The organism is Amycolatopsis lurida (assembly GCF_900105055.1).
GTDB lineage: Bacteria > Actinomycetota > Actinomycetes > Mycobacteriales > Pseudonocardiaceae > Amycolatopsis > Amycolatopsis lurida.
Window position 1 is genome coordinate 6,546,581 of record NZ_FNTA01000004.1, and the last position, 112,471, is coordinate 6,659,051.

Consider the following 112,471-nt stretch of genomic DNA (forward strand, 5'->3'; position numbering starts at 1 on the left):
GCCAGGACGCCGAATCCGGCGACCGCCGCGATGACGAGGCCGACGGTCAGCAGGGTCCGTTCCGGGAAGCGGCCGACGATCCGCCCGTTCAGCTGGCCGACGGCCACGATGCCGATGCCGTTGAGCCCGAACACCAGGCTGTACGCCTGCGGGCTGAGCCCGTAGACGCCTTGCAGCGCGAAGGACGAGCCGGAGATGTAGGCGAACAGGCTCCCGAACATCAGCCCGGAGGCCAGCGCGTAGCCGAGGAAGCCACGGTCGCGGAGCAGGCTCGCGTACTTCCGCAGCACCGAGCCGAACCGCGCGGGGGTGCGGCGTTCCTCGGGCAGGGGTTCCGGCAGCAGGAAGAAGACGACGGCGAGCAGGATCGCGCCGAACACCGTCAGGCAGACGAACACGCCGCGCCACGAGGTCCAGTTCAGGATCTGGCCGCCGATGATCGGCGCCAGGATCGGGGCGAGCCCGTTGACCAGCATGAGCAGCGAGAAGAACTTCGTCATCGCGGTGCCGGAGTAGAGGTCGCGCACGGTCGCCCTGGCGATCACGATGCCGGCCGCGGCGCCGAAGGCTTGGACGCCTCGTGCGGCGATGAGCAGCTCGGCGGTCGGGGCGACGGCGCACAGGATCGAGCCGACCATGTAGAGCACGAGGCCCGCCACGAGCGGCTTGCGGCGGCCGATCGCGTCGGACAGCGGTCCGAGGATCAGCTGACCGAGGGCGAGCCCGATGATGAACGCGCTCAGCGTGAGCTGGACGGTCGCGTCCGCCGCGTGCAGTTCGCCCGCCATCTGCGGCAGCGCGGGCAGGTACATGTCGATGGACAGGGGCCCGAAGGCGGACAGGCCGCCGAGGATCAGGACGAATCGGGCGCGTCCGCTCGTGCGGGGCCGCGCGATGGGTTCTTCCACTCGCTCGGGCGCGATGGTCATGCTCTTCCCTTCCCCAGTCATGGTTCCGCGACGAATAACTTGCTTAGAGTAGGTAACTATTCCCCATGTGACCCATCGCACTACAAGATCCCCCGACTGATCCGATCAATATTCCGCTCAAATCCGAACAGCCCCTAGATCTTGGCGACGGTCGTCGGGTATACATCGGATGTCTGTTCGTTGCTGGTGGAGCCGTTGATTGTTGGCGGTTCGGCTTGAAGGGAAAATCCGTGCAGCTGTTGCGACTCGGGGAGCCGGGAAGTGAGCGTCCGTTCGTACGTGCCGGGGACGGCACGCTGCGCGACCTCTCGGCGATGACCGCCGACATCGATGGCGGCTTCTTCGCGAGTGACGGAGTGGCCAGGGTCGCGGCCGCGCTCGCCGCCGGTGAGCTGCCCGAAGCCGGTCCCGAAGCCGCGCGAGCCAGGGTGGGCGCGCCGATCGCGCGGCCCGGCAAGGTCGTCTGCATCGGCCTCAACTACCGGCAGCACGCCGAGGAGTCCGGCGCCGAGGTCCCGGCCGAGCCGGTCGTCTTCATGAAGGCCCCCGACGTCGTCGTGGGCCCGCAGGACGACGTGCTCGTGCCGCGCGGTTCGACCAAGACCGACTGGGAGGTCGAGCTCGGCGTCGTGATCGGCAAGACCGCGCGCTACCTCGAAAGCGCCGAAGAAGCCCTGGAGTACGTCGCCGGCTACACCGTCTCGAACGACGTGTCCGAGCGCGAGTTCCAGCTCGAACGCGGTGGTACCTGGGACAAGGGCAAGTCGTGCGAGAACTTCAACCCGCTCGGCCCGTGGCTGGTCACCGCCGACGAGGTGCCCGACCCGCAGGACCTCGGCCTGCGGTTGTGGGTCAACGGCGAGAAGAAGCAGGACTCTTCGACCAAGGACATGATCTTTTCGGTCGCGGAGATCGTGCACTACGTGAGCCAGTACATGGTGCTGCGCCCCGGCGACCTCATCAACACCGGCACGCCGCAGGGCGTCGCCCTCGGGCAGCCGGACCCCAAGCCGTACCTGCGCGAAGGTGACGTCATCGAGCTCGAAATCGACGGCCTCGGCCGTCAGCGCCAGAACGTCAGGCAGGCGTGATGGCGAAGATCGTGGGCATGGAGGTGCTCGACGTCCGGTTCCCCACCTCGCGGGAACTCGACGGTTCGGACGCCATGAACCCGGACCCGGACTACTCGGCCGCGTACGTCGTGCTGCACACCGACGGCGGTCCGGACGGCTACGGGCTCGCCTTCACCATCGGCCGCGGCAACGACGTCCAAGCCGCGGCGATCCGCGCACTGGAGCCGCATGTCGTCGGCATGGACGTGCCGACCGACGCCGCCGCGCTCGGCGCCTTGTCGCGGACGCTGGTCGGCGATTCGCAGCTGCGCTGGCTCGGCCCGGAAAAGGGTGTCGCGCATATGGCGATCGGCGCGGTGGTCAACGCCGCCTGGGATCTCGCCGCACGCATCGCCGGGCTCCCGGTCTGGCGCTTCGCCGCCGAAATGTCGCCGGAGGACCTGGTCTCCCTCGTCGACTTCCGCTACCTGACCGACGCGCTCACCGAGCAGGAGGCGCTCGACATCCTCCGCGCCGCCGAACCGGGCCGTGCCGAACGCATCGCCCGGATCGAGCGTGACGGCTACCGCGCGTACAGCACTTCTCCCGGCTGGCTCGGCTACTCGGACGCGAAGCTGGTCCGGCTCGCCGAGCAGGCGGTGGCGGACGGCTTCGAGATGATCAAGCTGAAGGTCGGCGGGAACCTGGAGGACGACGTCCGCCGGATGAAACTCGCCCGCGAGACCGTCGGCCCGGACATCCGGGTCGCCGTCGACGCGAACCAGCGCTGGGACGTCTCGACCGCGATCACCTGGATGACCGCGCTGGCCCCGTACGACCCGTACTGGATCGAGGAACCCACCTCGCCGGACGACGTGCTCGGGCACGCCGCGATCGCCAAGGCGCTCGCCCCGATCCGGGTGGCCACCGGCGAGCACGTCCAGAACCGCGTGGTGTTCAAGCAGTTGCTGCAGGCGGGCGCGATCTCGGTGCTGCAGCTGGACGCCGCCAGGGTCGGCGGGTTCAACGAGAACCTGGCGATCCTGTTGCTGGCGGCCAAGTTCGGCATCCCGGTCTGCCCGCACGCCGGCGGCGTCGGACTGTGCGAACTCGTCCGGCATCTGTCGATGTTCGATTTCGTGGCGGTGTCCGGCTCCGACACCGACCGGTCCATCGAATGGGTCGACCATCTCCACGAGCACTTCACCGATCCGGCCGCCGTCGTCGACGGCCGCTACGTCGCCCCGTCCGCGCCGGGTTTCTCGGCCCGGATGCACGACGCGACGCTGCGCCGGTTCACCTTCCCCGACGGTCCGGAATGGACGGAGACAAGCAAGTGAGTGAGTTCGAAGGCCTCGTCGCGGCGGTCACCGGAGGCGCGTCGGGAATCGGCAGGGCCACCGCGGACCTGCTCGCCTCGCGCGGGGCGAAGGTCGCGATCCTCGACCTGAATCCCGGCGACCTTCCCGAAGGTCTCACCGGATTCCGCTGCGACGTCGGTTCGGACGAGGAGGTCCGGTCGGCGATCGACGCGGTCGCGGACCGGTTCGGCAGGCTCGACGTCCTGGTCAACAACGCGGGGATCGGCGCGCAGGGTGACGTCACCGCCAACGACGACGACGAGTGGCACCGGGTGCTCGACATCAACGTCGTCGGCATGGTGCGGCTGGCGCGGGCGGCGTTGCCGCACCTCAAGAACTCGCCGTCGGCCGCGATCGTCAACACCTGTTCGATCGCCGCGTGGGCGGGCCTGCCCAACCGCGCGCTGTACTCGGCCAGCAAGGGCGCGGTGCTCTCGCTGACCCTGGCGATGGCGACCGACCACCTCGCCGACCGGATCCGGGTCAACTGCGTCTGCCCGGGTACCGCGGACACCCCGTGGGTCGGCAGGCTGCTCGACGCGGCGGGCGATCCGGAGGCCGAACGCGCCGCGCTCGCCGCCCGTCAGCCGATGGGCAGGCTGGTCACCGCGGACGAGGTCGCGAACGCGGTCGTGTACCTCGCCAGCCCGCTGTCGGCTTCGACCACCGGCACGGCGCTCGCTGTCGACGGAGGGATGTACGGGCTGCGTCCGCGTGGCCCGGTCCACCAGCAGTAGTTTCGCTGTCATCAAGGAGGATGCGGTGCGTACGAGGGTGATCAAGGTGGCCGCCGCGGCCACCGCGCTCGGGCTGACCCTGTCGGCGTGTGGGTCCACAAAGGACAACGCTCCCCAACCGGGTGCGGGCGGGGGCGGCAAGGTCGGCGCGACGATCCCGTTGCTGACCTCGCCGTTCTGGCAGGCCTACAACAACTACGTACCGCTGAAGGCGAAGGAACAGGGCGTCGAGGCGCTGCCGACGGTCAACGCGGACAGCGACTCGGCGAAGCAGATCACCGACATCAACACCTTGCTCAACCAGGGCGTCAAGGGCCTGGTCGTGACGCCGCTGGACTCCGCCGCCGTCGTGGCGGGCCTCAAGGCGGCGGAGAACAAGGGTGTCCCGGTGGTCGCCGTCGATGTCGCGCCGGAGAGCGGCAAGGTCGCGATGGTGGTGCGCGCGGACAACAAGGCGTACGGCACCAAGGCCTGCGAGGCGATCGGCGCGAAGGTCACCTCGGGCAAGGTCGTGCAGGTCATGGGCGATCTGGCCTCGGTCAACGGCCGCGACCGCTCCGAGGCGTTCCGGCAGTGCATGAAGACGAAGTACCCGGACGTGCGGGTACTGGAGATCGCCGCCGAGTGGAAGGCGGACAAGGCTTCGTCCGGTTTGGACAGTCTGCTGACCGCGAACCCGGACATCAAGGCCGTGTACATGCAGGCGGGCGGCGTGTACCTGGCGCCGACGCAGCAGGCGCTCAAGCGCAAGAACCTCTACTTCCCGGTCGGCGACCCGAAGCATGTCGTGCTGGTCAGCAACGACGGCATCCCGCAGGAACTCGCCGCGATCCGCGCCGGCGAACTCGACGCGACCGTCTCCCAGCCCGCCGACGACTACGCCAAGTACGGCATGTACTGGATCAAGAAGGCCATGGCGGGGGAGACCTTCAAGGCCGGGCCGACCGACCACGGCAGCACCGTCGTCGAGGTCCGCCCCGGCATCCTGGAAGACCAGCTCCCCGCGCCCGTCGTAACCAAGGACAACGTGGACGACAAGGCCCTGTGGGGGAACAACCTGTGAGCGCGCTGCCCGCCGGATCCGCCGCCGTGCCGGTGGTCAGCGCACTGGGCGTCGGCAAACGCTACGGCCCGACCGTGGCACTGTCCGACGTCAGCCTCACCGTGCACCCCGGCGAGTCGCACGCGCTCGTCGGCCGTAACGGTGCCGGGAAGTCGACCCTCGTCTCCATCCTCACCGGACTGTCCAAAACGGACACCGGGCACGTCGAGTTCGGCGGCGTCCCCGCACCGCCCCTGTCCAGGCAGGACGATTGGAAACGCGCGGTCGCCTGCGTCTACCAGCACGCGATGGACGTCCCGCAGCTGACCGTCGCGGAGAACCTGTTCCTGAACCGCCAGTCCGGCAAGGGTTTCGCGATCGGCTGGCAGCGGTTGCGCCGTCAGGCACGGGAACTGCTCGACTCGTGGGACGTCCACGTCGACGTCGACACCCCGGCCGGGGAGCTTTCCGTCGAGGACCGGCAGTTCGTCGAGATCGCGCGGGCGTTGTCCTACGGCGCCCGGTTCATCGTCCTCGACGAGCCGACGGCGCAGCTGGACAGCCAGGCGATCGAGCGGCTCTTCGCGCGGATGCGCCAGATGCAGGACAGCGGGGTGACGTTCCTGTTCATCTCGCATCACCTCCACGAGGTCTACGAGGTCTGCCAAGCGGTCACCGTGCTGCGCGACGCCAAGCACATCCTGACCGCGCCCGTTTCGGAGGTCGGCCGTGCCGAGCTGATCGACGCGATGACCGGCGAGCAGGGTGGCCTTTCCGTCCGTGACGCCGCCACGCGCGAGGCGTTGGACGAGGACGCCGACGAGGTGCTGACCGTCGATGGGCTTTCCGGTGACGGCTTCGAGGATGTGACGTTCCGGATCCACCGCGGCGAGGTGATCGGGCTCGCGGGCAGCAACGCCAGCGGCAAGCACCAGGTCGCCGAAACCGTGTACGGCCTGCGTTCGCCGTCCGGTGGCACGGTACGGGTGGACGGGAAGCCGTTGAAACCGGGCGAAATCCCGGCCGCGATCCGCGCCGGGATCGGCTGTGTGCCGAGGGACCGGCATCACGAGGGACTGGTGCTGGAGCATTCCATCGCGGACAACGCCACACTGTCCATTTTGGATCGCATGGGGAAGGCCGGTCTGGCGTCACCGGGCGCGCGCTATGGCCGTGCCGCCCAGGCGTTGAAGGACTACGACATCGTCGCGGCCGACGCGGACCAGCCGGTGTCCGACCTTTCCGGTGGCAACCAGCAGAAAGTGGTCCTCGCCCGGGCGCTGGCCGGGGATCCGCGCCTGGTGGTGCTGATCAACCCGACCGCGGGCGTGGACGTGAAATCGAAGGAAGCGCTGCTCGCGGTCGTCGACCGGGTGCGCGCGGAAGGCAAGGCGGTGCTGATCGTCAGCGACGAGCTGGACGATCTTCGTCTGAGCGACCGGGTGCTGGTGCTGCGCGCCGGTGCCGTGGTCGCCGAACACCGGGCGGGCTGGTCCGACGGCGACCTGGTGGCCGACATCGAAGGAGTCGAACGGTGACCGATCCGAAGACTTCGACGTTCGCGGCCCCGCCGAAGCGCCGGAAATTCCGCTGGCTGCGCGAACTCGCCCTTGTCCCCGCGCTCATCGTGGTGCTGATCATCGGAGGACTGATCAGCGACACGTTCCTGACCTTCGGCAGCATCGTCGGGATCCTGTCCGCCTCGGCCGCGCTGTCGATGGTGGTGCTGGGCGAGTCGCTCGTGCTGCTGACCGGGAAGTTCGACCTGTCGCTGGAATCCACCATGGGCATGGCGCCCGCGCTGGGCGCGATGCTGGTCATCCCGGTGGCGTCCTCGGGCTTCGGCACCGAGATCCCCGGCTTCGCGGGCATCCTCGCCGTGCTGGTGGCCGGTGCCGCGGTCGGCTTCGTGAACGGCTTCCTGATCGTCAAGCTGAAGCTGAACGCCTTCATCGTCACGCTGGCGATGCTGACGGTGCTGCGCGGCACGCAGATCGGGTCCACCCAGGGAAAGACGCTCTTCGATCAGCTGGACGTGTTCACCGCGCTGGCCACGACGACCTTCATCGGGCTGCCGATGTCGGTGTGGCTGGCCGCGGCGCTGTTCACCGTGTTCGGGCTGGGGCTGCGGTACCACCGGATCGGCCGGTCGCTGTACGCCATCGGCGGCAACCGGGAAGCGGCGCGGGCCGCCGGTATCCGCGTCGACCGGATCTCGTGGGGTGTCTTCGTGGTGGCCGGGGTGCTGGCCGCGCTCGGCGGGCTCGCGTACACCGGCTACGTCGGCGCGCTCGGCGCGGATCAGGGTGACGGATTGATCCTTCAGGTGTTCGCCGCTGCGGTGATCGGCGGTGTCTCACTGGACGGTGGGAAGGGCACTCTGGTCGGGGCGCTCACCGGCGTGCTGCTCCTGCAGACGGTCACGAACCTGCTGCAGGTGGCGCAGGTGCCGCCGGAATGGCTGAAGGCGATCTACGGCGTGATCATCCTGGTCGCGTTGATCATCTCCCGCTATGCCGGCGGGAAGGCCCAGACCTAGCAGTCGAGCGCGTGAAGGCCCCCTTCCCTCGGCTGATCCGAGGGAAGGGGGCCTTCACGGGACGAACGGAGGAGAGAGCGGTGTCAGGAAGCTTCGGCGGCCGTGGTGGGGTCGTCGGCGGTGCCGAGCGCGTTGCGGAGCCACTGCTCCACGCCAGCCACGTGCACGGTCGCCCACGAACGCGCGAGTTCGGGCTCACGGGCGGCGATGGCTTCGTAGATCGCCGTGTGCTGCTCGCGGGTTTTGGCGACGGCGCCCTCTTGGGTGAGCCCGCGCCAGATGCGGGCCCGCGCGGTGGGGCCCGACAGGCTGTCCAGCAGCGAGCACAGCACCGGATTGCCGGAGCCGTCGGCGATCTTGCGGTGGAACTGAAGGTCGTTCGCGACCAGTGCCTCCACCGTCGGCGAGTCGGCCAGTTCGTCGAGCAGGCGGCCTAGTTCCTCGATGTCCTCGTCGCTCATGTGCATCGCGGCCAGCGCCGTCGCCGCCGGTTCGAGGATCCGGCGCACGGCGAGGAAGTCCAGCACGGTGTCGTCGCGGTGGAAGTCCACCACGAACGTCATCGCGTCGAGGAGGAGATTCGGTTCGAGGCTGGTGACGTACGTCCCGTCGCCCTGGCGGACGTCGAGCACGCGGATCAGGCACAACGCCTTCACCGCTTCGCGCAGCGAACTGCGGGACAGACCGAGCCGCTGGGCCAGTTCGGCCTCTTTCGGCAGCCTGTCGCCCGGAGCAAGCTCGCCGGAGATGATCATGTCTTTGATCTTGTCGATCGCGACATCGGTGACCGGCATGTTCCACCGCCCTCCCCGAAGACCTCGGATGTTTGAGTGTCAGTTGACAGAGTGCCATGTTTCGAGTTGAGGAGGCGCGGTGACCCACGGTGTCGCACTACAAAGAGTGGCACTCCACACCCGGCTGAAGCCGGGCAAGGAGGCCGAATACGAGTCGGTCCACGCCGTCATCCCGCCTGAACTGGACGAAGCCCTGCGCGGTGCGGGCGTGCGTTCGTGGCGGATCTGGCGGGACGGGCTCGATCTGTTCCACGTCGTGGAGGTCGAGGACTACGCGAAGATGCGCGCGATCCTGCGCGATCATCCGGCCAACATTCCCTGGCAGGCCCGGATGTCGGAGCTGCTAGACGTCGAAGACGACTACTCGGGCGGCGATTCGGGGCTCGGCCTCGTTTGGGAGCTTCCGTGAAGATCCCCCTGTCCCCGCTGGGGCTCGGCTGCGCGCAGCTGGGCAACCTGTACCACGCCATCACCGACGAGACGGCCGAAGCGACCGTCCGGCAGGCGTGGGACGAAGGCATCCGCTACTTCGACACCGCCCCGCACTACGGTCTCGGGCTGTCGGAACGACGGCTGGGCGCGGCCCTTTCGGCGTATCCCCGCGCGGATTTCGTGGTCTCGACGAAGGTCGGCCGCGTGCTGGAACCCGATCCCGGTGGCGCTTCGCGCACCGACTCGCAGGGCTTCGTCGTTCCCGCCGCGTACGAACGAAGGTGGGACTTCAGCCGCGACGGGATCCTCCGGTCGCTTGAGGACAGTCTGGAGCGGCTGGGACTCGACCGCGTCGACGTCGTCTACGTGCACGACCCGGACGAACACTTCGAGGACACCGTCGACGGCGCGTTCCCCGCGCTGCTCGAACTGCGGGAGCAAGGTGTCGTCGACGCCATCGGGGCCGGGATGAACCAGGCGCCGATGCTCGCCGAGTTCGTCCGCCGGTTCGATCTCGACGTGATCCTGCTGGCGGGCCGGTACACCCTGCTCGACCAGCCCGCGCTCGACGACCTTCTCCCGCTGTGCGGGGAACGCGGCGTGGACGTGGTGGCGGGCGGGGTGTTCAACGCCGGGATCCTCGCCACCGCCTCGCCGGGCACGATGTACGACTACGCCGAGGCCCCGGCCGAACTGGTGGAGCGCGCCCAGCGGATCGCCGGCGTCTGCGCGCGGCACGGTGTCGAACTCCCGCAAGCCGCGCTGGCGTTGCCCGCCGCGCATCCGTCGGTGGTGTCCGTCGTCGTCGGCGCGCACGACCGCGGCCAGGTCCGGCTCAACGCCGAACGGTTCCGGCGGCCGGTGCCGCGCGAGTTGTGGACGGACCTGATCCGTGCGGGACTGTTGCGTGAGGACACCGTGCTGCGACAGGAGGAACGGGCGTGATCGACGCGCACCATCATCTTTGGGATCCCTCGCGGCGGGACTACCCGTGGATGGCCGGTACGGCACTGGAGCCGATCCGCCGTCCGTACACAGTGGACGACCTCCGCGCGGTGACGAAGGCGGCCGGGGTGAAGGGGACCGTGCTGGTGCAGACGGTCTCGTCGGAAGAGGAGACGCGAGAGTTCCTCGCGGCGGCTCAGGCCGAACCGCTCATCGTGGGCGTCGTCGGCTGGACCGACCTCACCGCGCCCGATGTCGCCGAGCGCGTCGCCTCGTTTTCGGGGCCGTTGGCGGGGATCCGGCATCAGGCCGAGGACGAGCCGGACCCGTCGTGGCTGACGCGGCCCGAGGTCCTGCGTGGTCTCGCCGCTCTCGGCAAGGCAGGGCTGGCGTACGACCTGCTGGTGAAGCCACCGCAGCTCCCCGCCGCGCTCGCCGCCGCGAAAGCGTTGCCGGACCAGGTTTTCGTGCTCGACCACGCCGCGAAGCCGCCGATCGCCTCGGGCGAATGGCAGCCGTGGGCGGACGGGGTCGCGGCCTTGGGGGAGCTGGACAACGTGTACTGCAAGCTTTCCGGGCTGGTGACCGAGGCGGACTGGGCGCGGTGGAAGGCCGGGCAGCTGGCGCGCTGGGCCGAGCACGTGCTGGAGTCCTTCGGGGCTTCGCGACTGATGTTCGGCTCGGACTGGCCGGTCTGCGAGCTCGCGGCCGCGTATGAAGTCGTCGTGGACACCGCCTTTTCGCTGACGGGCTCGCTGAGCGACGCCGAGCGGCTGGAGTTCTTCGACGGGACGGCGCGGCGGGCCTACCACCTCTCGTGAGTGGTCAGGACGGTTAGAACCGTCCTTGCCACTCACGAGGCCGGTGGGCGGCGCGGGGACCGGGCGCCTGAGAACCGCCGATCAACGACCTGCGGCAGGGGGAGAGAAGATCAGAATTCGTCCTGCTTGACCATCGTCCGCAGGCGGGCCAGTGCGCGGTGCTGCGTCACGCGCACGTTGCCGGCGGAGATCCCGAGCGCCTCGGCCGTTTCGGCGGCGGAAAGGCCGACGGCGATGCGGAGGGCGAGGATCTCCTGCTGCACCCGCGGGAGGGTGGAGAGCAGGCGGTTGAGGCGGGCACCGAGATCCAGGTGCAGGGCGTGGGTTTCGGGTTCGTTGTCGCCGATGGGCCGTTCCGGCAGTTCCGGGACCGGTTCCGACCGGTCGCGGGAGACCGCGCGGTAGGCGTCCGCGACCTTGTTGGCGGCGATGGCGTGCACGAGGTAGAGGAACGAACCGCCGCGATCCTGATAGCCGGGCAGCGCCTTCAGCACCGCCATGCACACTTCCTGCGCGACGTCGTCCGCCGACAGGTAGGACAGGTCACGGCCGCCCATTCTGGCGCGGCAGTAGCGGACCACGACGGGTCCGATCATCCGCAGGAGGGACTGGATGGCGGCGGGATTCCCGTCGCCCGCGTCCTTGACGAGGGGATCGAGGTCTTCCTTCGTCAGCCGTCCGCCCGGTCGAGGCAGGTTCTCCGGAGTCGTGTATCCGGGGACCGCATCGGGGGTGACGGTTCTGGACGCACTGGAAGTTGCTTGCATGGTCGTCCTCCCCGGCCGACCCTGCGACCGTCGCTGTCGAGGGGTCAACACTCCGTAACGATTGAGGGCGGCAGATGCTCCGTAAGATCAGATCCATCTGCCGCCGTTGCGACGCAGCGTAATCGTAGGCGCCGGTCGGGCGGCAGTAAAGATTTCAACTAGAGATAGCCCATTCGCCGGAGTCGGCTTAATACAACCGAGACTCTGGGCCGGGAAAACGGGTTTCGCCGTCGCAGGATGTGCTCGGCGCTTAGCGTACCGCGATCAGGGCGACCGCCGTCGCCACGACGAGTGCCGATGCTGTGACGGCAAGGGATGGGTTAAGAGGTTTCGGGGTTTCGGGGCGGCGCAGTGCTCGTTCACGGATCGCGCCGGTGGCGACCAGGATGATCACCATGGCGCCCGCGAACGTGACCGGGACGACCGCCGTCCCCCAGCCTCGCCGGGCCGCGCTGTGCAAGAGCAGGAGTGTGCAGGCGGTAGCCGCGAGCGCGGTTCGGCGCCACGCCAGCCCGGTCCGTTCCGCTTGCGCTCCGTGATCGCGTTGGCTCACGAAAAGACCACCAGCGCCGCCGCCGTCAGGGTGATCGCGAGGATCCCGGTGGTCAGCAGGACCAGCATCCCGCTCTTGGGCAGCGGTCGTCCCGCGCGCATCGCACTCTGCACCTGCCGCCAGCGGGGATACGCGCTCGCCGCGACGACGGCGGCCAGCAGGACGCACAGTCCCGCCAGGGCGGTGCTCAGCGCGCTCGGGTCGGGAACCAGCTGATGGACGGCGACGCCGCCGGCCAACAGCCCTAGCGCCGTCCGGAGCCAGGCGAGGAAGGTCCGTTCGTTGGCGAGCGTGAATCGGTAATCGGGTTCGGAGCCGCCGTCGTGCGGGCCGTTGATCTCTGCCACTTGAAGGAGACTAGGCGTTCCGGCGTGCGAAGACCCACCAGCGAAGGACCGCGAAGCGCGCGATGCCACCCACGACGCTGGCGGCGAGCAGAGCGCCTGTCTGTTCCAGCGCGGTCGGCTCGGTGATCACCGCGTCGAGCGACGCGAGCACGATCGAGCCGTACGCGGCGTAGAAGGCGAACGTCACCAGATCCTGGAAATGCCGCTTGCCCGCATTGCTCTTCCGGGTGGCGAAGGTGACCCTGCGGTGGAATTCGGTGTTCCCTACGGTCGTGACCGCGAGCGCGACCAGATTGGCGAGCTGGGGGCCGAGGATCGGCTGCAGGACAAGGAACAGCACCGCCTGCAGGCCGGTGGCGGCGACGCCGGCGACGACGTACCAAGCGGCATGGTTGCCGAGTTCGTGATGCCGCTCCGGCGCGCGCCGGATGATCCGGTGCCCTGGCGCCCACCTGGTGGTGGTCATACCAACGACGCTACTCCTTGTTTCACAAACTTGTGAAGGTAATGAACCACCTGAGAAACTGTGATCCCCGCGACAGCGCCGCCGTTTGGCCTGCGGAGACGCCGGGTAAGCCACGGGGACCGGGTCGAGTACAGCACGCCCCGGCGAACGTCCGACCAGGAGGGAGCGGCCGATGAGCGACCGTGAGACCGCGGAGCCGGAAACGTTGGATCCCAGCGAGGCGCTCGACGAGGACGAGCTTCGCGTCGATCCGCTCGAGGAAGGTGTCGAACCTCCCGAGCACTGGAGCGGAGCAGACCGCTTCGGGACCACGCCCGCGGAGATCCGCGAAGGGGAGTCGCACGCCATGCGGCTCGCCGAAGAGGAGCCGGACGTCGGCGAGAGGTGATCTTCACTCAGACGGCGGGCCATGCCGACAGCCCCTAGCGTGGTCGGTCAAGTGCAAGACCGCGACGAAGGAAGGGCAGAGATGCTGACAGTCACCGAAGCCGCCGCCGAGGCGATCACCGCACTGACCGGCCAGGAGGACGGCCAAGACGGAGGCGGCCTGCGGTTCGCGATGCATTCCCAGCAGGGGGACAGTCCCCAGCTCGCGGTTTCCGTCGCCCCCGAACCGGAAAGCGGCGACAAGGTCCTCGGCGCCGACGGCGGCCCGAAGGTGTTCTTGGAGCCGGAGGCGGCCGCGTTGCTCGACGACAAGGTCCTCGACGTCCAGCAGGACGAAACCGGCGAAGTCGCCTTCGCCGTCCTCCCGCAGGCTCAGCCCCAGCCTGGCAGCTGAGCCCGGCGGGTCAGGCTTTAAGACCGGGCCCAGGCACGGACCAGTTCGCCGGCCCGCTCGCGCAGGAGTTCCGCCGCGTGCGCGCGTGCGTGGTCGAGCGAAGGCGCGTGGTCGATCAGTGCGGCGCTGCCCACGACACCGAGGCCGGCGAGCTGGCTCTGGTCCAGCTGGATCCGTCCGGCCAGCACCATCAGCGGCACCGCGTGCTCCTGTGCGCGGGCCGCGATACCCGCCGGTGCCTTGCCGTCGAGGCTCTGCTCGTCCAGTGAGCCCTCGCCGGTGATGACGAGGTCGGCGTGTTCGATGGCGTCGGCGACCCCGGTGAGCCCGGCGATGAGCTGGAAACCGGATTCGACGCTCGCGCCGAGTCCCGCGATCGCCCCTGCGGCGACCCCGCCGCCCGCGCCCGCTCCGGGAAGATCGGAGACATCGGGAGTTCCGGCGTTCCGCAAGGCCCGCGCCCAGCGGGACAGGGACGCGTCCAGCTGTTCGACTTCGCGAGGGCCCGCGCCTTTCTGCGGGCCGAAGATCGCAGCCGCGCCACGGGGCCCGAGCAACGGGTTCGTCACGTCGGTGGCGACGGCGACCTCGACGGAGCCGAGCCGTTCGCGTGCCGGGCCGAGTTCGGCCACCGCGACGCGGCCCAGTGTGCCGCCGCCGAGCCCCACCGGCGCGCCGAACGCGTCGAAGACCCCGGCGCCCAATGCCGCCAGCATCCCGGCGCCGCCGTCGGTGCTCGCCGTTCCGCCGACGGTCAGCACCAGGCGCCGAGCGCCGTTGTCGAGCGCGTGCGCGAGGAGTTCGCCGACGCCCCAGGTGTGCGCGGCCAGCGCCACCTCCGGGCTCGGCTTCACGAATTCGATGCCGCACGCGCGGGCCGACTCGATGTAGGCCGTTCCGTCGAGCATCACATAGCGCGCGTCGACGGTGTCGTCGAGCGGGCCGCGGACCGGGAGTTCCACGAGACGGCCACCCGCCGCGACGAGGACGTCGAGCGTTCCTTCGCCGCCGTCGGCGACAGGGCAGGAGGAGACCTCGGCTTCGGGCAGTGCGTCGCGGACGCCGTGGGCGATCGCCTCCGCGGCCTCGACCGCGGTCAGGCTTCCCTTGAACTTGTCGGGCGCGATGACCACACGAGTCATGGACGAACCTCCGTCAGCGGGTTTCCGCCGGTGAGCACCGACGCGACGTTCTCGGCCGCGAGCACGGCCATGGCGGTACGGGTCTCGACGGTCGCCGATCCCAGATGTGGCGTCAAGACGACGTTTTCGCGGTCCAGCAGGCGCGGTTCGACCTCGGGTTCGGCCTCGAACACGTCAAGGGCCGCTCCGGCGATCTCGCCGGTTTCGAGCGCGTCCGCCAGCGCGGCCTCGTGGACGACGGGGCCGCGGGTGGTGTTGATCAGGTACGCGCCCGGCTTCATCGATTTCAGCGCGTCCGCGTCGACGAGGTGCCGGGTCTCCGGTGTCAGGGGGCAGTGCAGCGACACGACGTCGGAACTCCGCAGCAGTTCGCCGAAGGACACGTACTTCGCGCCCAGGGTCTTTTCGACGTCTTCGGCGGCCCGCGACCGTCCTGAGTAGACGATCCGCATGCCGAAACCGAGCGCCCGCCGCGCGACCGCCTGCCCGATCTGGCCGAGTCCGACGATCCCGAGCGTCTTGTCCCGCAGCGAGGAACCGAGCAGGAAACCCAGATGGAACGACCACGGGGTACGCGAGCGGAGGAGCCGTTCGCCCTCGCCGAGCCGCCGCGTGACCGCCAGGATCAGCCCGAACGCCAGATCGGCGGTGGCGTCGGTGAGCACACCGGGGGTGTTGGTGACGGTGATCCCGCGCTCCGACAGTGCCGCGACGTCGACGTTGTCGTAGCCGACGGCCACGTTCGCCACGACCTTCAGTCCGGGGCCCGCCGCGTCGGCGACCTCGCCGTCGAGCCGGTCGTGCAGCATGCCGACGATCGCGGACGCGCCCCGGACGAACTCGAGCAGTTCGTCCCGCGTCAGCGGCCGGTCGGCGCGCGAAAGTTTCACCTCCCCGGAATCGGCGAGCACTTTCAGCGCTTCGTCGGGGATCCACCGGGTCACCGCGATCTTCGAGGTCACGTCGTCAGCCTAGTGGGCGACGGTTGGTATCCCAAATGTGGAAATCCCCGTCATGAGGGAGACGCTTCCCCTGCGCGGGGGAGTCGTCACCGCCGGGCACGGCGGGATGGTGATGTGTGCGGAAAGGTTCCGCGAGCAGGGGATTCCAGGGGTGGAACGTGAAACGATCACGAGAACTCGCCGCCGTCGGCGCCGCGATGGTCCTCGCTGCGACACTCGTCGCGGCCGGTCCGGTGTACGCCGCGGAAAAGGGCAAGCCGTCCGAACCGAGTCTGGTCGGCAGCGCGAAGATGCTGCGCAAGGACGGCCAGGACGTCCGGTTCGCCTTCGACGCGCACGGCCTCTTCCCGGAGAGCCGGGGGACGTTCCGGGTCGGTCATGCGGGCGAGGGGTTTTCCGCCTACTTTCAGGGCAGGGTGGACTGCCTGGTCGTCGGCGGCCCGGTCGCCGTGGTCACCGGCATCGTCGAGGACACGAACGTCCCGGATCTCAAGAACCGCCGCGTCGGGATGACGGTGTACGACAACGGCAGGCGCGACCGGGTCGGCTACAGCTGGGGTCCTGATCCGGAGCACCAGTCCGTCGTGCCGCCCTGTCTGAGCACTGCTCCGTTCGAGACGGTCGAGTCGGGGGACTTCAAGGCCGTCGAATGGTTCCCGCCCGGCAGCGGGATCGGCTGATCACAAGAGATCGGCCACCTTCTTCGCCGTCTCCTTCGCGGATCCCGGGTTCTGGCCGGTGACGAGGTTGCCGTCGACCACCGCGTAGGACACGAAGGGCAGCTTCGCCTTTTCGTAGAGAGCGCCGCGCTTCTTCATCTCTTCTTCGGCGTTGTAGGGCACGAGCTTGTCCACCCTCGCGAGGACTTCCTCGCGCCAGGCGAAGCCGGTGACCTTGCGGCCCGCGACGAGATACGAGCCATCGGACAGCGTCGTGTTCAACAGGCCGCAATAGCCGTGGCAGACGGAGGAAACGATGCCGCCGCGTTCGAAGATCTCCCGCGTGATCCGCTGGAGTCCTTCGCTGTCGGGGAAGTCGTACATGACCGCGTGGCCGCCGGTGAAGTAGATCGCGTCGAAGTCCGCCGAGTCGATCTCGTCGGGTGCCGCGGTGTTCTCCAGCAGCGTCATCCGCTCCGGGTCGGCACGCCAGGCCTTGGCGGTCTTGTCGTAGGCGGGGAATTTCAGCGATCGGGGTTCGAGCGGCGATCGTCCGCCCTGGGGGCTGACGATCGTCTGCTCGAAGCCTCGCTCGGCGAAGACGTGGTAGGCGTGCGTGAGCTCGGAAAGCCACAAGCCTGTCGGGTGGGACGGATCGTCGTAGTGACCGACGTTGGTGACGACGTTCAACACGCGTTTGGTCATTTGCGGGCCTCCTGTTCGCGGACGGAGATGGGGACCGGCATGTGGAGCGCGAGCTGCCCTTCGGTCATCACGTCGAGGCGGATCGGCTTGCGGGGATCGAGTGAGCGGAGATCGTCGGAGAGACGGCCCTCGCCCAGCCTGAGGTCGACACCGCGGGGGAACGTCGTGCTTCCGGCCGAAAGCACGTTCGTCTGACTCAGCGTCGCGTGCCACGCGTCCCCGATGGTGGTGTACGACGTGAGACTCGAGACCTGGTCGCCGGTCTTGTGCGTGGTTTGGCGCGGTGTCGCCGCCGCGAGGGCGAGGTCTGTCTCGCCGCGGTCGTTCGCCACGCGCGCTTCGGTGCGCTCCGCGTCGATGTCGACGTCGAGCTCCGTCACCCATTTCGGGAACCCGTAGCCGTCGTGGCCGCGAACCTGGGCGATGTCGCTGCTGACCGGAAGGGACAGCACGTACGAGTGAAGGTGCTCGTTCTTGAGCCCGGTCACCAGATCGAAGAACCCGAACCGTCCGTGGCGGGCGGGCCGGACCGCGACGCCCACGGCGGCCTCGGTGTAGAAGTCGATGTCGCAGACGTCGTACCGGAACACCATCACCGACACCAGGCCGAGGCCCGGTGCGATCTCCAGCGGGGAAAGCTCCGCGGGGAGACGGCGCCGGATCGTCCGGGAGGGCGCCGTCAGCGTCAGCCGGGCCGTCGCGATCCGGTAGTAGAAGTTGGGCGTCAGCGTCGGCCCGATGGGCGAGTCGACCCGCGCCTTGGGGAGCCGCCGGAAGAATTCGACGCCGCTCACGCGCGGGTCGGCGGCGACGGTGTCGAGGTCGGTGTCCATGCGGAAGCGGTCGTAGAGACCACCTTTCGGGACGGCGACCGAGCGCCCGCCCAGATCGACGGTGACCGTGTCCTGAGCCATCGGATCTCCAATGTTTACGATGCTTACATCAACCAGCGTAAGGCTCGATGTAAGCACTGTCAACACCGGTTAGCGTGATCGTGCCGCCAGGATCGCGGTGAAGGCGGCGCGTACCTGCTCGGCGATCTCGTCGTCCGACTCCACCTGGAGTTTGCCGTCCAGGAACAAGTACGCCAGTCCGTGTGCCAGCCCCCAGCCCGCCGAGGCGAGCGCGTCCGAGGGTTCGGGGAACACGTGTGCCATCGCCTCTCGCAGGAGGTCGTGGATGTCCGCCGCCGCTTGGACGCGCTCCTCGCTTCCCGTGTCGCAGGCGTTTCCGAACATCAGCCGGAACAACGCCGGGCGGCGCAAGGCGAAACCGACGTAGGCGACCGCGAGTTCCGCCAGCTCCGCCACCGACGCCGGGAGCTCGCGTCCGTGGGTGAGGTCTTCTTTCAGGTCGCGCAGGCCTTGTGCGGCCAGCGCCGACTCCAGGGCGTCCCTGTCGGCGAAGTGCCGGTACGGCGCGGTCGCCGAGACGCCCGCCTCCCGGGCGACGGCACGCAGGGAGAACTGCTCGCCGGCTTCGAGCATGCGCATCGCCGTGGCCAGCAACGACGCCCTCAGGTCGCCGTGATGGTAGCCACTCTTCGTCGATGTTGACACTGCTTACATCCCCTTCCTATGCTCATGTGAGCAATGTAAACATACGCGTTCAGGAGCGACGATGTCATTCGCAGTCGAGAAAACCTCCTCGCCGGTGTTCGAGCCGTTCGTGCTTCCCAGCGGCTCGACGCTGCCGAACCGCCTGGTGAAGGCCGCGATGGAAGAGAACATGGCGGACCGCGGGCAGGTCCCCGGTAAGCCGCTCTTCGAGCTGTACCGCCGTTGGAGCGAGGGTGGAGCGGGTCTGCTCGTCACCGGCAACGTCATGGTCCACGCGGAGGCGCTCACCGGCCCGGCCGGCGTCGTCCTCGACGCGGAATCGCCGCTGGAACCGTTCCGTGCGTGGGCGTCGGCCGCGAAAAGCGGCGGCGCGCGGGTGTGGATGCAGATCAACCACCCCGGGCGTCAGGTCCGGGCGGACATGCCCGGGGTCGCGTGGGGTCCGTCGGCCGTCCGCGTCGACGTCGGCAAGAACAGCGGGCGATTCGCCGAACCGGTCGAAATGTCCCCGCGGCGGATCGAGGAGACCGTGGCGCGATTCGCCGAGACCGCCCGCCGCGCCGAAGAAGCCGGCTTCGACGGTGTCGAGATCCACGCCGCGCACGGCTATCTGCTTTCCCAGTTCCTGTCTCCGCTGGCCAACCGGCGCGAAGACCGGTGGGGCGGAAGCCTGGAGAACCGGGCCAGGCTCCTGCTCGACGTCGTCCGCGCGGTCCGTGCCGTCGTGGCGCCCGGATTCGCCGTCGCCGTCAAGCTCAACTCCGCCGACTTCCAGCGGGGTGGCTTCGACGCCGACGACGCCGCGTCGGTCATCGCGATGCTCGCGCCGCTCGGGGTCGACGTGGTCGAGCTGTCGGGTGGCAGCTACGAAAGCCCGGCGATGACCGGGCAGTCCGGCGACGACCGCACCCGCGCGCGGGAGGCCTACTTCCTGACTCTCGCCGAACGACTCGTGCGGACGAGCGCGCTGCCGCTGATGCTGACCGGTGGCGTGGTCCGCAGGCCGGTCGCGGAGGAGGTGCTGGCGAGCGGCGTCGAGCTCGTCGGCATGGGCAGTGCCCTCGCCGTCGATCCCGAGCTGCCCGCGAAGTGGCGGCATGACAAGGAGGCCAGGGTGGAACTCGAGCCGGTCCGGATCGTCGACAAGGCGGTCGCGTCCGCCGCGAGCATGGCCCGCGTCCGGCGGCAGTTGCGGCGTCTCGGCGCGGGACGGCCGACGAAGCCCGGCATCGATCCGAAGCTGGCGCTCGTGGTGGAAACGGTGCTGCAGGCCGTCGCGCTTCGCCGGTACCGCACCTGGCTGCGCGGTCGCGCCGGGTGATCCGGATTCACCGGGTCGAAGCACTGCCATGATCGGCCCGGCTGTGCTATGTTCATATGCAGAACATGTGTGCGCGATCCGAACAAGGCGCGAACAGGCACGGACGAGCCGGGAGTGGGGATGGCTGAGCTGCTGTCGTTGAAGGAGGCCGTGGCACGGCTGGTGCACGACGGAGACACCGTCGCGCTGGAGGGCTTCACGCACCTCATTCCCGTGGCCGCCGGGCACGAGATCATCCGCCAGTGCCGCACCGGCCTGACGTTGGTCCGCATGACCCCCGACATCGTCTACGACCAACTCATCGGCGCGGGCTGCGCGAGCAAGCTGATCTTCTCGTGGGGCGGCAACCCCGGAGTCGGCTCGCTGCACCGGTTCCGTGACGCCGTCCAGCATTCCTGGCCGGTGCCACTGGAGATAGAGGAACACAGTCACGCGGGCATGGCGAACCGGTACGTCGCCGGCGCCTCGGGCCTGCCGTTCGCCGTCCTGCGCGGGTACACCGGCACCGATCTCGCCGCGCACACCGACACGATCAAACCCATCACCTGCCCGTTCACCGGTGAGCGGCTGGCCGCCGTGCCCGCCCTCAACCCGGACGTCACGATCGTCCACGCCCAGCGCGCGGACCGGTCCGGCAACGTCCAGATCTGGGGTATCACCGGCGTGCAGAAGGAGGCGGTGCTCGCGGCGAAGCGATCCTTGGTCACCGTCGAGGAGATCGTGGAGGAACTGGAGCCCCGGCCGGGCGCGATCGTGCTGCCGTCTTGGGCCGTCACCGCCGTGGCCGAGGTGCCCGGCGGCGCGAGGCCGTCGTACGCGGCGGGGTACTACGAACGGGACAACGACGCTTACCAGGCATGGGACGCGATCGGCCGGGACAGGGAGAGCTTCACCCGCTGGCTCGGCGAGCTGACGGGAGTGAAGGCATGACCGAGTACACCGCCGACGAGATGATGAGCGTCGCCGCCGCTCGCGCGCTCGGCGACGGGATGTCCTGTTTCGTGGGCATCGGCCTGCCGAGCACGGCCGCCAACCTGGCCCGCCGGGGCCACGCGCCGAACCTGACGCTCATCTACGAATCCGGTTGTCTCGGGGCCAAACCGAGCAGGCTCCCGTTGTCCATCGGCGACGGCGAACTCGCCGACACCGCGGACGCCGTGGTCAGCGTTCCCGAGGTCTTCAACTACTGGCTCCAGCCGGGCCGGATCGACGTCGGTTTCCTGGGCGCCGCCCAGCTGGACAAGTTCGGCAACATCAACACCACCGTCATCGGCCCGGACTACGCCAACCCCAAGGTGCGTCTCCCCGGGGCGGGCGGTGCCCCGGAGATCGCCGCCTCCTGCCGCGAGGTGTTCGTGGTGCTCCGGCAGAGCACGCGCACATTCGTCGAGAAGGTCGACTTCGTGACCTCGTTCGGTCACGGCACCGGCAAGGGCGATCGCGAGCGCCTAGGCCTTCCCGGTGCCGGGCCGACGCTGGTGGTCACCGACCTCGGCCTGATGCGGCCCGATCCGGAGACCGCCGAGCTCACGCTCACCGAACTGCACCCCGGGGTCGAGGTCGATCAGGTCGTCGCGGCGACCGGGTGGAAACTGAAGGTGGCAGGCGACCTGGGAACCACCCCGGCGCCGACCGAGGCAGAACTCCGCATCCTCCGAGACCTCACAAGGGCGAGCGCATGACCGACGTCTTCCTGTTCGACGCCATCCGTACCCCGTTCGGCAAGTACGGCGGCGCCCTGTCCGGCGTTCGCCCGGACGACCTCGCCGCCACCGTCCTGCGGGCGCTGGCCGAGCGCAACGACCTCGACCCGGCCACCGTCGACGAGGTGGTGCTCGGCGACGCCAACGGCGCGGGCGAGGACAACCGGAACGTCGCGCGGATGGCGGCGCTGCTCGCGGGTTGGCCCACGACCGTGCCCGGTGCCACGGTCAACCGCCTGTGCGGATCCGGACTCGACGCCGTCATGCAGGCCAGCCGGTCGGTCCAGGTCGGCGACGCCTCGCTCGCCGTGGCGGGCGGGGTCGAGTCGATGAGCCGCTCGCCCCTGGTCATGCAGAAACCGGAGAAGGCGTTCCCGGCGGGCAACCAGACGCTGTACTCCACCGCCCTGGGCTGGCGCATGGTCAACTCGAAGATGCCCGAGCGGTGGACGGTCTCGCTCGGCGAGTCCACCGAGCAGCTCGCCGAGCGCTACGGCATCGGCCGCGACGAGCAGGACGCGTTCGCCGTCCGCAGTCATGTCAACGCCGCCCGCGCCTGGGACGAGGGGTTCTACGACGACCACGTCGTCCCCGTCGAAGGAGTCGAACTCGCTCGCGACGAAGGCATCCGGCCGGATTCCAGCCCGGAGAAGCTCGCGAAGCTCAAGCCGGTCTTTCGTCCACAAGGGACGGTCACGGCCGCGAACGCGTCGCCGTTGAACGACGGCGCCTCCGCGCTGCTGCTCGGTGACGAGGCGGCGGGGAAGCGGCTCGGCAAGGCACCGCTGGCCAGGATCGCCGGCCGGGGAGCGGCGGGCGTCGACCCGGACGTCTTCGGCATCGGCCCGGTCCGCGCGGCCGAGATCGCCCTGGAACGGGCGGGAATCGGCTGGGAAGACCTGGCGGCCGTCGAACTGAACGAGGCCTTCGCCGCGCAGTCGCTGGCCTGTCTGCGGGACTGGTCGAAGCTCGACCCGGAGATCGTCAACGTGAACGGCGGCGCGATCGCGATCGGGCATCCGCTGGGCGCCTCCGGCGGCCGGATCCTCGGCACGCTGGCCCACCACCTGCGCCGCACCGGCGGCCGATGGGGCCTGGCCGCCATCTGCATCGGCGTCGGCCAGGGGCTGGCCGTCGTCCTCGAAGCCCACTGAGTCGCGCTGGAGGGAACAGCATGTCCGCACCCGCAGAACTGAGGCTCCCGCGCTACCGGCGCGATCCGGAGGGCACGCACCCGCCGCTCGACTACGCCGGCTACCGGTCGACGGCACTGCGGCACCCGAAAGAGCCGTTGATCGTGCTTCCGCATCTGCTGACCGAGGTCACCGGTCCCGCGCTGGGACCGGGCCGGATCGGCGAATTCGACAACGACCTCACCCAGGGGCACGCGGGCGAGCCGCAGGGGCAGCGGATCATCGTCACCGGACGGCTGCTCGACGGTGACGGCCGGCCGATCCGCGATTCACTGGTGGAGATCTGGCAGGCGAACGCGGGCGGCCGGTACCGGCACACCGGCGATCGCTGGCCGTCGCCGCTGGACCCCAACTTCGACGGCGCGGGCCGGACGCTCACCGACTCCGAGGGGCGCTACACCTTCACCACGATCAAACCGGGCGCGTACCCGTGGAAGAACCACGACAACGCCTGGCGGCCGGCGCATATCCACTTCTCCGTGTTCGGCAGCGCGTTCACCCAGCGGCTGGTCACCCAGATGTACTTCCCGGAAGACCCGCTGTTCTCGCAGGACCCGATCTTCAACTCCATCCCGGACGAGAAGGCCCGGCAGCGGATGATCGCGCGCTTCGACCTCGACCGCACGGAAGCCGAGTGGGCGCTGGCCTTCCAGTTCGACATCGTCGTGCGCGGCCGCGAGGCCTCGGTCTTCGAAGACGAGGAGGACGAGCACTGATGCCGGAGACGACGCCTTCCCAGACCGTCGGCCCGTACCTGTCCATCGGCTTGCCCTGGCCGGACGGGCCGGACGTCGTCCCCGCCGACGAGCCCGCCGCGGTCCGGATCCACGGCCGCGTCCTCGACGGCGCGGGCGAACCCGTCCCGGACGCGATGATCGAGACCTGGCAGGCCGACGCCGACGGTCGGTTCGATCATCCCGACGACCCGCGCGGAGCCGTCGCCGGCGGATTCCGTGGCTTCGGCCGCTGCCCGACCGATCCGGGCGGCAACTACGAGATCCGGACGATCATGCCCGGTTCGCTGCCCGGCCCGGCGGGCAGCACGCAGGCCCCGCATATCGACGTCTCGGTGTTCGCCCGCGGACTCCTGCACCGGGTGGTCACCCGGATCTACTTCGAGGACAACGACAACTCCGGGGATCCGGTGCTGGCGTCGGTTCCGGAAGCCCGCCGGGGGACCTTGGTCGCCACCAAGGACGGCAGCGGCTACCGGTTCGACATCCGGTTGCAGGGCGAAGGGGAGACGGTGTTCTTCGATGTCTGAGCCGGTGAAAGTGCACAGCGTCGCGGAAGGGCCCGCCGACGGTCCTGTCGTGGTGTTCAGCGGATCGCTCGGCAGCGATCACCGCATGTGGGAACAGCAGGTGAAACCCTTGGTGGAACAGGGTTTCCGGGTCATCCGGTACGACAGCCGCGGGCATGGCGCGTCGCCCGTCCCGCCGGGGCCGTACACCCTCGCGGATCTCGGCGGCGACCTGCTCGCGCTGCTCGACGATCACGGTGCCGAGCGTGCCCATATCGTCGGGCTCTCGCTCGGCGGGATGACCGGGATGTGGCTGGGCGTGAACGCGCCGGACCGGATCGCGAGCCTCGTGTTGTGCTGCACGTCCGCGAAGCTCGGGCCGCCGAGCATGTGGGCGGACAGGGCCAAGACGGTCCGGGAGAAGGGCACCGCCGCGGTCGCCGAGGCCGGGGTCGGCCGCTGGCTGACCGCCCGTTACGCCGCCGCGCACCCCGAGCGGGCCGGATATCTGCGCGAGATGATCGAGAGCGTCCCCGCCGAGGGGTACGCGTCGTCCTGCCAGGCCATCGAAACGATGGACCTCGTCGGCGACCTGCCCAAGATCGCGGCGCGGACCCTGGTGATCGCCGGCGCCGAGGACCCGGCGACCCCGGTCGAGCACGCCGAGGTGATCGCGGGCGGTATCCCGGACGCGCGGCTCGAAGTCGTCGAAGGCGCCGCGCATCTGGGCAGCTTCGAACAGCCCGAGCGGTTCACCGCGTTGATCCTCGAACACCTGGAGGCCGCCCGATGACCGACGACACCTACGAGACCGGCATGAAGGTGCGCCGCGAGGTCCTCGGGGACGCGCACGTCGATCGGGCGGTCGCCCGCACCACCGAGTTCAGCCGTCCGTTCCAGGACTACATCACCCGGGGCGCCTGGGGATCGGTCTGGTCGCGGGACGGGCTCGACCGCAAGACCCGCAGCTGCGTCACCCTGGCCGCGCTCACCGCGTTGCACGCCCACGACGAGCTCGCGATGCACGTCCGCGCCGCTGTCCACAATGGACTCACGGCGCAGGAGATCTCCGAGGTCTTGCTGCACACGGCCGTCTACACGGGTGCCCCGGCGGCCAACACGGCGTTCGCCGTCGCGCAGCGGGTACTGGCCGAACTCGGTGAGCCTGCCGCCCAGGAAAAGGGAGGCCGTTAGGGTTCTCATATGGACGAAGGCGAGGTGACCGAGCGCGGGGCGCATCATGTCCAGTCGCTGGAGCGCGGGCTGGCCGTGATCAAGGCGTTCAACGCGGACGCGGCGGAACTCACCCTGAGCGACGTCGCCCGCTCGACCGGGCTGACCAGGGCGGCCGCCCGCCGGTTCCTGCTCACCCTCGTCGACCTGGGGTACGTGCGCACGGACGGCAAATACTTCTCGCTCACCGCGCGGGTCCTCGAACTCGGCTACTCGTATCTGTCGAGCCTGTCGCTCCCTGAGGTCGCCCAGCCGCATCTCGAGCGGCTCTCCGCCGAGGTGCACGAGTCGAGTTCGGTCTCTGTGCTCGAAGGCAGGGACATCGTCTACGTCGCGCGCGTGGCCGTTTCGCGGATCATGACCGTCAGCATCAACGTCGGCACCCGCTTCCCGGCGCACGCGACGTCGATGGGGCATGTCCTGCTGGCCGGTCTCGATGACGCCGACCTGCGTGACTACCTCGCCGGGGCGACGCTCGACAAGCTCACCGCGCGGACCAAGAGCAGGCCGGAGGAATTACTCGCCGAACTGGTCAGGGTCTACGAGCAGGGTTACGCGATGGTCGACCAGGAACTCGAAGAGGGTCTTCGCTCGATCGCCGCGCCGATCCACGATCGGCGGGGCAGGGTCGTGGCCGCGGTCAACCTCTCCACCCACGCCAGCCGCACCACGCGCGAGTCGGTCGAACAGGAACTACTGCCGCCCCTGCTCTCGACGGCGCGCGCCATCGAGGCCGATCTGGCCTCAGCGCCGCCCACCAAAGCGCGGCATGGCTGAGGTCGCCGGGCTGGTGCTCGCGGCCGGAGCAGGCCGCCGGTTCGGTGGGCCGAAGGCGCTGGCCGTCCTCGACGGCGAGCCGTTCGTCGTGCGGGCGTCACGGGTGCTCGCCGACGCGGGCTGCGCGCCGGTCCGGGTGGTGCTGGGAGCCTCGGCCGCGGAAGTCCGCACGCTCCTGCCCGATCCCGAGGCCGCGGTCGTCGCCGAAGACTGGGAGTCCGGCATGGGAGCGTCCTTGCGCGCGGGCCTGAGGGCACTCACCGGAACCGATGCCGAAGCCGCCGTCGTGCATCTCGTGGATCTGCCCGGCGTCGGCGCCGAAGTGGTCCGCCGGGTCGTCGCCGGGGCCGACGAGAGCACCGTCGCGCGTGCCACCTACCAAGGCGTTCCCGGCCATCCCGTCGTACTCGGCCGCCGATGGTGGCCGGAGATCGTGGCGGGCGCGTCCGGTGACAAGGGCGCCCGGGACTGGCTCAAGGGCCGCCAGGACCTGCGGCTCGTCGAATGCGGTGACCTCGGCACCGGGCACGACGTGGACCGCCGCGAGGATCTTCCGGGCTGATCTCCGGCTCACCGGGGCTTACGATCGGCACGTGACCGTCGCATCGCCCGAGAAACTGGCCGAAGCCCTCGAAACGGTCGGCTACCTCGCCGATGACGGCATCGCCACGGCCGGGTTCCTCGCCCTGGCGCTCGGCCGTCCGCTGTTCTGCGAGGGAGAACCGGGCACCGGCAAGACCTCGCTCGCCCTGGGACTGGCCGAAGCGCTCGGCATGCCGCTCATCCGGCTCCAGTGTCATGAGGGGATCGACGCGGCGCAGGCACTGTACGAATGGGACTTCCCCCGTCAGCTGCTGCATTTGCGGGCGCTGGAAGCCGCGGGTGAGGGCGGCCTCGACGTCGAGGCCGCCGAACAGTCCCTCTACACCGAACGTTTCCTGCTCTCCCGGCCACTGCTGAAAGCGTTGCAGACCGCTCCGTGTGTCCTGCTGGTCGACGAGATCGACCGGGCCGACGACGAGTTCGAAGCCTTCCTGCTGCAACTCCTCGACGAGAACGCGGTGACGATCCCCGAGTTCGGTGAGGTGCGCGCCGAGCAACCGCCGCTCGTGGTGCTCACCTCCAACCGGACGCGGGAGGTGCACGACGCGCTCAAGCGCCGCTGTCTCTATCACTGGCTCGAACACCCGGACCTCGGCCGCGAGATCGAGATCCTGCGCCGCAAGATCCCGAACCTGGGCGAGGCGCTCGCGACACAGGTCGCGACGGCGGTGCAGCGGCTTCGCGCGATGGAGTTGCTGAAACCGCCCGGGGTGGCGGAATCCCTCGATTGGGCCCAGGCGCTCCTCGCGCTCGGAATGTCCGAACTGGACGCCGTGACCGCCGCCCGGACCCTCGGTTCGGTGCTCAAGTACAGCGAAGATCTGGACAGGGTCCGGACCAAGCTGGACAAACTGCTCGCCTGAGCTCAGCGGCGCCGCAGGGACGCGTCGAGCAGCGCGGGCGGGGTGTCGTGCTTCTCCTCCGGGGCCAGGTCGGTGCCCGGGGCGACGATCTCGTCGATCGCGTCGAGGACGTCGGCGGGGAGCACGGTGTCCGCGGCGGCGAGTTGCGACTCCAGGTGGTCCAGTGTGCGGGGGCCGATGATCGCGCTCGTCACCCCCGGATGCGCGACGACGAAGCCGAGCGCGAGCTGGATCAGGCTCAGCCCGGCTTGGTCGGCGACCTTGACCAGCCGTTCGACGGCTTCCAGCCGGGCCCGGTTGGCGGGCCGGGTCAGGTCGAACCGCTGGGGCAGGACCGCCGAACGGTTCGTGCTGATCTCCCGGCCTTCCCGGACCGCGCCCGACAGCCAGCCGGACGCCAGCGGGCTCCACGCGAGCACGCCCATGCCGTATTCCTCGGTCACGGGCAGGACCTCCGTTTCGATCCCGCGCTGGAGGATCGAGTAGCTGGGCTGCTCGGTGACGTAGCGGCCCGAACGGAGTTCGCGGGCGGCCCACTGGGCCTGCACGATGCGGTACGCGGGGAACGTCGACGAACCGAAGTAGCGGATCTTCCCCGCCTGGCGCAGATCCGTCAGGGCGGAAAGGGTTTCGTCGTCGCCGGTCTTCGGGTCCCAGCGGTGGATCTGGTAGAGATCGACGTGGTCGACCCCGAGGCGGCGCAGGCTGTTGTCCAGTTCGGTGACCAGCCAGCGACGTGAAGCGCCCTGGTGATTGCGCTCGTCGCCCATCGGCATGCTCGCCTTCGTGGCCAGCACGATGTCGTCGCGGCGGCCCACGATGGCCTTGCCGACCATTTCCTCCGACTGGCCGGCGCTGTACATGTCCGCGGTGTCGATGAGGTTGATCCCGCCCGCGAGCGCGGCGTCGACGATGGCGGTGGCCTCGTCCTGGGTGGTGCGCCCGATCGGGCCGAAGTTCATCGCGCCGAGCGCGAGGGTGCTGACCTGCACGCCGGTTCTGCCCAAGGTGCGGTACTGCATGACGATGTCCTCCATGGCAAACTGAGCAAGCGGAACGTTGCTCCGCTAACGATACGGAGCAGTGTTCCGTTTGGCAACCCGGTGGCAGAGGAGTGGTGTGATGAGTGAAGAGGGCACCAAGGCCAAACGCGCGGACGCCCGCCGCAACGAGAAGACCTTGCTCGACGCCGCCGCCGCGGTCTTCGTCACCTCGGGCGTCGAGGCGACGGTCCGCGACATCGCGGCCAAGGCGGGCGTCGGGATGGGCACGATCTACCGGCATTTCCCGACCAGGGCCGACCTCATCGTCGCCGTCTACCGGCATCAGGTCGACGCGTGCGCCGAAGCCGGGCCGGAACTGCTGGCGTCCAGCGATTCCCCGTATGAGGCGCTGCGCCGCTGGATCGACCTCTTCGTCGATTTCCTGGTCACCAAACACGGTCTGGCGGCGGTGCTGCAGTCCGACAACGCCGGGTTCGAGACGCTGCACACCTACTTCCTCGACACCCTTCTGCCGGTGTGCGCCCGGCTGCTCGACGCGGCGGCGGAGGCGGGCGAGATCCGCTCCGATCTGCAGGCGCTCGAAGTCCTGCGCGGTGTCGGGAACCTCTGCATCGGCGCCGAAAGCGATCCGCGCTACGACGCGCGCAAGATGGTCGGGGTCCTCATCTCGGGCCTCAGGCCCTAGGTCCTCTCCGAAACGCGCGCACAATGGACGAGTGAGCGATCCCCTGGCGGGCTTCGTCGGCTTCGCGGAGGCATTGCGCGAAGCCGGTTTGCCGTGCGACGCGCACCGAGTGCGGGCGTACCTCGAAGCCGTCGGCGAGATCGATCTCGCCGATCCGGCCCAGCTGTATTGGGCCGGACGGTTGACGCTGTGCGCGGATCCCGACGACCTTCCGCGCTACGACGCCGCGTTCGACGGCTGGTTCACCGAAAAGGAAACCGGACCACGGCGGCGCGGCCGGGAAGCGGCCCCGAAGCGCGCCAGGATCGCCACGCTCGCGCAGGCGGGCCAAGGCGAGTCCGGCGCGGAGCCCGACGAGCTCCGCGTGGCGGCGAGCGACGAAGAGATCCTGCGGCACCGCGATCTCGCCGAGCTGAGTGTCGCCGAACGCGCTCACCTGCGGGAACTGCTCGCGAAACTGCGCCCGGCGCTCCCGTCACGGTCGTCCTCGCGCCGTCGCGCGGCCCGGCGGGGCACGCTGGATCCGTCGCGCACACTCCGCGCGATGCTGGCCGGGGGCGGCGAGCCCGTGCGCCTGGCGTACCGGCGGAAGGGGGTCAAACCGCGCCGTGTAGTCCTCCTGATCGACGTCTCCGGCTCGATGGGGCCGTACGCCGACTCCCTGTTGCGGTTCGCGCACGTGATGGCGCGGCACGCTCCGGGCCGGGTCGAGGTGTTCACCCTGGGTACCCGGCTCACCAGGGTCTCCCGTCAGCTCCGGCTGCGCGATCCCGAACACGCGATGCTCGCCGCGGCCGCCGCGGTCCCTGACTTCGCGGGCGGGACGAGGCTCGGTGAGACCCTGCGGGCGTTCCTCGACCGGTGGGGACAACGCGGTGTGGCCAGGCGGTCCGTGGTCACCGTGTTCTCCGACGGCTGGGAACGGGGCGACCCCGGCCTGCTCGGCGAGCAGCTCGCCAGGCTGCGGCGGCTCGCACACGTCGTATTCTGGGTGAATCCGCACGCGGGGCGGGCGGGTTACGCTCCCGTGCAGTCCGGCATCGTGGCCGCGCTCCCGTACCTCGATCGGCTGCTCGCCGGGCACAGCTTGGCCACATTGGAACGACTGCTGGTGGAGATCGCCGATGCGTGACGTACTGGACGAACTGCACCGCCGCTGGGCGGCAGGCGAGACGGTGGGGGTCGGCACCGTGGTGGCGACGTTCTCGTCGGCGCCGCGGAGCCCGGGAGCGGCGATGCTCGTCGCCCCGGACGGCACGGTCACCGGCAGCGTCTCCGGCGGCTGCGTCGAGGGCGCCGTCTACGAGCTCGCACAGCAGGTGGTCGCCGAACGCGCGCCCGTGCTGCAGCGTTACGGCGTCAGCGACGACGACGCGTTCGCGGTCGGGCTGACCTGCGGCGGGATCATCGACATCTACGTCCAGCACATCGACCGCGACTCGATGCCGGAGCTCGGCGACGTCGTCGAATCGGTCCACAGTGGACAGCCGGTCGCCGTGGTCACGGTGATCGAGCACGAGCGGGACGGCCTGGTCGGCGAGCATCTGATCGTCTGGCCGGATCGCGTCGCGGGGTCGCTCGGCTCGTCGCGGATGGACGACGCCGTCGTCGACGACGCGCGCGGCATGCTCGCCGGCGGCCGCACGGGCACCCTGCACTACGGCCCGGACGGGCAGCGCCGCGGCGAGGGGATGACGGTCTTCGTCAACTCCTTCGAACCGCCCGCGCGCCTGCTCGTCTTCGGCGCGATCGACTTCGCCGCCGCGATGGCGAAGATGGGCGCGTACCTCGGCTACCAGGTCACGGTCTGCGACGCGCGGCCCGTGTTCGCGACGAAGAGCCGTTTCCCGGACGCGGACGAGGTAGTCGTCGACTGGCCGCATCGCTATCTGAAGGCCGAAGCCGAAGCGGGCCGGGTCGACGGCCGGACCGCGATCGCCGTGCTCACCCACGACCCGAAGTTCGACGTGCCGTTGCTGGAGGTCGCGTTGCGCCTCGACGTCGGCTACGTCGGCGCGATGGGCTCGCGCAAGACCCACGACGACCGGTTCGCGCGGCTGCGCGAGGCCGGGGTCACCGAGGCGGAACTCGAACGGCTGTCCTCGCCGATCGGCCTCGACCTCGGCGCGCGGACCCCCGAGGAGACCGCGGTGTCGATCGCGGCCGAGATCATCGCGCTGCGGTGGAGCGGTTCGGGATCGCGGCTCGCCGAACTCAGCGGCCGGATCCACGGCTGACACCGGGCACCGGCACCGCCTGGCTCGATTTGACCACCTCGAACGCGGGCAGGGTCTCGAACCGTTTGACGTGCTTGTCGAACAGCTTCCTGGACAGGTACCGGCTCGCCTTGAGATCCGGGGTGAGCAGCACGACGACGTAGTCCCACTGCCCGACGATGCTGTAGCAGTGCTGGACGCGGGGCTCGGCCAGCATCCGCTCGCGGAAGGCCGTGTGGCGCTTTTCGTCGTCGTCGGTCAGCGCGACCAGGATGACCGACGTCATCCCCGCGCCGAGCGTCTCCGGATCGAGCACGGCGACCTCGGCGCGGATCACGCCCGCGGCGCGCAGCCGGGTCAGCCGCCGCTGGACGGCGCTGGGGGAGAGGCCGACGGCGTCGCCCAAGTCGTGCAGGGGGCGCGCCGCGTCGGCCTGGACGAGGTCGAGCAGCAGATGGTCGATCTCGTCGAGAGGCACGCAAGATTTTTGCACGCGGGCGGGAAAATTTACAATCGGCGTGATCGGCTCCCGGCCTAGCTTTGGCGTCATGACCGACATCGACCTGAAGCTGGACAACGTCGCCGAGGCGGCGAAGGTGATCGATCCCGTTTTCCTGAACTCCCCGCAGTACGGCGACGAACAGCTGAACGCACGGCTCGGCCGTTCCGTGCTGGTGAAGATCGAGACGCTGAATCCGTTGCGCAGCTTCAAAGGCCGGGGCGCGGACTACTTCGCGGCCAGGCTGGAGCCGGGCACCACGATGGTGTGCGGGACCAGCGGCAACTTCGGGCAGGCCGTCGCGTACGCCGCCAGGAAACGCGGATTGCGGGCCGAGGTGTTCGTCCCGGCCGACGTCTCGCCGGTCAAGCTGCGGCGGATCAAAACCCTGGGGGCGCGGGTGCGGAGGGTCGAGGGCGAGGTGAAGGTCGCCGCTGCCGCCTTCGCCGCGGAAGCACCGGACCGTGTCTTCGTGGTCGACGGCCGTGAACCCGCGATCTCCGAAGGGGCGGGCACGATCGGGCTGGAACTGGCGGCGGCGGGCGCGATCGACACGGTCGTGCTCCCGGTCGGCGACGGCGCGCTGATCGCCGGCGTCGCGCTCTGGCTCAAGGCGCATACGCCGGACGTCCGCGTCGTCGGCGTCGGGACCACGTCGGCGCGGGCGATGGCGACGAGCTGGCGGGCCGGTGAGCCGGTCACCGTCGACCGGGTGAACTCGTTCGCCGGTGGCATCTCGATCCGCACCCCGGAACCCGAGTCTGTCCGGCGCCTGCGGTCGCTGGTGGACGACTTCGTGCTGGTCGAGGACGACGATCTGCGTGCGGCCATGCGCCTGGGCGCGGAAACCCTCGGCGTCCTGCCGGAACCCGCGGGGGCCGCCGGCCTGGCCGCGCTGACCGTGCACGACATCCCCGGCGACCGGGTCGCCACCGTGGTCACCGGGGCGAACGCCGTCTGGCCTCGTGAGTGGTGAGGACGGTTAGAACCGTCCTTACCACTCACGAGGCCCCGAAAACCCTGGCGGGGGTTGCTCTCGCGGAGTCAACGTAGCACGCTCGACTGTGAGTCCGATCACGGTCGCTCCGGGGTCGGTCCGTGACAACCGAATGACCGGCCGCTCCCGAACGACCCCGGACCCGCGCGGGGTTTCTCTCGCTTTTGGAGGCCTGATGCGCATCACCGTCACCGTCGACGGCACCAGCTACACAGACGACGTCGAGCCCCGCACCCTCCTCGTGCACCATCTGCGCGAACGGCTCGGGAAGGTAGGCACCGTGGTCGGTTGCGACACCAGCAACTGCGGCGCCTGCACCGTCCACCTCGACGGGCACAGCGTGAAATCCTGTTCGGTACTCGCGGTCCAGGCCGACGGCTGCGAGGTCACCACGATCGAGGGACTCGCCCGCGACGGCGAACTGCATCCGGTGCAGAAGGCCTTCCACGAGAATCACGCGCTCCAATGCGGTTTCTGCACTCCCGGCATGATCATGCAGTCGATCGACCTGCTCGCCGACAATCCCGATCCGGACGAGAAGGCGGTCCGCGAAGGGCTCGAAGGCAACCTGTGCCGCTGCACGGGTTACCAGAACATCGTCCGCGCGGTGCGCGACGCCGCCCACGAGATGCGGCCCGGCGCCGGTCCCGAAGCCGAGCGGCTCGCTTCGGACACCGCTTCCCGTGTCGGCGCGGGTGGTGAGTGATGACCTCCACGATCGAACCGGAGGTCGGCAAGTCCCGTCGCCGCAAGGAGGACGAGCGCCTCATCACCGGCAGGACCCGCTGGACCGACAACCTGACCCTGCCCGGCATGCTGCACCTCGCGGTGCTCCGGAGCCCGTTCGCGCACGCCAAGATCGTCTCGATCGACGTCACGGAGGCGAAATCCGCGCCCGGTGTGGTCGCGGTCCTCACCGGGAAGGACCTCGACCCCGAGGGTGCCATCGGCATGCCGTGTGCGTGGCCGATCACGCCGGACATGAAATCGCCGAGACGGCCCATCCTCGCCTCGGACACGGTGAACTTCGCCGGTGAGGGTGTCGCGGTGGTCGTCGCCCGCACCTCGGCCGAAGCGCACGACGCCCTCGAAATGATCGACGTCGACTACGACGAACTGCCGGTCGTCCTCGGTCTCGAGAACGCGCTGGCCGAGGGCGCGCCGTTGGTGCACGAGGATCTCGGCACCAACCAGAACGCGGTCTGGGTCTTCGATTCCGCCGACGCGGGAACGGGTTCCAGTGTCGAGGACGCGATCTCGCATTCCGAAGTCGTGCTCAAGCGGCGGTTCCGCCAGCAGCGGCTGGTGCCGGCGTTCATGGAACCGCGGGCGTGCGTAGTCGACCCGACGGGCAATCAACTGGTCATGTGGTCGGCCACCCAGGTCCCGCACATCCTCAAGACGATGACCGCCGCCACGCTCGGTCTTCCCGAGCACAAGGTGCGGGTGATCGCGCCGGACGTCGGCGGCGGGTTCGGCGGCAAGATCGCCGTGCTGCCCGAAGAGATGATGGCGACGCTCATCGCCAAGCGGCTCGGCAAACCCGTCAAGTGGAACGAGTCCCGCTCGGAGACGATGGTCGCCGCGCACCACGGCCGCGACCAGATCCAGGACATCACCATCACCGCGAACCGCGACGGCACGGTGACCGGCCTCAAGGTCGAACTGCTCGCCGACATGGGGGCGTACCTCGGTCTCGTCGGCCCCGGTGTGCCGATCCTCGGCGCGTTCATGTTCAACGCGATCTACAAGTTCCCGGCGTACCACTTCGCCTGCACGAACGTGTTCACCAACACCACGCTCACCGACGCCTATCGCGGCGCCGGGCGGCCGGAGGCCACGTTCGGGATCGAGCGGATGATGGACGAACTCGCCGTCGAACTGGGCATGGACCCGATGGAGATCCGCGAGAAGAACTGGATCAAGCACGAGGAGTTCCCGTTCACGACGGTCGCCGGGCTGACCTACGACTCGGGCAACTACGAGGCCGCCACCGCCAAGGCCAAGGAACTCTTCGACTACGACGGCCTCCGCCGCGAGCAGAAAGAGCGGCGGGAATCGGGCGACCCGGTCCAGCTCGGCATCGGCATCTCGACGTTCACCGAGATGTGCGGTCTCGCGCCGTCGCGGGTGCTCGGCTCGCTGGACTACGCGGCGGGCGGCTGGGAACACGCCGAGATCCGCGTGCTGCCCACGGGCAAGATCGAGGTCATCACCGGCGCCTCCGCGCACGGCCAGGGTCACGAGACGGCGTGGAGCCAGATCGTCGCCGACAAACTCGGCGTCCCGTTCGAGGACATCGAGGTCATCCACGGCGACACCCAGTCCTCGCACAAGGGCATGGACACCTACGGTTCCCGGTCGCTGGTGGTCGGCGGGATCGCGGTGGTCAAGGCGGCGGACAAGGTGCTGGCCAAGGCCAAGCCGATCGCGGCGCATCTGATGGAGTGCTCCGAGGACGACCTCGAATTCTCGGCGGGCAAGTTCTCGGTCAAGGGCACGGATTCCTCGACCTCCATCCAGGACATCGCGTGGGCCGTGTTCTCGGCGCACAACCTGCCGGACGGGGTCGAACCGTCGCTGGATTCGTCGGACACGTTCGATCCGGAGAACTTCTCGTTCCCGCACGGCACGCATCTGTGCGCGGCCGAGGTCGACACCGAGACCGGGCGCGTGCGGTTGCGCTCTTATGTCTGCGTCGACGACGTCGGCGTGGCAGTGAACCCGCTGATCGTCGAAGGCCAGGTGCACGGCGGGCTCGCGCAGGGCATCGCGCAGGCGTTGTTCGAGGAGGCCGTCCACGACGAAGGCGGCACGCTGACCACCGGGACCTTCGCCGACTACCTGCTCCCGTCGGCGGCGGATCTGCCCAGCTTCACCACCGACCGCACCGAGACCCCGTCGACGACGAACCCGTTGGGCGCCAAGGGCGTCGGGGAGGCGGGCACGATCGCCTCGACCCCGGCGGTGGTCAACGCCGTGGTCGACGCCGTGCGGCACTTCGGGGTGAACGACATCGAAATGCCGTTGACCCCGATGCGGGTCTGGCACGCCATCCAGCACGGGTCGTCCGCCGCGGGCGGGCTCGGCTCCGAAGCCGGTGGCGGTCTCGGTTCGATCGACGCCACCGGAGGTGCCCAGTGATCCCGGCCCCGTTCGACTACGTCGCTCCGTCCACAGTAGACGAAGCGATCAGCGCGCTCGCCGAGGCGGGCGAGGACGCCAAGGTGCTGGCGGGCGGGCAGAGCCTGCTACCGGTGCTGCGGATGCGGCTCGCCACGCCGACCACGCTGGTCGACCTCGGGAAGGTCGCCGGGCTGCGCGGCGTCCGCGAGGACGGCGACGCGCTGGTGATCGGCTCGATGACCACGCATTACGACGTCCAGCGGGACACGCTGGTCGCCGAGCACGCCGCGTTGCTCAAGGCCGCCACCGACACGGTGGCCGATCCCCAGATCCGCCATCGCGGCACGTTCGGCGGTGCCATCGCGCACGCCGATCCCGCCGGCGACCTGCTCGCTCCCGTTCTCGCGCTCGGTTGCGAACTCGTCGTCGCCGGGCCGGGCGGGCGGCGGACGGTCGCCGCGGCGGATTTCTTCCAGGACATGTTCACCACCGCGCTCGCCGCGGACGAACTCCTGGTCGAGGTCCGGGTGCCGAAGCACACCGGCTGGCACGCCCACTACGAGAAGTTCAACCGGGTCGCGCAGGCGTGGTCGATGGTCGCGGTCGCGGCCTGTGTCCGCACCGAGGCGGGCACCATCGAGGAGGCGCGGGTCGCGCTGACCAACATGGGCTCGACCCCGGTGCGGGCCGCCGGGGTCGAGGAGGCGTTGGTCGGCTGCGCGGCCACCGCCGAGGCGATCCGCGGTGCGGCCGAACGCGCGGCCGAGGGCACGAACCCGACGGCCGACGGCAACTCCGACGTCGAATACCGGCAGCACCTCGCGAGGGTGCTGACCGGCCGGGCGGTTCTCGCCGCGGCAGGTTCTTGAGCACATCCAGAAGGGAGGTCGGCCCGTGCGGCTCGACCACGAATTCACCGTTCCCGCCCCGGTCGACGAGGTCTGGAAGGCCGTCGTCGATCCGGAACGGGTGGCGCCGTGCATGCCGGGCGCCACCCTCACCGAAGTCGACGGGGACGCCTTCAAAGGCACGGTGAAGGTCAAGCTCGGGCCGATCTCCCTGCTCTACAAGGGAACCGGCCAGTTCGTCGAGAAGGACGCCGACGCGAAGAAGGTGGTGATCAAGGCCGCCGGGAAGGACGCCCGCGGGGCGGGCACGGCGTCGGCGACGGTGACGCTCACCTTGACCGAGAAGGACGGCGTCACCCACGGCGCCGTCTCCACGGAGCTGGCGGTCACCGGCAAGCCGGCGCAGTTCGGGCGCGGGATGATCTCCGAGGTCGGCGGCAAGATCCTCGATTCGTTCGCGGACTGCCTGTCCGGCAAGCTCACCACCACGCCCGAGCCTGAGAAACCCCAGAACCGCCCGCCGTTGCAAGCGGTCAAGCAGGTCACGGAGGGCGAAGCCATCGACCTGATGGAGTACGCGGGCGAATCCGTGGTGAAACGGGTGGCGCCGGCGCTGGTGGTGCTCGCCGGGGTGCTCCTGGTCGTCGCGATCGTGCGGGCTGTGACGCAGCGGACACAGTGACACAGAAGGAAATAGTGGCTCCTGCCCGCCGTTGAACCCGGTATGAAGGCGGATCACGAAGTCGACGTGGCGGTGATCGGGGCGGGTCAGGCGGGTCTGTCGGCGGCGTATCACCTGCGCCGCGCGGGATTCGCCAACGAGACGGGCTTCGTCGTGCTCGACCACGGCAAACGACCCGGCGGCGCCTGGCAGTACCGCTGGCCGTCGCTGATCGTGGAGAAGGTCCACGGCATCCACGACCTCCCGGGGATGGCCTTCGGCACCCCGGATCCGAAGCTGCCCGCGGCCGAGGTCGTTTCCGACTACTTCGGCCGCTTCGAACGCACCTACGATCTCCCGGTCCACCGGCCCGTCGACGTCCTGTCGGTGAGCGCCGAGGGCGATCGGCTGGTCGTGGCGAGCGTGGCGGAAACCTGGGCCGCGCGCGCGGTGATCAGCGCGACCGGCACCTGGGACCGGCCGTTCTGGCCGCACTATCCGGGGCAGGAGACCTTCCGCGGCCGTCAGCTGCACACCGCCGACTACACCGGCGCCGAGGATTTCCGCGGCCAACGCGTCGTCGTGGTCGGCGGCGGTTCGTCGGCCGTCCAGCTGTTGCTGGAGATCGCGCCCTTCACCCGCTCGACGCGCTGGGTGACCCGGCGCCCGCCGGTCTGGCGCGACGAGCCGTTCAGCGAGGACTGGGGCCGGGAGGCCGTCGCGAAGGTCGATCGGCGTGTCCGCGAGGGCCTGCCGCCGAAGAGCGTCGTGAGCGTGACCGACCTGGCGGTGACGCCCGAGGTACGCGCCGGCCTCGACGCGGGGATCCTCGACCGTCACCCGATGTTCCAGCGGATCACGCCGGACGGCGTGGAGTGGGCGGACGGCACCTTCGAGCCCGCCGACGTCATCCTGTGGGCCACCGGGTTCCGTGCCGCGATCGACCATCTCGCGCCGCTGCACCTGCGCGGGGCGGGCGGGGGCATCCGGATGGACGGCACCCGCGTCGTCGCCGAACCGCGGCTGCACCTGGTCGGCTACGGCCCGTCCGCCAGCACCGTCGGCGCGAACCGGGCGGGCCGCGCGGCCGTCACCGAGATCCGGCGCCTGCTCGGACGCTGAGGTCGTCGAGGATCCCGGCCAGCTCGGCGGGCCGCCGGAAGAACCCGGCGTGACTGCTCGCGAGGTCGCGGACGTCGAACGACTCGGCACCGGAATCATCGGGGCGCCGGTCGCGCGCAACCTGAGCAAGGCCGGACACGGTGCCGAAGACATGGCGGCCGGGTACTTCGCCAGCTTCGTGAAGTGAGTCAGCCCGTCAGGTAACCGCCGCTCGCGTCGACGTCGGTCCCGGTCACCGCGCTCGAATCCGGGGAGCTGAGCCACATCACCACGGTCGCCATCTCCTCCGGCCGTACGATGCGCTTGATCGGATAGTCCTGCGCGATCTGTTCGTAGGTCAGGCCGAAGGCCTCCGCGGCGCGGCGGAGCATCGGGGTGTCCACGGCGCCCGGAGCGAACGCGTTGACCCGGATGTTCTTGTTCGCGTACTCGAGTGCCGCGACCTTGGTCAGCGACGTGACACCGTGCTTGCTCGCGTTGTAGGGCGCGATGGTGGCGAACCCGACCTCCGCGGAGATCGAGGCGGTGTTGACGATGACGCCACCACCCTGCGCGAGCATCCGCGGGATCTCGTACTTCATCCCGAGGAAGACCCCGGCCGTGTTGGTACGCCAGACGTCCTCCAGTTCGGCCAGGGTCTGCTCGGCGAGCGGTACCGCGCGCGGGCTTTCGATCCCCGCGTTGTTGACGGCGATGTCCAAGCGGCCGTAACGGCGCACGCACTGGTCGACCAGACCGCGCACGTCGGCCTCCACCCGGACGTCCGCGCGGCGGAAGGTCGCCTCGCCGCCGCGCGCCCGGATTCCGGCCGCGACCTCCTGGCCTTGCTTTTCGCGGCGGCCACAGAAGAACACCTTCGCACCCTCGTCCGCCATCGCCCGCGCCGTGGCGGCACCGATACCCGAGGTCGCGCCGGTGATCAGCACGACTTTACCGTCGAACCGGCCTCGTGACCGTTCCGCGGCGGTGGCCGCGCCGGTCGGCGCCATGGCCGTCGCCGCGAGCCCCAAGGCACCCGCGGTCAGAACTCGCCTGCGTGAGGTGTCCATCGCTCAGCCCTCGGCGAGACGGTCGGGAATCCGTGCCAGCGGATACCGCCGCCAGAAGAACGCGTCGGCGGCGTGCTGGTCGGAGGCGAAGTTGATCGCCTCGGCGATCCGCTTGCCCTGGATGCGATAGGCGAGCACCCAGGTGATGTCCAGCCCGGCGGGCGTGGTGCTCCAGCCGCGGTGCAGATCGACCACCCAGTCGCCGTCCGCGGCCAGGTACAGCACCTCCGCACGGAATCCCGCGCGGGCGAGCTCGCCGAAGAAGGCGATCACCTCGTCCGTGCCGGTCTTGGTCCCGGCGAGCGGATGGTGTCCCGGGATCGTCCACCGGATGTCCGGTGTGAAGAACCGCTTGAGGGCGTTGAGATCGCCGGAGCCGTAAGCCTCGTAGTAACGGCGGATCAGCGCGACATTGGGGTGCTCCCGGGTCCGCTCCGGCACGGCGGAGGCGGTGCCGCCGGTCAGGGGCGTGGCCAGCAGCGCGGCGGCGCCGGCGCCGCCTGCCCGCAGGAACGTCGCCCGGTCGATCGGTGTCCTTCGGTCTTCCACGGTCTTTTCCCTCCAGAAGTGGCTGCCGTCCACGCAATCACCGGAACCTCACGGCGGTCCAATGCCCGTACCCATACGTTCTGGGCATCGGGAGGATCGGGACATGGATGTCGACACGAGGGTGCTGCGCTATTTCGTCGCCGTCGCGGAACATCTGAGCTTCACCAGGGCCGCCGAAGCCCTGTTCGTCACGCAGCCGTCGCTGAGCCGCCAGATCCGGCAACTGGAGTCCCGGCTCGGCACGGATTTGTTCACCCGGGGGAACTCGGAGATCCGGCTGACCGCCGCCGGTGAGGTACTCCTGCCCGCCGCGCGCCGCCTTCTCGCCGACTGGCAGTTCACCGGCCGTCTCGTGCGCACGGCCGCCGCGGCCGCGGGCAACGTGCTGCGGGTCGGCTTCGTCGCGACCGGCGGCGGTCCGCTCGCCCGGCGGGCGCGGACCCTGTTCACCGAACGCCACACCGATGCGACCATCGAACCGAAGCGGTTCGACTGGGGTGGTGAGGCGCAGGCCTTACGTGACGGACTCGCGGACATCGCGTTCGTCTGGCTACCCGCCGATCTGACCGGTTTGCACGCCGAAGTCGTCGCGACCGAACGGCGATGGGTCGCCATGAACGCGTCGCATCCCTTGTCGGCCAAGGAAGAAGTCGTCATCCACGATCTGCGCGACGCGCCTTTGCTGTGGACCCGCAACGCTCCGCCCGAGTGGGTCGACTGGTGGGCGGTCAACCCGCGTCCCGACGGCTCGGCTCCGAACTGGGGGCCGGAGAACGGCAACGTGGAGGAGATGCTCGAACTCGTCGCCACCACCGACGCGGTCTGCATCTCGCCCGAGTCGATGGCGAGGTTCTACGCGCATCCGGATCTGGTGTGGCGGCCGATCGTCGACATCGAGCCACTGCGGATCGCGCTGGCTTGGCCGAAGGAGAGCACCGGCCCGCTGGTGGGAGCGTTCGTGCGGGCGGTGCGTCTCGTCAGCTCTTCAAGTATCTGACCTGTCCGGCTTTGCTCTCCTCGAAGTCTCCACGTCCGGAAAGGTGTTCCGGGACGCCGACCTCCCACCAGGCGCCGGCTTCGGTCCACGAGTCCGGCCGGGTGCGCACCACGACCACCGCCGGCCGGTGTTCGGCCACCGCGGCTTCCCGCGCCTTCGCGTACGCCGCCCGCACGTCGTCCACAGTGGACGCCGTGAACACCGCGCACCCCAGCGATTCCGCATGCCGCGCGAAGTCGACCCGAGGGGGAGTGGTGTGCGCGCTCCGGCAGTCACCGAGGAAATTGTTGAACGGCTTGCCGCCTTGCCCCTCCTGCAACCGGGCGATGACCGCGTAGCCGTCGTTGTCGCAGACCACCGCCACGAAGGGATGTCCGGCGAAGGCGGCCGAGAACAGCTCGGAGTTCAGCATCAAGTACGAACCGTCACCGAGCATCGTGGTGACCAGGCCCTCGGCATGCGCCATCGCCGCACCCCAGGCGCCCGCGAGTTCGTAGCCCATGCACGAGAACCCGTACTCGACGTCCATGCTGATCGAGCCCGATCCGCGCCAGCCGCCGATCAGTTCGCCCGGCATCCCGCCGGACGCGGTCATCACGTAGTCGTGCGGCTCGGAGAGGTCGTTGACCACGCCGACGACCTGGGCGTACGTCGGTACCTCGCCGGAAGCGGCACGCAGGCTGTCGACGTGCGCGTCCCAGCGGCCGCGCTCCGCCGAGGCGCGCTCCGTCCATTGTGGATCGGCCTGCCAGTTCTCCAGCTGGGTGGCCAGATCCACGAGGCCCGCGTCGGCATCGGCCACGACGGCCAGCGCGCCGTGCTTGACGGCGTCGAACCGGGCGGCGTTCAGGGTGACCAGCCGGACGTCCGGGGAGAACACCGTCCAGGACGCCGTGGTGAAGTCCTGCAAGCGGGTGCCGACGGCCAGCACCACGTCGGCCTCGGCGGCCAGGACGTTCGCCGAGGCCGAGCCGGTGACCCCGAGCGGGCCCGCGTGCAGCGGATGTCCGTGCGGGACCAGGGTGCGTCCCGCCGTGGTTTCGGTCACCGGGATTCCGTGCCGTTCGGCGAAGGCCAGCGCCCGCGCGCCCGCGCCGGAATACCGGACGCCGCCGCCGAGCACCAGCAACGGTTTCCGCGCCGCCCGGAGCAGGCCCGCCGCTTCGGTGAGCGCCCGGCGATCGGGCCGCGGGCGCTGCGGGCGATGGGTCACCGGCGCGAACAACGCGTCCGGGAAGTCGTAGGTCTCCGCCTGGACGTCCTGGGGGAGCGCCAGCGTCACCGGACCCGCGTCCGCCGGATCGGTCAGCACCCTGGCGACCTGTGGCAGCGTTGAAAGCAACTGCTCCGGCCGGGTGATCCGGTCGAAATACCGGCTCACCGGGCGGAAGGCGTCGTTGACCGTGGCCGTCGGATCGCCGAAATGCTCCACCTGCTGCAACACGGGATCCGGGGCGCGGCTGGTGAAGGTGTCGCCGGGGAGCAGCAGGACCGGCAGCCGGTTCGCGTGCGCGACCCCGGCCGCGGTGACCATGTTCAGCGCGCCGGGACCGATCGAGGACGTGACCACGCCGACCTGCCGCCGGTGCGTCGCCTTGGCGTAACCGACCGCCGCTAGCGCCATGCCTTGCTCGGTCTGCCCTCGCCACACGGGGAGTTCGTCGCGGTGCTCCTCCAGCGCGGTGCCGAGACCGAGGACGTTGCCGTGCCCGAAGATCGCGAACACCCCGGGGAACAACGGGACTTCCCGCCCGTCCAGGGTTTCCGACCGCTGCGCCAGCAGCCAGCGCACCAGGGCCTGCGCCGTGGTCAGCTTCATGAGACCCGCCCTTCGTGGCTCGTGACCGGGCAACGCGGATCGAGTTCCTGGTCGTTCCACGTCTCGCGGACCCAGCCGTGCGCGGGGTCGTCGCAGAAGGCCATCGACCGTTCGTCGGCGGGCCCGGCCAGGACGTTCAGGTAGTACATCGGATAGCCGGGCGCGGCGACGCAAGGACCGTGGTAGCCGCGCGGGATCAGGAAGACGTCGCCGTCCCGGACCGCGACGTCCTCGTCCAGTTCACCGTCGGCGGTGTACGTCCGGTGCAGGCCGAACCCTTCACGAGAAGGGGTCACGCCGTCGCGGCCCGCGACACGGAAGTAGTAGATCTCCTCGTTGACGACCTCGCATTCGGACGCCTCGTCGTGTTTGTGCGGCGGATACGACGACCAGTTGCCGCCCGGGGTGATCAGCTCGCAGGCGTTCAGCTTGTCCGCGTGGTCCCAGACACCGGGCACGCCGAAGTTGGTGACCTGTCTGGTCGCCTGCCCCGCGCCGCGCACCTCGACCGGCACGTTCTCGGCCGGCCCGTAGCGCGGTTCGAGGCGGCGGGTGCAGCGGGCCATCGGCAGGGCGACCTCGATCCCCGCGACTGTCGACAACTCGACTTCGGCGTCCCTTGGTACATAGGCGAAATCCGTGACGCGGGTGAATACGGAATCCCGCCCGGCGAGGGCGAAGACCTGCCCGTCGACCCGGACGGTGCACGCGCCGGACAGGGGCAGGACGAACGCTTCGTACTCGCCCGTGCGCACCAGCCTGGACTCCCCGGCGGCCAGCGAGAGAACCCGCAGGCCGCTGTAGTCCCAGCCCGCCGAATCCGGGGTGAGCCGGACCGGGTCCCGCTCGTCCGAAAGCGTCCCGAGTGGACGGTGCAGCTTGCTCACAGCAACTCCTCGATCTCGTCGGCGGTGGGCATGGCGTCGGCGCAGGCGAGCCGGGAAGCGACGAGCGCGCCCGCCGCGTTGGCGTAGGTGGCGATGCGCACCGGCTCCCAGCCGGACAGCAGGCCGTGGATGAGCGCGCCACCGAAACCGTCCCCGGCGCCGAGCCCGCAGACGACCTCGACGCGCTGGGGCGGCACGGTCCAGCGGCCCTCGGCGGTGGCCACCAGCACCCCGTCCGCGCCTTTCTTGATCACCGCCAGCTCGACACCCCTGGCCAGCATCCGGGACGCGGCCTCGTCGGGATCCGCAGTGCCGACGGCGACCTCCGCCTCGGTGCGGTTGCCGACGGCGACCGTGACGTGGTCGAGCATCCAGCCGATCTCTTCGTGCGCCGTTTCGTTGTCGGGCCAGAACATCGGCCGGAAGTCGAGGTCCAGCACGGTATGCGACCGGCGTCCGCGCCGCTCGAGCATCTTGCGCTGGGTGCCGCGCGCCGGTTCGACGGAGACACCGGTGCCGGTGACCCACAGCAGCGGAACGGATTCCACGACGTCCCAGGGCACGTCGTTCTCGGTGATGGTCAGGTCCGGGGCGACGGGGGACCGGTAGAACAGCAGCGGCGGATCCGCGGGCGGGTCGAGCGAGCAGAACACCACCGGCGTCTGCAATCCGGCCGACGTCCCGACGTGCTCGGGGGACACGCCGAATTCCCGCAGCGCCTGCCGTACGTACTCACCGAAGCCGTCCGGGCCGACCTTCGTCAGCACCGACGTCGAGCGGCCGAGCCGCGCGGCGGCGACCGCGACGTTGGTCGCGGTGCCGCCGAGCGACTTGGCGAAGGTGCTGACCCCGGCCAGCGGCACGCCGCTCTGTTCGGGGTAGAGGTCCACCCCGACGCGGCCGACGGTCAGTGCTTCGAGAGCGGTCATGAAGGGGACTCCGCGGCTCGCAATTCGTGTTCGAGGGCTTCCAGTTCCGCGCCGCCCGCCATCTGCCGGGTCAGCTCGGCCAGCTCGATCTCGGATTTCTCGTACGCGCCGAGCGACACCCCCCGTTTGAGCAGCAGGAAGCGATCGGCCACCGGGTACGCGTGATGCGGGTTGTGCGTGATCAGCACGACGCCGAGCCCGCGGTCACGGGCCTGCGCGACGTACTTGAGCACGACACCCGCCTGTTTGACACCCAGTGCGGCCGTCGGCTCGTCGAGGATCAGGACCTTCGCCCCGAAGTACACGGCCCGCGCGATGGCGACGCACTGTCGCTCCCCGCCGGACAGCGTGCCGACCGGCTGCTCGACGTCACGCAGGTCGATACCCATGTCGGACAACGCCTTCTTGGTCGTCTCGCGGCCTTTCTTCCGGTCCAGCGCGCGGAACGGGCCGAAACCGACCGTCGGTTCGGAGCCGAGGAAGAAGTTCCGCCATACGCTCATCAGCGGGACGACCGCCAGATCCTGGTACACCGTCGCGATTCCGCGATCGAGCGCCTCACGCGGCGAAGCGAACTCGACCGGCTCGCCCTCCACCAGGAACTCGCCCCGGTCGTGCCGGTGGACTCCGGCGAGGATCTTGATCAGGGTGGATTTGCCGGCGCCGTTGTCGCCGAGCACGCAGGTGACCTCACCCGCGTCGACCACGGTGGAGACGTCGCGCAGCGCGATCACGCTGCCGTAGGTCTTGCCGACGTCCTTGACCTCGAGAAGACGACTCATCGCCGCACCCTTTCCGCGCGTCGCCGGAAGGCGTTGTTGACCAGGACCGCGGACAGCAGCATGACGCCGAGGAACAGCATGAACCAGTCGCTGTCCCAGCGGGCGAACACGATGCCCTGCCGAGCCATCCCGAAGATCAGCGCGCCGATGGCGGCGCCGATCGCCGAACCGAATCCACCGGTGAGAAGGCAGCCGCCGATCACGGCCGCGATGATGTACTGGAACTCCAGCCCGATGCCCTGGTTCGCCTGGACGCTCGCGAACCGCAGGATGTTGATCGAGCCGACCAGCCACGCGGCGAGCGCGGTGGTCATGAACAGCAGGATCTTCGTGCGCACCACCGGGACCCCGACCGCGCGCGAGCTCTGCGCGGACCCGCCGACGGCGAAGATCCAGTTGCCGAACCGGGTCCTCACGAGCAGCCAGGCCGCCAGCACGGCGAACCCGATCCACCAGAGGATCGAGATCTGGAACGCCGTCCCGCCGATGTCCACTGTGGACGCGAAGACGAAACCGGCGGATTCGTAGCCGTCGGCCGAGCGCATCCCGGAGACCTGGACGGTGCCGGTGACCAGGCGGGTCACGCCGAGGTTGAGCCCCTGCAGCGCAAGGAAGGTGCCCAAAGTGACGATGAAGCTGGGCAGCCCGGTGCGCATCACCAGCCAGCCGTTGAACGCGCCCACCGCGAGGGCGAAGACCAGCGACGCGAACAGCGCGAACCAGACGTTCCAGCCCGCCTGCGTCGCCAGTGTCGCGGTGACGAGCGCGGTGGACGCCGTCATCACGCCCGCCGAGAGATCGAACTCGCCGCCGATCATCAGCAGGGACACCGCGACCGCCATGATGCCGAGCGTCGAGGCGTCGTCCAGCCAGGTCGCCACGCCGCTGCCGCTGAAGAACTGGTCGGTGACGAGGGTGAAGAACAGGAAGACGACGGCGGCGCCGAGCAGCGCGCCGATCTCGGGACGGACGACCAGCCGGTCGAGCAGCCGGGGTTTCGCGATCCGTTCGTCGAGCATGGTGGTTGTCATCGCGTGCCCCTTTGCACGTACTGGCCGACGGTGTCCACTGTGGATTTGTCGACCAGATCGGGTCCGGTGAGGACCGGCTTCCCGCCGCCGACGACGTTCGCGTTGTCCCGGTAGAGCTTGAGGAACTGCACCGGGAGATAGCCCTGCTCGTACTGCTGCTGGTCGACCGCGAAGACCACGTCGCCCGCCTTGATCGCGCCGACCACGTCGGTGTTGAGGTCGAAAGTGCCGACCTGGGCCTGCGAGCCGACCGCCTTGATCGCGCTCACCGCGCGGGCCGCGACCTGGGAGTTCAACGTCAGAACGGCGTCGAGGGAGGAGTCGGTCTGCACCGCGCCCCTGATCCGGGATTCGGCGTCGGTGGGGTTGCTGATGTCGACCTGCAGGGTCTGCACGTCGCCCGCGAAGCCGGTCTTGGCGCCGTCGCACCGCTGCGCCTGCCCGACGTTGCCGGCCTCATGGACCACGCAGAGCAGCTTCTTCTTACCCAGTTCACGGAACTTCTTCCCGGCTTCCTCGCCGGCGATGGTCTCGTTCTGCCCGACGTGGGTGAGCGCGCCGTAGCCCGCGCTCTTGTCCTCTCCGGAATTGATCGTGATGACCGGGATCCCGGCGCGGACCGCGTTCTCGATCGAGGTCTTGAGCGCCTCCGGGTTCGCCATCGACACCACCAGCCCGCCGACCCGCTGGGCGACCGCGTTGTCGATCAGCTTGGCCTGGTTGCCGGGGTCTCCGTCGGAGTTGTACTCGACCTGGACGTCGAGCTGCCTGCCCGCCTCTTCGGCGCCGTTCTTGACCACGTTCCAGAACGCGTCGCCCGCCGTGCCGTGCGAGATGACCGCGACCCGCAGCGGCCCGCCGGGTTGCGTCGTCGCCGCGCCCGGCGACGACGCAGCGGGTTTCTCCTCGGCCTTCGGCCCGGTGCACGCGGACAGGAGCAACAGCCCCGCCACGACCACCAAGGCCTTTTTCAAGCGATGGGACATCGTCGTCTCTCCTCGCTTCTTCCGTTACCTGGCAGCCGGGAGCCGGCTGACGATTCCGTCGAGATGCGCCAGGCTCCTGGCGACATCCCGCTTCGACAGATCCTCCGGGCTCTCCTCGCTCAGCGCGGTGTCCTGTTCGAGCACGTACCAACCGTCGTAGCCCGCCTCGTGGACGGACGTGACCATCGTTTCGATGTCGACGTCCCCGTCCCCGAGGGGGACATACAGACCTTTGCCCACGGCTTCGGCATAGGGAAGCCTGCCGGCGCGGACGTCTTCGGCGAGTTCGCCGCGCACGTCCTTGAGATGCAGATGCCCGACCCGTCCGGGGTATCGCTTCGCCAGCGCGACCGGATCGGTCCCGCCGATCAGGAGATGCCCGGTGTCCAGGCACAGCGGGAGAGGGGAATCGGCGAGGAAACGCTCGACCTCCTCCTCGGTCTCCGCGTGTGTCCCCACGTGCGGGTGCACCACGGTGCGCAGGCCGTGACGCGCGGCGATCTCCCCGATCTCGCCGGAGGTTTCGACGAGGGTCGTCCATTCGGTGTCGCTCAGCTTCGGCCGGTCGTCGTAGCCGTCGAGACCGGTGGCGGCGGCGAGCACGAGCACGTCGCCCCCGCAGGCCGCGAACAGCGCCGCGGACTCCTCGGCCGCGGCCAGCGCGGCTTCGGGGGTCTCGTGCAGTACCACGCCGAGGAAACCGCCGACGAGTTCGAGCTCGTATCCGCCGAGCAGTCCGCGCAGCGCGGCCGGGTCGCGCGGCAGGTATCCGGGCGGGCCGAGTTCGGTGGCGCGCACCCCCAGCTCCGCCATTTCGCCCAGTACGGTGCCCGCGTCGAGCACGCGGCCCCAGCCGGGGACTTCGCAGACACCCCAGGAGATCGGGGCGGCGGCGATGCGGATCCGGGGTGTCGTGGCTGTCATCGGCGGCCTCCGGGAGATCGAGATTAGAGCGCTCTATTGATTAGAGCGCTCTAATCATGTAGCGTCCGTCACAGTAAAGTCAAGGGCAGGGGTGCAAGAGCGGGAGAGTGGAAAATGGCGCGACCGACGATGGAGGACGTCGCCGCGAAGGCGGGGGTGTCCCGTGCGCTCGTGTCGCTGGTGATGCGGAACGCGCCGAACGTCTCCGACGAACGGCGCACGCGCGTGCTGTGCGCGGCGCACGCGCTGGGTTACGAACCGCACGCGATGGCCAGGTCGCTGGCGAGCCGGACGTCGACCGTCCTCGGCGTGATGGTCTCCGACCTTCGCAACGCCTTCTTCGCCGACGTCGTCGAGGGGCTGGACGCGGCGGCCGAAGCGGCCGGGTTCCACCTGATCCTCAACACCGGTGGCCGCAGTCCCGCGCGCGAGCGTGCCGCGCTGAAGAGCCTGCTGTCCTTCCGGCCCGCCGGGGTGATCCTGCTGTCGCCGGTGGTCCCCGCGTCGGCGATCGAGGAAGCGGCCGCCCAAGGTCCCGTCGTCTTGGTCTCGCGCACTTCGCGCGCCGCGGGCGTGGACACGGTGAACGACGACGGCGAGGCCGGTTCCGCGCTCGCCGTCGATCACCTGGTTTCGTTGGGGCACCGGAGGATCGCGCATCTGGACGGCGGGGGTGCGGCCGGTGCGGCCGCGCGGCGCCGGGGCTACCAGCAGGCCATGCGGCGGCACGGGCTGCCCCCGATCGTGGTGCGCAGCGAGCACACGGACACCGCCGGGGAGAAGGCCGTGCACGAACTGCTCGGCGACCCTCCGCGAGGAGGGATGCCGACGGCGCTGGTGGCGGGCAACGACTTCAACGCCGTCGGCGCGATCTCCGCGCTCGAAGAGGCGGGCCTGCGTGTGCCGGAGGACGTTTCGGTGGTCGGCTACGACAACACCTCGCTCGCCGCGCTGCGCCATCTCTCACTGACCACTGTGGACCAGCCGCGCACGGAAATGGGCAGGCTGGCCGTCGAAGCACTGCTCGAACGGGTCCGGGGCGAACGCGCCGAACCGGTCCGCCATCTGCTGCACCCGTCGCTGGTGGTCCGTTCGACCACCGCCGCTCCAGAAAGGTAACCACATGAGGTTGGGACTCGCCGGCACCGGCCGGATCGGCACTTCGCACGCCGAGACCTTGAAGAGCTTCGACGAGGTTTCCTCCGTGGTCGTCGCCGACGTCGACGCCGCGCGTGCCCAGGCCGCCGCGGCGAAACTCGGCGTCGAAGCGGCGGCGGACATCCCCTCGCTGTTCGCGTCCTCTTTGGACGGACTGGTGATCGCCGCGGCGACGGACGCCCATCCGGAGCTGATCCTCCAGGCCGTGGACGCGGGTATCCCGGTGTTCTGCGAGAAGCCGGTCGCCGCCGACATCCCGGGAACGCTCGCGGTGATCGACAAGATCTCCGGTGCCGACGTGCCGGTGCAGATCGGTTTCCAGCGCAGGTTCGACGCCGGCTACGCCGCGGCCAGGGCGGCGGTGGCCTCGGGTGAACTCGGCTGGCTGCACACCTTGCGCGCGACCACGTTCGACCCGGCACCGCCGCCCGCCGAGTACGTCGCGCACTCCGGCGGCCTGTTCCGCGACTGCGGCGTGCACGACTTCGACGTCGTCCGGTTCGTGAGCGGCCGCGAGGTCGTCGAGGTCTACGCGGTCGGGGCCAACAAGGGCGAGCGGTTCTTCGTCGACGCCGGTGACGTCGACACCGCGGCCGCGACCCTGACGCTCGACGACGGGACGCTGGCGGTGGTTTCGCTGACGCGCTACAACGGCGCGGGCTACGACGTCCGGCTGGAAGTCCTCGGCTCGGCGGGCAACGCCGTGGTGGGCCTGGACGACCGCGTGCCGCTGACCTCGGTGGAACCCGGCGTCCAGCCGTTGCCCGGCCCGGCTTATCCCGGCTTCATGGAACGGTTCCGCCCCGCGTACGTCAGCGAACTGAAGGCGTTCCTCGACGTCGCCGCCGGTCGCGCGCCGAGCCCGTGCGGTGCGGCGGACGCGCTGGAGGCGTTCTACATCGCCGAGGCGTGCGAGGTCTCGCGCCGCGAACGCCGCCCGGTCCGCGTGGACGAGGTCCGCGTCTGACCACGGCCGTTCCCGCGGTGGGTCGTGAGTGGTAAGTGTCGTTCTAACGACACTTACCACTCACGACCCCCTGTACCAATGGACGGCAAGGCGTCACCGTGTCGCGAGGCAGGTTCCTGCCATGAATGGTCCGCCGTGAGCCACTTTCGCTACGGTGGCCACGAACCACGAAGGCGGCCCGTTCGTGCCGCCGAACGCGCGAGGAGTGCGGATGCAGCCGAATCCACCGCAGCCCGGCTTCCCGCAGCACGGTCCGCCGACGCCGGGCGGACCCGCGCCATGGGGCCGAACGGCGCCCGCCAAGCCGAGGGCCAACGCACCGGCGGCGAAGGTCGCCGGCATCCTGGCGGTGCTCGCCGCCGTCATGCTCGTCTGGTTCGCGCTCTATAACGTCATCGTCGCCACGGAGTCGGACGGCCGCCCGTCGGGGATCACGGTGCAGAACATGGTCAGCGGCGTCGTCTCCGCCGTGGTCCTGGTGATCGCGGCGGCGTTCACGTTCGCCCGCCGGATTCCCGGCGCGTGGACTCTGTTCGGACTTTGCGCGTTCTACGTGGTCGCGGTCTTCGTGGGGGCGCCCCTGGTGTGGGGCACGCCGTTCGGCGCTCAGGTCAAGTGGCTCTTCAGCTTCGACGACGGCGACAGCACCGCCATGGCGCTGACGATCATCCTCGCCGTCCTGACGGCGATCGCGGCGGCGATCGCGGCCAGTGTGAAGTCGAACGACACCAGCAGCTAAAGCTCGTCCAGGATCAGCTTGGCGCGTTCCTCGACGAGCCGGTAACCGGAGCGGGAGGCGAGCTCTTGTGCCAGCTCGCCGTGCGTCCGGGCTTCCGCGTGCTTTCCCAGTTTCAGCAGGGTTTCCGCGAGCCCGGTCCGTGCGGCGGCCTCGCACCAGAAGAAGCTGGTCGTTCGCGCGATGGACAACGCGAGCCGGTAGTGCTCGGCCGCCTCTTCGGGCAGGCCGAGCCGCAGGCAGACCTCGCCGAGCCCGACGAGCGTCCAGGCTTCGGTGCCCCGGTCGCCGATCTTGCGGGTGAGTTCGACGGCTTCGAGCGCGTCCGCGCGGTTCTGCTCGCTCGGATCCCGCCTGCTTTCGAGCACGGCCCTGCCGGACAGCGCCGTCGCCTCGCCGTAGGTGTAGCCCAGCTCGCGATTGGCCGCGAGCGCGCGGCTGTAGAAGTCGTAGGCGTCGTCGAGGAGGCCGAGGTCGCGGTGCACGTTGCCGAGGTCGACCAGCAGCACCGCGACGCTGAACCGGGCGCCGTCCCGTTCGGAGACCGCGAGCGCGCGGGTGAAGTTGGCGAGCGCCTCGTCGAGCTGGCCCGTCTGCCAGTACGGGAAACCGAGGTTCGCCAGCGCCATCGACACGGCGGGCATGTTCAGTTCTTCGCACAGCCGCAGGGATTCCAGTCCGCAGCGGATCGCCTCCTGCGGGTCGCCGAGACGCTGGTGCACCGCGCTGAGATTGTTGAGCACGGCCGCGCGGCCGGCGTCCCAGCCGTCGAGGAGATCACCGCGCAGGGCGCTGGTCAGGTGTTCGCGGGCTTCGTCGTAGCGGCCGCTGTTGACGCAGGCCAGCGCGATGCTCAGGTGCATCGCGGCCTGCGCCTGCCCCGCGCCGCTGCGGCGGGCGGCCTTGAGGGCGGTCGAGGCCGTGTCGATCCATTCCGCGTGATGCCCGCGTTGGTGGAAGAAGGCGCGGAGCGCGTCGGCGAGATGCCACGAGAACTCGGGCGGGCCGTGTTCGGCGCTGTGCTCGACGGCGGCGGCGAGGTTCGGCCATTCGGCGTCCAGCCAGGCCAGCGCCTCTTCGGTGTCGGCGAAGGGGTTGTCCGCCGGTTCGTCGCGCGGCAGGCGGAGAAAGTGGGGGATCAGGGCACGCCCTGCGGCGTCGGCGGTGCCCAGGTAGCTCTCGAAGAGCCGTCTCTCGGCCGCGTCACGCTCGGCCTTCGAGTCCTCCGACAGCGTGCGGCCCGCCGCGAAACTGCGGAGGAGATCGTGAAACCGGTAGCGTCCCGGGGTGTAGCGCTCGACCAGGTGCGCCGCCGCGAGCGCTTTGAGCTGCTGGTTCGCCTTCGAATGCGGAACGCCGGTCAGCGCCTGCGCGGCGGGAGCGGTGAACGTCTGGCCGGGAACCAGCGCGAGACGGCGGAACAGCTCGCGGTGCTCCTCGGGAAGCGCCCGGTAGGAGACGCCGAAGGCCGTGGTCACGGCACTTTCCTCGGCTCCGTCGACGGTCAGCTCCGCGAGCGGGTCACCACCGGCGAGCTCGCGGGCGAGTTCGGCGATCTCGGGTTCGCCGCTGGCACCGAGGTTGGCCGCCGCGATCCGGAGAGCGAGCGGGAGGTGCCCGCACAGCCGCGCCAGTTCCGCGGCCGCGACGGCCTCGGCGGCGACGGTTTCGCTGCCCAGCACGGCTTCCAGCAGATGTCGTGCGTCTTCGGCGGGCAGCACGGACAGCGGAAGCGCACGAGCGCCGGTGCGGGCGATGAGGTCACCGAGCCGTTGGCGACTGGTGACCAGCACGGTGCCCGAAGGCGGCAGCAGCGGCAGCACCTGGCCGCTGTCGCGCACGTTGTCGAGTACCAGCAGCACCCGGCGGTCGGCGAGGAGGGAACGGAGCAACGCGGCCCGCGTGTCGGTGTCCGGCGGGATGGCCTTGGGCGCGGTGCCGAGTGCCTGCAGGAGCTGGGTGAGCGCGACGGCCGGGGTGAGCGGTTCGTGGTCGGGGTCGAAGCCGCGCAGGTCCAGATAGAGCTGGCCGTCGGGGAACGCGTCGCGGACGCGGTGGGCCCAGCGGACCGCGAGCGCGGTCTTGCCGACCCCGGCGGTGCCGCTGATGACCCAGATGTCGGTGCCCTCGCCCGGGTGCCGGGTCGCCTCGTCGAGCCGTCGCAGTTCGGCCGCGCGTCCGGCGAACCCCCGGACGTCGTGCGGCAACTGGGCCGGGCGGACCGGCTCGGGCCTGGTGGCGGGTTCGAGCGCGGGATCGGCGGCGAGGATGGCGGCTTCCAGCCGTCGCAGCTCGGGGGAGGGATCGAGGCCCAGCTCGGTACCGAGCCGGTCCCGCAGAGCGCGGAACGCCTCGAGAGCGTCGTCGGTGCGGCCTTCGCGGTGCAGCGCGAGCATGAGCTGTCCGACGAATCGCTGCCGCAACGGGTGCGCGGCGACCAGCTCGGTCAGCTCCGCGAGGACCTGCCTGCCGCGGCCGAGCCGCAGCTGCGCTTCGGCGCGATCTTCGAGCGCGGTCCAGCGTGCCTCGTTCATGCCGCCGCGGAGCCGTTGCGCGACCTCGCCGCTCACCACATCGGACAACGCTTCGCCACGCCACAGACCGAGCGCCTCGTCCCAAAGCTCCACGGCGGTCTCGTCATCGGCGTCACGGGCCTGCGCGGTCAGCTCGGTGAACCGGTGCAGGTCGACCTGACGCGGGTCGACCTTGAGCAGGTACCGGGTCCCCTCGGAGACGATCTCCGGCCCGCCCGCGCCGCGGAACACCGCACGCAGCCTGGACACCAGCGCTTGAACGGTGTTCCGTGCGCTGGCAGGGGGTTCTTCGGGCCAGAGCAGGTCGATGATCCGGTCGCGCGGCACCGGCTTCCCCGCCTCCAGCAGCAGAACCGCCAGCACAAGCCGCTGTTTGGGCGAGCCGAGATCGACCGGAACGCCACCGGCCCACGCCTCGACGGCGCCGAGGACGCGGAACTCCACTCGGCCACCTCCGCTCACCCTCGCCAGAGCCTGCAAGCGTAGTGCAAGCGCCCTGCATCCGGACGGCGTGATCCTTGCCAGGTGTCCACCGAGGACCCGTCGCCGGAACCGTGCCCAACCAACCAGACGGGCAGGACCCCCCATTCGGTTCCGGTACGACGGTGGACACCTTCTCCTTGCACAGGCACCGCCATCTGACGGCGGTGGGGGTTGGGGGTAGTGCCAGCTCGACGTCTTCCCCCGTGTCGTCGAACTGGCGCTTCTTCTTGATGGGGCTGGGGTTTTCCGTGAAGGCCCCCTTGAGGGATCCAGAGTCCCTCAAGGGGGCCTTCACGGCTTTTTCGCGTGATCACCACTTGACAGGCGGGCCGGTCTGCCCGCACCCTTTCACTACTTAATTAGTGAAAGGGTGTTGCCAGTGGTCACCTTCCATCTGGACAAAGGCTCGGGCGTCGCGACGTACGTCCAGCTCGTCCAGCAGGTCAAGAACGCCCTCCGCCTGGGGTTGCTGGAGCCGGGGGACCGGCTGCCGACGGCGAAGGAAGTGGTCGCCGAGCTGGCGATCAATCCCAACACCGTCCTCAAGGCCTATCGCGAGCTGGAGCGTGAAGGGCTCGTCGAGGGGAAGCCGGGCCTCGGCACCTTCGTCCAGAAGACTCTCGGAGGCGCTTCGTTCGCGGAGCACACCCGCTTGCGGAAGAGCCTCGGAGCGTGGGTCCGCGACGCGCGCGAATCGGGGCTTGATCAGGAAGACGTCGAGGCGCTGTTCACCTCGGTGATGGTCGATGGCTTTCGAGGGGAGCGGACGGCATGACCGATGAACCCGTCATCGAGGCGACCGGACTCGGCAAGCGCTACCGCCGCAAGTGGGCGCTGCGCGACTGCTCCCTCGCCGTCCCGAAAGGCCGGGTCGTCGCCCTGGTCGGACCCAACGGCGCGGGTAAGACGACCTTCCTGCACCTGGCCGTCGGACTGCTCGACGCGACCCTCGGCTCGGTCTCGGTCCGGGGCACCGCCGCTTTCCTCGCGCAGGACAAGCCGTTGTACTCCGGCTTCAGCATCGCGGAGATGCTCAAGTTCGGCAGACGCCTGAACCCGGGATGGGACGACGAGTTCGCGCTCAAACGCATCGACTCGCTCGGGCTTCCCCTGAAGCACAAGGTCGGCAAGCTCTCCGGCGGGCAGCGCGCGCAGGTGGCGCTCACCCTCGCCCTCGCGAAACGCCCGGACCTCCTGGTGCTCGACGAGCCGCTCGCGAATCTCGACCCGCTGGCCCGCCACGAGGTCATGCGCGGCCTGATGGAGGCCGTCGCCGAAACCGGGATGACCGTCCTCCTCTCGTCTCACGTCGTCTCCGACCTGGAGAACACCTGCGACTGGCTGATCGTCCTCAACGGCGGCCGCGTCCAGGTCAGCGGCGACATCGACGAACTCGTCGCCGGACACCGGACCTTCGTCGGCCCCGTGGAGGAGGCCGACGCGCTGGGCAGACGCGTCGCGATCGTGGACGAGGCCAGGGCCGGCAGGCAGGCGACCGTTTTCGCCCGCACCGAACCGGTCTCGCTGGGTCCACAGTGGACCGAGCGGCCGGCGAACCTGGAGGAGCTGGTGCTCGCCTACCTGCGGCGGCCCGAATCCGCGAGCCTGCCTCGCCCGACACTGGCTTCGGCGTAAGGGGGAACAATGCTCTGGCTCACCTATCGTCAGCAGCGGATGCAGCTGCTGATCACCGCCGGTCTGCTCGTCGCCGTCGGGATCGTCCTGCTGGTCAACGGGAACGCCGCGGCGACCAGCCCGAACCCGGCGAAGCTCTTCGCGGATCTGTACCAGTACCTTTCCTGGCTCCAGGTCGTCCCCGTGGCGATCGGTGTCTTCTGGGGCGCGCCGCTGGTCGCGGCCGAATTCGAACGAGGTACCACGAAACTGGCCTGGACCCAGTCGATCTCGCGGTTCCGCTGGCTCGGCGTGAAACTGGGGTTCCTGGCCGTTCTCGCCACCCTCGGCGGGCTCGCGTTCGGCGCGATGATGCAGCGCTGGGTGGAGGTCTTCCCCGCCGATCGAGGCGACACCGGCATCACCAGCCGCTTCGACAACCCGGTCCTGTTCACGATGACGGGCGTCGCGCCGGGCGCGTGGTGGCTCTTCGGGTTCGTGCTCGGCACCGCGGCGGGCGCGCTCATCCGCAAGACCCTGCCCGCCATCGCCGTCACCATCGCGGTGTCGGTGGGCCTGATGATCGGCCTGAGCAACGTCCGTGACGGCTACGCGCAACCCGAACTCGTCCAGCCGGGCGCGGAACCCCTGGGCCGGGTGGTCGAAATGGTCAGGGACGCCGCCGGGGAGATCACCGCGCTCAAGGTCCTGCCCGCGGACTGGTACTGGCGCTTCCAGTGGACCGAAGCCGCGATCCTGACGGGCGTCTCCCTCCTGCTCGCCGTCGCCGCCACCTTCGCCATCCGGCGCCGTTCCTAGAAAGGCACAGCTTCTTGCTTTGGCTCACCTGGCGGCAGCACCGCACCCAGCTGCTCGTCACCCTCGGATTCCTCACCGTGCTCGGCGGGATCCTGTTCCTGACCGGGCGGGTCGCGCTCGGCGCCGCGAGCGGCGAGATCGTCTCCCACTGCTACGGAGGCGGCGTGCCCTGCCGCGAATTCGACGCGGGATTGGAGGACCTCTACCAGAAGATCTACCCGCTGATCGTGACGATACCGTTCGTCCCCCTGCTGGCCGGGGTCTTCTGGGGTGCTCCGCTGCTCGCCAGGGAACACGAACGCGGAACCTGCCAGCTCGCGTGGACCCAATCGGTGAGCCGCGGGCACTGGCTGGGCGTCAAGTTCGGTGTCCTCGGCGTGGCCGCGACGCTGGCAGGCCTCGCTTCGGGACAGATGTTCGGCAAGTGGCTGGAGATCTTCCCCGGCAAAGCGGAGACACTGCGCGAGACGTCGTACTTCGGCGCCGTCGGGATCGCGCCCGCCGCGTGGTGGCTGTTCGCCTTCGCCCTCGGCGCCGCGGCTGGGGTGCTGGTGCGCAAGACCTTGCCCGCCATCGCGATCACGGTCGCGGTGTTCGTCGCGGCCGCGGTCACGCTGATGCTCCTGCGGCCGCACTACGCCGAACCGGTCCGCTCGCTCGGTGCCGACCCGGCCACGAAGGGCGCCTTGATCGTCCAGTCGGGCAGAATCGCCCCGGACGGCACGGAGCTGCGCCTGATCGACGAGATGCCCGAATGCCCGCCCGGCAAGGGGATGAACGCCTGTGCTCAGGCAGCGGGGTATCAGGACTTCACCGTCTACCAGCCCACCGATCGGTTCTGGCGATTCCAGTGGACCGAGGCGGGCATCCTGCTCGCCGCGACCGCGGTGCTCGGGGGCGTCGTGGTCGGGGGCACGGTCCGCCGCCGTCGCTGAGACGGCGGCGGACCGGGTACTTCAGTCGAGCTGGAGTTCGGGCCGGTACAGATCGAACCAGTGGTAGAGGTCCAGCGCCCGGTCGATCCCGGAGCGCTGGGCCGACGACATCGTGGCCGGGTCCACTTCGGACACCTGGTGCAGCCAGTCGCGGTCCACCAGCTCGAACACCGGGTTTTCCCGTTCGGTCAAGGCCTCCTTGGCCTGCTGCTGCAACGCGGCCGCGTAGCCGGGGTCCTGAGTGGACGGATACGGGCTCTTGACCCTGTCCCGCACGGACGCCGGCAGCACGTGTTCGGTCGCGTGCCGCAGCAGGCTCTTTTCCCTGCCGTCGAAGGTCTTCAACGACCACGGCGTGTTGTAGACGTACTCGACGAGGCGGTGGTCGCAGAAGGGCACACGCACCTCGAGCCCGACGGCCATCGACGCCCGGTCCTTGCGGTCCAGCAGCATCCGCACGAACCGGCTCAGGTGCAGGTTGCAGACCGTGCGCATCTTGCGGTCCTGCTCGCTCTCCCCGTCGAGGTGCTCGACCTGGGCGACGGCGGTGGCGTACTGGTCGGCGATGTAGCCCGGCAGGTCGAGCTTCGCTTGGACCTCCCCGCGCAGCAGGGCGCCCCGCTCGCTGGTGAGGCCCATCCGGAAGGCGAGCCAGGGGAACGTCCCCGAGTTCACCGCGGCTTCGTCGTGGAACCAGCGGTACCCGCCGAAGACCTCGTCGGCGGACTCGCCGGACAACGCCACCGTCGACTCGGCGCGGATCGCCTTGAACAGCAGGTAAAGCGAGGTGTCCATGTCCCCGAGCCCCGCCGGGATGTCCCGCGCGGTCAGCACCTTGCGGCGCACCTCGGGGTCGCTGAGCTCGGCCGGGTTCAGCACGACGTCCTTGTGGTCGGAGCCGACCAGCCGCGCGACGTCACGGATGTAGGGCGAGTCCGGGGTGTCCCGCACCTCGTCCGGCTGGAAGTTCTCCTCCTGACCCTGGAAATCGACCGAGAACGTGCGCAGGCGCTCGCCCTGTTCGGCGAGCCGCGCGGCGGCGAGACCGGTGACGGCGCTGGAATCGAGCCCGCCCGACAGCAGGACGCAACGGGGGACATCGGCGATCAGCTGACGGTGCACGATGTCGGTCATCAGCTCGCGCACGCGCTCGACCGTGGTCTCCTGGTCGTCCGTGTGCTGTTTCGCGTCGAGCTTCCAGTACGTCCGCGTGCGGATTCCGGAACGGTCGACGGTGACGATCGTGCCCGGCCCGACCTCGTGCATTCCCTTCCACAGCGACCAGCCCGGGGTCTTGGTCATGGCCATCAGCTCACGCAGGCCGTCGGTGTCGACCACCTTGCGTGCCAAGGGATTCGCGAGGATCGCCTTCGGCTCGGAACCGAAGAGGACTCCGTCCGGGGTGGGGTAGTAGTAGAACGGCTTGATACCCATGCGGTCGCGGATCATCACGAGCTTCTCGTCGCGCTCGTCCCAGATCGCGAACGCGTACATGCCGTTGAGGTGGTCGACGACCTCGTCGCCCCACTCCAGGTAGCCGTGGAGCACGACCTCGGTGTCGCTGTCGGTCTCGAACTTGTGCCCGCGCTTGAGAAGTTCTTCGCGCAGCTCGGTGAAATTGTACGCCTCACCGCTGTAGACCATCGCGGCCAGCCCGGCTTCGGCCATCGGCTGCCTGCCGCCCGGCAGATCGATGATCGCCAGCCGCCGGTGGCCCAGCGCCACGTTCGGCCGGACCCAGGTGCCCGAGTCGTCCGGTCCGCGGCACGCCATGGTCGCGGTCATCGCGTCGACGACCTCATGGCGTTGGGTCAGGTTCGTGTCGAAGGAGACCCACCCTGCGATTCCGCACATCGCTACCTCCTGGTGATTAGTTAGCGCATACAACTATCCGTAACACCGGTGTAACACGCTTTGGCGGGCTTGTCTGCCCGAATTGCACGCTCCGTCCGCAGTGCGTCACGGTCTGTGGGGCACGTCACCGGGCATCAAGAAGTCGTAAAGGCACCCGATCGGGGCATCAAGAGGCCGTCAGGCCGCGGTCGCGATGGTCTGTACCAGGCGCAGTGTTGCGGGGTCCTGGTCACCGATGGGGTGACCTGTCCTGAGAGGTGCCTAGTGGCCGACTTGCTCTACGCCGTGCTCCTGATCGGCGTATTCGTGGTTCTCGCCCTGACCCTTCGCGGTCTGGAAAAGCTGTGACCGGCACGGGAGCCGTGGCCAACGTCGTCGGCGGACTGCTGGCGCTGGGGCTGATCGTCTATTTGTTCATCGCACTGGTCAGGCCGGAGAAATTCTGATGTCAGACACGATGGCCGGTCTCCTGCAGGCCGGCCTCTTACTCGTCGCGCTCGCCGTGGTCTACCGGCCACTGGGCGACTACATGGCGCGGGTCTTCTCGACCGGGAAACACACCAAGGCCGAACGCGGCCTGTACCGCCTGTTCCGGGTGAACCCCGGATCGGAACAGCACTGGAAGACCTACGCGTCCGCCGTGATCGGCTTCTCGTTCGTCTCCGTCGTCTTCCTGTACCTGCTTCAGCGGCTTCAGGCGATCCTGCCGTGGAGCCTCGGCAAGGAACCGGTCTCGCCGGCGGTCGCCTTCAACACCGCCGTCAGCTTCGTGACCAACACGAACTGGCAGTCCTACAGCCCCGAGGCGACCATGGGTCACTTCGTGCAGATGGCCGGCCTGACCGTGCAGAACTTCCTGTCCGCGGCCGTCGGGCTCGCGGTCGCCATCGCGGTGGTCCGCGGTTTCGTCCGCTCGAAGACCGACCGTCTCGGCAACTTCTGGGTGGATCTGACGCGCGGCACGATCCGGATCCTGCTGCCGATCGCGTTCGTGGCGGCGATCGCGCTGATCGCGCTCGGCGTCGTACAGAGCCTCAAGAGCGGTGTCGACGTCCTCAACCCCGACGGCAGCACGAGCAAGATCGCGCTCGCCCCGGCCGCGAGCCAGGAAGCCATCAAGGAGCTCGGGACCAACGGCGGCGGCATCTTCAACGCCAACTCCTCGCACCCGTTCGAGAACCCGAACGCCTGGACCAACCTGATCGAGATCTTCCTGATCCTGGTCATCCCGGTCTCGCTCACCCGGACGTTCGGCAAGCTCGTCGGCAACACGCGCCAGGGTTACGTCCTGCTTTCGGTGATGGCCGGGCTGTTCACCGCGATGCTCGCGGTCACGTGGCTGTCCGAAGCCAACGCGAGCGGGCCCGCGTCGCTGGCCGCCGGGGCGAACCTGGAAGGCAAGGAACAGCGGTTCGGCATCGGCCTGAGCTCGCTGTTCGCCAACGCCACCACCGGCACGTCGACCGGCGCCGTCAACGGCGCGCACGACAGCTACAGCGGGCTCGGCGGTGGCGGAGCGCTGCTCAACATGCTGCTCGGCGAGATCTCGCCGGGCGGGGTGGGCACCGGTCTCTACGGCATCCTCGTGATGGCCGTGATCGCGATGTTCCTCGCCGGGCTGATGGTCGGCCGGACGCCGGAGTACCTGGGCAAGAAGCTCGGCAAACGCGAGGTCACCTGCGCGGCCGTCTCCATGCTCGCGATGCCGACCGTGGTGCTGCTCGGTTCCGGTGTCGCGCTGATGCTGGCCGACACTCCGGCCGCCATGACGAACTCGGGCGCGCACGGCCTCTCCGAAGTCCTGTACGCCTACGCCTCGGCGGGCAACAACAACGGCAGCGCGTTCGGCGGGCTGACCGTGACGAACGACTGGTTCCAGTCTTCGCTGTCGGTGGCCATGCTGCTCGGCCGGTTCATCCCGATCCTTGCCGTGCTGTGCCTGGCCGGATCCCTTGCCTCCCAACGGAAGGTTCCGGAGACCGCCGGCACGCTGCCCACCACCGGACCGCTCTTCGGCACGATGCTCGCGGGCACGATCGTGCTCGTCGCGGCCCTCACCTTCATCCCGGCGCTCGCGCTCGGGCCCATCGCAGAGGCATTGGCATGACCGTCACCCAGGAACGCACTCCCGAAGAAACGACACAGCACCACGTCGAGAACACCGGCCGGGTCGGCGCGGGGATCTTCAGCCCGCGTCAGCTCCTGACCTCCTTGCCGGAGGCGCTGCGCAAGCTGAATCCCCAGCACCAGCTCGCCAACCCGGTCATGTTCGTGGTGTGGATCGGCTCGGCGCTGACCACGGTCTTCGCGATCACCGACCCGAGCGTGTTCACCATCCTCATCACCATCTGGCTGTGGTTCACCGTCCTGTTCGCGAACCTCGCCGAGGCCGTCGCGGAGGGCCGGGGCAAGGCGCAGGCGGAAACCCTGCGGCGCAGCAAGAAGGAGACCGTCGCGCGCCGCCTCACCGAGGACGGCGACGAGGAGACCGTGCCGGGTGCCGACCTGCGCGTCGGCGACCTCGTCGTGGTCGAGGCGGGGCAGGTCATCCCGGGTGACGGCGACGTCGTCGAGGGCATCGCGACCGTCGACGAATCGGCCATCACCGGCGAGTCGGCTCCGGTCATCCGCGAATCGGGCGGCGACCGGTGCGCGGTCACCGGCGGCACCACGGTGCTCTCGGACCGCATCGTCGTGAAGATCACCACCAAACCCGGTGAGTCCTTTGTGGACCGCATGATCGCCTTGGTGGAAGGCGCTTCCCGGCAGAAGACGCCGAACGAGATCGCGCTGACGATCCTGCTCTCGACGCTCACGATCATCTTCCTGCTCGCCGTCGTGGCGTTGCAGCCGATGGCGGGCTACTCCGGCAGCCAGCAGTCCGTGATCGTGCTGACCGCGTTGCTGGTCTGCCTGATCCCGACGACGATCGGCGCGCTGCTGTCCGCGATCGGTATCGCCGGGATGGACCGGTTGGTGCAGCGCAACGTCCTCGCCACGAGCGGTCGCGCGGTCGAGGCCGCCGGCGACGTTTCGACGCTGTTGCTGGACAAGACCGGCACGATCACCTTCGGCAACCGCAAGGCCACCGAGCTGATCCCGGTCGGTGACTCCACCATGGGCGACATCGCCAAGGCGGCCCGCCTGTCCAGCCTCGCCGACGGCACCCCCGAAGGCCGCAGCATCGTCGAACTCGTCGCGAGGGAGCACGGGCTCGCCGAGACGGCGTCCGGCGACGAGAAGCTCGCGGACTTCGTCGAGTTCACCGCGCAGACCCGGATGAGCGGCATCGACATCGGCGAACGCCAGGTCCGCAAGGGGGCCACCGCCGCGGTGCGGGAGTGGGTCCGCGAACGCGGCGGCGACATGCCGGACGAGACCGAACGCGTCGTCGACGAGATCAGCGGGCAGGGCGGCACGCCACTGGTGGTCGCGGAGTACGACGGCGCGAAGGCGTTCGTGCGCGGCGTGATCCGGCTGTCCGATGTGGTCAAACCGGGAATGAAGGAGCGGTTCGTCCAGCTCCGCGCCATGGGCATCAAGACCGTCATGATCACCGGGGACAACCCGCTCACCGCGAAGGCCATCGCGCAGGACGCGGGCGTCGACGACTACCTCGCCGAGGCCAAGCCCGAAGACAAGATGGCACTCATCAAGAAGGAGCAGGAGGGCGGGCGGCTGGTCGCGATGACCGGCGACGGCACCAACGACGCCCCGGCGCTCGCGCAGTCCGACGTCGGCGTCGCGATGAACACCGGGACCTCCGCCGCCAAGGAGGCGGGGAACATGGTGGACCTCGACTCGGACCCGACGAAGCTGATCGAGATCGTGGAGATCGGCAAGCAGCTGCTGATCACCCGCGGCGCGCTGACCACCTTCAGCGTCGCCAACGACCTCGCGAAGTACTTCGCCATCCTGCCCGCGATGTTCACCGGCATCTTCGCCCAGCTCGGCGCGCTCAACATCATGCAGCTGGCGACGCCGAAGTCGGCGATCCTGTCGGCGGTCATCTTCAACGCCCTGATCATCGTCGGGCTGATCCCGCTCGCCCTGCGCGGCGTCCGCTACAAGCCGTCGTCGGCCTCGGCGTTGCTGCGCCGGAACCTGCTGGTCTACGGCCTCGGCGGGATCGTCAGCCCGTTCCTCGGGATCTGGCTGATCGACCTGCTCGTCCGTCTCATCCCTGGAATCGGATAACCCATGAACGCACTGCTGAAGCAGACCCTCGCCGGGCTGCGTGTCCTGCTCGTCTTCACGGTCCTGCTGGGTGTGGTCTATCCCCTGGGCGTCTGGGCGATCTCCCGGATCCCCGGCCTCGAAGGCAACGCGGAAGGCTCGATCATCACCCAGGACGGGCAGGCCGTCGGCTCGTCCCTGATCGGCGTCGACCCGGTCGCGGCAGACCCGGCCAAGGACCCCTGGTTCCACAACCGCCCGTCCGCGGGCTCGAAGGACCCTCTCGGCCCCGGCGACCCGTCCTCGTCCGGCGCGTCGAACAAGGGCCCGTACAACGAGGACCTGGTCGCCGCGATCGGTGAGCGCAAGAAGCTCATCGCCGCCCGCGAGGGTGTCCAGGAGTCGCAGGTGCCCGCCGACGCGGTGACGGCGTCGAGCTCCGGGATGGACCCGGCGATCAGCGTCGCCTACGCGGACCTGCAGATTCCGCGTGTGGCCAGGAACACGGGCCTGTCCGACGAGAAGGTCCGGCAGCTCGTGGCGGAGAACACGAGTGGCGCCGGGATCGGTGTGCCGGGCGTCAATGTGCTGAAGGTCAACTTGGCCGTGCGCGACGCGGCCGGAGGAGCACACTGACAGACGTGGACGAGAACACGACCAAGCCGCGCCGGGGTGAGCTGAGGATCTACCTCGGCGCGGCCCCCGGCGTCGGCAAGACCTACGCGATGCTCGGCGAGGCGCGGCGACGCCTCGACCGGGGCACCGACGTGGTCATCGGCCTGGTCGAGACGCACGGGCGGAAGAAGACCGCGGAGCTCGTCGAAGGTCTGGAGACCGTGCCGCGCCGCCGGTCGGCGCACCGGGAGCACGAGTTCGAGGAGATGGACCTTGACGCGCTGCTCGCCCGCGCGCCCGAGGTCGCCGTGGTCGACGAACTCGCGCACACCAACGTGCCCGGTTCGCGCAACGAGAAGCGCTGGCAGGACATCGACGAACTGCTCGCCGCCGGGATCGACGTCCTGTCCACGGTCAACGTGCAGCATCTGCAGAGCCTCAACGACGTCGTCGAGCGGATCACCGGCGTCGTCCAGCAGGAGACGGTGCCCGACGAGGTCGTGCGGCGGGCCGAGCAGCTGGAGCTGGTCGACATAACGCCTGAAGCGCTCCGGCGGCGGCTGGCGCACGGGAACGTCTATCCGGCCGAGCGCATCGACGCGGCGCTGGGCAACTACTTCCGTCCCGGCAACCTCACCGCGCTGCGGGAACTCGCGCTGCTGTGGGTCGCCGACCAGGTGGATGTCGCCCTGCAGCGGTACCGGGCCGAGCAGAAGATCACCGACACGTGGGAAGCACGCGAACGGGTGGTCGTGTCCATCACCGGCGGTCCGGAGAGCGAGACGCTCATCCGCCGCGCGAGCCGCATCGCGAACCGCGCGGGCGCCGAACTGCAGGTGCTACACATCCTGCGCGGCGACGGGCTCGCCGGGATGGGGCCGACGGCGGTCGGCAAGTACCGGAAGCTGGCCGAAGAGGTCGGCGCGACCTTCCACACCGTCGTCGGCGACGACGTGCCGACGGCACTGCTCGACTTCGCCCGCGGGGTCAACGCGACCCAGCTGGTGGTCGGGACCTCCCGGCGGTCACGCGTGGCGAGGCTGTTCGACGAGGGCATCGGCGCGGCCGTGGTCCAGCGGTCCGGCCCGATCGACGTCCACATGGTCACGCACGCCGAAGCGGGCGGACGGCTGCGCGCCCGCTTCGGCCGGAGCCCGCTGCCCTCCTCGCGGCGGCTGGCGGGCTGGGCACTCGCCTTCGTCCTGCCCGTACTGGCGACCTTGCTCGGCGTCCTGCTGGAGGAGCAGCTCGACTTCTCGACCGACATGGTCGCCTACATGCTGGCGACGGTGCTCGTCGCGCTCGCGGGCGGGCTCGGGCCCGCGCTCCTGGCCGCGGTGCTTTCGGCGGGGTTGCTCAACTTCTTCTTCACCCCGCCGCTGTACACCCTCACCGTCCACGAGCCGCGCAACGTGATCACGCTGATCGCGATGGTGCTCGTGGCGATCCTCGTCGCGGCGGTCGTCGACACCGCCGCCCGGCGCGCGACACAGGCCGCCCGAGCGCGGACCGAGGCGGCGTTGCTGGCGTCGTACGCGCGGACGGTGCTCACGCACGCCAACCCGATCGAGCGGTTACTGGAGAAGGTCCGCGAGAACTTCGGCCTGACTTCGGTGACCCTGCTGGAAAAGCGGGACGGGAAGTGGAAACGGGTGGCGAACGCCGGCACGGATCCGTGCGCCGACCCGGATCAGGCCGACGCCGACATCGCGGTCACCGCCGACGTCCACCTGACGCTGCGGGGCCGCGCGTTGCCCGCGTCGGATCGGGGAGTGCTGGAAGCCGTCGCGGGACAGGCGTTGCTGGCCCTGCGGCAGCAGCGGACGGCGAAGGCGGCCGTCCGCGCCGAGCGCAAGGCCGAAGCGACGGAACTCCGTACCGCCCTGCTGTCGGCCGTCGGCCACGACCTCCGGACGCCGCTGACGTCGATCAAGGCGGCGATCGGCAGCCTGCGCGCGACCGACATCTCACTGTCCGAAGAGGACACCGACGAATTGCTCGAAGCGATCGAGGAATCGGCGGACCGGCTGGCCGGGCTGATCGACAACCTGCTCGACTCGTCCCGGCTGGCGACCGGTGCGGTGCGCCCGCACCTGCGCCCGGTCGGCTACGACGAGGTGGTCTCGCATGCTCTGTCCAATGTGGACAACTCGGCTTCGGTCGTCGTCGCGATCGACTCGCGGCTGCCGTCGGTCTGCGCCGATCCCGGCCTGCTGGAACGGGTCGTGGCGAACGTGATCGACAACGCGCTGCGGCACGGCGCGTCCGGCGAGCCGGTGTCCGCCCGCGCCAGCACGCATTCGGACCACGTCGAACTGCGTATCGTCGACCACGGGCGCGGGCTGAAGAAGGGCACCGCTGACTCGGCGTTCGCGCCGTTCCAGCGGCTCGGGGGAGACCGGGACAGCGTGCCCGGCGTGGGACTGGGGCTGTCGGTCGCCAAGGGGTTCACCGAGGCGATGGGCGGGCGGATCCGGGCGGAGGACACGCCCGGCGGCGGGCTCACCGTCGTCATCTCGCTGCCCGCATATGTTGGTCAGGATCCGGAAAAGAGCCTCCTCGCGTTCGACGACGAGGGTCTGGAGAACGAAGAGGAGGAGCGAGTGCGATGAGCGCAGACACCGCGTCGGCGACCGTGCTGGTCGTCGACGACGAACCGCAGATCGTGCGAGCCCTGCGGATCAACCTGTCCGCCCGCGGCTACAAGGTGATCACCGCGCACGACGGGACGGCCGCGCTGAAGGCCGTCGCCGAGACCAAACCCGACGTCGTCGTGCTCGACCTCGGCCTGCCCGATCTCGACGGCACGGAGGTGATCGCCGGGCTGCGCGGCTGGACGACCGTGCCGATCATCGTGCTGTCCGCGCGCGGCGACTCGGCCGACAAGGTGCAGGCCCTCGACGCCGGCGCCGACGACTACGTCACCAAACCCTTCGGCATGGACGAACTGCTGGCGCGGCTGCGGGCCGCCGTGCGCCGCTCGGCGTCGTCCGGTGTGGACGGTGCGGACGCGGTGGTGGACACGGGATCGTTCCGGATCGACCTCGCGGCGAAGAAGGTGCGCCGGGACGGCAAGGAAGTGCACCTCACCAAGACCGAATGGGGGGTGCTGGAACTGCTGGTGCGCAACCGCGGCCGCCTGGTGGCACAGAAGCAGCTGCTGCACGAGGTGTGGGGCCCGACCTATGAGACCGAGTCGCACTATCTGCGGGTGTATCTGGCGCAACTGCGGCGGAAACTGGAACCGGAACCCTCGCGGCCGCGGCACCTGCTGACGGAGCCGGGGATGGGATACCGCTTCGAAATGTGAGGCTTGCTCGGTGCGGCGGACCGGATTCGCGGTCGCGTTGCCACCGAAGCCTGGCAGGAGATGCGTTGCGAAAGCCACTTTCGCAACCTCCTGTCGCCCAGCACCCCATCGCAATTAGTCGCCTGATTGCGGCGGATCCGATGCGGACCCGGACGTAGTGAAGGCCTCCTTCCCTACCCTCAAGGTAGGCAAGGAGGCCTTCACGGACTCAAGTCTTACTGGATGCTGCTCGTGGACGTGTCGGTGCCCGAGGTGCTGGACCGGCCCGGCGACGATTCCGGTGCGCCACTGGAGCTGGAGCCACCGCCGGTGGTTGTCGTTGTCGGAGGGTTTTCCGTCGTCGAGGGTTTGGGCGTCGTGCTCGGCGACGGTGTGCTGGTGGACGGGTCTGACGACGGCGTCTTCGACGGGGAAGGATCAGGGTTCGGCCCGGGACCGGGGCCCGGATTCGGGTTCGGCGGCACCACCGGCGGGGGCGGGGTGACGACGCTTGTCGTCTCCTTGCCGTCCGCCCCGACCGAGGTCACCGTGGTCGGCGGCGGCGTCGAGCTGGAGGGCGCGCCCGGGGTCGGCGAGCCGCTGACCGTCATCGGGCCGCCGGGGACGGCGTTGCCCGGGACCAGCTGGACGCCGGCGGGGGCGATGCCCTGTCCGCCGCCGGGGACTCCGGTGCCGCCCGCGGTGGCGGAGACGCCGGGGCTCGCGAGTTCGGCGATCGCGGCGAAGGCCGTCGCCACCACGAGGCCGCTGACGCCGAGTACGGCGTAGCCTGCGCGGTTGAGCTTGCCGGTGGCGCCGCGCGGGGGTGCCACGGACACGCGTGCGCTCGGATCAGACCCGTCGGGACGGGGCATGTGCTGGCTCCTCGGATGGGGGACTTCGGGGAGTGCGGCTACCCGGGCGAGGTAGCCCAAAGTGGGGACCCGGCGCGGAGATTATCACCGCCGCCTCACCGTCTGCGAACTACAGCGAACGTCCCGCTCACCCTCCGCGTTCATCCGCATGGTGCACGATAGGGAGCGTGAGTGAAGAAGTAACGCACATCAGGCTGACCGCGTGGGTGCACGGCCGGGTGCAGGGGGTCGGTTTCCGCTGGTGGACCCGCAGCAGGGCGCTTGAGCTGGGGTTGGTCGGCAGCGCGGCCAATCTGGCGGACGGACGTGTCGAGGTGATAGCGGAGGGTGATCGCGAACACTGTGAGCGGCTTTTGGCCGCCTTGCGATCCGGCGAATCACCCGGAAGTGTGGATCACGTCGTCGAGCGGTGGTCGCCGGCGAAAGGCGGGCTTCGCGGGTTCGTGGAGCGCTGAGGCCCCGCGTCCCACGCTCACCGTGAGCACACAGGTAGCCTGGGTCGATTGAAAGACCGGTTCCCGCAGCCAGAGGGGTCAGCACGACGTGCACCTGAAGAGCCTGACGCTCAAGGGCTTCAAGTCCTTCGCCTCGGCGACGACGTTGCGTTTCGAGCCGGGCATCACCTGCGTGGTCGGACCGAACGGGTCCGGCAAGTCGAACGTCCTCGACGCGCTCCGCTGGGTCATGGGCACCCAGGGCGCGAAGGACCTGCGCGGCGGCAAAATGGAGGACGTCATCTTCGCCGGGACCGCCGGCCGTGCCCCGCTCGGGCGCGCCGAGGTCACCCTGACCATCGACAACGCCGACGGCGCGCTGCCCATCGAGTACTCCGAGGTCTCGATCACCCGCCGGATGTTCCGCGACGGCGCGAGCGAGTACGAGATCAACGGCGACCGCTGCCGCCTGATGGACGTGCAGGAACTGCTGTCGGACTCCGGTATCGGCCGTGAGATGCACGTCATCGTCGGCCAGGGCCAGCTTTCGGCCATCCTCGAATCGAAGCCCGAGGAGCGCCGCGCCTTCATCGAAGAGGCCGCCGGCGTCCTCAAGCACCGCAAGCGCAAGGAACAGACCCTGCGCAAGCTCGCGAACATGCAGGGCAACCTCGACCGCCTCGGCGACCTCACCACCGAGCTCCGCCGCCAGCTCAAACCGCTGGGCAAGCAGGCCGAGATCGCCCGCAAGGCGCAGTGGGTGCAGTCCGAACTGCGCGACGCGCGGCTGCGCTTGTTCGCCCACGACCTGGTCACCCAGCGCGAAGGCATCGCCAAGGAAGAGGCCGACGAGCGCGTCGCCCGTCAGCGGCGTGCCGAAGTCGAGCAGGCCTTGGAGATCGTCGCCGCCGAGGAGGCCGAGCTCGAAGCTTCGCTCGCCGAGGACGCGCCGAAGCTGGCCGCCGCACAGGAGACTTGGTACAAGCTTTCCGCGTTGACGGAGCGGTTGCGCGGCACCGTGCGGCTCGCACTGGAGCGTCAGCGGCACCTGTCGTCCGACGTGCAGCAGGCGAGCACCGGCCGCGACCCCGACGAGCTGCTCGCCGAGGCCGAGCAGGTCGCCGAACGGGAGCAGGAGCTCAACGAGGCCGTCGCTGAAGCGCGCATGGTGCTGTCGGAGACCGTCCAGCGGCGTGAGCAGCTCGAACATCTCGTCCAGGCCGCCGAGCGCGCGCATATGGCCGCCGTCCGCGCGATCGCCGACCGCCGGGAAGGGCTCGCGAAGCTCTCCGGTCAGGTCGAGGCGCTGCGCAGCAAGAACGGCGCCACCTCCGACGAGATCGACAGGCTCACCGTGTCGCTCGAAGAGGCCGCCGAGCGGGCGGAGATCGCGGTCGAGGAGCTCGAAGAGGCCAAGGCCGCGGGTGGCGTCGAGGAATCCGACGATTCCGACCTCCAGGCCCACCACGACCGCGCGGTGGAGGCCAACAACGCCGCCAAGGCGCGCGTCGAGGAGCTGGTCAAGGCCGAACGGGCCGCCGAACGCGAGATCGCGTCGGAGAAGGCCCGTGTCGAAGCGCTGTCGATGGGGTTGCGCCGCAAGGACGGCGCCGGCGCGCTGCTCGGCGCGCAGCACGAACTGCCGGGTCTGCTCGGTTCGGTCGCCGCGCTGCTCACCGTCGAAGCGGGCCACGAGGTCGCGCTGGCCGCGGCGCTCGGCCCGGTCGCCGACGCGGTCGCGGTCAACGGTGGCGAAGACGCGCTCGCCGCGCTGAAGTTCTTGAAGGACAACGATTCCGGGCGCGCGGGCATTCTGCTCGGCGGTCTGGAATCCACTGTGGACACCAGTGCCTGGCCGTCGCTGCCCGAGGGCGCGCGCTGGGCACGCGAGGTCGTCACGGCGCCGCCCGCGTTGCGGTCCGCCGTCGAGCACGCGCTCGACCGGGTGGCCATTGTGGACGGTCTGGAGTCCGCGCGGCGGCTCGTCGAGGTGTATCCCGAAGTCAGCACTGTCACGCCCGAAGGCGACGTCTTCGGCGCACGCTGGGCGGTCGGCGGGTCCGCCCGCAGTGAGAGCGTCATCGAGGTACAGGCCGCGGTCGACGAGGCGAGCGATCGGCTCAGCGCCGCCGAGCGCGCGCTGGAACGCACCGCCGCGGAACTCGAAGGCGCCCGCGCGGGACAGGCCGCCCGGCGCGAAGAGGTCGGCAGGGCCAAGGAAGCGCTTGGGGACGCGAAGGTCCGCAAGGCTCGCTCGTCCGAGCGGCTGAACCGGATGCAGCAGGCCGCGCGTGCCGCGCAGGCCGAAATGGACCGGCTGAGCAACCAGCGCGCGAAGGTCGAGCAGAGCCGCGAAGAAGCGCTGCGGCAGCTCGCCGAACTCGAAGAGCGGCTGGCCGCCGTCGCCGACCAGGAGGTCGACGAGGATCCGGACACCGCCGAGCGTGACCAGGCCGCCGAAGACCTCGGCACGGTCCGCCAGGAGGAGATGGAATCCCGGCTCGCGTTGCGCACCGCCGAGGAGCGCGCGCGGAGCATCCAGGGCAAGGCCGAATCGCTCCGCCGGGCCGCACACGCCGAGCGGCAGGCGCGCGAACGCGCCGAAAAGTCGAGGGCCGCGCGGAAACGTGGCGCCGAGATCGCCAACGCGGTGGTCAACGGCGGCGAGATCGCGCTGGAGCGCATCGAGGTCTCCGTGCAGCGCGCCGCCCACGAACGGGACGAGGCGCAGGCGCAGCGGCAGTCTCGGGAGACCGCGCTGACCCAGGTCCGCAGTAAGGTCCGCGAGCTGACCGGCGAGCTGGAGAAGCTCACCGACGCCGTCCACCGTGACGAGGTGCTCCGCGCCGAGCAGCGGCTGCGGCTGGAACAACTCGAAACCAAGATCGCCGAAGACTTCGGCATCGGTCTCGAGGACCTCGTCTCCGAGTACGGCCCGGATGTCCCCGTGCCGCCGAGCGCGGGGGAGATGGCCGAGTACGAGGCCGCCAAGGAACGCGGCGAGGACGTCACCCCGCCACCGCCGATGCCGTTCGACCGCGACACCCAGGCGCGCCGGGCGAAGCGCGCGGAGAAGGACCTGAGCCTGCTGGGCAAGGTCAACCCGCTGGCGCTGGAGGAGTTCGCGGCGCTGGAGGAGCGGTACAAGTTCCTCTCGACCCAGCTCGAAGACCTCAAGGACACCCGCAAGGACCTCGAAGCCGTCATCAAGCAGGTCGACGAAAAGATCCTCGAGGTCTTCGCGTCCGCCTACGAGGATGTCGCGCGCGAGTTCGAGACGGTGTTCAGCGTGCTGTTCCCGGGCGGTGAGGGGCGCATGGTGCTCACTCAGCCCAATGATCTGCTTTCCACCGGTGTCGACGTCGAAGCGCGTCCGCCGGGCAAGAAGGTCAAGCGGCTCTCGCTGCTCTCCGGTGGCGAGAAGTCGCTCGTCGCCGTCGGCATGCTGGTGGCGATCTTCCGCGCCCGGCCCTCGCCCTTCTACGTCATGGACGAGGTCGAGGCCGCGCTCGACGACACCAACATGCGACGGCTGATCGGGTTGCTGGAGCAGCTGCGGGACTCTTCGCAGCTGATCATCATCACCCACCAGAAGCCGACCATGGAGATCGCCGACGCCCTGTACGGCGTTTCGATGCAGGGCGACGGCATCACGAAGGTGATCTCGCAGCGATTGCGTACGTCCGAAGAGGAGCTCGTCACCTCGTGAGTGGTAAGGACGGTTCTAACCGTCCTTACCACTCACGAGGCGCTAAACGGGGGTGGACTCCTTCACGTCCGGCTCCGCCAGCGGGTCCACGCTTCCGTGCCGCAGCGAGAGCAACCCGCCCACCACGAGCGTGATCACCACACCGCACAACGTGTACCAGGGCCACGCCAGTGCCACGGTGTTCCCGGAAGCCTTGCTGAAGTCGACGCCGATCAGGCTGCCGTCCGGTTTGTTGAACTTGACGCCCAGGATGATGAAGGCCATCACGATCACCGTCGACACGAACGCCACGATCGCGTCGACCTGCCTCGCCCGCTTGAACAGCAGGCCCAACAGGAACGCGCCGAGCAGCGCGCCGTAGGTGTACCCGGTGATGCCGAGTGCCTGCACCACGATCGGGTCGGCCGAGGTCTTGTTGGAGGAGGCGAAGAAACCCGCGCACAGGATCAGCGCGCCCGCCCAGACGATCGTCCAGATCCGGCCGTGCTTCAGCCGGTCGGCTTCCGGGAGTTCCCGGCCGATCACCCGTTCGTAGACGTCGGTCACCGTGGACGATGCCAGCGCGCCGAGCGACGAACTCAGTGCGGCGGCGAGGATCCCGGCGATCACGAATCCGGACAGGCCGCTCGGCAGGTCGTTCACGATGAAGTTCGCGAACAGTTCGTCCTTGTTGGCCAGCCCCAGTCCTTCCGGCTTCGGCTTCGTCGGGGCGAGACCGTTGTACAGCGCCCACAGCAGCACGCCGATGAACAGGAACAGCGCGAACTGCAGGAACACCACGAAACCGCTGGCCACCAAGGCCTTCCGCGCCGCGCGCAGATCGTTGGTCGCCTGGAGGCGCTGCACGATCAGCTGGTCCGAGCCGTGCGAGGCCATCGAGAGCACGGCGCCACCGATCAGCGCGGTGAAGAACGCGTACTGCCCGGTGAGCATGTTCGAGGAGAAGTCGAAGATCTGGAACTTGTTCGCGTCCACGGCCTTGCCGAACCAGCCGTCGGGCAGCCTGCCGGAGATCGCCCAGATCACCACGACCGCGCCGAGGACGTACCAGAGCATCTGGATCGCGTCGACCCAGACGACCGCGCGGACCCCGCCGAAGAAGCTGTAGAGCACCATCGCGATGCCGAGGCCGATCACGATGGTCCAGTACGAGACGTTCAGGCCGTAGGCCGCCATCACCACCTTGATCGGGATCGCGGTGGCGAACAGCCGGATGCCGTCGGCCAGCGTCCGGGTGAGCAGGAAGGTCACCGACGCGGTGCCCTGCAGCCCGCTGCCGAAGCGTTTGCCGAGGAAGGCGTACGCGGTGACCAGGTTGCCCGCCACGTAGCGCGGCAACAGCACCATCGACACCACGATCCGGCCGGCGATGTACCCGATCGCCAGTGCCAGGTACGTCATCCCGCCGTCACCGGGGGTGGCGATGTAGGCCACCGTCGGTACGGAAAGGACGGTGAGGGTGGACGTCTCCGCGGAGACCACCGAGAGGCAGGCCACCCACCAGGAGATCTTGCCTTCGCCGACGAAGTAGTCCGAGCCGGATTTCTGTTTGCCGCCGATCCAGACGCCCAGCAAGGGCATGCCGACCAGAAAAAGCCCGATGATCGCGAGGTCAAGTGCGCGCATCCGTATCTCCTATCGCTCGCCGGTCTTCGCCGCTACCCGTAACCGGGTCACGGTTGAGCTGTGCGGCGCGGGAAGCCGCAGGGGGCCCGCGCCCGGGGTGATGCTGCCGAGCAGCCGGTCGCCGCGGGCACCGGTCGCCGACGGGAGGTTCCCCGGGACGCCGGACCACGTCAGCCAGCCGAGCAGAATGGTCAGGTATGCCTCTTTGCCCGCGCGGGGCAGCCCGTGGTCGTCGCTGGTCTTCAGCGCCGTATCCGGCAGGTTCCTGGCGAGCGCGGCCATCAGCGCCGGGTTGTCCGCGCCGCCACCGGAGACGATCACCGTGGCGATGGAGTGGCGACGGCATTCCGCGGCGATGGTCACCGCGGTCAGTTCGGTCAGCGTCGCCAGGAGGTCTTCCGCGCCGATCGGCGGGAGCCCGTCGAGCGCCGCGTCGAGATAGGTGCCGTGGAACAGTTCCTTGCCGGTCGACTTCGGCGGCGCGGCCGCGTAGTAGGGATCGAGCAGGAGCTTCGCCAGCAGGTCGGGCCGCACGTCGCCGCGGAGGGCGAGCGCTCCGTCGATGTCGGCGCGCAGCCCGGTGACGCGGTGCGCGGCGATGTCCATCAGCGCGTTGCCCGGCCCGGTGTCGTAGGCCAGAACATCACCGTGCGAAGGCACCACGGTGATGTTCGCGATCCCGCCGATGTTCAGCGCCGCGACCGGGCCGGAAGCGGCCATTTCCCGTAGCCACAACGCGTCCAGCGTGCTGGCCAGCGGCGCGCCGTGCCCACCGGCGGCGACGTCGCGCACACGCAGGTCGGCGACCACCGGCAGCCCGGTGCGCTCGGCGATCCACGCCGGGTTCCCCACTTGCAGCGTGCCGCGGGCGGTGCCGTCCTCGACCCAGTGGAACACCGTCTGGCCCAGCGAGGCGACGACGTGCGCGTCACCGCCGGCCAGTTCCTCGACCCCGCGCGCGGCGGCCTCGGCGAAGGCCTGGCCCACCAGGGTGTCGAGTTTTGTGAGCTGCTCGGCGTCGCAGGGATTCGGTGGCAGGGCGGCGAGCAAGGCGTCACGGAGCGCTGCGGGATAAGGGACTTCCAGTTGGCCGAGCGGGGAGAGCACCACGGTGTCCCCTTCGGCGCGCAGGTCGGCGGCCGCCACGTCGATCCCGTCGATCGATGTGCCGGAGATGAGTCCGATCACCCGGACCCCAGTGCCGGAGAAAACCGTCATTCGGAGTGGTTTATCCGTCGTTCCGGAGAGCGCGCAAGCCGGACCGTTTCTTCTTGTCCGAAATGAGTCCTATTCAGTGGGTGTTTGACAAGATCGGCTTGCTTCCCGTGGGGCGTCTGAGCGCGACGGGGTGCGGATGCGAGGATGGCGCCGTGTCGAGTACCCCCTGGTTCTGGATCGTTGTCGTTGCCGTCGTGGTCCTGGTCGCCGTTCTGGTGACCGGGCTGCTCATCGCGCGCCGCCGCCGGATCAGCCTGGACGAGTCCAAGGCTGCCGACGTCGTCGAGAAGCCGAAGGGCGGCGGCTATACCGCGACAGGCGGGATCGCGCTCGCCCCTGGTGGAGAGAAGACCGAGGAAGAACCGGAGCACCCGGTCGAGGATCGCCCGGAGACCGATGGGCAGCCCGCCGTCGGGGACGACGCCTCGGTACCGAGGGATTCCGCGCAGCGCACGGTGCGCGACGTCGAACTTCCCGAACCCGCCGAAGCCATCGAGGAAGCGGCCCCCGAGCCCGCTCCGGCCGAGGAGATCGCCCCGGCCACAGGGCGTCTGGAGCGGCTGCGAGGCAGGCTGGGCAAGTCCCGGTCGGTGTTCGGGCAGAGCCTGCTCGGCCTGCTGGGCGCCGGTGACCTGGACGAGGATTCCTGGCAGGACGTCGAAGACACGCTGCTCATGGCGGACCTGGGTGCCGCGACGACCACCGAGATCGTCGAGCGCCTTCGTGACGAGCTGAAGCGCCGCGCCGTGCGGACGTCGGAGGAGGCGCGCGCGGTCCTGCAGGAGGTGCTGACCGCCGCCCTGTCGACCGACGCGGTCCGGGCCGTCCGCGCGCTGCCGCACGTCGTCGACGGCGTGAAGCAGCCCGCCGTCGTGCTGGTCGCCGGGGTCAACGGCACCGGCAAGACCACCACCACCGGCAAGCTCGCCCGCGTGCTCGTCGCGCAGGGGAGCACCGTGGTGCTCGGCGCGGCCGACACCTTCCGCGCCGCGGCGGCGGACCAGCTCCAGACGTGGGCCGAGCGGGTCGGCGCGGAGGTCGTGCGCGGCAAGGAGGGCGCGGACCCGGCGGCGGTCGCCTTCGACGCCGTCAAACGCGGCTCCGAAGCGGGCGTGGACGCGGTCCTGATCGACACCGCCGGCCGTCTGCACACGAAGACCGGCCTGATGGACGAGCTGGGCAAGGTGAAGCGAGTCGTCGAGAAGCAGGCGAAGGTCGACGAGGTGCTGCTGGTGCTCGACGCCACCACCGGGCAGAACGGGCTGATGCAGGCTCGCGTGTTCTCGGAGGTCATCGACGTCACCGGCATCGTCCTGACCAAACTGGACGGCACCGCGAAGGGCGGCATCGTCTTCCAGGTGCAGCGCGAACTCGGGGTGCCGGTCAAGCTGGTCGGCCTCGGGGAGGGGCCGGACGATCTGGCACCGTTCGAGCCGGGTGCGTTCGTCGAGGCCCTGCTCGGCAGCTAGCGGACTGCGATGAAAGGCCCCTTCATGGCAAGTTTCGCCATGAAGGGGCCTTTCCTGTCACCCGTCAGGTCGTGACAGGGACGTTCTCGTCGGCCGGAACCGGTGCGGTCTTCTTGTCCCGCATCACCAGGAACGCGAGCACCGCCGCGGCCAGTACACCGACCGCGCTCACCAGGAACGTCATCGACATCGCCGAGGTGAACGACTCGCGGGCCGCGGTGATGAGGCCGCCGTCGCCGGTCGCGAAGGCGTCACCGATCGAAAGCCGGGCCTGCGCCGGGGCGGACTCGGGCATGTTCGACGTGAACAGGCTCGACACGACACTGCCCAGGATCGCGATGCCGAGCGCGGCGCCCAGCTGCTGGATGGTGTCGTTGAGCGCGGAGCCGACACCGGCCTGCTCCTCCGGCACCTCGCCCATCAGCGCCGCGATCGCCGCCGGCATCGCCAGCCCGCCGCCCGTGCCGAGCAGGAACAGCGCGGCCGCGGGCAGCAGGAAGCCCTCGTTCGCCGACAGTGTCGCGAGCAGGCCGAAACCGCCTGCCATCACGATCATCCCGCCCGCGGCCAGCGCGCGGTTGCCGATCTTCTGGCCCAGCGTGGCGCCGAGGGCGTTGGACAGCAGCGACGCGATGGCCATCGGGATGAACGCGAGACCCGCCTCGGTCGGGGTGTAGCCGAGCACGAACTGCAGGTACTGCGTCAGGAGCAGCAGCAGACCGCCGTTGCCGATCTGCACCAGCGTGAGCGACAGGCTGCCGCCGCTGAAGTTGCGCTTGCGGAACAGCTTGAGCGGGACCATCGGCGACGGCGTGTGGCGCTCCCAGAACACGAAACCGGTCAGGCTCACCACCGCGATCGCCAGCGGGATCAGCGTCCCGGCCTCGGTGATGCCGTGCTTGGGCAGTTCGATGATCGTCCAGACCAGCGCGACCATGCCGGCCGCGGAGAGGATCGCGCCGAGCGGGTCGGGCTTCTGCCACGGGCCCTTGGATTCCGGCATCAGGGTCAGCGCGGCGAGCACGGCGATGACGACGATCGGCACGTTGATCAGGAACACCGCGCCCCACCAGAACCACGCGATCAGCACGCCGCCCAGCACCGGGCCGCCGATCAGGCCGATCATCGCGACCGCGCTCCAGGCCGCCATCGCCTTGCGGCGCTCTTCGTCGTCGAAGACGGTGATCAGGATCGAGAGCGTGCTCGGCATGATCAGCGCGCCGCCGACGCCCATGACCGCGCGGGAAACGATCAGTTCGAGCGGATTCGCGGCGAACGCGGCGACGAGTGAGGCCACCCCGAACAGGGCGAGCCCGATGAGCATCACCTTCCGGCGCCCGAACCGGTCGCCGAGACTTCCCGACGTGAGCAGCAGGCCGGCGAACACGAGGATGTAGGAGTCCAGGATCCACTGGGTGTCCTGGGCGCTGGCGCCGAGGTCTTCGGCCAGTGGCGGGACGGCGACCGTCAGCACCATGTTGTCGACGACCAGTACGAGCGTGCTCAGGCACAACACGATCAGGATCCACCAGCGGCGTGGATCACGGACGGGTTCGTTCATCGGGATACCCCCAGAAGTGGTGCGTACGTTGTTCGGCTGATGCGCACACTGTACGCAGAACGAAACGGCGTACGCAAGTGGGGTACTTCGTGCGCTAAGGTGGGGGCATGTCGATCGAGGAACAACCGATCCAGTCGGTGTGGACCCGTCCTCGCCGGAAACGGGATCAACCCGCGTTGAGCCAGGCGCAGATCGTGGCCGAGGCCGTCCGGCTCCTGGACGTCGAGGGTGTCGACGCGCTGAGCATGCGCAGGCTGGGTACCGCGCTGAACGCGGGCGCGACCTCGCTCTACCGGCACGTGGCCAACCGCGACGAGCTGATCGAACTGGTCGTCGACGAGGTCTACGGCGAGATCACCGTGCCGGACGGCGACGATCCGGCGCGGTGGCGTGAAGCGGCCGTCGTGGGAGCGGAAAGCGTCCGCGCGATGATCCTGCGGCACCCGTGGGTCGCTTCACTGCTCGGCTCGGTCGGCCTGTCGTACCTGGGGCCGAACGTCATGCGGCTCAACGAGCGGCTGCTGGGCGTCTTCGTGGCCGCGGGATTCCCCGGTGACGAGGCTGATCAGGCGATCAGCGCGGTCATCTCCTACGTCATCGGCATGGGGACGACCGAGGCGGCCTGGCTCACGACCGTCGCCAGGAGCGGCCGGAGTGAAAGCGACTGGGCGGAGCGGCTGCGGCCCGCCGTCGAAGAGGCGGTGCAGGGGCATCCGCATCAGCGGGAAATGCTCGTCAGGGCCGTCGCCGGAACCGATCCGGTCCGGCTCCGTGACGAGAAGTTCCGCTACGGGCTGGACCGGATGCTGGACGGCCTGGAGGCCAGGCTCAAACGGTGACCCCGTCCTTCGAAAGGGTCGAACCGAGCGAGTTCGCGATCCGCTGGACGACGGGCGCGATCCGCTCGACGGCCTCCATCGTCAGCCGTCCCGACGGTCCGGACACCGAGACGGCCGCCGGCACCGGCGCGCCCGGGACCGCGACGGCCACGCAACGGACGCCCAGTTCCTGCTCCGCTTCGTCGAGCGCGTAACCCTGCTTGGCGATTTTCGCCAGCTCGCGCAGGAGCGCGTCCTGGTCGGTGAAGGTGTGCTCGGTGTAGGAGGGCATGCCCGTCCTGGCGAGCAGCGCCGTGACGTCGTCGGACGGCAGATGCGCCAGCATCGCCTTCCCCACGCCGGTGCCGTGCGGCAGGAGACGCCGTCCGACCTCGGTGAACATCCGCATCGAGTGCTTCGAGGGCACCTGGGCGACGTAGACGACCTCGTCGCGCTCCAGGACGGCGAGGTTCGCGGTCTCGCCGACCTCGTCGACCAGCTCCGCGAGCAGCGGCCGCGCCCACGAGCCGAACTGCATGCTGGCGTTCTCGCCCAGCCGGATGAGGCGGGCGCCCAGCGCGTACCGGCGGTTGGTGTTCTGCCGGACGTAGCCCAGGTCCACCAGTGTCCTGATCAGCCGGTGGATGGTCGGCATCGGCAACCCGGACAGGGTCGCCAGCTCCGAAAGGCTGGCCTCCCCGCCGGTGTCTGCGAGATGCTCGAGGAGCTCGAAGGCTCGCTGAAGGGACTGGACGCCGCCGTCGCGCCCGTTCTTCTCCGCTGCCACCGTGGTACTCCTTACGTCGGCGTTGATGTTCCGCTATGCAGAAACTATAGTCCGTCATGTAAAACCGTAGGGACGTTATCTTTCCGAACTCGGGGTGTTACTCATGTCTGAAGCTCAGGTGCTCGGCGATCCGGTCGAGCGCGGGGACGAAATCCTCACGCCGGAGGCGCTCGCCTTCCTCGCCGGCCTGCACGAGGCCTTCGCCGCCCGCCGCGACGAGCTGCTGCAGGCCAGGGGCAAGTGCCGCGAGGAGGCCAGGACCACCGGCAAACTCGACTTCCTGCCGGAGACCAAGGAGATCCGCGAGGGCGACTGGAAGGTCGCCGAGGCCCCGCCCGCGCTGCGTGACCGCCGCGTCGAGATCACCGGCCCCACCGACCGCAAGATGACCATCAACGCGCTGAACTCCGGCGCCAAGGTCTGGCTCGCCGACCTCGAGGACGCCAACACGCCGCACTGGGCGAACGTCGTCTCCGGTCAGGTCAACCTGTACGACGCGGTCCGCGAGACCATCACGCTGGAGAGCGGCGGCAAGAGCTACGCGCTGAAGGACGACGTCGAGCACGCGACCATCGTCGTCCGCCCGCGCGGCTGGCATCTCGACGAGCGCGGCCTCTCCTTCGGCGGGCGTCAGGCCGTCGGCGCGCTGGTCGACTTCGGCCTGCACTTCTTCCACAACGCGCAGGAACTGCTCAACCGTGGCAAGGGACCGTACTTCTACCTGCCGAAGATGGAGAGCCACCTCGAAGCCCGGCTCTGGAACGACGTCTTCACCCACGCGGAGAAGACGCTCGGCATCGAGCACGGCACCGTCCGCGCGACCGTGCTGATCGAGACCATCCCGGCCGCGTTCGAGATGGAAGAGATCCTCTACGAACTGCGCGAGCACGCCTCCGGCCTCAACGCCGGCCGCTGGGACTACCTGTTCAGCGTCATCAAGTACTTCCGTGACGCGGGCGAGAAGTTCGTCCTGCCGGACCGCAACTCGGTCACCATGACCGCGCCGTTCATGCGCGCGTACACCGAATTGCTGGTGCGCACCTGCCACAAGCGCGGCGCGTTCGCGATCGGCGGCATGGCCGCGTTCATCCCGAACCGCAAGGACCCCGAAGTCACCGCCGCGGCGCTCGACAAGGTCCGCGCCGACAAGAGCCGCGAGGCCGGCGACGGCTTCGACGGCTCCTGGGTCGCTCACCCCGGCATGGTGGACATCTGCCGCGAGGAGTTCGACAAGGTCCTCGGTGACAAGCCGAACCAGCTCGACCGCACCCGCGACGAGGTGTCCGTCACCGCCGACCAGCTGCTCGACGCGGCTTCGACGCCGGGCGGCGCCACCGCGGCCGGGCTGCGCGCCGCCGTCGACGTCGGCATCCGCTACATCGCCTCCTGGCTGGGCGGGAACGGCGCGGCCGCCATCCACAACCTGATGGAGGACGCGGCCACCGCGGAGATCTCGCGTTCGCAGGTGTGGCAGTGGGTGCGCAACGGCACGCAGCTCGACACCGGCGACAAGGTGACCGAGGAGCTGGTGCGTGGCGTGCTGGCCGAGGTCCGCGGTGAACTCGCGGCCGAGATCAAGCCGGAACTGCTGGAGCCCGCCGTCGAGCTGTTCGAGCAGGTCGCGCTCGCCGACGAGTTCCCGGACTTCCTGACCCTGCCCGCCTACGAACGGATCAAGTAGACAGATGGGGAACGGGCGGCTCACCGAGGACGTTTACACCGCCGCTGACGCGCGTCTGGCCGAAGCCGACGCGCGCGTAGCGGCCAAATATCCCGGTGAGCCGCCCGGCCGCCAGCCCGTGCACACGGTGTACGTGCCCGCGTCGCAGTACAAGACGCGGCTCGTGGCGGACTGGGGCAAGCGGGCGTTGCGGGTCTTCGGTGAGCACGCCGACCACCTGGACCTGGACGCGGACATCGCCGACCGGGTCCGGGCCAAACTGCTGACCGAGCCGATCGAGGATCTGCGGATCGACTTCGAGGACGGCCTCGGCAGGCCGGGCGACGACGAAGAGGACGCCATCGCGCTCGCCGCCGGGCGGACCCTCGCCGTCACGGGTGGCACACCGTTCGTCGGCATCCGGTTCAAGAGCTTCGAGCAGGCGACTCGCCGCCGCGGCATCCGCACCCTCGATCTCTTCCTGGCCGGTTTGCTGGAGAGCGGTCCGCTGCCGGACGGTTTCGTCGTCACGCTGCCGAAGGTGACCGCCGTCGAACAGGTCGAAGTGGCGGCGGATGTCTTGGAGCGTCTCGAATCCGCGTACGGCCTGCCCGATGGCGCGCTGCGGTTCGAAGTCCAGATCGAGACCGCCCAGTCCATTGTGGACACCGACGGAACGGTGGCGGTGCCGCGGATCATCGAAGCCGCGCGCGGCCGGTGTTCGGGCCTGCACTACGGAACCTACGATTACAGCGCCGGGCTCGGGATCAGCGCCGAGTACCAGAGCATGGAACATCCTGCCGCCGACTTCGCCAAGCAGCTCATGCAGGTTTCGGCCGCGGGCACCGGCGTCCGGCTTTCCGACGGCTCGACGAACAAACTGCCCGTCGGCGACGCGATCCTCCCGGCCTGGCGCGAACATCTGCGGCTCGTGCGGCGATCGCTCGAACGTGGCTTCTATCAGGGCTGGGATTTGCACCCGCATCAGCTGCCGACCCGCTTCGCCGCCACCTACGCGTTCTTCCGTGAGGGTTTTCCGGCCGCGCTGGGCCGGTTGCGGGACTACGCGGACCAGACCGGGCGCGGGGTGCTGGACGAACCGGCGACCGCACAGGCCTTGGCGAACTTCTTGGTGCGCGGCCTGGATTGCGGAGCCGTGGACGTGGGGGAGCTTTCGTTCTCCCGGGCGGAGTTGGACGGCTACGCGCGACGGACGGTGTGAGGAGCGGCTGAGCGAGCGCCTTTCGTGGCAGGCGCTCGCTCAGCCGCTGCTCGCCCGGGCGGCGTCAGACGGAGGAGCCGCGGCCGGGTGTCTCCTTAGGGTGCGCGGATTTCGCGACGAGCACCAGCATGGCGAGCTGGCCTGCGATCGTTCCCGCCGTCGCCCACACCGGAAAGGCGGCCGGAACCACCTGCAGCGTGAGCGCCGGACCGAGTACGGCTCCGAGCACCAACAAGGTGTTCAAGATCGTCGCGAGGAGCCGGCGGGTTTCGGCGGCGGGCACCGCCGCTTCGGCCTTCAGCTCGGTCGTCTCGATCCTGACCCTGGCGAGCGGGGTCGGTGTTTCGGCCCAGCTCGATACTGCTTCCACGGGCGCGGTCTCACCCGGGCCCTCGATTTCGGCAGCCATGCGCATGCCCTTCCGACCCAGTCAGGCGAGCCCGGATTGGCACGTCAAGCTGGGGACCACTTTGTCCGGAGACGACCCCGACGTCCGCCTCCGTTTCCCCTCAGATCGGCGGCTTGCGAGCGCCACCCTTGCTCGCCTGCCGCGTTCCCTCCTGCCGGATCGACGAAGTGGTGGTCGCACTTCTCATCCGCCGCATGGGACGAACGTCGGTCTGGCGAGGCCCACTGTAGGCCCGCCACGAGTGACGCCGCAACCCATCTCGCACATTTTTACTGCGGAAAATGTGGTTAATGCGCACTTCCTGTGTCAGCATGGACAGGCGGCTCTTCGCCGCAGGGGAAGGGAGCGGGTATGCCATCGGTCGAGGAGACCACGACCGGCCGCCCCGCGGTGGTCGATCGCGTCAACGTCGCGTTGATCGCCGAGGCGGTCGACGCGCTGGGCAAACTGCAGGAGCGCACCGGGTTGAAGAAGGTCGACCTGGTCAACCGCGCGCTGCTGATCTACGAGTTCGTCGACGCGGAACTCCGCGCGGGCAAGCAGGTCGTGCTGCGGGATCCGGACGGACAGGATCAGCTGGTCAAGATCTTTCTTTGATCGCCGTGGTAGGTCGCGAGAACCTCGTCGAGTGAGCCGTGTGCGCGAATGCGGCCCTCGTCCATCCAAAGAGCCGTTGAGCACAGTTCCCGCAGCAGTTCGTCCGAGTGCGAAGCGAACACCAGAACGCCGGAGCGGCGGGCGAGGTCGACCAGGCGTTCGCGGGCCTTGGCGAGGAACGCGGCGTCGATCGCACCGAGCCCCTCGTCGAGGATGAGGATCTCCGGATCGATGGTGGTCACCACGCCGAGCGCGAGCCGCACCCGCATGCCGGCCGAGTAGGTGCGCAAGGGCAAGTGCAGATAGTCGCCCAGTTCGGTGAACTCGGCGATGTCGTCGATCCGTTTCGCCATCTGCTTGCGGCTCATGCCGAGGAACAGCCCCCGGATCAGGATGTTCTCGTGGCCGGAGACCTCGGGATCCAGCCCCACGCCGAGGTCGAACACCGGCGCGATCCGTCCGACGACTCGAGTGCTGCCCCTGGTCGGCTCGTGGATACCGGACAGCAACCGCAGGAGCGTGGACTTCCCCGCGCCGTTGTGCCCGACCAGGCCGACTCGGTCGCCTTCGTTCAGGGACAGGGAGATGTCCCGCAACGCCTCGATGATCGGAACCTTCGCGTCGGTGCCGATCCTGCCGCCGACCTTGCCGAGCACCCGCTTCTTCAGTGACCGGGTTTTGGCGTCGAAGATCGGGAAATCGACGTAGGCGCCTCGCACCTCGATGCTCACCACGGCGGACCTCCTCGTGCTCGCTAAATGCGAACGGAAGTTATCATTCGCATTGTGGTGCGGTAACGTGCGGCTGGTGAGTTCCTCCGTCGAGCAGGGCTTCCGACCGCCGCAGCAGGCCCGCAGCCGGGAGTCGTTGCAGAAGGTGCTGGCCGCGGCCGAACATGTTCTGGCAGGCCAGGGCTTCGCGGAGTTCACCGTCGCGGCGGTCGCCGAGCGGGCGGGAATGTCGGTGGGCGCGATCTACCGCCGGTTCGACGGCAAGAGCCAGCTGCTCTACGCCGTGAAAGACCAGCTGCTCGGACAGCTGGAGGCCGGCGTCAACAAAGCGCTTCGTTCCGCGGAGCCCGGATTGAGCGGCGTCGTCGGCGCGTTCACCCAGGCGTTGGCGGGGACGTTCGCCCGTCACGACCGGATCTTCTCCGAACTGCTCGACAGCCAGCGCACCGAAGGACGCGACCGCGGCCTCCGCGCGTTGGACACGATTCAGCGCGATCTCGTGGAGGCCGCCCGGCCTTGCTACGGCGAGATCCGGCGGGCGGACGAGGAACGGGCGATCCGGATGGCGAGTCGGACCATCATCGGTTCCTGTGTGCACCGGGCCGCCAGTGGCCGGTTCTGGTCCGACGGCCTCGGCTGGGATGCTTGGGCGAGTGAGACGACCGAGATGGCGTTGGCGTATCTGGGTTCGGCTCCTCGCGATGAAGTGGAGCCCGCTCAGTGAGCTTTGGGAGGTCCGAGCGGCGGCAGCAGCTGATGGCCCAGGGTTGTGAGCGCGTGTATGTCGAGCGCAGGAACTGCGGGCACGCGTAGCGGCGGTCTCGTCGCTGGTCCTGGCCGATGTCGGGCATGCCGAGGGGCCCGTCGCCGGTGTGGCTGGCGGGCTCCTCGGGTTCAGACGTGATGCAGGGTGTTGCGGCGGGGTCTTCGGAGCGGGTCCCGGTATTGGGGCGGGATGAATTCCGGTAACCCGTCGGCGGCCATGCGGACTTCCCAGTCACCGTGATGGATCAGCCGGTGATGGAACCCGCACAGCAGAACCAGATTCCGAAGATCGGTGGGTCCGCCGTCTGCCCAGTGATGAATGTGGTGAGCGTGGCAATTCTTGGGTTTCCGATGACAGCCAGGGAACGCGCAGCCACCGTCGCGGATGTTCAACGCCCGTCTCTGGCCTGGGGTGACGAAGCGTCTGAGTCGCCCCACGTCGAGGGGTTCACCCGCGGCGCTCAGCACGACCGGCAGCATCAGGCAGTCGCAGGCAGCGAGCCGGGCTTCCCTCGCGGTCATCGTCCCAACGAAATCCAAGCACGCGGTCCCGAGACCGGACTTCAACTCCTCAAGCCCGATGGTGACGTGCACCAACGTCCGATACCCGCTGGTGCCGGGCTGGTCGGGGCAGGCGATGGCCAGGTCGAGGAGGTCGACCCAGGCGTCGCCCATGCGTTCGCATTTCATCCGCAGGTCCGCTTGGCCGAACTCGTCCACCGGCCGGGGCTGGGCGTAGGCCTCCAGCGCGGCGGCGGTGCGGGCACCGGTCTCGTCATCGAGAAGACCGGTCAGCTTCCAGAACCCGTCTTTCCGGCGCTCCAGCGTGATCTCGCGACGCGGCTCAGCAGGTTCCGGGTCTTTGGGCTCGTTCCCGTCCGGGTCCAGCAAGGCGAGGAGGTTCGCTTCGGCGTCCGCCAACTGGCGAGGGCCAGCGTCCCGAGCAAGGGTGGCGAGAATCTTCTCTGCATTCTCGCGGTCCTCAGTGGAGGTGTCGGCGGGGAGTCTCTTCAAGATCTCCAGGATCTGATCGATCCTCTCGTCCCCGACCAAGCCCTCGGCCGCCACCGCAGCGGTCGTGGGCAGCGCGGCCGGAACCTCGGTGCCGTCCAACGCGCGGGTCGGGTTTAACGCGATGGCCCGCTTCACCACCGCACCCGCTTCACCGACCGACAACCCCGCGACATCGGCGAACCATGCAGCCGTACGGCCATACCCGTACAAGTCCTTGACACCCCGAGACTCGATCTCCGCCAGGTACCGCCCCAAACCCGCGGTGGCCATGCGAATCACCCGCAGAGACTGCTGCACGCCATGGGCAAGCTCCAGCTTGCCAGCGCGCCACAGCTCCTGCGGCAGTTCGGGAAGGAAGGTCTCGGACACACCCCCAGAATACCGCAATTCATCGAACATGTGTTCGTAATTTTAAGCGACGAGCGAAACGTGCGAACAACACTGAAGGGTGATCCGCTCGGTGTGGCGCGAACACGCTAGGACAACAAAAGTGCGGCCGGGTCCGAGGATTCTGTTCCCGTGAAACCGATAACGAGAGATAATTGCCGCCGAAGGCGAAAGTGCGTCCGAAACCCGCCGCAATTAGTCGGCTAAATGCGAAGGGTCAAACGGTCTTGACATAACGGCGGCAAGGTACGGAAACCGGCCCCCCTGGACCGGTGACCCGATTGTCGAACTCGCCGTCGTCGACCCATCCGCACCGCTCGTAAAACCGCCGAGCCCGCGCGTTCCCCGGTGCCACCGCGAGCCAAGCGCGTGCATGCCCACCCGCGCGCACCAGCCGTTCGGCCTCCGCGAGCAGCGCCCCGGCCACCCCGCTCCCGCGATGGTCCGAAGAAACGTAGACCTGTTCCACCTCGTCGCCGACGACCATCACGAAACCCGCCACCTCGCCGCTCGCCGAAGCGACGGTCGTGTCGCCGACGCGGTCCGCGGCCCGCTCCCAGAACGATTCGCGGGTGCGGATCCGGACGAGCGAGTCGGGCACGTTGCCGAGATGGCCGTCCTGCCAGCCGTGGTACCAGATCTTCGCGACGGCGTCGGCGTCCGCGGGCGTCGCCTGGCGCAACATCAAAGAAGGAGACATGGCGCCGAGTTTAGGAAACCAGCGCCCCGATCCGCCGCTCCACCTCGTCCGCGCTCGCGTTCCCGGCGACCAGGGTCACCACCTGCTCCGACGGCAAGGAGGCCAAAAGAGTCGGATAGCCGGTGACACCCAATTCCCGTGCCCGCCGGAAATCGTCCGCGGCGGAAACCCGGTCCAGCGCGCCCTCGACGGCGTCCCCGTCCAGGCCTGCCCGCTGCGCGACCACGCGATAGGTCGAGACCTCGGACAGGCTCAGCCCGTCGAGGTAGAAAGCCTCCTGCAGCAGCGCCGCGAGTCGTACCGCGCGATCCGGCCCGGCCTCGCGCAGCGCCGCCATCCCGCAGGCGGCGGCTTCGGAGTCCATGACGAACTCCCCGTCCGCGATGAGCCGTTCGTAGCCTTCCCCGAACGGCGCGCCGGTCCGGCGGGTGATCTCGGCGTTGGCTCCCTGGAGGTAGCCGAACTGCCGGATCGGGACGCGGCGCCCGCCGAGGAAGAGGCCGCCGGACACCACTTCGACCGGCAGGTCCGGATGCCGGTGCGCGACGTCGGCCATGGTGCGGGCGAACCCGTACGACCAGCCGCAGTACGCGTCGAAGACATAGATGAGCTTCACGACGGGACTCAACGATGCCTGACTGGTCAGATATTCCTACCGGAGTTTGGGGAGTGCGTCACGGGCCGAGTGGCTCAGCGTCCGGAGGTCCTGCGCGAACCGTTCGCGGTGGTCGGCGGGTAGCGGGTCGAGGAAGAGCCGCTGGATGTTCTCGACGTGCACCCGCGCGGCCCGCACGGTCGTCTCCTCGCCTTGCGCGGTCAGCCGTACGAGCTGCACGCGACGGTCCTGCGGATCGGACGAGCGGAAGACAAGGCCGAGTGTCGTCATCCGGTCGACCAGCCTGGTCGCGCCGCCGGTGGTCAGCACCTGCTCCTGCGCGATCGCGCGCATGCTCATCCCGGCGTCACCCGACCTGCCGACGATCAACAGGACCTCGAACATCAGGTGCGAGATCCCGCATTCGGCCTCCAGCGCGCGGCCGAGCAGGTATTCGAGCCGGTTCGCGGCGCCCATCATCCGGCCGAAGGCGACCACGCGCGGGTCGTAGGCGGCTTCTTTCGCCGTGGTGATGCCCATTTCAGCTCCCTGCCGACAAGGCCAAATAGACGTCGAGCTGTTCGGTGAACTCGGTCAGGTCGGTGCCGAGCAGTTCGCTCGCGCGCCCGATCCGATACCGCAAGGTGTTGACGTGGATGTGGAGCGCCCGCGCGGCCCGCGTCGGCGAGCCGGAACATTCGAGATAGACGCGCAGGGTGTGCACCAGATCGGTGCCCTGTTCGGCGTCGTAGCTCACCAACGGGCCCAGCACCCGCCGTCGCAACGCCGCCCGCAGGTCGTCGGGTGCGCCCGCCAGCAGCAGCCGGTGCATGCCGATCTCGCCGCCGGGGACGACCTCGATCGTGCCGGGCCGTTCCGCCGCCACGGCCAGCGCGTAGCGCGCGACCTCTTTCGCGCCTCGCAGCACGGAAACCGGGGAACGGTCGCTGACGCCGATCAGCACCCGGCGGCACGGCAACAGGGATTCCACGCCGGTCAGTGTGTCGGTCACCGTGGCGGGCCAGTCCTCCGGCCATTCGCCGTCGTCCTCGGCCAGCGCCCAGGTGGTCTCCCCGGCGGGGCCGACGAGCGCGCCGGGCGGCAGGAGTTCGGTCAGGATGCCGCGTGCCGCATCGGATCCTTCGGTGCGCGCGACGACGACCCGCAGATCCCCGCGCAGCCCGGTCGCGGTCAGCGCCGCGTGCGGATCGCTTCCCTCGTCGAGTGCGGCGAGCAACGGTTCGAGCACCCTGTCGGTGACGGCGCGGACCTCGTCCGCCCGCGTGCGCGCGAGCCCGATCAGCCCGGCGAGTTCTTCGGCGATCTCCGCCTGTGCGGCGGTCAACGTGCCGCCGATCGCGAGCAGCCACGGCAACGCGTGCCTGCCGCCGACGGGCCGGATGGAGACGTCGCCGGCTTCGAGGGAGCGCCCGCCCGCGGCGACGAACCGGCGTACCAGATCCGACGGGGTGCCGACGGGAACCACCCAGCAGGGGAGGCCGATCTCGCCGCGCGCCCGTTCCAGGAGGGCCTCGACCGACGAGTCTTCCGTCGCCGCTGAAAGCAAACGTTTGCGAGCGCCTTCCGCGGCTGCGGCCAAGGCCAGGACGACGCGTTCGGTGACGACCGAGAACGACAGGTCCGCCGGTACCTCCAGCAAGGGGATCCCATGGCGCGTACAGGCCTCGACGAGGTCTTCGGGAATGCCGTCGGAGTCGGCTCCGGACGCCGCCAGAGCCGCCGCTCCGGCCTTCGCGAGCGCCGCGACGAAAGCCTCGGAATCACCCGGCCCGCGCCACCACAGCAACCCGCTCAGGACGAGTTCGCCCGCCGACACGTACCGCCCGGGATCGGACAGTTCCGTGACGTAGATCCGGGACACCGGGCGGTCGAGCAAAGCCGTCCCGGCACGTACGCGCAAGCGCAACCCGGGGAGCGCGAGCAGAGTTTTCACGGTCGTCATCAGGTTTGTAGGAAAGCACAAAACGGCCCGGCCGGGCAGGGGAGATTTCATGCTTCGGCACCGTTGCCGCCATACGGGCGCAGGGCGTCTACTGAGTCAGCCGTCACATATCGCCGCCGAACCGAGGAGCCCGAGAGTGGATTTCCTGCGCCCCAGCTCGCTGACCGAGGCGCTCGCCGTCAAGGCCGAGCGGCCCGACGCGGTGCCCATCGCGGGCGGCACGGACGTCATGGTGGAGCTCAACTTCGACCACCGCCGCCCGGACGCGCTGCTCGATCTCAACCGGGTCACCGAACTCGCCGAATGGACCGAGACCGACGGCAGGATCCGGCTCGGCGCCTCGGTGCCCTACGTCCGGGTGATCGCTGAGCTGGGTGAAGTTCTGCCCGCGCTGGCCATGGCCTCGCGCACCGTCGGCTCACCGCAGATCCGCAACCGGGGCACCGTCGGCGGCAATCTCGGCGCCGCCTCGCCCGCCGGGGACACCCATCCCGTCCTCCTCGCGCTCGGCGCCGAGGTCGAGGCCGCGTCCGTCCGCGGTACCCGCCTGATCCCGGCCGAGGAGTTCTACCTCGGCGTCAAACGCAACGCCCTCGAACCCGACGAGCTGATCACCGCGGTGCATTTGCCCGCCGAGGTCGGCCCGCAGCAGTTCGCCAAGGTCGGCACGCGCAACGCGATGGTCATCGCGGTCTGCTCGTTCGCGCTGGCGCTGCACCTGGACACTCGCGAGATCCGCGCGGCCGTCGGCTCGGCGGCGCCGACCCCGCGCCGCGCGACCGCGGCCGAAGAGTTCCTCGGCGACGAACTTCCCTGGTCCACCAAGGCTTCGATCACGGATTCCGTCAAACGCCGGTTCGGCGAGCTGGTGTCGGAGGCGGCGTCGCCGATCGACGACGTCCGCGGCAGCGCCGACTACCGCAAGCACGCGCTGTCCGTCCTGGCGCGGCGAACGCTGACCTGGGCGTGGAACGACTTCCAGAAGGGTGAACGCGAGTGCGCGTGAACGTGACGATCAACGGCGAGTCCCGCCAGGCCGACGACGTCTGGGAAGGCGAAAGCCTGCTGTACGTCCTCCGCGAGCGGCTCGGGCTGCCAGGCTCGAAGAACGCCTGTGAACAGGGCGAATGCGGTTCCTGCACGGTGTATCTCGACGACGTCCCGGTGTGTTCGTGCCTGGTCGCGGCCGGTCAGGTCGAAGGCCGCGAGGTCCGCACGGTCGAAGGGCTCGCCGAAGGCGACAAGCTGGACCGCGTCCAGCAGTCCTTTGTGGAGGCCGGTGCCGTCCAATGTGGTTTCTGCACCCCCGGCCTCGTGGTGGCCGCGCACGATCTGCTCAACCGCGTCGAAAATCCCGCCGACGAGGAGATTCGCGAGGCGCTGGCGGGGAACCTCTGCAGGTGTACCGGATACGAGAAGATCCTCGACGCCGTCCGGTTGGCCGCGACCAGGGGAGAGACCACGTGAAGACCGTCATCGAGAACGCCGCGATCGCCACGGTCGACGGAGCGGGCACCGAGCACGGCTCGGGCCACGTCGTCATCGAGAACGACCGGATCGCGGCGGTCGGCGCGGGGAAGGCGCCCGACGGCGAGTACGACGAACGCGTCGACGGCTCCGGCTGCCTGGTCACGCCCGGTCTGATCAACACCCACCACCACCTTTACCAATGGGCGACGCGCGGCCTCGCCGCCGATCACACGCTCTTCGAGTGGCTGGTCGCGCTGTACCCCATCTGGGGCAGGCTCGACGCCGAGATCACGCACGCGGCGGCCACGGCCGGGCTCACCCGGCTCGCGACCACCGGCTGCACCACGGTCGCCGACCACCACTACGTCTTCCCGCGCGACGGCGGCGACCAGGTCGAGGCCCTCGCCGCCGCCCGGATCCGGGTCGGCGTGCGGCTGCACGTCGTCCGCGGCTCGATGGACCGGGGCGAATCCCAGGGCGGGCTCCCGCCGGACAACCTCGTCGAGGAGACCGAGGCCGCGTTGCTCGGCACCGAGGCCGCGATCGAGCGGTTCCACGACGCCTCCGCCGGCGCGCATCTGCAGATCGCGGCCGGCCCGTGTTCGCCGTTCTCGGTGAGCGAGCGGCTGATGACCGGCGCGGCGGAACTGGCGCGCCGCAAGGGCGTCCGGCTCCACACGCATCTCGCCGAAACGGTCGACGAGGAGAAGCAGTGCCTCGCCGAAGTCGGCTGCACCCCGGCCGAGTACGCCGACAAACTCGGCTGGCTCGCCGACGACGTCTGGCTCGCGCACTCGATCCATCTCGCCCCGGAGGCGATCCGGCGGATGGGCGCGACCGGGACCGGCGCGGCGCATTGCCCGACGTCCAACGGGCGGATCGGCGCCGGGATCGCCCCGGTGCGTCAGCTGCTCGACGCCGGGGTGCCGGTCGGGCTCGGCGCTGACGGCGCGGCGTCCAACGAATCCGGAGGCCTCGGTGAGGAACTGCATCAGGCGCTGTTGCAGGCCCGGCAGCGCGGCGGACCCCGTGGGCTGACCACGCGCGAGGCGTTGTGGATGGGCACGATGGGCGGCGCGCGCTGCCTCGGCCGTCAGAAGGATCTGGGTTCGATCGAGGTGGGCAAACTCGCCGACCTCGCGGTCTGGAATCTGAACGGCCTGAACTACGCCGGGATCACCGACCCGGTCGCCGCCCTGGTGCTCGGCACGACCCCACCGGTCGAGCGGCTGTACGTCGGCGGCGTGCAAGTCGTCGAGGGCGGAACACTGCGCGAGGAATCCGAAGACGAGATCGCCCGTGAGCTGGCCGTGGCCAGTGCACGGCTGAGGGAGACGGTATGACCACCACTGAAGTCTCCAAGCAGACCACCGGCAACGGAGTGGGGACGAGCCCGCAGCGGCCCGACGGCACGGTGAAGGTCCGCGGCGAATTCGCCTACTCCTCGGATCTGTGGCACGAGGACATGCTGTGGGGCGCGACGTTGCGCAGCCCGCATCCCTACGCGCGGATCACCGGCATCGACATCACCGAAGCCCTTGCGGTGCAAGGGGTGTACGCGGTGCTGACGCACGAAGACGTACCCGGCGTGAACAAGTACGGGCTGGAGCACGCGGATCAGCCGGTGCTCGCCGTCGACGTCGTCCGCTATCAGGGCGAGCCCGTCGCGCTGGTCGCCGCGGACCACCCCGAGACCGCGCGCCGCGCGATGAAGCGGATCAAGGTCTCCTACGAGGTCCTCGAACCGGTGACGGATTCCGAGAAGGCCGCCGCCGGCGAGGGAGCCGAGCTGCACCCCGGCGGGAACGTCGTGCGGCACGCGAAGATCCGGCACGGTGACCAGTCGGTGAAGGCCGACGTCGTGGTGTCCGGGGTTTACGAGGTCGGTATGCAGGACCAGGCCTTCCTCGGGCCGGAGTCGGGTATGGCGATCCCGGACACCGAAGGCGGCGTCGACCTTTACGTGGCCACGCAATGGCTTCACGTCGACCAGCAGCAGATCGTCGCCGCGCTGGGCCTGCCCAAGGACAAGGTGCGGCTGACACTGGGCGGGGTCGGCGGCGCGTTCGGCGGCCGCGAGGACCTCTCGATCCAGGTCCACGCGTGCCTGCTGGCGCTGCACACCGGCAAGCCGGTCAAGATGGTCTACAACCGCGAGGAGTCCTTCTACGGCCACGTGCACCGCCACCCGGCGAAGATGTACTACGAGCACGGCGCGGACAAGGACGGTCGCCTCGTCTACGTCCGGGCGAAGCTGTACCTGGACGGCGGTGCGTACGCCTCGTCCACCGGTGCGGTGGTCGCGAACGCCGCCACGCTCGGCGTCGGTCCGTACAATGTGGACAGTGCTTCGGTCGACTGCTGGGGCGTGTACACCAACAACCCACCATGTGGCGCGATGCGTGGTTTCGGCGCGGTGCAGGCGGGTTTCGCCTACGAATCGCAGATGGACAAGCTCGCCGAGGCGTGCGGGATCGACCCGGTCGACATCCGGATCCGCAACGCGATGGCCGAAGGCAGCGTGATGCCGACCGGGCAGATCGTCGACTCGGCGGCCCCGGTCGCCGAGCTGCTGGAACGCCTGCGCGCCAAGCCGTTGCCGGTCACGCACGAAGAACTCGACCTGCGCCGCATGCCCGGCGGCGTCTCCAACACCACCCACGGCGAAGGCGTCGTCCGCGGTGTCGGGTACGCGGTCGGCATCAAGAACATCTGCTTCTCCGAAGGCTTCGACGACTACTCGACCGCCCGCGTGCGGCTGCAACTCGTCGGCGGCGAACCCGCGGCGACCGTGCACACCGCCGCCTGCGAGGTCGGCCAGGGCCTCGTCACGATCATGCAGCAGATCGTCCGGACCGAACTCGGCATCGACCAGGTGACCATCCTGCCGATGGACACGAACATCGGCAACGGCGGCTCGACGTCGGCCTCCCGGCAAAGTTATGTCACCGGTGGCGCCGTCCAGGCCGCGTGCGTCGCGGTGCGTTCGGGGCTGCACAAGCACTTGGCGGGCAAACTCGCCGCGGACGGGAAGCTGAGCGTCGTCGCGAACAAGGTCGTCTCCGCCGACGGAAGCGTGCTCGCGGATCTCGCCGACGTCCTCGGCGACGAGGTCTTCGACGAGACCGTGGAATGGCGTCACCGGCCCACGGTGCCCATCGATCCCGAGACAGGGCAAGGGAACGCGCACGTCCAGTACGGTTTCGCGGCACACCGCGCGGTCGTGGACGTCGACACCGAACTCGGCCTGATCAAGGTCGTCGCGCTCGACTGCGCACAGGACGTCGGCAAGGCGCTCAACCCGCAGGCGGTGCTCGGCCAGATCCAGGGCGGCTCCGCGCAGGGTCTCGGGCTCGCGGTGATGGAGGAGATCCAGACCGACGGCGGGAAGATCCGCAATCCGTCGTTCACCGACTACCTGATCCCGACCGTGCTGGACATGCCGCCGATGGACATCGACGTCCTGGAACGGCCCGACCCCAACGCGCCGTATGGTCTGCGCGGGGTCGGGGAACCGCCGACGATCTCGTCCACCCCGGCGATCGTCGCGGCCATCCGCGCGGCCACCGGGCTCGCGCTGCCTCGCGTGCCCGTGCGCCCGGAGCACCTCACCGGCACCTGATATCCGTACTTTTTCGAGCTAGGAGCACATCCGTGGGTACCCGTCTGTCCATTTCGGAGTCCGATGAGCAGAAATGGCTCGCCGAAGCCGTTCAGCTGGCCACCGCGAACGTCGAGCGCGGCGGCGGCCCGTTCGGCGCGATGATCGTCCGGGACGGTTCGGTGCTGGCCACCGGGACCAACCAGGTGACCCCGACGCTGGACCCGACGGCGCACGCCGAGGTGGTCGCGATCCGCGCGGCCTGCCAGGCGATCGGCGACTACAAACTCGACGGCTGCGTCCTCGTGACCTCCTGCGAGCCTTGCCCGCTCTGCCTTTCCGCCGCGCTCTGGGCGCGTGTCGGCAAGGTCGTCTACGCCGCGGACCGCCATGACGCGGCCGAGGCGGGCTTCGACGACCGCGAGTTCTACGACCTCTTTTCCCGCCCGCGCGAGACCTGGTCGCTACCCGTCGGCCAACTGTCCCTTCCGGACTCCTTCGCGCCTTTCCAGGCCTGGCTGTCGAAACCCGACAAGAAGGCCTACTAGAAACTCTTCCCGCCCCACAACGTTGTGGAGTAGGCATGACCCAATTAGGTACAGAGCGTCCCCCGCTGCCCTCGTCCGAGCCGAGGCGGCTGTCCGGGCTCGACCGCTGGTTCAAGATCTCCCACCGCGGCAGCACGATCGGCCGCGAGGTGCGCGGCGGGATCACCACGTTCGTCGCGATGTGCTACATCGTGCTGCTCAACCCGCTCATCCTCGGCGCGTCGGCGGACATCACCGGCGCCCGGCTGAGTACCGAGGCGATCACGACCGCGACCGCGCTGGCGGCGGGGGTCACCACGATCCTGATGGGACTGGTCGGCAACGCGCCGCTGGCGCTCGCGGCCGGTCTCGGCGTCAACGGTGTCGTCGCCTTCCAGATGGCTCCGGCGATGACGTGGGCGCAGGCCTTCGGGCTCGTCGTCCTCGAAGGTTTCTGCATCGTGCTGATGGCGGTTTCCGGTGTCCGGGAACGGATCATCAACGCGATCCCGATGGCGCTCAAGGTCGCGATCACCGTCGGCATCGGCCTCTACATCGCGCTGGTCGGCCTGGTCAGCGCGGGGTTCGTGACCAGGACACCGGATTCGGCGCAGTCGACGGTGCCGGTGCGGATGGGGATCGCGGGCCATCTCGAAGGCTGGCCGATCGCGATCTTCTGCCTCGGGCTGTTGCTGATGATCGTGCTCGTGAGCCGCGGCGTGCCGGGCGCGGTGCTGATCAGCATCGCGGTGGCGACCGGGCTCGCGGTGCTGGTCAACAGCGTGTTCCACGTCGAAGGCTGGGGGCTGGTCGAACCCAAGGTGCCCGACCAGGTCGTGGCGCATCCCGATTTCAGCCTGCTGGGCGACATCGATCTCTTCGGCGGCTTCGGGTCGGCGGGCGCGGTGACGGCGGCGGTGTTCCTGTTCACGCTGGTGCTGTCCGGTTTCTTCGACGCGATGGGCACGATCACGTCCGTCTCGGAGGAGGCGGGCCTGGTCAAGAACGGCAAGGTCGAGGGGATGGGCCGCATCCTGCTGGTCGACGGCGCGGGCGCGCTGGCGGGCGGCGTCACCGGATCGGCGCCGAACACCGTGTTCCTCGAATCGGCCGCCGGCGTCGGGGAGGGCGCGCGGACGGGACTGGCGAGCATCGTCACCGGCGGGCTGTTCACCGCCACGCTGTTCCTGACGCCGATCGCGGCCATCGTCCCGGCGCAGGCCGCGGCGCCCGCGCTGGTGGTCATCGGCGGGATGATGATGGCGCAATGCGCGCGGATCCCTTGGCGGGACCTGGATTTCGCGATCCCGGTGTTCCTGACCATCGCGCTGATCCCGTTCACCTACTCGATCACCAACGGGATCGGCGCCGGGCTGGTCGCCTACGTGCTGATCAAGATCTGCAAGGGCAAGATCCGCGAGATCGGCTGGATCCTCGGGATCCTGGCCGCGGTGTTCGGGGTGTACTTCGGGATCGAAGGGATCATGTCGTGGTTCTGATGTTCCTCAACGGCGGCGGGATGCGCGGCGGACCGCTGCACGAACAGTTGCAGGGCGCGCCGTTGTGCTGCGTGGCCCGATCCGCGCCCAAGTACCACTACTTCTCGGTGGGCGACCGGTTCCCGGCGATGCACGAGGGCGGTTCCGCGACCGTCGTGGGCGAGGTCTACGACCTGCCGCTCACGGTGCTGCGGGACCATCTCGTCCCGGCGGAACCGCCGGAACTGGAGCTGGGCGTCATCGAACTGGAGGACGGCGCCGCCTGCCTCGCCACCATCCTGCGTTCGTCCTATGTGGACTCTCCGGAGCTGACGGACATCTCCGCGATGGGGGACTGGCGGGCGTATCTCGCGTCCCGCTAGTGGTCCGTGAAGGCCTCCCGGCGGGGAGGCCTTCACGGAACGTCAGAGCACGAAGACGAGGTCGCTCGCCGCCGCGTGGAACATCTCGGGCGCGCCCGCGTAGAAGGCCCGCCAGGCGCCGGGCTTGCGGTGCTCGGCCGAAGCCGCGAAGGCCCAGGTGGTGCCGTTCCAGGTGGCGGTGACCGTCGCCGCCGTGGTCCAGCGGTAGGTGCTGAACGAGAAGTACTGGAGTTCGACCGGGATCGGGTTCGCGGTGTACCGGCCGGGGAACTCGATGGTGCCGGACGCGGTGACGGCCTTGGCCGCGTCCCGGCCCGCCGCGAACGACGTGATCTTCGCCGGGTGAAGCACGACGATCTTCGCGGTGTCGGCGCCCGAGTTCGCGATCGACGGGTTGGTGGAGAAGAAGTCGGCGCGGTAGCTGCCGGTGCGGATCGGGGTCAGCGTCGCGCTGTACGCGCCGGCGGCGTCGGTGACCGGCTTGGCCTGCGCCTCACCGCAGAAGCCGTTGAAGCAGAACGAGATGCCGACCTCGGCGCCCGCGATCGGGGTGGCGTCGGCCTTGGTGAGCTTCCCGGAGATCGTGACGCTCTGTCCGGCGTCGATCTTGGTGCTGCTGGTGGTCGCGGTGAGGGTGGACGGCTGGACCTCGGCGGCGGTCGCGGGTACCGCGCCCGCGGTGAGCAGCGCGGCCGCGGCGATGGTGCCGATCACGAGCTTCCTGATGATCATGGTCTCCCCAAACGGATTCCGGTGTTGGCGACGGCTAGGTCGGCCGGAAGCCGTTGTCCGTTGCGGGGAAATCCCGGTGTTCAGAAGCCTGCCGTCGGTGCTTCACGCAGCAGGGAGCAACGTGCGTGCGAAGGCCACCGACGAGGCGCCCGCGACCTCGAGTGCTTCGGTGTTACGCAGCGAACGGCTCAACACGAACGCTCCTTCGAGGCTGTTCACCAAGGCGATGGTGAGGCGCCGCGCGGCTTCCGGCTCGAGCCCGTACTTGCCCAGCTTCTCGGAGCCGGTCTCGATCCACGCCGTGAAGACGTCGGCCGTCGCGATCCGCAGCTTCTCGTTGGTGCTGGCGACCTCCAGCGCGACCGTCGCGATGGGGCAGGCGTCGGCGTAGTCGGTCGCCTTCAGCGTCTCGGCGGCGCTGGCGAAGCAGGCCTCGATACCGTGGACGAGGTCCGGTTCGTCGGCGAAGAAGATCTCGAACAGCGCGAGGTACATCATCCCCGAGGTGCGGATGACCTCCTCGCCGAGCTGTTCCTTGCCGCCGGGGAAGAAGTGGTACAGCGAGCCGAACGGCGCGTTCGCCGCCTCGACGATCTGCTTCACCCCGGTGCCGGTGTACCCGTTGCGCCGGAGCAGCTCGGCGCCGGCGTTCACGATGCGTTCCCGCGTTCCAGTCACTCCGCCATGATAGAGCGTTCTATCCAACCGCAAACGTGAAAGATGCTCACTTCTATTGGGGGCGGCAGGCGCCGGCTACGTCGACACCTACGGGCCGAGCCTCGGGCACGACGCCTGTTCCGGGCGGTGGCCTACCACCCGTATGCGGCGGGCATGAAGGCCGAAGCCGACCTGATCTTCAAGGCGCTGGGCGGAACCGCCGCGGTGTCCACGAAGCCCCGGACGCGCGGAACGCGGCCACCGCGGACGAAACTCCGGCGCACGGCCACCGCGGCGGGACTTGTGCCTCGGTCCTAGCCATCCCTCGTTCCTTGGTTCACCTTCCGGCGCTACCTGCGGTCGATGTTCGCCCGGTGTGCCCGGCCCTAGCGTCGTGAGCCGTTGGGAAACCAAGGAAGAAGGGGGAAGTACATGAAGCGGTTCTTGGCCGCCGGGTTGCTCCCGGTGATCGTGGGCGGGCTGCTCGCCGGAGCCACACCGGCTTCGGCGAGCGTCCCGGCTCACTACGCCGACCAGAAGCTGGATTGGCATCCCTGCGCGGCGGAGGAACTGGTCACGTTGCCGCCGGGCACCGACATCAGCGGGCTCGAATGCTCGACGTTCCGCACACCCCGGGACTGGGATCGTGCGGGCGAGCGGCAGGACCTGACCATCGCCGTCAGCAGGCTGAAGGCCACCGGCACCTCGACGGCCTCGTTGCTCACCAACCCGGGCGGGCCGGGCGGTCCTGGGCGCTGGTTCCCGGTGACGTTCCGCGGGCAGGAGAAACTGCGCGAGCACCAGGACATCATCGGCATCGACGTGCGCGGGACCGGCAAAAGCACCAACGTCACCTGCCGGGGCACGGCCGACCTCATCCGGCAGCTGGATCCACGTGACCGGGATCCGCGCAATCTGAACCAGATCCTGGCCAACGCCGAGCACGTGGCCAGGTCCTGCCAGAGCGCCGGCGGCGAACTCGGGCCGTTGATCACCACCCACCAGACGATCCGGGACTTCGATCTGCTCCGCGACCTGCTCGGCCGCGAGAAGATCAACTGGGTCGGGTATTCGGGCGGCACCTGGCTGGGAGCGCACTACGCGCAGCAGTTCCCGCAGCGGACCGGGCGGTTCGTCCTGGACTCCGCGACAGAGTTCACCACGGACTGGCAGAAGACGTTCGACCGGCAGCCGGTCGGCTTCGAACGGCGCTGGCGGCAGGACTTCCTGCCGTGGATGGCGCGGTACGACGCCAAGTACCACTTCGGCACCAACGGTGAAGAGGTCCGGCAGAACTACGAGCGGGTCCGCTACGCCTTGTCCCGCAAGCCGCTGAACGGGAGCGGGCCGATGGAGCTCGACATGGCCATCATCTACATGCTGTACAAGAAGGCGACCTTCCCGGCGCTGGCCGACCTGCTGGTCAAGATCCGGGACGCGATGGAGAACCCGGCGGCCGTGGCCGAGGCGAAGGCCGCCGTCGAGGCGGTGGGTGACCACCCCGACGCGCAGGACGCCACCTTCTGGAACACCCTCTGTGGTGAGGGGCGTTTCACCGGCACCCGTGAGTCGCTGATCCGCGCTTCGCAGCGGAACCTGGACCGCGGTCTGCTCCTGGCGGGTGGCGGCACGCTGAACGCCTCGGTCTGCCTGTTCTGGGACAAGGAACCCCGTCCGCTGCCGAAAATGGACGGCAAGGGGGTTCCGCCGGTGCTGATCGTGCACTCGGAGCACGACCCCGCCACGGCGATCGAGGGTGCCCGGAAGGCGCACGCGGGGTTCGCGAACTCGCGCATGCTGACCGTGACCGGTGAGGGCGACCACGGGCTCTACGCGGACGGGAACCCCGCGGTGGACAAGATCGTGAACGCCTTCCTGGTCGACGGGGTCGTCCCCGCCGACCAGAGCGTCCCGGGCATGCCGCTGCCGGTGCCCTAGAAGGCGGCGAGGGTGTGCCAGGCCAGTCCTGGATCCTCGGCGTCATCGCGGAGGACGACACCCTCGATGAGGCCGTACGGGCGGTCGGCGGCGTAGAAGACCTCGTTGTCGTTCTTCAGCCCGAACGGTGACAGGTCCACCAGGAAGTGGTGCTTGTTCGGCAGCGAGAGCCGGACTTCGGCGACCTCTTCGCGTTCCTTGAGCACAGCCTCTCCCATCGCGTACAGCGTTTGCTGCAGGGAGAGGCTGTGCTTGTCCGCGAAGGTCTCCAGCAGGATCCGCCGGACCTCGGCGTGGCTCGTGGCCCAGTCGATCCCGTCGCCCTGGTAGCGCCAGCGCGCGGTCACGGCGGTCGCGAGGATGCGGTCGTTCGTCTCGGCCAGCGTCGTGTACTCGTCGCGCGGGAAGCCGTGGAACTCCGAGCCGGTGGACTTGAGCACCACGAGATCGTCCAAACCGGACACGACCCAGGCCTGGTCACCCTGAACGGTCACCGCGGTCGTCCGCTTTTCGCTGCCCGCCTGGGAGAACGCGTGGTCGTGGCCGGAGATGCGGTTCCAGCCGTGTTCGTCGATGAGGATCCGTGCGCCGGTGATGTGCTCGAACGAGCCGACGAAATGGCGTCCCAGACGCAGGGCGAAGTCCTCGATCTCGCCGACAGGGGCTTCCTTGGCGAAGGCGTAGACGGTGTTCTTCTGGGTGTCGGTCGCGACGACGTCGGCGTTGTCGCCGGTGAGGTGCGTGGCCGCGAGGTCCCCGCGCAACGACGTCGAAACGGTGAGGTCCTTGAGGTGGTGGACGGTGCCTTCGCGCTGGACGGTGACGAGCCGGACTTCGGCCTTGCCGTACTGGTTGGGGCCCAGGGTGATGGCCACGGGCGATCAGCTCCCTCGATAGGTGGAATAGGCGAACGGGCTCAGCAGCAACGGCACGTGGTGGTGCTCGGTCCCGTCGGCGATGCGGAAGGTCAAGGTGACTTCGGGGAAGAAGGAGTCCGGGCCGAGGTGGGCGCCGGTGTCGAAGACCAGCCGGTAGACCCCGGGTTCCAGGGTGTCCGGGCCGAGATCGCGGATCCGGCCGTCGGCGTCGGTCCGGCCTTCGGCGACGGGTTCGCCCGCGCCGGTCTCGAGCCGGACCCCGACGCCGGCCGCCGGCCGTCCCGCGGCGGTGTCGAGGATGTGCGTGGTCACGAGGCTCATGCCGTCACCGCCTTCTCCAGCCGCAACGCGGCGATCTTGGCCAGCTCTTGACCGGCCACTTCGAGTTCCGTCTCAGGGTCGTTCGAGAGCCTCGAACGCAGGTTTTCCAGCAGTTCGGCGCCGCTCCGGCCGCTCGCGCAGACCAGGAAGACATGTCCGAACGTCGCTTCGTATTCGGCGTTGGCGGCGGCGAACTCGCGTGCCGCGTCACCGTCCACACCGGACTGTTCCGAGCGGGACCAGCCCGCTTCGGTGCTTTTCCCGTCCGCTTTCTCCCCGATCCGGGGATGGGCGGCCATGGCTCGCCGGACCTCTTCGGGGCGCAACGGGGTGAGCGCCTCGGAAGCGGCGAGCAACGCGGCGACATCGGCGTATGGGCGCCTGGCCAGCAGGGTTTCCACCCAGCGCGGGACGTCGAGGCAGGCGGTCAGCGCCGGCCGGACGTCCTGAGCGGGAGCCTCGTTGAACTCTCGAATGGTGAGCGGCACGGGAACCGACGGTACGGCGACGCTTCCGCCGCCGTCAACATTTTGTTGAATCTGCTCTTCAGTCTTGGTCTCGGTTGAGGTAGTTGTAGACCGTGAACCTCGTGACCCCCAGTGCCTCGGCGACGGTCGACACCGATTTGCGGAGGCCGAACGCGCCGCGTTCCTTGAGCAGTCGCACCGCGCGCTGCTTGGCGGCGCGGTCGAGCGTGTCGAGTCTGCCGCCGAGCTCGCGTTCGACGTCGCCGATGAGCCGGGCCAGCGCGTTATGCAGTTCGAGGGCACTGCGCAGTTCGGCGGCGGGTTCGTCCGTCTTGTCGTCACCGACCTGTCGCAACTGGAGGGTCACGCGCGTGGCGCCACCGTCCAGCGCCGCCCTGGCGATGGCGGGAAGCGCGTCGAGCAGGGTGTCGGCGTCGCCGCGGACCAGGGTGCCGAGCGGGCCGAAGTCGGCGGACAGGCCCGCGTCCTCCGCGGTGTCGCGAGCTTTGACGGCGTGTTCGGGTGGCGGGCCCTCGCCGTGGAACGGTTCGCTGGTGAACTCGGCTTCTAACTGCACCCAGCGAAGGTAGCGCCGCCCGCGCTCGTTGACGAGCAGGGTGGCCGGAGTTAATGTCGGAGTGCGAAACCTCGATTCCACTCAGTGGAAATTGGAGGCTTGAGATGGACTTGGTGATCAAGGCCGCCCGGGCTGTGACAGCCGCCGGGGAAGTACCCGCGACCGTCGGTGTCGACGAGGGCCGCATCGTCGCGGTGGAGCCCGCCGGAGCCGATCTGGACGGCGATCGGGTGCTCGAACTCGGCGAGGACGTCGTCCTGCTGCCGGGACTCGTCGACACGCATGTGCACGTCAACGATCCGGGCCGCACCGAATGGGAGGGGTTCGCCTCGGCGACCCGCGCGGCCGCGGCGGGCGGGGTCACCACGATCGTGGACATGCCGCTGAACAGCCTGCCGCCGACGGTCGACGTCGCGTCGCTGGAGGTGAAGCGCAAGACCGCCGAGGGCCGGGTGCACGTCGACGTCGGGTTCTGGGGCGGCGCGATCCCCGGAAATCTCGCGGAGCTGCGCGGCTTGCACGAGGCCGGAGTGTTCGGCTTCAAGTCGTTCCTGCTGCATTCCGGGGTCGACGAGTTCCCACCGCTGGACGCGCGCGGGCTCGAAGAGGCGATGACCGAGCTGCGGACCTTCGACGGCATGATCATCGTGCACGCGGAGGACTCCGACGCGATCGACCACGCGCCCGACCCGCACGGCGAGAAATACGAAGACTTCCTGCACTCGCGGCCGCGCGGCGCGGAGAACGTGGCGATCGCGCAGGTCATCGAGCTGGCAAGGAAGACCGGCGTCCGCGCGCACATCCTGCACCTGTCCTCCTCGGACGCGCTGCCGATGGTCGAGAGCGCGCGGCGCGACGGCGTCCGGCTGACCGCCGAGACCTGCCCGCACTACCTGAGCTTCACCGCGGAGGAGATCGGCGACGGCGCCACACAGTTCAAATGCTGCCCGCCGATCCGCGAGGCCGGGAACCGCGAACTGCTGTGGAAGGGGCTCGCGGACGGTGTCATCGACTGCGTGGTGACCGACCATTCGCCGTGCACACCCGAGCTGAAACGGTTCGACAGCGGCGATTTCGGGCTCGCGTGGGGCGGGATCGCCGGCCTGCAACTCGGCCTGCCCGCCGTCTGGACACAGGCGAGGCAGCGCGGATTCGCCCTCACCGACGTCGTCCGTTGGATGGCCGAACATCCGGCCGCTCAGGCGGGGATGCGGCGCAAGGGACATCTCGCGCCGGGCTACGACGCCGACTTCAGCGTGTTCGCGCCCGACGAGGCCTTCGTCGTCGACGTCGCGAAATTGAAGCACCGCAACCCGGTCAGCGCCTACCACGGACGGCCGCTCGCCGGTGTCGTCCGGAGCACGTGGTTGCGCGGCGAGGAGATCACCGGTGAAGACCCGGCAGGCGTCCTGCTGACCCGGGGTGACTGCTGAGATGGAGGAAGCCGTGAACGACCGTCCTGAGTGGACAGCCCGGCCCGACCTGGCCTCGCGCAAGTTCGGCGGGACCGTGATGTGGGCGACGGACGAGTTGTTCGCCGAGAAGGAGAACCTGGTCAATCCCTGGGCGCCAGCGCATCAGACGGAGACCTTCGGCCCCAAGGGCCAGGTCTACGACGGCTGGGAGACGCGGCGGCACCGGGAACCGGGCGACGACCAGGCCATCGTCCGGCTCGGTCTGGCGGGCGCGATCACCGGCGTCATCGTGGACACCGCGTTCTTCAAGGGAAACTACCCGCCCTTCGTCTCGGTCGAGGCCTGTGCCGTCGACGGTTATCCCAACGCCGCCGAACTGGCCGAAGCGGACTGGGACGTGCTGGTGAAACGCGGCGCGGCGGCGGGGCACACGGAGAACTTCTTCGAGATCGGCGGGAGCAAGCGCTACACGCACGTCCGGCTGACCATGCACCCGGACGGCGGGGTGGCCCGGCTGCGGGTGCACGGCACGCCGATCCCGGATCCGCGGCTGCTCGACCTCGGCGCGCTCGACCTCGCCGCGCTGGAGAACGGCGCGGTGGTCACCGGCTGCAGCAACATGTTCTATTCCTCGCCCAACAACCTCTTCTCGCCGGGGCTCGCCGCGCATCAGGCCGAGGGCTGGGAGACCGCGCGGCGCCGGGACGACGGGAACGACTGGGTCACGGTGCGCCTCGCCGGCGCGGGCGTCGTCCGGTTCGCCGAACTGGACAACAGCAACCTCAAGGGCAACGCGCCGGGCTGGGCGTCGCTCAGTGGCCGGGACGGCGACGGCGAATGGGTCGAACTCCTGCCGAAGACGCGGTTGCAGCCCGACACCCGGCACCGGTTCGCCCTCGCGGAGGGGCTCGAGGTGACCGAGGTCCGTCTCGACATCTATCCCGACGGCGGGATGGCGCGCCTACGGCTTTTCGGGGCGCTTTCCGAGCGAGGCCGCGCGGAGCTCGCTTCGCGTTTCGAGGCCGCTCAGGGCTGAGCGCCGGGCCGGTTCAGGTACGCGGAGAGCAGCGAGAGGACGGTGCCGATCGAGAAGATCGCGGTGAGCCACCAAGCGCCGCCGATCGACAGATTCCACACCAGGGCACCCACCATGAGCACCGCCATGACGATGTTCCTGATCTGCAGCGGTGTCGGTTTGGCCATGCCGCCACCCTCTCACGGGCGGCGGTCACGCTGGTCAGGGGGCGGACTGGCGACGGGAGCTGATCACACCGGTGTCGAACCCGGCGAGGTGGAGCCCTCCGGCGAACCGGGCGTGCTCGATCTTGACGCAGCGATTCATCACCACGTCCAGCCCCGCCTCCTTCGCGCGGTCGGCGACGGGCTCGTGCCACAGGCCCAGCTGCAACCAGAACGTGCGCGCCCCGGCCTTGACGACCTCCTCGGCGACGCCGGGGAGGTCGTCGTGCTTGCGGAAGACGCTGACCAGGTCGACCTCGCCGGGCACGTCCGCCAGGGACGGGTACACCGGGCGCCCGAGGAGCTCGTCCAGCCTCGGGTTCACGAAGTTGACCTCGTACTTGCTGGAGGAAAGCAGGTACGTCGCGACGAAATAGCTCGGCCGCGCCGGGTTGCCCGAGGCACCGACGATCGTCACCGACCTCGTCCGCGAAAGGATGCGGCGGCGTTCGACCGCGCCGACGTCGTAGGTCATCCCGCCACCGCCTTGCCGAGTGCCTGATCGAGATCCCACAGGATGTCGTCGACGTCCTCCAGCCCGACCGACAGGCGGATCAGATCCGCGCCCACGCCCGCCGCGCGCAACCGGTCTTCGGAGAGCTGCTGGTGCGTGGTGGACGCCGGATGGATGACCAGGGTCCGCGCGTCCCCGACGTTCGCCAGATGCGACAGCAGCTCGACGGAGTTCACGAACGTTTCCCCGGCCGCGCGGCCGCCGTCGACGCCGAAGGAGAACACGGCGCCAGGACCGGCGGGCAGGTACTTCTTCGCGCGGTCGTGGTGGGGATGATCCGGCAGTCCCGCGTAGTTCACCCACGCCACCCGGCTGTCGTTGACGAGATACCCCGCGACGGCTCGCGCGTTGGCGACGTGGGCGTCCATCCGTTGCGGCAGCGTCTCGACCCCCTGTAGCAGGAGGAAGGCCGAATGCGGGGAAAGGACCGCGCCAATGTCGCGCAACTGCTCGGCGCGAAGCCGGGTGCAGAAGGCGTATTCGCCGAAGTTCTCCCAGTACTTCAGGCCACCGTAACTCTCGACGACCTCGGTCATCCGCGGGAACTTCCCGTTGCCCCAGTCGAACTTCCCGGACTCGACGACCACGCCGCCCAGCGTGGTCCCGTGCCCGCCGAGGAACTTCGTGGCCGAATGCAGCACGATGTCCGCGCCGTGCTCGATCGGACGGCACAGGTACGGCGTCGCCAGCGTGGCGTCGACGACCAAGGGGATGTCGTGCGCGTGCGCGAGTTCGGCCAGCCCGGCGATGTCGGCGATCCCGCCGCCGGGATTGCCGATGACCTCGGTGAAGATCAGCTTCGTCCGGTCGGTGACGGCGGCCGCGTAGTCCTCGATGCGATCTCCGTCGACGAAGGTGGTCTCGATACCGAAGCGGCGCAGCGTCCCGGTGAGTTGTGTGACCGTCCCGCCGTAGAGCCCGCCCGCCGACACGATGTGGTCTCCGGCCTCGGCGAGAGCGGAGAAGGTCAGGAACTCCGCGGCCTGACCACTGCTGGTCGCGACCCCGCCGATCGCGCCTTCGAGACTGGCCAGCCGCTCCTCGAAGGCCGCGACCGTCGGATTGCCGATCCGGCTGTAGATGTTGCCGTACTTCTGCAGCGCGAACAGGTTCGCCGCGTCGGCCGCGTCTTCGAAGACGAAGCTCGTGGTCTGGTAGATGGGCACGGCGCGGGCGCCGGTCGCCGGGTCGGGCGTCCCGCCCGCGTGCAGGGCGCGGGTGCGGAAGCCCCAGGTGCGTTCACTCATCGCGCCCGACGCTACCTCGCGTCCCACCCCGTGGCCATCGTTCCCAGCCCGTGGCTACTTGCGGTCCAGGGTGATCACCGCGCCGGGGCGGTGGCCGTTCCGGCGCGGCGTGACCGGACGTGGCTCGCGGGAGACCGCGACCCCGGCCGGCCGCTGCCGATCGGCGGGCAGGACCTCTCGCGAGTTCGTCCGGTCGGCCAGCCGCAGGGACTGCGCCGAGGTCAGCCACTCTTCGGCGGGCTCCGCGATTTCGAGCAGCAGCGCCTCGAACTCCGAGCGGGTGGTTTCGAGGATGTGCGGTGCCGCGAGCCAGCGCAGCACCTGGCGTCCGGTGACCGCCATCCGCTGCCGCGGCGACGACACCAGCCGCTGATCGAAGTAGCGGATCAGCACCTCGTCCACGGTGTCCCACGCGTTGGCCGCGCCGAACAGATCGAGCACGTCCTCCGAACCGAGGATCTTGAACGCCTCGGTCAGCAGCTGCATGACCTCCACCCGCAGCACGTTCAGATGGCCGTACGAGGTGAACTTCAGGTTGTTCCGCAGGTCGAGACCGCTGCGCCGGACGACCGCGACGCTGCCGAAGCTCGGGTCGTACGCGCGCTCGCGGACGACGTCCGAGATCCGCTTGTCCCGCCAGAACAACGCGACCTGGTTGCTGAACTGCGTGAACAGCTGGTGGAAATCGGTGTTCGGCCGCGAGTTCGCCGAACCGAGCCCCTTGCCGTAGCCGAGCACCCGCCGATACGCGCTGACGCGGTCCCGCCGGGTGTAGCGCAGGACGTCCCGCCGGTCGAACCGGTACAGGCCGAACGCGCCGGGGCCGTCCGAAAGCCGGATGGCCCCGCCTTGGAACAGCTCCTGCAGCTTCTGCACCACGCGGAACACGCCGATCCGTTCGTGCTGGTACAGGTAGTACAGGTCGCCGACCGCGATGACCCGCTCCGAAGCGACCGTCTCGTCGTAGGCGTCGACACCCGGCGGCATCGCCGTCGCGCCGAGGTCCGCGGCCGATCCATCGCCGAGACCTACGAGCTGCGCGATCCCGCCGTCCGCGGGCCCCGGTTTGCCCCGCTGTTCGGCCTCGACCGCGGTGAGCATGTCGTCCAGCTGCTTGAGGACCGCGTCGCCGAGTTTCGGATCGCTGCCCAGCTCGTTGGCGAGTTTCCCGGCGACCTGGCCGCGCAAGGCCGCGACCCGGTCGAAGAGTTCCCGGTATTCCTTTTCCGTGCCCATCGTCTTCCTCCCGTACGGGTCCGGCTACTGCCCGGTCCGCTTGCGCGTGGTCCGGGGTTTCGGCGGTTCCTCCGCCTCGGGTGGTGCCTGCCCTTCCTGGATGCCGTGCCCCTCACGGAGTTCGGCGACCGACGGCACCGGTGGTGTCCGGCCGGGCGGTGGCGTGAGCTGCGGGGTGGGCGGGGCGGGCGGGTTCGGATCGGCCGGCGACGGCGAGCCTTCCCGGCCGATCGGTTCGGCGATCCGGACGACCTCCTGGAGGTGGTCGTCGAGTTCGTCGATGGCCCGCTGCACACGGGAGCTGAAGAAACCAGGGGGAAGCGACGCGCGGAAGTTGCCCGGCACGTCTCCGTTGGGGCCGCCGGTGCTCTGCCGGGGAAGGTTCGCGACGATCCGCTGGAGCCGCATCGCGATCTGGAGGAACGACGTGCCGACCCCCTCCTTGCCCGCCGACTCGATCAGCTTGCCGCCCTCGAAGGTGGCGAATTCGCGGATCCAGCGCAGCAACCCGCCGAGCGACATAGTCCCGCCCTGCGGATCGGGGACCCGGAGCACTTCGAGGTCTTCCTGCTGGACGAACACCGACCGCAGCATCGCGACGACCTCGTCGACCTGTGACGCCGTCGCGGACAGCAGCCGGGAGAGGGCGACCACGGCGGGGCCGAAGAACGGCTGACCACCGGCAGGCTGGGAGAACGGGTCGATCTTGTCTCGTGCGTCCTGCCAGCCCCTGAACAACGAGACCACCCAATCCGTCAGCGTGATGAAGGAGGTCTGGATCCGTTCTTCCTCGATCGTGTTGACCTTGCCCGAGACCAGGCCGAACTCGTCCCGCAGCTGGCCGAGGTGTCCTTGCGTGCGGTCCCCGGCGCCGACCGCGAGACCACTGTTCCCGAGCAGCAGCAGGAAGAGCTGATCGACCCTGGCCACGCGGATCAGCGGGCTCTCCAGCTCCTGCCGGATCTGTTCGAGATCGTGCCGGACGAGCGCGCGGAAGCCCTCGGCGTTCTCGGGATCCGCGTCCGTCCTCAGTGGACGGAGTGAGTCGAGGAGTGCCAGCGAATCCTTGACCGCGCTCCTGGCCCTGGCCGCGAGCGAGGCCTGGCCACCGGTGACGGCGCCGAGATCGGCCTGGATCGCGTACCCGCGCGGAGTCCATTGCGCCTCGGTGCGCCCCTGGACCTCTTTCAGCTCGAAGCTCCCGGTGAGCGCGGCCACGAAACCCTTCGTGTCGCCTTCGCGCCACTTCCAGCCGAGCATGTCACTGATCGTTTGTTCGGCGAGTTCGCCGGGTGCCGCCGCCGGCGGTGGGTACTGCCCGGTCGACAGCGGATACGCGCTGTCGATGTCCTGTGCGCGCGGCAACGTCGCGCCGCGGTCGTCGTTGATCGTCATCGGGTCGCCCCACATCCCTTGAATTCGGCCAGTTCCACTGCTTCACGCCAGCACCGCACCATCACGTCCTCCGCCGAAGACAGGGCGGCGGCGCATTGGTCCACCCCGGCGTGGAAGCTCTTCGCCCAGCCCCGCCATTCCTGTTCCCGTCCGTGCACCGCGCGCAGCAGCCCGGAGACCGCGTGGTGCGAACGGCAGTGCCCGTCCACCCGCCGTCGCAGCTTCAGCAGCGACGACGCCGTGGTGTGCAACGATTCGGCGCTCACCGGGCACTGTGTCGCGCGCGTGGCGGCCTCGACCTCTCCGGTGCCGTCCAGGACGACTTCGGCGAGGTGATCCGCCGCGGCGAGCCCGACACCGGCCGGCCGGTCTTCGGCGACGCTGATCTCCAAAGCCCGCCAGCACGCGGCCACCTGGTTCACTTCCATGCCCAGCCGGGAGAATTCGGTGTGGAGCGTCATCTCGCCCTCCTGCCGAGTTCTTCCATGAAGAAACCGGAAAGCCGTTTCGGTGGCGCCATCCGTTGGTCGAGCGCGAACCGCACCGCGCCGATGAGGAACCGCTCCGGCACCACGCCCGGGGACACCCCGTCGGCCAGTCTTTCCGCGGCTTCTTCGATCATCGCCTGTTCCTTGGCTTCGAACCGCAGCACCTTCGCCAGCGAACGGTGACCCAGCGAAGGGAACGACGTGAAGCACATCGCGTCCACCACCGTGGGAATCGCCTTGTCCGCCGTCTTCAGCAGCGCCGGCGGCGCGTTGACCAGCTTCGCCCGCGGGTACAGCTTGTGCCACATCGACGCGTAGGACTTCGCGTGCCGGGCGAAACCCATGCGTCGCAACAACTCCACGGAGATCTTCGCGCGAAGGTACGGCACCGGGTGGACCGCCCGAGGGGCGAACCCCGTCGTTTCGAGCTCGGTGCGCCCGATGACGTCGAACAGCGAACCGACGACCGCCGGGCCGCCCAGCAACAGCGCGGACAGGTCGGCGAACGTCTCCCGGTTCCACCTGACCCAGACCGAGGTCACCTCGCGCGGGACCCCCGCCTCGACGAGCCTCGCCGCCACCTGGAGCGGGATCGCCCTGGCGAGGCCCAGATCGTTCTGCAGGTTGTGACTCACCTCGTGCAGCACCGCGCCGAGCGTCCACGGGTTCACCAGCCGGTGGTACGGAAGCTGGATCAGCGGGAAGGGATTGAGCCGGTTCCCCAGGCGCCGCAAGGGGATCCCGCGGCGCGAGGTGGCCGGGCCGGACCCGGTGCGCAGGTAGCAGAACGGTGGCGGGGTCGGGATCGATCGCCAGCGCCCGATCCCGAGGTAGGCGTACTGATAGCAGTCGAGCGCCACCCGGTCGCAGGCCACCAGCCACGGGGCGAACGCGCCCTGCCGCTGGTTGAACAGGTCGAGGTAGAAGTCCCACACCCGCTCGGTGGTCCTGACCCAGCGCTGGGCGCGGGACTTCGCCTGCAGGAGCCGGGCGAGTTCGGCCTGTTCCGGCCGTTTCACCGCCTCCTGCGCCGTCCTGCGGGTCACGCGGGTCGCGGTGAACAACGGTCCCCGCAGGGTCGCCATCATGCGGTTGACCGCCGCCAGATGGGCCCGGCTCGGCCCGGTCGCCGGATCGCCGAACTCCGACCAGCGGAACGGCCGCAACGCGTCCAGATGCCGTTCCACGTTGGTGGCCTGGGAGAGGACCCATGCCTCCAGTTCCCTCCCGCCGGATGGCCTCGCCCGCCGCGCTCCGGCAGGAGGGACCGGGGCACCGGATGCCGCGGGGAGCGCCTTAACGGCGGCGCGCACGGCCGCGCGCCCGCTTGCTCTGTGCGGCACGACGCCGGTTGCGCTGTGCGGCGGTCCGTGGCGGGACACGCCGTGTCGTCCGGCGACGCCGTGCACCCGGGCGCTGTGCCGCCGCACGTCGCCGCGCGGGCTGCTTGCGTCGCGTGTTCTTCTTCTTCGTCCGCTTCAGCAGCTTGTCCGCCCCGAAGCTGACAGCGCCACCGATCAACGCGTTCGACAGCCAGCCGGGCGTCAT

The 112,471-nt window shown here is 69.4% G+C and carries 115 protein-coding genes (2 of these 115 cut by a window edge); 66 read left to right on the top strand and 49 right to left on the bottom strand.

Going from position 1 to position 112,471, the window contains the following annotated elements; genetic code table 11:
• Positions 1 to 929: the 5' portion of a Bcr/CflA family multidrug efflux MFS transporter gene (locus BLW75_RS36040; protein WP_091599103.1), read on the bottom strand. The gene continues 331 nt to the left of window position 1, outside the view; the window shows 929 of its 1,260 coding nt (coding positions 1-929); its start codon is at positions 927 to 929; its stop codon lies off the left edge, out of view.
• 230 nt (positions 930 to 1,159) lie between these two features.
• On the opposite strand from BLW75_RS36040, the gene BLW75_RS36045 reads away from it, so the two are divergent.
• The 6 genes from BLW75_RS36045 to BLW75_RS36070 are packed head-to-tail and all read left to right on the top strand — an operon-like array spanning position 1,160 to position 7,660.
• Positions 1,160 to 2,020 (top strand): fumarylacetoacetate hydrolase family protein, encoded by an 861-nt coding sequence (locus BLW75_RS36045; protein ID WP_034321241.1) that lies wholly within the window; start codon positions 1,160 to 1,162, stop codon positions 2,018 to 2,020.
• Complete coding sequence (locus tag BLW75_RS36050) at positions 2,020 to 3,321, top strand: enolase C-terminal domain-like protein (protein ID WP_034321238.1); 1,302 nt, start codon at positions 2,020 to 2,022, stop codon at positions 3,319 to 3,321. The genes BLW75_RS36045 and BLW75_RS36050 overlap by 1 nt, the downstream gene beginning before the upstream one ends.
• Entirely contained in the window at positions 3,318 to 4,079 is a 762-nt protein-coding gene (locus tag BLW75_RS36055) for an SDR family NAD(P)-dependent oxidoreductase (RefSeq protein ID WP_034321233.1), read from the top strand. Before BLW75_RS36050 ends, BLW75_RS36055 begins: the two co-directional genes overlap by 4 nt.
• A gap of 37 nt (positions 4,080 to 4,116) precedes the next feature.
• A complete protein-coding gene (locus BLW75_RS36060; protein WP_091599106.1) occupies positions 4,117 to 5,142 on the top strand; it encodes a sugar ABC transporter substrate-binding protein in 1,026 nt (341 codons plus the stop codon).
• Positions 5,139 to 6,659 carry a sugar ABC transporter ATP-binding protein gene (locus BLW75_RS36065; protein ID WP_034321230.1) on the top strand — a complete coding sequence of 507 codons (1,521 nt, stop codon included), beginning with the start codon at positions 5,139 to 5,141 and terminating at the stop codon, positions 6,657 to 6,659. Before BLW75_RS36060 ends, BLW75_RS36065 begins: the two co-directional genes overlap by 4 nt.
• Complete coding sequence (locus tag BLW75_RS36070) at positions 6,656 to 7,660, top strand: ABC transporter permease (RefSeq protein ID WP_034321226.1); 1,005 nt, start codon at positions 6,656 to 6,658, stop codon at positions 7,658 to 7,660. The genes BLW75_RS36065 and BLW75_RS36070 overlap by 4 nt, the downstream gene beginning before the upstream one ends.
• An 83-nt stretch (positions 7,661 to 7,743) precedes the next feature.
• Here BLW75_RS36070 and BLW75_RS36075 read toward each other — a convergent pair whose 3' ends face one another.
• Complete coding sequence (locus tag BLW75_RS36075) at positions 7,744 to 8,454, bottom strand: FadR/GntR family transcriptional regulator (protein ID WP_034321224.1); 711 nt, start codon at positions 8,452 to 8,454, stop codon at positions 7,744 to 7,746.
• A gap of 106 nt (positions 8,455 to 8,560) precedes the next feature.
• On the opposite strand from BLW75_RS36075, the gene BLW75_RS36080 reads away from it, so the two are divergent.
• Genes BLW75_RS36080 through BLW75_RS36090 form a run of 3 tightly spaced genes read left to right on the top strand, consistent with a single transcriptional unit; the run spans position 8,561 to position 10,652 of the window.
• Positions 8,561 to 8,863 (top strand): L-rhamnose mutarotase, encoded by a 303-nt coding sequence (locus BLW75_RS36080; RefSeq protein WP_034321220.1) that lies wholly within the window; start codon positions 8,561 to 8,563, stop codon positions 8,861 to 8,863.
• Positions 8,860 to 9,831, top strand: coding sequence for an aldo/keto reductase (locus tag BLW75_RS36085; protein ID WP_034321218.1), 972 nt, complete (start codon positions 8,860 to 8,862; stop codon positions 9,829 to 9,831). The genes BLW75_RS36080 and BLW75_RS36085 overlap by 4 nt, the downstream gene beginning before the upstream one ends.
• On the top strand, positions 9,828 to 10,652 hold the full coding sequence (locus BLW75_RS36090) for an amidohydrolase family protein (RefSeq protein ID WP_034321215.1): 825 nt from the start codon (positions 9,828 to 9,830) through the stop codon (positions 10,650 to 10,652). The genes BLW75_RS36085 and BLW75_RS36090 overlap by 4 nt, the downstream gene beginning before the upstream one ends.
• A gap of 110 nt (positions 10,653 to 10,762) precedes the next feature.
• Here BLW75_RS36090 and shbA read toward each other — a convergent pair whose 3' ends face one another.
• The 4 genes from shbA to BLW75_RS36110 all read right to left on the bottom strand — a co-directional run bounded on the left by shbA (position 10,763) and on the right by BLW75_RS36110 (position 12,785).
• Positions 10,763 to 11,419, bottom strand: coding sequence for an RNA polymerase sigma factor ShbA (gene shbA, locus BLW75_RS36095; RefSeq protein WP_034321212.1), 657 nt, complete (start codon positions 11,417 to 11,419; stop codon positions 10,763 to 10,765).
• A 250-nt stretch (positions 11,420 to 11,669) separates the two neighbouring features.
• Positions 11,670 to 11,972, bottom strand: a complete 303-nt coding sequence (locus BLW75_RS36100; RefSeq protein WP_034321209.1) for a DUF202 domain-containing protein — start codon at positions 11,970 to 11,972, stop codon at positions 11,670 to 11,672.
• The gene (locus BLW75_RS36105; protein ID WP_034321206.1) at positions 11,969 to 12,319 is read right to left on the bottom strand and encodes a YidH family protein; all 351 of its coding nucleotides are present in this window, start codon (positions 12,317 to 12,319) and stop codon (positions 11,969 to 11,971) included. The genes BLW75_RS36100 and BLW75_RS36105 overlap by 4 nt, the downstream gene beginning before the upstream one ends.
• 10 nt (positions 12,320 to 12,329) lie before the next feature.
• Positions 12,330 to 12,785 (bottom strand): GtrA family protein, encoded by a 456-nt coding sequence (locus tag BLW75_RS36110; RefSeq protein WP_034321203.1) that lies wholly within the window; start codon positions 12,783 to 12,785, stop codon positions 12,330 to 12,332.
• A gap of 172 nt (positions 12,786 to 12,957) precedes the next feature.
• On the opposite strand from BLW75_RS36110, the gene BLW75_RS36115 reads away from it, so the two are divergent.
• Entirely contained in the window at positions 12,958 to 13,173 is a 216-nt protein-coding gene (locus BLW75_RS36115) for a hypothetical protein (RefSeq protein ID WP_034321199.1), read from the top strand.
• Between the two features lie 81 nt (positions 13,174 to 13,254).
• Positions 13,255 to 13,566: a hypothetical protein gene (locus BLW75_RS36120; RefSeq protein WP_034321195.1), complete on the top strand. Its 312-nt coding sequence runs from the start codon at positions 13,255 to 13,257 to the stop codon at positions 13,564 to 13,566.
• A gap of 17 nt (positions 13,567 to 13,583) precedes the next feature.
• Here BLW75_RS36120 and BLW75_RS36125 read toward each other — a convergent pair whose 3' ends face one another.
• Complete coding sequence (locus tag BLW75_RS36125; protein ID WP_034321193.1) at positions 13,584 to 14,708, bottom strand: glycerate kinase; 1,125 nt, start codon at positions 14,706 to 14,708, stop codon at positions 13,584 to 13,586.
• Positions 14,705 to 15,670, bottom strand: a complete 966-nt coding sequence (locus tag BLW75_RS36130; protein ID WP_034321191.1) for a 2-hydroxyacid dehydrogenase — start codon at positions 15,668 to 15,670, stop codon at positions 14,705 to 14,707. The genes BLW75_RS36125 and BLW75_RS36130 overlap by 4 nt, the downstream gene beginning before the upstream one ends.
• Before the next feature lie 158 nt (positions 15,671 to 15,828).
• Here BLW75_RS36130 and BLW75_RS36135 point away from each other — a divergent pair, with 158 nt between their 5' ends.
• Complete coding sequence (locus tag BLW75_RS36135) at positions 15,829 to 16,350, top strand: hypothetical protein (RefSeq protein WP_034321190.1); 522 nt, start codon at positions 15,829 to 15,831, stop codon at positions 16,348 to 16,350.
• Here BLW75_RS36135 and BLW75_RS36140 read toward each other — a convergent pair whose 3' ends face one another.
• The 3 genes from BLW75_RS36140 to BLW75_RS36150 all read right to left on the bottom strand — a co-directional run bounded on the left by BLW75_RS36140 (position 16,351) and on the right by BLW75_RS36150 (position 18,593).
• A complete protein-coding gene (locus tag BLW75_RS36140) occupies positions 16,351 to 17,034 on the bottom strand; it encodes a type 1 glutamine amidotransferase domain-containing protein (RefSeq protein ID WP_034321186.1) in 684 nt (227 codons plus the stop codon).
• Entirely contained in the window at positions 17,031 to 17,948 is a 918-nt protein-coding gene (locus tag BLW75_RS36145; RefSeq protein WP_034321183.1) for an acetoacetate decarboxylase family protein, read from the bottom strand. The genes BLW75_RS36140 and BLW75_RS36145 overlap by 4 nt, the downstream gene beginning before the upstream one ends.
• Positions 17,949 to 18,017: 69 nt before the next feature.
• Positions 18,018 to 18,593 carry a TetR/AcrR family transcriptional regulator gene (locus tag BLW75_RS36150; protein ID WP_034321179.1) on the bottom strand — a complete coding sequence of 192 codons (576 nt, stop codon included), beginning with the start codon at positions 18,591 to 18,593 and terminating at the stop codon, positions 18,018 to 18,020.
• Positions 18,594 to 18,654: 61 nt separating this feature from the next.
• Between BLW75_RS36150 and BLW75_RS36155 the strand changes: the two genes are divergently transcribed.
• From BLW75_RS36155 to BLW75_RS36205, 11 genes are all read left to right on the top strand, one after another.
• Complete coding sequence (locus BLW75_RS36155; RefSeq protein ID WP_034321176.1) at positions 18,655 to 19,914, top strand: NADH:flavin oxidoreductase/NADH oxidase family protein; 1,260 nt, start codon at positions 18,655 to 18,657, stop codon at positions 19,912 to 19,914.
• A gap of 120 nt (positions 19,915 to 20,034) precedes the next feature.
• Positions 20,035 to 20,844, top strand: a complete 810-nt coding sequence (locus tag BLW75_RS36160) for a CoA transferase subunit A (protein WP_034321173.1) — start codon at positions 20,035 to 20,037, stop codon at positions 20,842 to 20,844.
• On the top strand, positions 20,841 to 21,596 hold the full coding sequence (locus BLW75_RS36165; protein WP_034321169.1) for a CoA-transferase subunit beta: 756 nt from the start codon (positions 20,841 to 20,843) through the stop codon (positions 21,594 to 21,596). Before BLW75_RS36160 ends, BLW75_RS36165 begins: the two co-directional genes overlap by 4 nt.
• The gene (locus BLW75_RS36170) at positions 21,593 to 22,771 is read left to right on the top strand and encodes a thiolase family protein (RefSeq protein WP_034321166.1); all 1,179 of its coding nucleotides are present in this window, start codon (positions 21,593 to 21,595) and stop codon (positions 22,769 to 22,771) included. Before BLW75_RS36165 ends, BLW75_RS36170 begins: the two co-directional genes overlap by 4 nt.
• Positions 22,772 to 22,791: 20 nt before the next feature.
• Positions 22,792 to 23,526, top strand: coding sequence for a protocatechuate 3,4-dioxygenase subunit beta (gene pcaH, locus BLW75_RS36175; protein WP_034321163.1), 735 nt, complete (start codon positions 22,792 to 22,794; stop codon positions 23,524 to 23,526).
• The gene (pcaG, locus tag BLW75_RS36180; protein WP_034321160.1) at positions 23,526 to 24,074 is read left to right on the top strand and encodes a protocatechuate 3,4-dioxygenase subunit alpha; all 549 of its coding nucleotides are present in this window, start codon (positions 23,526 to 23,528) and stop codon (positions 24,072 to 24,074) included. Before pcaH ends, pcaG begins: the two co-directional genes overlap by 1 nt.
• Positions 24,067 to 24,846 (top strand): 3-oxoadipate enol-lactonase, encoded by a 780-nt coding sequence (gene pcaD / locus BLW75_RS36185; protein WP_034321157.1) that lies wholly within the window; start codon positions 24,067 to 24,069, stop codon positions 24,844 to 24,846. Before pcaG ends, pcaD begins: the two co-directional genes overlap by 8 nt.
• On the top strand, positions 24,843 to 25,247 hold the full coding sequence (gene pcaC, locus BLW75_RS36190) for a 4-carboxymuconolactone decarboxylase (protein ID WP_034321155.1): 405 nt from the start codon (positions 24,843 to 24,845) through the stop codon (positions 25,245 to 25,247). Before pcaD ends, pcaC begins: the two co-directional genes overlap by 4 nt.
• Before the next feature lie 9 nt (positions 25,248 to 25,256).
• The gene (locus BLW75_RS36195; RefSeq protein ID WP_034321151.1) at positions 25,257 to 26,063 is read left to right on the top strand and encodes an IclR family transcriptional regulator domain-containing protein; all 807 of its coding nucleotides are present in this window, start codon (positions 25,257 to 25,259) and stop codon (positions 26,061 to 26,063) included.
• The gene (locus BLW75_RS36200) at positions 26,056 to 26,625 is read left to right on the top strand and encodes a nucleotidyltransferase family protein (RefSeq protein ID WP_034321148.1); all 570 of its coding nucleotides are present in this window, start codon (positions 26,056 to 26,058) and stop codon (positions 26,623 to 26,625) included. The genes BLW75_RS36195 and BLW75_RS36200 overlap by 8 nt, the downstream gene beginning before the upstream one ends.
• Before the next feature lie 31 nt (positions 26,626 to 26,656).
• On the top strand, positions 26,657 to 27,529 hold the full coding sequence (locus BLW75_RS36205; RefSeq protein WP_034321280.1) for an AAA family ATPase: 873 nt from the start codon (positions 26,657 to 26,659) through the stop codon (positions 27,527 to 27,529).
• 2 nt (positions 27,530 to 27,531) lie between these two features.
• Here BLW75_RS36205 and BLW75_RS36210 read toward each other — a convergent pair whose 3' ends face one another.
• Positions 27,532 to 28,551 carry an aldo/keto reductase gene (locus BLW75_RS36210; protein ID WP_034321276.1) on the bottom strand — a complete coding sequence of 340 codons (1,020 nt, stop codon included), beginning with the start codon at positions 28,549 to 28,551 and terminating at the stop codon, positions 27,532 to 27,534.
• Between the two features lie 100 nt (positions 28,552 to 28,651).
• On the opposite strand from BLW75_RS36210, the gene BLW75_RS36215 reads away from it, so the two are divergent.
• The 3 genes from BLW75_RS36215 to BLW75_RS36225 are packed head-to-tail and all read left to right on the top strand — an operon-like array spanning position 28,652 to position 31,455.
• A complete protein-coding gene (locus BLW75_RS36215) occupies positions 28,652 to 29,218 on the top strand; it encodes a TetR/AcrR family transcriptional regulator (RefSeq protein WP_034321145.1) in 567 nt (188 codons plus the stop codon).
• A gap of 31 nt (positions 29,219 to 29,249) precedes the next feature.
• Positions 29,250 to 30,350, top strand: a complete 1,101-nt coding sequence (locus BLW75_RS36220) for a vWA domain-containing protein (protein ID WP_034321142.1) — start codon at positions 29,250 to 29,252, stop codon at positions 30,348 to 30,350.
• Positions 30,343 to 31,455, top strand: coding sequence for an XdhC family protein (locus tag BLW75_RS36225; RefSeq protein ID WP_034321139.1), 1,113 nt, complete (start codon positions 30,343 to 30,345; stop codon positions 31,453 to 31,455). Before BLW75_RS36220 ends, BLW75_RS36225 begins: the two co-directional genes overlap by 8 nt.
• Here BLW75_RS36225 and BLW75_RS36230 read toward each other — a convergent pair.
• The gene (locus BLW75_RS36230) at positions 31,433 to 31,912 is read right to left on the bottom strand and encodes an Lrp/AsnC family transcriptional regulator (RefSeq protein ID WP_034321136.1); all 480 of its coding nucleotides are present in this window, start codon (positions 31,910 to 31,912) and stop codon (positions 31,433 to 31,435) included. The two genes, BLW75_RS36225 and BLW75_RS36230, sit on opposite strands and share 23 nt — an antisense overlap.
• Positions 31,913 to 31,982: 70 nt before the next feature.
• Between BLW75_RS36230 and BLW75_RS36235 the strand changes: the two genes are divergently transcribed.
• The 7 genes from BLW75_RS36235 (at position 31,983) to BLW75_RS43045 (ending at position 38,874) form a co-directional block, all read left to right on the top strand.
• Positions 31,983 to 32,909: a threonine ammonia-lyase gene (locus BLW75_RS36235; RefSeq protein ID WP_034321132.1), complete on the top strand. Its 927-nt coding sequence runs from the start codon at positions 31,983 to 31,985 to the stop codon at positions 32,907 to 32,909.
• A gap of 196 nt (positions 32,910 to 33,105) precedes the next feature.
• Positions 33,106 to 33,636 (top strand): (2Fe-2S)-binding protein, encoded by a 531-nt coding sequence (locus BLW75_RS36240; RefSeq protein WP_016336316.1) that lies wholly within the window; start codon positions 33,106 to 33,108, stop codon positions 33,634 to 33,636.
• Positions 33,636 to 36,074, top strand: a complete 2,439-nt coding sequence (locus tag BLW75_RS36245; protein WP_034321129.1) for a xanthine dehydrogenase family protein molybdopterin-binding subunit — start codon at positions 33,636 to 33,638, stop codon at positions 36,072 to 36,074. Before BLW75_RS36240 ends, BLW75_RS36245 begins: the two co-directional genes overlap by 1 nt.
• A complete protein-coding gene (locus tag BLW75_RS36250) occupies positions 36,071 to 36,925 on the top strand; it encodes an FAD binding domain-containing protein (protein ID WP_034321126.1) in 855 nt (284 codons plus the stop codon). Before BLW75_RS36245 ends, BLW75_RS36250 begins: the two co-directional genes overlap by 4 nt.
• A 25-nt stretch (positions 36,926 to 36,950) precedes the next feature.
• Positions 36,951 to 37,586, top strand: a complete 636-nt coding sequence (locus tag BLW75_RS36255) for an SRPBCC family protein (protein ID WP_034321123.1) — start codon at positions 36,951 to 36,953, stop codon at positions 37,584 to 37,586.
• A 42-nt stretch (positions 37,587 to 37,628) separates the two neighbouring features.
• Positions 37,629 to 38,687: an NAD(P)-binding domain-containing protein gene (locus tag BLW75_RS36260; protein WP_034321120.1), complete on the top strand. Its 1,059-nt coding sequence runs from the start codon at positions 37,629 to 37,631 to the stop codon at positions 38,685 to 38,687.
• Between the two features lie 49 nt (positions 38,688 to 38,736).
• Positions 38,737 to 38,874: a hypothetical protein gene (locus BLW75_RS43045; protein WP_167373476.1), complete on the top strand. Its 138-nt coding sequence runs from the start codon at positions 38,737 to 38,739 to the stop codon at positions 38,872 to 38,874.
• A 1-nt stretch (position 38,875) separates the two neighbouring features.
• On the opposite strand, the gene BLW75_RS36265 is transcribed toward BLW75_RS43045, so the two are convergent.
• Entirely contained in the window at positions 38,876 to 39,736 is an 861-nt protein-coding gene (locus BLW75_RS36265) for an SDR family NAD(P)-dependent oxidoreductase (protein ID WP_091599109.1), read from the bottom strand.
• 3 nt (positions 39,737 to 39,739) lie between these two features.
• Positions 39,740 to 40,285, bottom strand: coding sequence for a nuclear transport factor 2 family protein (locus BLW75_RS36270; protein ID WP_241784017.1), 546 nt, complete (start codon positions 40,283 to 40,285; stop codon positions 39,740 to 39,742).
• A 103-nt stretch (positions 40,286 to 40,388) separates the two neighbouring features.
• Between BLW75_RS36270 and BLW75_RS36275 the strand changes: the two genes are divergently transcribed.
• Positions 40,389 to 41,282, top strand: a complete 894-nt coding sequence (locus BLW75_RS36275) for a LysR family transcriptional regulator (RefSeq protein WP_034321118.1) — start codon at positions 40,389 to 40,391, stop codon at positions 41,280 to 41,282.
• Here BLW75_RS36275 and iolD read toward each other — a convergent pair.
• The 7 genes from iolD to BLW75_RS36310 are packed head-to-tail and all read right to left on the bottom strand — an operon-like array spanning position 41,263 to position 48,640.
• Positions 41,263 to 43,101 (bottom strand): 3D-(3,5/4)-trihydroxycyclohexane-1,2-dione acylhydrolase (decyclizing), encoded by a 1,839-nt coding sequence (gene iolD, locus BLW75_RS36280; RefSeq protein WP_091599113.1) that lies wholly within the window; start codon positions 43,099 to 43,101, stop codon positions 41,263 to 41,265. The genes BLW75_RS36275 and iolD overlap by 20 nt on opposite strands.
• Positions 43,098 to 43,988, bottom strand: a complete 891-nt coding sequence (iolB, locus tag BLW75_RS36285) for a 5-deoxy-glucuronate isomerase (RefSeq protein ID WP_034321115.1) — start codon at positions 43,986 to 43,988, stop codon at positions 43,098 to 43,100. Before iolB ends, iolD begins: the two co-directional genes overlap by 4 nt.
• The gene (iolC, locus tag BLW75_RS36290; RefSeq protein WP_034321114.1) at positions 43,985 to 44,917 is read right to left on the bottom strand and encodes a 5-dehydro-2-deoxygluconokinase; all 933 of its coding nucleotides are present in this window, start codon (positions 44,915 to 44,917) and stop codon (positions 43,985 to 43,987) included. Before iolC ends, iolB begins: the two co-directional genes overlap by 4 nt.
• The gene (locus BLW75_RS36295) at positions 44,914 to 45,699 is read right to left on the bottom strand and encodes an ATP-binding cassette domain-containing protein (RefSeq protein ID WP_034321111.1); all 786 of its coding nucleotides are present in this window, start codon (positions 45,697 to 45,699) and stop codon (positions 44,914 to 44,916) included. The genes iolC and BLW75_RS36295 overlap by 4 nt, the downstream gene beginning before the upstream one ends.
• Entirely contained in the window at positions 45,696 to 46,730 is a 1,035-nt protein-coding gene (locus tag BLW75_RS36300) for an ABC transporter permease (protein WP_034321107.1), read from the bottom strand. Before BLW75_RS36300 ends, BLW75_RS36295 begins: the two co-directional genes overlap by 4 nt.
• Positions 46,727 to 47,716: a sugar ABC transporter substrate-binding protein gene (locus tag BLW75_RS36305; RefSeq protein ID WP_034321104.1), complete on the bottom strand. Its 990-nt coding sequence runs from the start codon at positions 47,714 to 47,716 to the stop codon at positions 46,727 to 46,729. Before BLW75_RS36305 ends, BLW75_RS36300 begins: the two co-directional genes overlap by 4 nt.
• Before the next feature lie 24 nt (positions 47,717 to 47,740).
• Complete coding sequence (locus tag BLW75_RS36310) at positions 47,741 to 48,640, bottom strand: sugar phosphate isomerase/epimerase family protein (RefSeq protein ID WP_034321101.1); 900 nt, start codon at positions 48,638 to 48,640, stop codon at positions 47,741 to 47,743.
• Between the two features lie 114 nt (positions 48,641 to 48,754).
• Here BLW75_RS36310 and BLW75_RS36315 point away from each other — a divergent pair, with 114 nt between their 5' ends.
• The 3 genes from BLW75_RS36315 to BLW75_RS36325 all read left to right on the top strand — a co-directional run bounded on the left by BLW75_RS36315 (position 48,755) and on the right by BLW75_RS36325 (position 51,504).
• On the top strand, positions 48,755 to 49,759 hold the full coding sequence (locus BLW75_RS36315; RefSeq protein ID WP_034321099.1) for a LacI family DNA-binding transcriptional regulator: 1,005 nt from the start codon (positions 48,755 to 48,757) through the stop codon (positions 49,757 to 49,759).
• A gap of 4 nt (positions 49,760 to 49,763) precedes the next feature.
• Positions 49,764 to 50,765, top strand: coding sequence for a Gfo/Idh/MocA family protein (locus BLW75_RS36320; protein WP_034321096.1), 1,002 nt, complete (start codon positions 49,764 to 49,766; stop codon positions 50,763 to 50,765).
• 154 nt (positions 50,766 to 50,919) lie between these two features.
• Entirely contained in the window at positions 50,920 to 51,504 is a 585-nt protein-coding gene (locus tag BLW75_RS36325; protein ID WP_241784015.1) for a hypothetical protein, read from the top strand.
• On the opposite strand, the gene BLW75_RS36330 is transcribed toward BLW75_RS36325, so the two are convergent.
• Positions 51,501 to 54,479: an AfsR/SARP family transcriptional regulator gene (locus tag BLW75_RS36330; protein WP_034321093.1), complete on the bottom strand. Its 2,979-nt coding sequence runs from the start codon at positions 54,477 to 54,479 to the stop codon at positions 51,501 to 51,503. The genes BLW75_RS36325 and BLW75_RS36330 overlap by 4 nt on opposite strands.
• Before the next feature lie 418 nt (positions 54,480 to 54,897).
• Here BLW75_RS36330 and BLW75_RS36335 point away from each other — a divergent pair, with 418 nt between their 5' ends.
• The 4 genes from BLW75_RS36335 to BLW75_RS36350 are packed head-to-tail and all read left to right on the top strand — an operon-like array spanning position 54,898 to position 57,886.
• Positions 54,898 to 55,293 (top strand): GntR family transcriptional regulator, encoded by a 396-nt coding sequence (locus tag BLW75_RS36335; RefSeq protein WP_034321088.1) that lies wholly within the window; start codon positions 54,898 to 54,900, stop codon positions 55,291 to 55,293.
• Positions 55,290 to 56,153 carry an ABC transporter ATP-binding protein gene (locus tag BLW75_RS36340; RefSeq protein ID WP_034321085.1) on the top strand — a complete coding sequence of 288 codons (864 nt, stop codon included), beginning with the start codon at positions 55,290 to 55,292 and terminating at the stop codon, positions 56,151 to 56,153. The genes BLW75_RS36335 and BLW75_RS36340 overlap by 4 nt, the downstream gene beginning before the upstream one ends.
• Before the next feature lie 9 nt (positions 56,154 to 56,162).
• Complete coding sequence (locus tag BLW75_RS36345; protein ID WP_034321082.1) at positions 56,163 to 56,951, top strand: ABC transporter permease; 789 nt, start codon at positions 56,163 to 56,165, stop codon at positions 56,949 to 56,951.
• Positions 56,952 to 56,965: 14 nt separating this feature from the next.
• A complete protein-coding gene (locus BLW75_RS36350) occupies positions 56,966 to 57,886 on the top strand; it encodes an ABC transporter permease subunit (RefSeq protein WP_034321080.1) in 921 nt (306 codons plus the stop codon).
• Between the two features lie 21 nt (positions 57,887 to 57,907).
• Here BLW75_RS36350 and asnB read toward each other — a convergent pair whose 3' ends face one another.
• Complete coding sequence (asnB, locus tag BLW75_RS36355) at positions 57,908 to 59,740, bottom strand: asparagine synthase (glutamine-hydrolyzing) (protein WP_034321077.1); 1,833 nt, start codon at positions 59,738 to 59,740, stop codon at positions 57,908 to 57,910.
• A gap of 344 nt (positions 59,741 to 60,084) precedes the next feature.
• Between asnB and kdpF the strand changes: the two genes are divergently transcribed.
• From kdpF to smc, 9 genes are all read left to right on the top strand, one after another.
• A complete protein-coding gene (kdpF, locus tag BLW75_RS36360) occupies positions 60,085 to 60,186 on the top strand; it encodes a K(+)-transporting ATPase subunit F (RefSeq protein ID WP_007031325.1) in 102 nt (33 codons plus the stop codon).
• Positions 60,186 to 61,847, top strand: a complete 1,662-nt coding sequence (gene kdpA, locus BLW75_RS36365) for a potassium-transporting ATPase subunit KdpA (RefSeq protein WP_034321073.1) — start codon at positions 60,186 to 60,188, stop codon at positions 61,845 to 61,847. The genes kdpF and kdpA overlap by 1 nt, the downstream gene beginning before the upstream one ends.
• Complete coding sequence (gene kdpB / locus BLW75_RS36370; protein ID WP_034321069.1) at positions 61,844 to 63,937, top strand: potassium-transporting ATPase subunit KdpB; 2,094 nt, start codon at positions 61,844 to 61,846, stop codon at positions 63,935 to 63,937. Before kdpA ends, kdpB begins: the two co-directional genes overlap by 4 nt.
• A 3-nt stretch (positions 63,938 to 63,940) precedes the next feature.
• Positions 63,941 to 64,552, top strand: coding sequence for a potassium-transporting ATPase subunit C (locus BLW75_RS36375; RefSeq protein WP_034321066.1), 612 nt, complete (start codon positions 63,941 to 63,943; stop codon positions 64,550 to 64,552).
• Between the two features lie 5 nt (positions 64,553 to 64,557).
• A complete protein-coding gene (locus BLW75_RS36380; protein WP_091599116.1) occupies positions 64,558 to 67,143 on the top strand; it encodes a sensor histidine kinase in 2,586 nt (861 codons plus the stop codon).
• The gene (locus BLW75_RS36385) at positions 67,140 to 67,841 is read left to right on the top strand and encodes a response regulator (RefSeq protein ID WP_034321063.1); all 702 of its coding nucleotides are present in this window, start codon (positions 67,140 to 67,142) and stop codon (positions 67,839 to 67,841) included. Before BLW75_RS36380 ends, BLW75_RS36385 begins: the two co-directional genes overlap by 4 nt.
• 222 nt (positions 67,842 to 68,063) lie before the next feature.
• Entirely contained in the window at positions 68,064 to 68,609 is a 546-nt protein-coding gene (locus BLW75_RS36390) for a hypothetical protein (protein ID WP_241784013.1), read from the top strand.
• A gap of 253 nt (positions 68,610 to 68,862) precedes the next feature.
• Complete coding sequence (locus BLW75_RS36395) at positions 68,863 to 69,150, top strand: acylphosphatase (RefSeq protein ID WP_034321061.1); 288 nt, start codon at positions 68,863 to 68,865, stop codon at positions 69,148 to 69,150.
• Between the two features lie 88 nt (positions 69,151 to 69,238).
• On the top strand, positions 69,239 to 72,838 hold the full coding sequence (gene smc / locus BLW75_RS36400; RefSeq protein WP_034321058.1) for a chromosome segregation protein SMC: 3,600 nt from the start codon (positions 69,239 to 69,241) through the stop codon (positions 72,836 to 72,838).
• Between the two features lie 42 nt (positions 72,839 to 72,880).
• Here the strand turns inward: smc and BLW75_RS36405 are convergent, their stop codons facing one another.
• Complete coding sequence (locus BLW75_RS36405) at positions 72,881 to 74,464, bottom strand: sodium:solute symporter (protein ID WP_034321055.1); 1,584 nt, start codon at positions 74,462 to 74,464, stop codon at positions 72,881 to 72,883.
• Positions 74,465 to 74,473: 9 nt separating this feature from the next.
• Positions 74,474 to 75,682 (bottom strand): anhydro-N-acetylmuramic acid kinase, encoded by a 1,209-nt coding sequence (locus BLW75_RS36410; protein ID WP_198935826.1) that lies wholly within the window; start codon positions 75,680 to 75,682, stop codon positions 74,474 to 74,476.
• A 152-nt stretch (positions 75,683 to 75,834) separates the two neighbouring features.
• Here BLW75_RS36410 and ftsY point away from each other — a divergent pair, with 152 nt between their 5' ends.
• Positions 75,835 to 77,151 carry a signal recognition particle-docking protein FtsY gene (gene ftsY / locus BLW75_RS36415; RefSeq protein WP_034321052.1) on the top strand — a complete coding sequence of 439 codons (1,317 nt, stop codon included), beginning with the start codon at positions 75,835 to 75,837 and terminating at the stop codon, positions 77,149 to 77,151.
• A 64-nt stretch (positions 77,152 to 77,215) separates the two neighbouring features.
• Here ftsY and BLW75_RS36420 read toward each other — a convergent pair whose 3' ends face one another.
• Positions 77,216 to 78,712: an MFS transporter gene (locus BLW75_RS36420; RefSeq protein ID WP_034321050.1), complete on the bottom strand. Its 1,497-nt coding sequence runs from the start codon at positions 78,710 to 78,712 to the stop codon at positions 77,216 to 77,218.
• Positions 78,713 to 78,819: 107 nt separating this feature from the next.
• Between BLW75_RS36420 and BLW75_RS36425 the strand changes: the two genes are divergently transcribed.
• Entirely contained in the window at positions 78,820 to 79,551 is a 732-nt protein-coding gene (locus BLW75_RS36425; protein ID WP_034321047.1) for a TetR/AcrR family transcriptional regulator, read from the top strand.
• Here BLW75_RS36425 and BLW75_RS36430 read toward each other — a convergent pair.
• Positions 79,541 to 80,317, bottom strand: coding sequence for an IclR family transcriptional regulator (locus BLW75_RS36430; protein ID WP_034321045.1), 777 nt, complete (start codon positions 80,315 to 80,317; stop codon positions 79,541 to 79,543). The genes BLW75_RS36425 and BLW75_RS36430 overlap by 11 nt on opposite strands.
• Before the next feature lie 103 nt (positions 80,318 to 80,420).
• Between BLW75_RS36430 and aceB the strand changes: the two genes are divergently transcribed.
• A complete protein-coding gene (gene aceB / locus BLW75_RS36435) occupies positions 80,421 to 81,998 on the top strand; it encodes a malate synthase A (protein WP_034321042.1) in 1,578 nt (525 codons plus the stop codon).
• Between the two features lie 4 nt (positions 81,999 to 82,002).
• Positions 82,003 to 83,199, top strand: coding sequence for a DUF6986 family protein (locus BLW75_RS36440; protein WP_034321039.1), 1,197 nt, complete (start codon positions 82,003 to 82,005; stop codon positions 83,197 to 83,199).
• A 64-nt stretch (positions 83,200 to 83,263) separates the two neighbouring features.
• Here BLW75_RS36440 and BLW75_RS36445 read toward each other — a convergent pair whose 3' ends face one another.
• Positions 83,264 to 83,608 (bottom strand): hypothetical protein, encoded by a 345-nt coding sequence (locus BLW75_RS36445; protein WP_034321037.1) that lies wholly within the window; start codon positions 83,606 to 83,608, stop codon positions 83,264 to 83,266.
• Between the two features lie 351 nt (positions 83,609 to 83,959).
• Between BLW75_RS36445 and BLW75_RS36450 the strand changes: the two genes are divergently transcribed.
• Positions 83,960 to 84,205: a hypothetical protein gene (locus BLW75_RS36450; protein WP_091599120.1), complete on the top strand. Its 246-nt coding sequence runs from the start codon at positions 83,960 to 83,962 to the stop codon at positions 84,203 to 84,205.
• On the opposite strand, the gene wzt is transcribed toward BLW75_RS36450, so the two are convergent.
• Complete coding sequence (gene wzt / locus BLW75_RS36455; RefSeq protein WP_034321035.1) at positions 84,181 to 84,939, bottom strand: galactan export ABC transporter ATP-binding subunit Wzt/RfbE; 759 nt, start codon at positions 84,937 to 84,939, stop codon at positions 84,181 to 84,183. The genes BLW75_RS36450 and wzt overlap by 25 nt on opposite strands.
• 73 nt (positions 84,940 to 85,012) lie before the next feature.
• Between wzt and BLW75_RS36460 the strand changes: the two genes are divergently transcribed.
• Complete coding sequence (locus BLW75_RS36460; RefSeq protein WP_034321247.1) at positions 85,013 to 85,660, top strand: TetR/AcrR family transcriptional regulator; 648 nt, start codon at positions 85,013 to 85,015, stop codon at positions 85,658 to 85,660.
• 170 nt (positions 85,661 to 85,830) lie between these two features.
• Here BLW75_RS36460 and BLW75_RS36465 read toward each other — a convergent pair whose 3' ends face one another.
• The 5 genes from BLW75_RS36465 to BLW75_RS36485 all read right to left on the bottom strand — a co-directional run bounded on the left by BLW75_RS36465 (position 85,831) and on the right by BLW75_RS36485 (position 90,360).
• Positions 85,831 to 87,084 carry an HNH endonuclease signature motif containing protein gene (locus tag BLW75_RS36465; RefSeq protein ID WP_091600111.1) on the bottom strand — a complete coding sequence of 418 codons (1,254 nt, stop codon included), beginning with the start codon at positions 87,082 to 87,084 and terminating at the stop codon, positions 85,831 to 85,833.
• A 235-nt stretch (positions 87,085 to 87,319) separates the two neighbouring features.
• The gene (locus tag BLW75_RS36470) at positions 87,320 to 87,802 is read right to left on the bottom strand and encodes a GNAT family N-acetyltransferase (RefSeq protein WP_034310828.1); all 483 of its coding nucleotides are present in this window, start codon (positions 87,800 to 87,802) and stop codon (positions 87,320 to 87,322) included.
• A gap of 10 nt (positions 87,803 to 87,812) precedes the next feature.
• Complete coding sequence (locus BLW75_RS36475; protein ID WP_034310830.1) at positions 87,813 to 88,418, bottom strand: DsbA family protein; 606 nt, start codon at positions 88,416 to 88,418, stop codon at positions 87,813 to 87,815.
• A 36-nt stretch (positions 88,419 to 88,454) separates the two neighbouring features.
• Positions 88,455 to 88,937 (bottom strand): MarR family winged helix-turn-helix transcriptional regulator, encoded by a 483-nt coding sequence (locus BLW75_RS36480; protein WP_034310832.1) that lies wholly within the window; start codon positions 88,935 to 88,937, stop codon positions 88,455 to 88,457.
• Position 88,938: 1 nt separating this feature from the next.
• The gene (locus BLW75_RS36485) at positions 88,939 to 90,360 is read right to left on the bottom strand and encodes a PucR family transcriptional regulator (protein WP_034310834.1); all 1,422 of its coding nucleotides are present in this window, start codon (positions 90,358 to 90,360) and stop codon (positions 88,939 to 88,941) included.
• 136 nt (positions 90,361 to 90,496) lie between these two features.
• On the opposite strand from BLW75_RS36485, the gene BLW75_RS36490 reads away from it, so the two are divergent.
• Genes BLW75_RS36490 through BLW75_RS36520 form a run of 7 tightly spaced genes read left to right on the top strand, consistent with a single transcriptional unit; the run spans position 90,497 to position 97,819 of the window.
• Positions 90,497 to 91,366, top strand: coding sequence for an FAD binding domain-containing protein (locus BLW75_RS36490; protein ID WP_034310837.1), 870 nt, complete (start codon positions 90,497 to 90,499; stop codon positions 91,364 to 91,366).
• On the top strand, positions 91,357 to 91,827 hold the full coding sequence (locus tag BLW75_RS36495; protein ID WP_034310840.1) for a (2Fe-2S)-binding protein: 471 nt from the start codon (positions 91,357 to 91,359) through the stop codon (positions 91,825 to 91,827). Before BLW75_RS36490 ends, BLW75_RS36495 begins: the two co-directional genes overlap by 10 nt.
• The gene (locus BLW75_RS36500) at positions 91,824 to 93,173 is read left to right on the top strand and encodes an 8-oxoguanine deaminase (protein WP_034310841.1); all 1,350 of its coding nucleotides are present in this window, start codon (positions 91,824 to 91,826) and stop codon (positions 93,171 to 93,173) included. The genes BLW75_RS36495 and BLW75_RS36500 overlap by 4 nt, the downstream gene beginning before the upstream one ends.
• Positions 93,170 to 95,452: a xanthine dehydrogenase subunit D gene (gene pucD, locus BLW75_RS36505; RefSeq protein ID WP_034310843.1), complete on the top strand. Its 2,283-nt coding sequence runs from the start codon at positions 93,170 to 93,172 to the stop codon at positions 95,450 to 95,452. Before BLW75_RS36500 ends, pucD begins: the two co-directional genes overlap by 4 nt.
• A gap of 32 nt (positions 95,453 to 95,484) precedes the next feature.
• Entirely contained in the window at positions 95,485 to 95,979 is a 495-nt protein-coding gene (locus BLW75_RS36510; protein WP_091599126.1) for a nucleoside deaminase, read from the top strand.
• A gap of 35 nt (positions 95,980 to 96,014) precedes the next feature.
• Entirely contained in the window at positions 96,015 to 97,457 is a 1,443-nt protein-coding gene (locus BLW75_RS36515) for an NCS2 family permease (RefSeq protein ID WP_091599129.1), read from the top strand.
• Positions 97,448 to 97,819, top strand: coding sequence for an allophanate hydrolase-related protein (locus BLW75_RS36520; protein WP_034310845.1), 372 nt, complete (start codon positions 97,448 to 97,450; stop codon positions 97,817 to 97,819). Before BLW75_RS36515 ends, BLW75_RS36520 begins: the two co-directional genes overlap by 10 nt.
• Before the next feature lie 42 nt (positions 97,820 to 97,861).
• On the opposite strand, the gene BLW75_RS36525 is transcribed toward BLW75_RS36520, so the two are convergent.
• Both BLW75_RS36525 and BLW75_RS36530 read right to left on the bottom strand, forming a co-directional pair.
• Positions 97,862 to 98,551 carry an Ig-like domain-containing protein gene (locus tag BLW75_RS36525; protein WP_034310848.1) on the bottom strand — a complete coding sequence of 230 codons (690 nt, stop codon included), beginning with the start codon at positions 98,549 to 98,551 and terminating at the stop codon, positions 97,862 to 97,864.
• Between the two features lie 102 nt (positions 98,552 to 98,653).
• Positions 98,654 to 99,229: a TetR/AcrR family transcriptional regulator gene (locus tag BLW75_RS36530; protein ID WP_449500956.1), complete on the bottom strand. Its 576-nt coding sequence runs from the start codon at positions 99,227 to 99,229 to the stop codon at positions 98,654 to 98,656.
• A 411-nt stretch (positions 99,230 to 99,640) separates the two neighbouring features.
• Between BLW75_RS36530 and BLW75_RS36540 the strand changes: the two genes are divergently transcribed.
• On the top strand, positions 99,641 to 101,146 hold the full coding sequence (locus BLW75_RS36540; protein WP_034310853.1) for an alpha/beta hydrolase: 1,506 nt from the start codon (positions 99,641 to 99,643) through the stop codon (positions 101,144 to 101,146).
• On the opposite strand, the gene pucL is transcribed toward BLW75_RS36540, so the two are convergent.
• The 4 genes from pucL to BLW75_RS36560 are packed head-to-tail and all read right to left on the bottom strand — an operon-like array spanning position 101,143 to position 103,389.
• Positions 101,143 to 102,021 (bottom strand): factor-independent urate hydroxylase, encoded by an 879-nt coding sequence (gene pucL / locus BLW75_RS36545; protein ID WP_034310855.1) that lies wholly within the window; start codon positions 102,019 to 102,021, stop codon positions 101,143 to 101,145. The two genes, BLW75_RS36540 and pucL, sit on opposite strands and share 4 nt — an antisense overlap.
• Positions 102,022 to 102,027: 6 nt before the next feature.
• On the bottom strand, positions 102,028 to 102,345 hold the full coding sequence (gene uraH, locus BLW75_RS36550; protein WP_034310857.1) for a hydroxyisourate hydrolase: 318 nt from the start codon (positions 102,343 to 102,345) through the stop codon (positions 102,028 to 102,030).
• A complete protein-coding gene (gene uraD / locus BLW75_RS36555) occupies positions 102,342 to 102,833 on the bottom strand; it encodes a 2-oxo-4-hydroxy-4-carboxy-5-ureidoimidazoline decarboxylase (RefSeq protein ID WP_034310859.1) in 492 nt (163 codons plus the stop codon). The genes uraH and uraD overlap by 4 nt, the downstream gene beginning before the upstream one ends.
• Before the next feature lie 58 nt (positions 102,834 to 102,891).
• A complete protein-coding gene (locus BLW75_RS36560) occupies positions 102,892 to 103,389 on the bottom strand; it encodes a helix-turn-helix domain-containing protein (protein ID WP_034310861.1) in 498 nt (165 codons plus the stop codon).
• Positions 103,390 to 103,493: 104 nt separating this feature from the next.
• Here BLW75_RS36560 and allB point away from each other — a divergent pair, with 104 nt between their 5' ends.
• Positions 103,494 to 104,822, top strand: a complete 1,329-nt coding sequence (gene allB / locus BLW75_RS36565; RefSeq protein ID WP_034310863.1) for an allantoinase AllB — start codon at positions 103,494 to 103,496, stop codon at positions 104,820 to 104,822.
• Between the two features lies 1 nt (position 104,823).
• A complete protein-coding gene (gene alc / locus BLW75_RS36570; protein WP_034310866.1) occupies positions 104,824 to 105,840 on the top strand; it encodes an allantoicase in 1,017 nt (338 codons plus the stop codon).
• Here the strand turns inward: alc and BLW75_RS43050 are convergent.
• The 8 genes in view from BLW75_RS43050 to BLW75_RS43055 are tightly spaced (at most 54 nt apart) and all read right to left on the bottom strand, a layout consistent with a single transcriptional unit that may run on beyond the window.
• The gene (locus BLW75_RS43050) at positions 105,831 to 106,007 is read right to left on the bottom strand and encodes a hypothetical protein (protein ID WP_167373560.1); all 177 of its coding nucleotides are present in this window, start codon (positions 106,005 to 106,007) and stop codon (positions 105,831 to 105,833) included. The genes alc and BLW75_RS43050 overlap by 10 nt on opposite strands.
• A 34-nt stretch (positions 106,008 to 106,041) precedes the next feature.
• Positions 106,042 to 106,518, bottom strand: coding sequence for a CoA-binding protein (locus BLW75_RS36575; RefSeq protein ID WP_034310869.1), 477 nt, complete (start codon positions 106,516 to 106,518; stop codon positions 106,042 to 106,044).
• On the bottom strand, positions 106,515 to 107,804 hold the full coding sequence (locus BLW75_RS36580) for an O-acetylhomoserine aminocarboxypropyltransferase/cysteine synthase family protein (protein ID WP_034310871.1): 1,290 nt from the start codon (positions 107,802 to 107,804) through the stop codon (positions 106,515 to 106,517). The genes BLW75_RS36575 and BLW75_RS36580 overlap by 4 nt, the downstream gene beginning before the upstream one ends.
• Before the next feature lie 54 nt (positions 107,805 to 107,858).
• Positions 107,859 to 109,040: a hypothetical protein gene (locus BLW75_RS36585; protein ID WP_034310873.1), complete on the bottom strand. Its 1,182-nt coding sequence runs from the start codon at positions 109,038 to 109,040 to the stop codon at positions 107,859 to 107,861.
• A 24-nt stretch (positions 109,041 to 109,064) separates the two neighbouring features.
• Complete coding sequence (locus BLW75_RS36590; RefSeq protein WP_034311179.1) at positions 109,065 to 110,435, bottom strand: hypothetical protein; 1,371 nt, start codon at positions 110,433 to 110,435, stop codon at positions 109,065 to 109,067.
• Positions 110,432 to 110,896, bottom strand: coding sequence for a hypothetical protein (locus tag BLW75_RS36595; RefSeq protein WP_034310876.1), 465 nt, complete (start codon positions 110,894 to 110,896; stop codon positions 110,432 to 110,434). The genes BLW75_RS36590 and BLW75_RS36595 overlap by 4 nt, the downstream gene beginning before the upstream one ends.
• On the bottom strand, positions 110,893 to 112,236 hold the full coding sequence (locus BLW75_RS36600; RefSeq protein WP_034310878.1) for a hypothetical protein: 1,344 nt from the start codon (positions 112,234 to 112,236) through the stop codon (positions 110,893 to 110,895). The genes BLW75_RS36595 and BLW75_RS36600 overlap by 4 nt, the downstream gene beginning before the upstream one ends.
• On the bottom strand, positions 112,220 to 112,471 hold the 3' portion of the coding sequence (locus BLW75_RS43055; protein WP_034310881.1) for a hypothetical protein. 651 nt of this gene lie beyond the right edge of the window; 252 of the gene's 903 nt are visible here — the last part of the coding sequence; its start codon lies off the right edge, out of view — the gene reads right to left on this strand; it ends in the stop codon at positions 112,220 to 112,222. The genes BLW75_RS36600 and BLW75_RS43055 overlap by 17 nt, the downstream gene beginning before the upstream one ends.

Coding starts and splice junctions, on each gene's coding strand:
- BLW75_RS36050 (WP_034321238.1), top strand. CDS start 2,020: ATGGCGAAGATCGTGGGCATGGAGGTGCTCGACGTCCGGTTCCCCACC.
- BLW75_RS36075 (WP_034321224.1), bottom strand. CDS start 8,454: ATGCCGGTCACCGATGTCGCGATCGACAAGATCAAAGACATGATCATC.
- shbA (WP_034321212.1), bottom strand. CDS start 11,419: ATGCAAGCAACTTCCAGTGCGTCCAGAACCGTCACCCCCGATGCGGTC.
- BLW75_RS36110 (WP_034321203.1), bottom strand. CDS start 12,785: ATGACCACCACCAGGTGGGCGCCAGGGCACCGGATCATCCGGCGCGCG.
- BLW75_RS36115 (WP_034321199.1), top strand. CDS start 12,958: ATGAGCGACCGTGAGACCGCGGAGCCGGAAACGTTGGATCCCAGCGAG.
- BLW75_RS36120 (WP_034321195.1), top strand. CDS start 13,255: ATGCTGACAGTCACCGAAGCCGCCGCCGAGGCGATCACCGCACTGACC.
- BLW75_RS36125 (WP_034321193.1), bottom strand. CDS start 14,708: ATGACTCGTGTGGTCATCGCGCCCGACAAGTTCAAGGGAAGCCTGACC.
- BLW75_RS36140 (WP_034321186.1), bottom strand. CDS start 17,034: ATGACCAAACGCGTGTTGAACGTCGTCACCAACGTCGGTCACTACGAC.
- BLW75_RS36145 (WP_034321183.1), bottom strand. CDS start 17,948: ATGGCTCAGGACACGGTCACCGTCGATCTGGGCGGGCGCTCGGTCGCC.
- BLW75_RS36155 (WP_034321176.1), top strand. CDS start 18,655: ATGTCATTCGCAGTCGAGAAAACCTCCTCGCCGGTGTTCGAGCCGTTC.
- BLW75_RS36160 (WP_034321173.1), top strand. CDS start 20,035: ATGGCTGAGCTGCTGTCGTTGAAGGAGGCCGTGGCACGGCTGGTGCAC.
- BLW75_RS36165 (WP_034321169.1), top strand. CDS start 20,841: ATGACCGAGTACACCGCCGACGAGATGATGAGCGTCGCCGCCGCTCGC.
- BLW75_RS36170 (WP_034321166.1), top strand. CDS start 21,593: ATGACCGACGTCTTCCTGTTCGACGCCATCCGTACCCCGTTCGGCAAG.
- pcaH (WP_034321163.1), top strand. CDS start 22,792: ATGTCCGCACCCGCAGAACTGAGGCTCCCGCGCTACCGGCGCGATCCG.
- pcaG (WP_034321160.1), top strand. CDS start 23,526: ATGCCGGAGACGACGCCTTCCCAGACCGTCGGCCCGTACCTGTCCATC.
- pcaD (WP_034321157.1), top strand. CDS start 24,067: ATGTCTGAGCCGGTGAAAGTGCACAGCGTCGCGGAAGGGCCCGCCGAC.
- pcaC (WP_034321155.1), top strand. CDS start 24,843: ATGACCGACGACACCTACGAGACCGGCATGAAGGTGCGCCGCGAGGTC.
- BLW75_RS36195 (WP_034321151.1), top strand. CDS start 25,257: ATGGACGAAGGCGAGGTGACCGAGCGCGGGGCGCATCATGTCCAGTCG.
- BLW75_RS36200 (WP_034321148.1), top strand. CDS start 26,056: ATGGCTGAGGTCGCCGGGCTGGTGCTCGCGGCCGGAGCAGGCCGCCGG.
- BLW75_RS36210 (WP_034321276.1), bottom strand. CDS start 28,551: ATGCAGTACCGCACCTTGGGCAGAACCGGCGTGCAGGTCAGCACCCTC.
- BLW75_RS36215 (WP_034321145.1), top strand. CDS start 28,652: ATGAGTGAAGAGGGCACCAAGGCCAAACGCGCGGACGCCCGCCGCAAC.
- BLW75_RS36225 (WP_034321139.1), top strand. CDS start 30,343: ATGCGTGACGTACTGGACGAACTGCACCGCCGCTGGGCGGCAGGCGAG.
- BLW75_RS36235 (WP_034321132.1), top strand. CDS start 31,983: ATGACCGACATCGACCTGAAGCTGGACAACGTCGCCGAGGCGGCGAAG.
- BLW75_RS36240 (WP_016336316.1), top strand. CDS start 33,106: ATGCGCATCACCGTCACCGTCGACGGCACCAGCTACACAGACGACGTC.
- BLW75_RS36245 (WP_034321129.1), top strand. CDS start 33,636: ATGACCTCCACGATCGAACCGGAGGTCGGCAAGTCCCGTCGCCGCAAG.
- BLW75_RS36260 (WP_034321120.1), top strand. CDS start 37,629: ATGAAGGCGGATCACGAAGTCGACGTGGCGGTGATCGGGGCGGGTCAG.
- BLW75_RS36265 (WP_091599109.1), bottom strand. CDS start 39,736: ATGGACACCTCACGCAGGCGAGTTCTGACCGCGGGTGCCTTGGGGCTC.
- BLW75_RS36275 (WP_034321118.1), top strand. CDS start 40,389: ATGGATGTCGACACGAGGGTGCTGCGCTATTTCGTCGCCGTCGCGGAA.
- iolD (WP_091599113.1), bottom strand. CDS start 43,101: ATGAAGCTGACCACGGCGCAGGCCCTGGTGCGCTGGCTGCTGGCGCAG.
- iolC (WP_034321114.1), bottom strand. CDS start 44,917: ATGACCGCTCTCGAAGCACTGACCGTCGGCCGCGTCGGGGTGGACCTC.
- BLW75_RS36295 (WP_034321111.1), bottom strand. CDS start 45,699: ATGAGTCGTCTTCTCGAGGTCAAGGACGTCGGCAAGACCTACGGCAGC.
- BLW75_RS36300 (WP_034321107.1), bottom strand. CDS start 46,730: ATGACAACCACCATGCTCGACGAACGGATCGCGAAACCCCGGCTGCTC.
- BLW75_RS36305 (WP_034321104.1), bottom strand. CDS start 47,716: ATGTCCCATCGCTTGAAAAAGGCCTTGGTGGTCGTGGCGGGGCTGTTG.
- BLW75_RS36310 (WP_034321101.1), bottom strand. CDS start 48,640: ATGACAGCCACGACACCCCGGATCCGCATCGCCGCCGCCCCGATCTCC.
- BLW75_RS36315 (WP_034321099.1), top strand. CDS start 48,755: ATGGCGCGACCGACGATGGAGGACGTCGCCGCGAAGGCGGGGGTGTCC.
- BLW75_RS36320 (WP_034321096.1), top strand. CDS start 49,764: ATGAGGTTGGGACTCGCCGGCACCGGCCGGATCGGCACTTCGCACGCC.
- BLW75_RS36340 (WP_034321085.1), top strand. CDS start 55,290: ATGACCGATGAACCCGTCATCGAGGCGACCGGACTCGGCAAGCGCTAC.
- BLW75_RS36345 (WP_034321082.1), top strand. CDS start 56,163: ATGCTCTGGCTCACCTATCGTCAGCAGCGGATGCAGCTGCTGATCACC.
- asnB (WP_034321077.1), bottom strand. CDS start 59,740: ATGTGCGGAATCGCAGGGTGGGTCTCCTTCGACACGAACCTGACCCAA.
- kdpA (WP_034321073.1), top strand. CDS start 60,186: ATGTCAGACACGATGGCCGGTCTCCTGCAGGCCGGCCTCTTACTCGTC.
- kdpB (WP_034321069.1), top strand. CDS start 61,844: ATGACCGTCACCCAGGAACGCACTCCCGAAGAAACGACACAGCACCAC.
- BLW75_RS36375 (WP_034321066.1), top strand. CDS start 63,941: ATGAACGCACTGCTGAAGCAGACCCTCGCCGGGCTGCGTGTCCTGCTC.
- BLW75_RS36385 (WP_034321063.1), top strand. CDS start 67,140: ATGAGCGCAGACACCGCGTCGGCGACCGTGCTGGTCGTCGACGACGAA.
- BLW75_RS36390 (WP_241784013.1), top strand. CDS start 68,064: ATGCTGCTCGTGGACGTGTCGGTGCCCGAGGTGCTGGACCGGCCCGGC.
- BLW75_RS36405 (WP_034321055.1), bottom strand. CDS start 74,464: ATGCGCGCACTTGACCTCGCGATCATCGGGCTTTTTCTGGTCGGCATG.
- BLW75_RS36410 (WP_198935826.1), bottom strand. CDS start 75,682: ATGACGGTTTTCTCCGGCACTGGGGTCCGGGTGATCGGACTCATCTCC.
- BLW75_RS36420 (WP_034321050.1), bottom strand. CDS start 78,712: ATGAACGAACCCGTCCGTGATCCACGCCGCTGGTGGATCCTGATCGTG.
- BLW75_RS36425 (WP_034321047.1), top strand. CDS start 78,820: ATGTCGATCGAGGAACAACCGATCCAGTCGGTGTGGACCCGTCCTCGC.
- aceB (WP_034321042.1), top strand. CDS start 80,421: ATGTCTGAAGCTCAGGTGCTCGGCGATCCGGTCGAGCGCGGGGACGAA.
- BLW75_RS36440 (WP_034321039.1), top strand. CDS start 82,003: ATGGGGAACGGGCGGCTCACCGAGGACGTTTACACCGCCGCTGACGCG.
- BLW75_RS36445 (WP_034321037.1), bottom strand. CDS start 83,608: ATGGCTGCCGAAATCGAGGGCCCGGGTGAGACCGCGCCCGTGGAAGCA.
- BLW75_RS36450 (WP_091599120.1), top strand. CDS start 83,960: ATGCCATCGGTCGAGGAGACCACGACCGGCCGCCCCGCGGTGGTCGAT.
- BLW75_RS36470 (WP_034310828.1), bottom strand. CDS start 87,802: ATGTCTCCTTCTTTGATGTTGCGCCAGGCGACGCCCGCGGACGCCGAC.
- BLW75_RS36480 (WP_034310832.1), bottom strand. CDS start 88,937: ATGGGCATCACCACGGCGAAAGAAGCCGCCTACGACCCGCGCGTGGTC.
- BLW75_RS36485 (WP_034310834.1), bottom strand. CDS start 90,360: ATGACGACCGTGAAAACTCTGCTCGCGCTCCCCGGGTTGCGCTTGCGC.
- pucD (WP_034310843.1), top strand. CDS start 93,170: ATGACCACCACTGAAGTCTCCAAGCAGACCACCGGCAACGGAGTGGGG.
- BLW75_RS36515 (WP_091599129.1), top strand. CDS start 96,015: ATGACCCAATTAGGTACAGAGCGTCCCCCGCTGCCCTCGTCCGAGCCG.
- BLW75_RS36525 (WP_034310848.1), bottom strand. CDS start 98,551: ATGATCATCAGGAAGCTCGTGATCGGCACCATCGCCGCGGCCGCGCTG.
- BLW75_RS36540 (WP_034310853.1), top strand. CDS start 99,641: ATGAAGCGGTTCTTGGCCGCCGGGTTGCTCCCGGTGATCGTGGGCGGG.
- uraH (WP_034310857.1), bottom strand. CDS start 102,345: ATGAGCCTCGTGACCACGCACATCCTCGACACCGCCGCGGGACGGCCG.
- allB (WP_034310863.1), top strand. CDS start 103,494: ATGGACTTGGTGATCAAGGCCGCCCGGGCTGTGACAGCCGCCGGGGAA.
- alc (WP_034310866.1), top strand. CDS start 104,824: ATGGAGGAAGCCGTGAACGACCGTCCTGAGTGGACAGCCCGGCCCGAC.
- BLW75_RS43050 (WP_167373560.1), bottom strand. CDS start 106,007: ATGGCCAAACCGACACCGCTGCAGATCAGGAACATCGTCATGGCGGTG.
- BLW75_RS36575 (WP_034310869.1), bottom strand. CDS start 106,518: ATGACCTACGACGTCGGCGCGGTCGAACGCCGCCGCATCCTTTCGCGG.
- BLW75_RS36580 (WP_034310871.1), bottom strand. CDS start 107,804: ATGAGTGAACGCACCTGGGGCTTCCGCACCCGCGCCCTGCACGCGGGC.
- BLW75_RS36585 (WP_034310873.1), bottom strand. CDS start 109,040: ATGGGCACGGAAAAGGAATACCGGGAACTCTTCGACCGGGTCGCGGCC.
- BLW75_RS36590 (WP_034311179.1), bottom strand. CDS start 110,435: ATGACGATCAACGACGACCGCGGCGCGACGTTGCCGCGCGCACAGGAC.
- BLW75_RS36595 (WP_034310876.1), bottom strand. CDS start 110,896: ATGACGCTCCACACCGAATTCTCCCGGCTGGGCATGGAAGTGAACCAG.